The sequence below is a fragment of the Streptomyces rubellomurinus genome (assembly GCF_000961885.1).
Lineage (GTDB): Bacteria > Actinomycetota > Actinomycetes > Streptomycetales > Streptomycetaceae > Kitasatospora > Kitasatospora rubellomurina.
On the sequence record NZ_JZKH01000009.1, the window covers coordinates 1 to 113666 of the forward strand.

Genomic DNA, 113666 nt, shown 5'->3' on the forward strand with positions numbered 1-113666 from the left:
TTCCATCGACTTGGCCTTGCCGATCGCCCGGGTCAGCCGCTGCGAGCCGCCGATGCCCGGGATCACGCCGAGCTTGATCTCCGGCTGCCCGAACTTCGCCGTGTCGGCCGCGAGCAGCACGTCGCACATCATCGCCAGCTCGCAGCCACCGCCGAGGGCGAAGCCGGCCACGGCCGCGACCACCGGCTTGCGCAGCGCGCCGAAGCGGTCCCACGGGCCCAGCCAGTCGTCCAGGTAGACGTCCGGGAACCGGTTGCCCTGCATCTCCTTGATGTCGGCGCCGGCCGCGAAGGCCTTCTCCGAGCCGGTGACCACCAGACAGCCGATCTCCGGGTCCCGGTCGAAGGCGGTGGCGGCGGTGACCACCTCGTTCATCAGCTGGGTGTTCAGCGCGTTCAGCGCCTTGGGCCGGTTGAGGGTGATCAGCCCCACCCGGCCCCTGCGCTCGACCAGGATCGTCTCGTACGTGTCGGTCTCGGTCATCGCCGTTGACTCCCATTTCCGCTGCTCGGCGCCCCGGGGGCGCGCTCTGACCCCCCAACGATCCACGACGCGAGCCGCCTGGCGCCAGTCTTGGCATGCGAGACGCCGGTCACGAGTCGCCCGGGGCCGGCCGCGGGGAGCAGGCAGCCGGGCGGACCAGGGCGGACGCGGGCGGACCCGGGCGGGCCGGCGGGATCAGGCCAGGCCCAACTCGTCGTCCGTGCGCGGGGCGAGGAAGCGCGCGACGTCCGCCGCCGTCACCTCCGCCGCCGAGGCGGGCGACCAGCGCGGGTCGCGGTCCTTGTCGATCACCTGCGCGCGGATGCCCTCGACCAGGTCGTGGCTCTCCAGCGCCGCGCAGGAGATCCGGTACTCCTGGTCGAGCACCGCCTCCAGCGACGGGAGCGTACGGGCCCGGCGCAGCGCGGCGAGGGCGACCTTGACGGCGGTGGGGGAGTTCCCGAGGACCAGTTCGGCGGCCTCCTTCGCCTCCGCCACACCGGAGTTCAGCAGCCGCTCGACGATCTCCTCGACGGTGTCGGCCGCGTAGCAGGCGTCGATCCAGTCGCGCCGGGCGTCGAGGGCGGCGGGCGGTGCGGGTTCGGCGTGCGCGGCGACGAGGCCGCCGACCGTCGAGGCCGGTTCGGTGCCGCGTGCGAGCGCGGCGGGCAGTTCGGCCAGCAGGTCGGGGACGCGCGCGGACGGGACGAAGTGGTCGGCGAACCCGCACAGCAGCGCGTCGCCGGGGCCCATCGAGGAGGAGGTCAGCGCCAGGTGGGTGCCCAACTCGCCCGGGGCGCGGGCGAGGAGGAAGCTGCCGCCGACGTCCGGGGTGAGCCCGATCCGGGTCTCGGGCATCGCGACGACGGAGCGTTCGGTCACGATCCGCACCGCGCCGTGGGCGGACAGGCCGACGCCGCCGCCCATGGTGATGCCGTCCATCACCGCGAGGTACGGCTTCGGGTAGCGGGCGATCAGCGCGTTCAGCCGGTACTCGTCGCGGAAGAAGGCGCGGGTGCCGGCCCCGCCGGCCTTGGCGTCGTCGTGCATCGCGCGGATGTCGGCGCCCGCGCACAGGCCGCGCTCGCCCGCGCCGGTGAGGGCGACGGCGCGCACCCGGTCGTCCGCGGCCCAGGCGTCCAGCGTCGCGCGCAGGGCCGTGATCATGTCGTGGGTCAGGGAGTTGAGGGCACGCGGACGGTTCAGCACGATCCGTCCGAGCCCGCCGTCGAGGAAGGTCCGGACCTCCGCCGCGGCCTCCTCGGCGCCGCCCGCCGCGACCTGCGCCGCGACCCCTGCCGTCACCTCTGCGCTCATCGGGCCCGCTCCCGTCCCCTCGGCGATGTCGACTTCCGCCGTCCACCGTACCGGGGCCGGTGAGGCGCGGGAGGGGTGGGAGGTGCGGGAGGTGTCGGCCCCGGGCGGCTACCCGGGCCAGGCGCGCAGGGCGAGTTCGGCGGTGCGGGCCAGTTCGGCGGCGGTGGCTCCGTCCCGGGCCTGCTGCGACATGCCCTGGATCACCGCGGCGAAGTAGCGGGCGAGCGCGGGCGGGTCGGCCTCCGGCGGCAGTTCGCCGTCCCGCTGCGCGGCGTGCAGCCGGGCCTCGAAGACCTGCAGGTTGGCGTTGCGCAGGTCGCGCAGGTGGGTCTGGACCTCGGCGTCCTGGGCGGAGACGTTGGTGGCGGCGCTGATCACCAGGCAGCCGGCCGGGTGGCCGGGGTCGGCGTAGACGGCGGCGGCGTCGCGCAGCATGCGGGCGAAGGTCGCGCGGGCCGTGGGCTCCTCGGCGAGTGCCGCGCCGAGGAACGCGCCGGCGGGGGAGCGTCCGTACTCCCGGACGACCTCCTCGAAGAGCGCGCGCTTGTCGCCGAACGCGGCGTACAGGCTGCCGGGCCGGATGCCCATGGCGGCGGTGAGGTCGGCGACGGACGTCGCCTCGTAGCCCCGCTCCCAGAACAGGCGGGTGGCGGCGGTCAGCGCCTCGGCGCGGTCGAAGGCCGGCGGACGGCCGCGCCGGGCCGGCCGGGTGCCCGGTGCGGGCGGGGTCATCGTCGTCGTGGGTGTCGGCGACGGCGGCGGCAGCGGGGGTGTCTTCTCGGCCATGCCGAAATTTTAGAGCAGTCGCTCAAGAAGTGTGTGCTAGGTTATTTCTTGAGCGATCACTCAATAAATGGGTGGCGACGCGAACAGGGAGGGTCAGCCATGGCAGGGCGTGCACTGGAGGGCAGGACGGCGCTGGTCACCGGCGGCAGCCGGGGGATCGGGCGGGCCATCGCCGAGCGGCTCGGCCGGGACGGCGCCGTCGTCGCCGTGGGCTACGCGCGGGAGAAGGACGCGGCCGCCGAGGTGGTCGACGGCATCCGCGCGGCCGGCGGCCGGGCGTTCGCGCTGCCGGCCGCACTCGGGTGGCACGGCGACGCCGTCGCACTGTGGGAGGCCTTCGACGAGCGGATCGTCGAGCACGCGCCCACCGGCGGCGTCGACATCATCGTGAACAACGCCGGGATCGGGCGCAGCGCCGACCTCGCGAACCTGACCGAGGAGGGCTTCGACGAGGTCTTCGCGGTCAACGTCCGCGCGCCGTTCTTCATCGTCAAGCACGGGCTGGAGCGGCTGCGCGACGGCGGCCGGATCATCAACATCTCCAGCGGCCTCGCCCGGGTGGCGATGCCGGAGATCATGGCCTACGGCTCGACGAAGGGCGCGCTCGACACCTTCACCCTCAACCTGGCCAAGGAACTCGGGCCGCGCGGCATCACCGTCAACTCGGTGGCGCCCGGCATCATCGACACCGACGTCAACGCGAGCTGGCTGCGCGGCAACCCCGCCGCCGCCGCCCACGCGGCCTCGCTCTCCGCGCTCGGCCGCGTCGGGCAGCCGGAGGACATCTCGGGCGTCGTCGCCTTCCTCGCCTCCGACGACGCGCGCTGGGTCACCGGGCGGGTGGTCGACGCCACCGGAGGGTCGGCGCTGTAGCGCGGAGGGCGGGCTCCGGCGAACAGCTGTCCGGTCACAGGCGAACAGCCGACCGGTCACAGCTGACAGGAAACGGATCACAGAAAACAGATGACAGCTGACAGATTTCATCATCTGAAATCTGTCAGCTGTCATCTGTCAGCCGTCGTTCGTCACTCGTTCCGCGGCCTCCGCCGTCCGCCGCCGGCCGGGCCCCCGGGGTGTCAGCCCACGCGCCCCGCGACCTCGCCGAAGCCGACGACCGTCCCGTCCGGCCCCGGTGCGGTGGCGGTGATGACGACCTCGTCGCCGTCCTCCAGGAAGGTGCGGGTGGTGCCGTCCGGGAGCTTCACCGGCTCCTCGCCGTTCCAGGTCAGCTCGATCAGCGCGCCGCGGGTGTCCGGCTCCGGCCCGCTGACGGTGCCCGAGGCGAACAGGTCGCCGGTGCGCAGCGAGGCGCCGTTGACGGTCATGTGGGCGAGCTGCTGCTGCGCCGTCCAGTACATGGTGGCGAACGGCGGGCGGGACACCAGGTGCCCGTTCAGCCGGACCTCCATCGCCAGGTCCAGGCCCCACGGCTCGCCGCCGCGGTCGTCCAGGTAGGCGAGCGGCTCGACGTCGCGCCGCGGCGGCGCGACCCGGGCGTGCCGCAGCGCGTCCAGCGGCACGATCCACGGCGAGACCGAGGTCGCGAAGGACTTGCCGAGGAACGGCCCGAGCGGCACGTACTCCCAGGCCTGGATGTCGCGCGCGGACCAGTCGTTGAGCAGGCAGACGCCGAACACGTGCTGCTCGAAGTCGTCCAGCGCCACCGGCCGTCCCAGCTGCGAGGGCGTGCCGACGACGAAGCCGACCTCCGCCTCGATGTCCAGCCGCCGGCTCGGCCCGAAGGTCGGCGCGGCGTCGGCGGGCGCCTTGCGCTGCCCCTGCGGCCGCACGACGGGCGTGCCGGAGACGACGACCGTGCCGGCCCGGCCGTGGTAACCGATCGGCAGGTGCTTCCAGTTGGGGGTGAGCGGCTCGGAGCCGGGGCGGAAGATCGTGCCGAGGTTGGTGGCGTGGTGCTCGGAGGCGTAGAAGTCGACGTAGTCGGCGACCTCGAACGGCAGGTGCAGCTCGACCTCGCCCACCGGCAGCAGGGCCGGTGCCAGTGCCTCGCGGAACGACTCGTCCGTCAGCCAGGTGGTGAGGTCCGCGCGCACCTGCGTCCAGACCGAACGCCCCGCCGCCATCAGCGGGTTGAGCGAGTCGGCGTCGAGCAGGACGGACGGCGCGCCGGCCGCGCGGGCGGCGGCTCCGGCGTCCAGCACGAAGTCCCCGACGCGCACGCCGACCCGGCGCCGCCCGGGCTGGTCGGCGGCCGTGAAGACGCCGTACGGCAGGTTGTGCACGCCGAACGGCGAGTCCTGGGCGCTGGGGAGCCAGCTGCGCGGGCTGCTGGGGGTGGTGCTCAACGGTCCTCCTGGGGCAGTGGGCCGGCCGACAGCAGGCCGAGCGAGGCCAGGTCGGCCAGCGGCTCGGCGATGCTGCAGGTGCCGAACGCGGTGAACGAGTTGCGGATCACCGTAACCTGACGATCCGTCAGTGAACGCACCGCCTTGGCGAGCGCCTCGCCGTCGCGCTCGGCCAGCACGGCGGCGGCCGCCGCCGGGTCGGTTTCCTGCGCGGCGAGCAGCACGTTCAGGAAGCCGTGGTGCTCGAAGCCGGTCCTCGGGTCGGTGTGCCGCACGGCGTTGTGCAGCCCGGCGGTGCACTTGTACGGCAGGCCGCGCCGTGCGCAGCCGGTGAGGAAGGCCGCCAGCTCCTCCTCGTCGGGGAAGGCCTCGGCGGCCAGGCCGCCGGTGCGGAACTTCGCCCGGTACGGGCTGTCGACCAGGGCGTCCAGCACCGCGTCCAGGCCGTCCCCGCGCAGGAGTTCGCGCGGCAGCTCGACGGCGGCGGGGACGTGCGGGGGCAGCAGCCGGTCCAGTTCGGCGACGGCCTCGGCGGCGTCCCGGGTGGCGAGCTCGACGCCCGCCACCTCGAACGGCGCGGCCGCGGCCAGCGCCGGGGCCAACTCCGCACTGCCCCCCGGCAGTACGAGCCCGACCCGCAGCGGCCGACCGCCGGCCGCGCCCGCATCCGCGGCCACCGCCTCCGCCAACTCGCCCAACCTGCCCGCCCCGCACAGGAACGGGCCCACCGCCTCGGCGTACCAGGCGTCGCGGTGCGCCCGGTGCGCGGGCACGGCCTCGGCGACCGGCAGGTTCCCCGGCGGGAACACCGCCGCGTCGTCGAACAGCCCGCGGAACAGCTCCGGGATCACGGGAACGGAACTCATCGCCCCGGCCCCCGACCCGCCCACGTCCAGGCGTAGTTGGCGTCCTCGCTGGCCCGCCCGCCCTCGCCGAGCTCCAGCGGGCGGAAGGTGTCCACCATGACGGCGAGCTCGTCGAAGAACTCCGCGCCGATGCTGCGCTCGTACGCGCCCGGCTGCGGCCCGTGGGTGTGCCCGCCCGGGTGCAGCGAGATCGAGCCCTGGGCGATGCCCGAGCCCTTGCGCGCCGCGTAGTCGCCGCCGCAGTAGAACATGACCTCGTCGCTGTCCACGTTGGCGTGGTAGTACGGCACCGGGATCGACAGCGGGTGGTAATCCACCTTGCGCGGAACGAAGTTGCAGATCACGAAGTTGTTGCCCTCGAACACCTGGTGGGCCGGCGGCGGCTGGTGGATCCGGCCGGTGATCGGTTCGAAGTCGCTGATGTTGAAGGCGTACGGGTACAGGCAGCCGTCCCAGCCGACCACGTCGAACGGGTGGTGCGGCACGGTGTAGCGGGTGCCCGCCACCCCGTGCGGGCCGCGGTGCTTGACCAGCACGTCGACGTCCCCGGGGGCGTCGACCACGAGCGGGCCGACCGGGCCGCGGAAGTCCCGCTCGCAGTACGGCGCGTGCTCCAGCAGCTGCCCGTACTTGGACAGGTAGCGCTTGACCGGGGTGATGTGGCTGTTCGCCTCGATGCAGTACGCGCGCAGCGGCTCGTCCCCGGACGGCACCCAGCGGTGGGTGGTGGCGCGCGGGATGATCACGTAGTCGCCCTGGCCGACCTCGATCGAGCCGAACACCGTCTCGACCGTGCCGGAGCCGGACTCCACGTACACGCACTCGTCGCCGAGCCCGTTGCGGTAGAGCTCGCTCGGCGCCCCGGCGGCGACGTACGAGATTCGCACGTCGGCGTTGCCGAGGACGAGGCGGCGGCTGCCCACGACGTCGGCGGACTTCCACTCCTGGCCCGCGAACAGCTCGTGCAGCTTGAGGTGGCGGGGGAGCAGCGGGTGGTTGGGCACCGTGGACTGGTCCGGCAGCTCCCACGGCACCGCGTTCACCACGGCGGACGGGATGCCCCGGTGGTAGAGCAGCGACGAGTCGGAGGAGAACCCCTCCTCGCCCATCAACTCCTCGTAGTACAGCCCGCCTTCGGGTGTGCGGTGCTGGGTGTGCCGCTTGGGCGGGATGCTGCCCAGCTGCCGGTAGTACGCCATCTCCCTGCTCCCTGCTCCTTCTCGACCGTGCCCACGGGATCGCCGCGGCGGTGACAGCTTGCCCCGGCGGCGGCCGCCGCGGCCAGAGGCCCCGCCGCGGCGACCGGCCGCGTGCCTGAAGCCGTGTGCCCACAGCCGCGTGCCCACAGCCGTGTGACTGCAGCCGTGCGGCTGCGGGGTGCGGCTACAGGTTGCCGCGGCGCTCCTGCTCGCGCTCGATGGACTCGAAGAGCGCCTTGAAGTTGCCCTTGCCGAAGCCCAGCGAACCGTGCCGCTCGATGAACTCGTAGAACACGGTCGGACGGTCGCCGATCGGCTTGGTGAAGATCTGCAGCAGGTAGCCGTCCTCGTCGCGGTCGACCAGGATGCCGCGCTTCTTCAGCTCCTCGATCGGCACCCGCACCTTGCCGATGCGCTCGCGCAGCTCCGGGTCGTCGTAGTAAGCGTCGGGGGTGTTGAGGAACTCCACGCCGCGCGCGCGCAGGACGTCCACGGTGGTGAGGATGTCGTTGGTGGCGAGCGCCATGTGCTGGCAGCCCGGGCCGGTGTAGAACTCCAGGTACTCGTCGATCTGCGACTTCTTCTTCGCGATCGCCGGCTCGTTGAGCGGGAACTTCACCCGGTGGTTGCCGCTCGCGACGACCTTCGACATGAGCGCGGAGTACTCGGTGGCGATGTCGTCGCCGACGAACTCGGCCATGTTCACGAAGCCCATGACCTTGTTGTAGAACGCGACCCACTCGTCCATCCGGCCGAGCTCGACGTTGCCCACGGCGTGGTCGAGGGCCTGGAACAGGCGCTTGGGCGAGCCCTCCGGGTGCTGCACCTTGCTCTGCGCGGCCACGTAGCCCGGCAGGTACGGGCCGTGGTAGCGGGAGCGGTCGATCAGGGTGTGACGGGTCTCGCCGTAGGTGGCGATGGCCGCGCGGCGCACGGTGCCGTTCTCGTCCGACTCGTCGTTCGGCTCCTCCAGCACGGTGGCGCCCATGGCGCGGGCGTGCTCGATGCACTTGTCGACGTCCGGGACCTCCAGGGCGAGGTCGACGACGCCGTCGCCGTGGCGGCGGTGGTGCTCCAGCAGCGGGCTGTCCGGGCGGACGCCGCCCTCGATCACGAAGCGGCAGGAGCCGGAGCGGAGCACGAACGACTTGCGGTCGCGGCGGCCGGTCTCCGGGCCGGAGTAGGCGACCAGCTCCATGCCGAACACGACCTGGTAGAACTGGGCCGTCTGGGTGGCGTTGCCGACCACGAAGACCACCGCGTCCTGCGCGGTGACGGGGAACGGGTCGCTGGCCGGGTCGTGCTCGACGAGGCCGACGAGGCGGCGCAGCTGGTCGGTGTCGAGACCGGCCTCGCGCTCCTCGGGGGTCAGCTCAAGGGCGTGGGACTGCGTGGTCATCGGTCGTTCCTCCATTTCGGGCCTCGGCTCTGAGGCGTCCGCTTGGATCGAGGCCGCGCCGCGGCGGGTGGGCGGGGCGGTTGGCGCAGAGCTTGCTCCTGTCCGGAAGGTTGGGCAACAGGTCGGAAATTCACTGCTCAATGTGTACAAGCTGATCAGGAATTCCGGGGCCCGACTGTGCAAAGTGCGCGGTCGAAACGGGTTGATTCACGAGCTGTGCGCAACCGGGGTTTGCCCGGCTCTGCCGGCGGGCAGATGGCGCAGGAACCAGTCCCCGGCCAGCTCAGCGGCCCGGTCCAGGGTCCCCGGCTCCTCGAACAGGTGGCTCGCACCCGGCACCACCGCCAGCTCGCTGTCGCACCGCAGCCCCGCCCGGGCCCGCCGGTTGAGGTCCAGCACGGTGCCGTCCAGCGAGCCGACCACGAGCAGCGTCGGGGCCGCCACCCGGGCCAGCACGTCCGGCCCGGCGAGGTCGGGCCGCCCGCCCCGGGAGACCACCGCGCGCACCGCCGGGCCGAGCGCGGCGGCGGTGTGCAGCGCGGCGGCCGCGCCGGTACTGGCGCCGAACAGGCCCAGCGGCAGACCCCTGGTCTCCGGCGGGCCGTCGTCGCCGGCTCCCCGGCGGTCCACGCCGTCGTGGGCGGTGAGGGAGTGGTCCGCGCCGCCGCTGCCGTCGAGGAGGGTGAGGCCGTGGTCCGCGCCGCCGGTGCCGTCAGGGGTCGCGCCGCCCAGTCGGCGGGCGACGTCCGTCAGCCGTCCACCCAGTAGGCCGACGTCGAACACGTTGCGGCGGTCCGCCTCCTCGGCCTCGGTCAGCAGGTCGAACAGCAGCGTGGCCAGGCCCGCCCGGTTCAGGTACCGGGCGACGTACCGGTTGCGCGGGCTGTGCCGGCTGCTCCCGCTGCCGTGCGCGAACACCACCACGCCGCGCGCGCCGTCCGGGACGGTCAGCAGCCCCGCGAGCCGGACGCCCGCGACGGGGAGCAGCAGCTCGCGCTCCACGGGGCCGCTGTCGGGCGGGTCCGCGACGGCGGGCGGCGGGTGCTCGTGCCGGGCCGCGGCCAGCAGCCGCAGCACCTCCTCGTCCTCGGTCTGCGTGAAGTCGTCGTAGAACTCGCCGATCGCGAAGAACGGCGAGGGCGTGCCCACGCACACCAACTCGTCCGCCACGCCCGTCAACCGGTCCGTCCAGTCCCCGGGCGCCACCGGCACCGCCAGCACCACCCGGGCCGCGCCCCGCGCCCGTACGATCAGGCAGGCGGCCCGGGCGGTCGACCCGGTGGCGATGCCGTCGTCCACCACGACCACCGTGCGGCCGCGCAGTTCGACGGGCGGCCGATCCCCCCGGTAGCGGCGGGCCCGGCGCGCCAGCTCGGCCCGCTCGCGCCGCTCCACCTCGGCCAGCTGCCCGTCCGTGACCCCGGCGACCCGCATCACCGACTCGTTCAGCACCCGGACGCCGCCCTCGCCGATCGCCCCCATGCCCAACTCGGGCTGGTACGGCACGCCGAGCTTGCGGATCACGCAGAGGTCGAGCGGCGCGCCGAGCGCCGCCGCGACCTCCGCCGCCACCGGCACCCCGCCGCGGGGCAGCGCCACCACCACCGTGCCGGGGCCGCCCAGGCCCGCGAGACCGGCGAGCCGGGCGGCCAACCGCCGGCCGGCGTCGGTGCGATCGGTGAAGCGCACTCCGGTGACGCGCATGACACGGCCTCCGGGTTCCACCGTACGTCGGTACGGCGCCCCGGCGCGCCCGGGGCCGGGGCGGGATCCGGGCGGGCCGGGGCGGGATCCCGTCCGGGCCGGGGCGGGAAGTGAACGGGACCGGGCCGGGATACGTACGGGATCCGGGCGGGATGGTGGCGGGACGGGATCGGGACGGCACCCCCGTGCGGCCGGGACGGCGGGCGACGGACGGTGGTACCCGAAGGCGGGCCGCCCAGCCCGCCCGACCCGGAAGGAGCCCCCGAGATGCCTGGCACCGTCATCACCGACCTGCGCCGACGCGGCGCCGTCGACCCCGGACGCCTGCTCGCGGGCCCGCTGCGCGGCGTCGGACTGCTGCGGCTCGACCCGGGCCGCAGCACCGAGGTGGCCGCGGACGGCGTCGAGCACGCCCTCTACGTCACCGCCGGCTCCGGACTCGCGGCCCCGCCCGAGGACGTGGCGGACGCCGAGGCGGTCGACGCTGGCATCCCCCTCGTCGAGGGGACCGCCGTCGTCCTGCCGCTCGGCAGCCGCACCGTCCTCACCGCCGGGACGGCCGGACTCGAGTACTTCCACGCCGTCCTCGCCGTCCCGCCCGCCGCCGCGGACCGGACCGGCCGTCCCGAAGGAGGCGAACCCCGGTGATCGTCACCACCGACAGCGGCGCCGCGATGATCGTGCTCGGCCCGAACGGCGAACGCGTACGCGTGCGTGCGCTCGCCCGGCGCACCATGCTCGCCAGCGCCTGCGAGACCTTCGACCACCTGCGGCTGAGCCCGGGCGCCCACCACGTCATCCCCGGCCGGCCCGACACCGAGACCGTCCTGCACGTGCTGCGCGGGGCCGCCGTCGTCGGCCAACTCTCCGACGCACCGGTCCACTTGGCCTCGGACGGCGACCTGCTGCTGGCCCGCCGGGGCAGCCCGCTGCACCTGGAGGCCGGGCCGCTCGGCGCGGAACTGCTCTGCCTCACCCTCGCGGTGCCCCGGCGCCGCGCCGGCAGCCGGGCCGCCCGGGCGCGGCGCCGCGCCGCTCGCCGCAGCCGCCCATGAACCGCGCCGGACCCGGGGGCCCGAGCACGGCTGGGACCGGAACGGGACGGCCGGCTCATGCGCCTGGGGCGGGCCGCTGAGCACAGTGATGAGCGAAGCGACCGACCGGAATCGGCCGCTGGTGAGAAATCAGGAGAACCACCTCATGAAAACGACCATCTCCTCCAAGCTGAGCTACCTGGCCGGTGTGGCCACAGGCGTGATCGCGGCAGCCGCCGCACTGCGCAACGCCTGCTCCGTCTCGTCCTCGTCCTCCTCCTCGTCCGGCGCCTCCTCGGAGTTCTCCGCCGGCGAGTCACCGGCGAGGGTCGCGGGGCCGGCCGGCGGCATCGGGTGCACGCCGGACAACTGCCCGCCGCATCCCGGGAACTCGGGCTGAACGACCCGGTCCGAACCCGGACGGACAACAGCGAACGGATAACAGCGAACAGATAACAGATTTCAACATCTGTTATCTGTTCGCTGTTATCCGTCATCCGTCACCTGTGCCCTGCCGCCTCTCCGTCGCCTCCCCGCCGCCACCGCCGCCTGCCGCGCGCGGCAGCATCGCCAGCACCTGCGTCCCGCCGCCCTCCGGCAGCGGCCCGACGGTGCACCGCCCGCCGATCTCCGCCGCCCGGTCCGCCATCGACCGCAGCCCCACCCCGCGCCCGTCCGCCGCGGCGCCGTCGCCCTCGACCCCGCCACCGCCGTTGCCGCTGCTGCCACCGTTGCCGGTGTCCTCCCGGTACCCGATGCCGTCGTCGAGCACGGTGAGCACCATCGTGTCCTCCGTCACCCGCAGCGTCACCTTCGCCGTCCGGGCCCGGGCATGGCGCAGCACGTTGTTCAGCGCCTCCGCCGTGATCCGGTACGCCGCCACCTCCACGGCCGCCGGCAGCTCCGGCAGCGGGTCCGGCGAGAGCTCCGCCGTCACGGTCAGCCCGGCCCCGCTGAAGGTGCCCGCCAACTGCTGGACGGCACGCGCCAGTCCGAACTCGCCGAGCGGCGCCGGCCCGAGCCGGTCGGTGATCCGGCGGACCTCCCGGATCGCCATCCCCAGGTCGTCCGAGATCCCGCTCAGCGTCCGCGCCAGCCCGCCGTCCGCGCAGCCCCCCACCGCACCTGGAGCCGCGCCCGGAGCTGTACCCGGAGCCGCGCCCGAGCCCGCGGCGGCGGACGACGCGGCCGAGGCCGCGTTGTCCATCCGCAGCCGCAACCCGGCCAGCGCGGGCCCGAGCCCGTCATGGATGTCCCGCCGCAGCCACCGCCGCTCCTCCTCCCGCGCCGCGACGATCTGCTCCCGGCTCGCCTGCAGGTCCTCCTGGAGCCGCAGCGAGGCGACGGCCGGCGACGCCTGGTCGGCCAGCGAACGCAGGATGTCCATGTCGCTGGCGTCCAGCCGGTCCTCGCCCGCCCGCAGCCCGACCGTCAACTCACCGATCGGCAGCCCGTTGTGGACCAGCTCGAAGCCCTGGCTGCGACCGTCCAGCCGTCCGGCGGTGGCCAGCGTCCGCCGCCCGGCCCGGGTGGAGACCGTCAACGTCACCCCGGGCAGGCGCAGTTCCTCGGCGACGGTCGCGCACAGCGCCTCCGGCAGCCGCTCCGGATCGACCACCTGACGCACCCGCCCCGCCAGCGCCCGCAGCACCTGGTACGGCTGCGCCCGCTCCCCGTAGTACAGCCGGTCCACCACCGCGACCGTCCGCCGCGCCACCCGCGGCAGCGCCGCCCCGAACAGGTACATCAGGGCGATCAACAGCAGCGCCGCGCCGCCGCGCCCGGGCAGCAGCCAGCCGGACGCCGTGGCGGAGGCGCCCACGAAGAGCACGGTCACCCCGGTGGCCAGGAGCAGCCCGATCAGCGCGCTGCGCGCCGCGCGGTGCAGCCGCCAGCCGCGGTCGCGCACGACCAGGTACCCGACCGCGACCGCCCACACCAGCCCGGCCGCGGAGAACAGCGCGTAGCTGAGCCAGAAGTGGGACGTCCAGGTCCGCTCGTACATGTCCTGCATCCCCGCCCAGAGCAGGTACGCGGCGAGCATCGCGCCCACCCGCAGCCGGTGCCGCCGGGTGTCGGCCGCATCCCGGTCCGGCCCGGCCGCGTCCCCGACCGGCCCGGCCGCCGCTCCGTCCGGGCCGCTCGCAGCCCCCGCAGGGCCGCTCGCAGCCCCCGCCGTGCCGCTCGCCCGCCCGGCGGGCCGCAGCAGCCGGACGAGCAGCACCAGGGCGACGAACCCGATCAGGAACTCGCTGATCACCATGTCGTGGCCGTACAGGGCGGTGGCGATGCGTCGGAAGAAGACCGCCGGCGGGTTCCCGGCCAGCGGGTTGGGCCGCCCGTAGAGCGTGTGGAGATCGAGCTGCCAGGCCATCTCCGGGATCACGAACAGCGCGACCGCCCCGACGTACACCCACCAGAGCCGACTCGTCAGCCGCCCGCCCGGCAGCCAGAGCGGCAGCACGTAGAACAGGGTCACGTTGACCACGCCGCACAGCGTGCCGAAGGCCGCGACCGCGCCGACGATGCCCGGATCGGACACCTCGACCCAGACCGGCGCGGCGGCCGCGAGCGGCAGGACGGCCGTCAGCGCGTACACCAGCATCACCCAGCCGAGCGGGCTGCCCGGGCGATGGGCGTGCAGCACCATCCCGGCGGCGGCGGTCGGCAGGGCGTAGACCAGGGTGGCCAGTTGGTTCCGCGGGTGGACGACGTTCGGGTCGCCGAGGTGGCCGAGCACGTAGCAGGCCCACAGCGTCCCCGCGACGAGGCACACCGCGGTGACGACCGCGGCGGCCGTCAACTGCCGCTGGGCCGGCGTACGGAACCGGGGAGGGATCCCCGTGGTCATGGCACCACCTCGCAGACGGCCGGCCGCTACTGTTTCGAGCGCATACGGCCAGTCTCGGCCGCCCGGTGTCCCGGGCGCCTGAGGCACCGGTCTCGAATCCGGTGCCGGACCGCCGTGCGGACGACTCCCCGACCCCCCGAGCATGTCACGGAAAGTCACGAGATCATCGCTGGTAGTGTCGGCCAGGTGGATGAACAGCAGCCGGTGACACCCCCGGACCAGGCGGCCGACGCCCCGCCCGTTCGGGTACTGATCGTCGACGATCACCCCCTGTTCCGGGCCGGGCTCAAGGCGGCGCTGGAGAGCGCCGAGGGCGTCGCCGTGGTGGCCGAGGCCGAGCGGGTCGCCGACGTGCCGGAGGCCGTCGCCCGGAGCCGCCCCAACGTGGTGATCATGGACCTCTCGCTGCCGGACGGCTCCGGGCTCGAGGCCGTCCGCCGGCTCTCCGCACGGGAGCAGGCCCCGCCGGTGCTGATGCTCACCATGTCGGACGACGACGGCAACCTGCTCGCCGCCCTCCAGGCCGGGGCGCGCGGCTACCTGGTCAAGGGCGCCGGGCGGGAGGAGGTGCTGCACGCCGTACGGACCGTCGCGGCCGGCGGCGCCGTGTTCGGAGGCGAGGTCGCGGGCCGGATCACCGCACTGCTGGCCGGGGCCAAGATGCGCGAGGCCGGGCAGCTCTTCCCCGAACTCACCGCCCGCGAGGCCGAGGTGCTCGACCTCGTCGCGCGCGGCTACGACAACCGGCGGATCGCCCGGGAACTCGTGGTCGCGGAGAAGACCGTCCGCAACCACGTCACCCACATCTTCGAGAAGCTCCACGTCGCCACGCGCGCCGAGGCGGTCGCTCGGGCGCGCGACATGGGCCTCGGCGACAGCTGAACCGCCGGGGGGTGCCGGGAACGGCAGAGCCCCCGGGAGCGAGAAGCCCCCAGGGGCGGGCGAACCCGAGGGAGAGCCGGGGGTGCCGGTCCGCCGACCGGCACCCCCGGGGTCCTGCTGGACGACTGCGCCGCTACGGCTGCATCTCGTACGCGCCCGACAGCGCCTCGACGCGCGCCCACACCTTCGCCGCGCGCTCCGCGTCCGCGACCGGCCGGCGCACGTTCGCCAGCGCCCACGCGGCCTGCTCCTCGGTCGTCGAGGCCTTGCCGTGCAGCTCGGTGGCGTGCGCCGAGAAGTCGCGGACCAGGGCGTCGAAGATCTGGTCCAGCAGATCGGCGTCCACGCCCGTCAACTCCGCCTGCTCCAGCACCAGCTGGCCGTAGACGATCAGCGCGAACAGCTGGCCGATCTCCAGCAGGAAGTCGAGGTCGGCCTGCTGCTCCTTGCTCGGGGCGTTCTTCAGCAGCAACTCGCAGAAGGCGTCCGCCTGTTCGCGGAAGCGGGCGACGTTCGGCAGCTGCGCGTGCCGGTCGTAGGCGGTGCGCCAGTCGTGGAAGCGGATCGCGCCGAGGCCGCGGGCCGGGCCCTGCTGGAACAGGAAGGCGTCGTCGGCGGCGTCCAGCCGGGTCGGCACCGGGGCGTAATCGGCGGGCGCGAACAGGTAGTTGCCCATGAACTTGAGGATCAGCGCCAGGTTGACGTGGACGGTGCCCTCCAGCTTCGGCAGGCCACGGATGTCCTTCGCCGCCTTGTCGAAGTAGGTGTCCGCCTCGAAGCCCTTGGCCGCGATGACGTCCCACATCAGGTCGATGACCTTCTCGCCTTCGGTGGTGACCTTCATCTTGGTCATCGGGTTGAAGAGCAGGTAGCGGCGGTCCTCGGCGGAGGCGGTGCGGAAGTAGTCCACGGCCCGCGCGCTGAACAGCTTCATCGCCACCAGGCGGGCGTAGGCGTCGGTCAACTCGCGCCGCACGTGCGGGAAATCGGTGACCGGACGGCCGTACAGCACCCGGTTGCGGGCGTGCGTGACGGCCTCGTACATCGCGTGCTCGCAGATGCCGACCGAGGCGGTGCAGAGGTTGAACTTGCCGACGTTGACGGTGTTCAGCGCCGCGTCGAAGGCGGCCTGCCCGGTGTGCAGCACGTCCTCGGCGCGCACCGGGTAGTCCTCCAGGCGGAACTCGCTGACGTACATCTGCGCGTTCACGACGTTCTTGACCAGGTGGTAGGCGTCGTGGCGGCTGTCGGCGGCGAAGAAGACGTAGCCCTCGGGGCCCTCGACGTCGGAGCGGCGGCCGAACACCGAGACCAGGCCGGCCACGTTGCCGTTGCCGATGTAGTACTTGGAACCGGACGCGGTGAAGCCGCCCTCGCCGTCCGGGGTGAGGATCATGTCGGTCGAGTAGATGTCCGCGCCGTGGGTGCGCTCGGACAGGCCGAAGGCCATCACGTGGCCCTCGGCGAGCAGGCGGGCGGCGCGGGCGCGGACGGCCTCGTTCTCGCTCTGCCAGACCGGGCCGAGGCCCAGGATGGTGACCTGCCAGGTGTACCAGTAGCCGAGGCCGTAGAAGCCGAGGATCTCGTTCAGCTCGGCGATCCGCGCGGTGTCCCAGCGCTTGGCCGGGTCGGCCGACGACGGGGTCAGGAACTCCGCGAACAGGCCCTCCCGGGCGGCGAATTCGAGGAAGTCGGCGTACCAGGCGCGGTCGATGTAGGTGTCGATCAGCGCCTTCTTGCCGCGGGTCTCGAACCAGTCGACGGTCGCGCGCAGCAGCCGGCGGGTCGGCTCGTCGAACTGCGCGGGGTCGTAGGTGCGCGGGTTGAAGAGCATCGGGGGCTCCCTGAGGGTCGGGTGGAGGGAAGTGGCCGGCGAACGGGCCGGCGAGCGGGCCCGTGAGCGGGTCTGCGAACAGGTCGGCGAACGGGACGGCGAACAGAGTTCAGCGAACAGATTTCAGATGACAGCTTTCAGCGAACAGATTTCAACTTTCAAACTCTGTCATCTGAACTCTGAATCCTGTTCGTCGCCCGCGCCCGCGAGCCGTCGCAGGGTGGCGAGCACGTCGTCGAGCCAGGCGAGCGTCATCCGCTCGTACTCGATGCCGCCGCGCAGGACGACGTACTGGAGCTGCTGTCGGGCGTCGAGTGCGGCGAGGTCGGGGAAGTCGCGCTCCTCGCCGTGCAGGTACCGGGCGAGGAGGGCGGCGTGGCTCTCGCGGTGCCGTTCGACCTCGGAGATCAACGCGGACGGGTCGTCGAAGGCGGCGGCCCGGATCTTGACGGCCAGTTCGTGCCGGACGGTCTCCGGCTCGACCGGCTCGCGCAGCCACTCGGCCAGCGCGGCCCGCCCGGGCCCGGCCGCCGAGTACACCTTCTTGTCCGGCCGTCCGTCCTGGGCGACCTCCTCGGCGGCGATCCAGCCGTCCGCCTCCATCCGCCGCAGCACCCGGTAGATCTGCTGGTGGGTGGCGGTCCAGAACCGTCCGATGGAGCGGTCGAAGCGCCGGGCCAGCTCGTAGCCCGAGCCGGGCTGCTCCAGCAGCGAGACGAGGATCGCGTGCTCCAGTGCCATGCCCGCATCCTGCTATGCAACGAGTTGCATAGGCAATGGCGGCTCGCGGGGTTGAGACGCAGGTCACCGGCGTGATCGGATGGTTATCGATCATTCCGGACGATCGGGTGCAAAACAATGGAGAAGGGACAGAATGGGTACTGGGCACGCGACTTCCACGGGAAGTGTGCGCCCCTCATCCGGACCACAGGAGGTGGTATCGGTGGCAACCCATATCCCGACGGGCATGGAGCACCATCCGGACATCGTCGAACTACGTGAACACTACGAGCGGGTCACCTCGACTCCCCGCGCCCAGGGCATCGAAGCCCTGGCCGTACTGGCCGGCCTCTTCCTGGCGGCATCGCCATGGATCGTCGGCTTCACCGCTTTCAGCACCCTGACCGTGACCTGCCTGATCGTGGGCCTGGCCTACACGGCGCTGATGGCCGGCTACGGATCGGCCTACGAACGCACGCACGCGAGGGCCTGGGCGGCCGCCGCGCTCGGCGTCTGGACGATCATCTCCCCCTGGGCCGTCTCCGGTTCCGTCGCGCACGGCAAGAACATCGTCACCTGCGTCATCGTCGGCGTCGTGATGTTCCTGCTCGGCCTCGCGGCACTCTCGATGGCCACCATGACGGCGAACGGAGCATCGATGCGGCGCGGCCGTGCCGGCCGAGCCAGGGGCTGATCGACCCCGCAGCCCGCGTCCGGGGCGTGGAGGGCCCGAACGGCCCACCGCGCCCCGGCGCACGCCCGCCCCCGGCCCGGCAGGGCCCGCGGACGCTCTCGCGGACAGGCCCCCGGGCCCGGCCGGGACCGCTACGGGTGCGTCATCCGCAGCACGTCCAGCGCCTCGTCCAGCTGTTCCTCGGTGAGCTCGCCCCGCTCCACGTAGCCGCGCTCCAGCACCACTTGGCGGATCGTCTTGCGCTCCGCCAGCGCCTGCTTGGCGACCTTCGCCGCCTCCTCGTACCCGATGTACCGGTTCAGCGGCGTGACGACCGAGGGCGAGGACTCCGCGTACTCCCGGGCCCGTTCGACGTTGGCGGTGATGCCGTCGACCGTCCGGTCCGCCAGCAGCCGGGCGCTGTTGGCGAGCAGCCGCACCGACTCCAGCACGTTGCGGGCGATCACCGGGAGCATCACGTTCAGCTCGAAGTTGCCGCTCGCGCCGGCCATCGCCACCGTCGCGTCGTTGCCGACCACCTGGGCGGCGACCATCAGCACCACCTCGGGCAGCACCGGGTTCACCTTGCCCGGCATGATCGACGAACCCGGCTGCAGGTCCGGCAGGTTGATCTCGCCCAGGCCCGTGCGCGGGCCGGAGCCCATCCACCGAAGGTCGTTCGCGATCTTCGTGAACCCGACCGCCACCGTGCGCAGTTGGCCGCTCAGCTCGACCAGCGCGTCCCGCGCGCCCTGCGCCTCGAAGTGGTCCCGGGCCTCGGTCAGCGGCAGGCCCGTGGCGCGCGCGACCTCCTCGATGACCGCCGCCGGGAACCCGGGAGGCGTGTTGATGCCGGTGCCCACCGCCGTTCCGCCGAGCGGGAGTTCGGCCACCCGGGGGAGCGTCGCCAGCAGCCGCTCCCGCCCGTGCCGCACCTGCGCCGCGTAGCCGCCGAACTCCTGCCCGAGGGTGACGGGCGTGGCGTCCATCAGGTGCGTGCGGCCGGACTTGACCACCGTCGCGAACTCGCCGGCCTTGCGCTCCAGCGCCTCCGCCAGGTGCTCCAGCGCCGGGATCAGGTCGTGCGTGACGGCGGCGGTCGCGGCGATGTGGATCGAGGACGGGAACACGTCGTTGGACGACTGGCTGGCGTTCACGTGGTCGTTCGGGTGCACCGGCCGGCCCAGCCGCTCGGCGGCCAGCGTGGCGATCACCTCGTTGGCGTTCATGTTGGACGAGGTGCCCGAGCCGGTCTGGAACACGTCCACCGGGAACTGGTCGTCCCAGCGCCCCTCCGCCACCTCCTCGGCGGCGGCCGCGATCGCCGCCGCCGTCTCCCCGTCCAGCACTCCCAGCCCGGCGTTCACCCGCGCCGCGGCCGCCTTGATCCGGGCCAGCGCGGCGATGTGCGCCCGCTCCAGCCGCTGGCCGGACACCGGGAAGTTCTCCACCGCCCGCTGCGTCTGCGCCTGCCACTTCGCCGCGGCCGGCACCCGCACCTCGCCCATCGAGTCGTGCTCGATCCGGTACTCCTGCGGCTTCCGCTCGTCAGCCATCGCGCGCTGCACCTCCTGTACGGGCCCAGGGCTCGCCTGGCGGCCCGGGACGGGTTTTCCGATCACGACAGCCGCGCGCGGGCCCCGGGTATTTCCATCGGAGGCCCGGTGATTCGGAGCCGCCTCGGGGCCGCCGCGGCGTTACGGGCGGGCCGGCTCGGTACGGACCGGCTCGGTACGGACCAGTTCGGCGCGGACCAGCTCGCCCGGCTGGATGCCGGCCTGGACTACCAGGTCGCCGCCCGGGGCCCAGACGCCGGAGCCGCCCGAGGAGTCCGGGAACACGCCGGTGGCCCCGGCCGACGTGGCGAGGACGGCCCAGACCCCGTGTGCGGCGGCCCGCGCCCGCAGGTGCCCGTCGCGCCGCTCGGCCGCTGCGGGCGTCGGCCCGTAGAGGGTGGACGCGACGTAGGCGTCGATGCCGAGCGCGGCCGTCTCCTCGGCGTGCGTCGGATCGGCCGCGTCCGCGCAGATCGCGAGGCCGAGCCGCAGGCCGTCCAGCTCCAGGACCACGGGCTTCTCGCCGGGGGTGAACCGTGCCGGCTCGCCCTCGCCGTGCAGGCGCATCTTCCGGTAGGCGACGACGGCGCCCTCGCCGGTGACCGCCAGCGTGGCGATGCTTTCGCGTCCGTCGCCCTCCGTGACCGGCGCGCCGACCAGGGCGGTGGCGCCGGTCGTGGCGCAGGCCTCGACCAGCGGGGCGAGGCGCTCGTCCGCCGGGTCGACGGCGGGCGCGGCCAGGTCGTAGCCGGTCAGGGAGGGCTCGGGGAACACCACCAGCCGCGTCCCGGCCGCCCGGACGGCCTCGGCGTGCCGCTCCGCGTTGACCCGGAGCGTGTCCGCACGCCCGGCTTCGGCGCAGGCCGGCTGGGCGACGGCGACGGTCAGCGGAACGGGCACGGGCATGGACGAGGGCACGGCGAAGCCTCCGGACGGGTGGGGTCGGTGGTCATGATCAACCTATGCGCCCGCCGAACGGCCGGGCAAGGCCGTTCGGACGCCCGCCGTCCGCGGTGGACGGCCGACCGGGCCGGCGCCACGATGGCGGCATGACCACCGACGCCGCCGCCCTCGCCCGCTACGACGAGATCGCCGAGGAACTCGCGCCGCGCGGTGCCCGCCGCTCGCAGATGTTCGGCATGCCCTGCCTGAAGGACGTGAACGGCAAGGCGTTCGCCGGGCTGCACGGCGACGAACTGGTCTGCCGGCTCGGCCGCACGTCGGCGGAGCACGCCGAGGCCCTCGCCCTGACCGGCGCGCACCTGTTCGACCCGGCGGGCGGCCGGCCGATGAAGGACTGGGTGTGCGTGCCCGATTCGGCCGCCGACCGGTGGCACCGCTACGCGCAGGCCGCACTCGCGGCGCCGCGCTGACACCGGCGGCCGCGCACCGGTCCGGCGTTTCGCGCCGTACTCACCCGAAGGGGTGAGAAAGCGGCCGGACCGCTTCAAACCGCCGCACGGCCCTTCGTACGCTCCACACCGGGACGGGCCGGGACACCGCCGCCCCGGCCCGTCGCATCCGTGCCCGGGCGACCAGCACGGCGGTCCGGCACGGCGATCGGCGCCGCGACCAGCGAGGGATCGAGGGCGGGCGGATGGCCACCGAGCACGGCGCACAGGACGCAGCAGGCGGCCGGGGGAGCGACGAGGGGAGCGACGAGGGGAGCGGCCGGGGGAGCAGCCGAGGGGGCGGCCGAGGCGGCGACCGGGAGAGCGGCCTCACCCGGCGGCGACTGCTCGGCGCCTCGGCAGCCCTCGGCGGCGCGGCCTGGCTGCTACGCGGAACCATCGGCCCGGACGACGCCGATGCCGCCGCACCGGGCAACCCCGTCGCACCTGCCCTACCTGCTGGACCTGTCGCACCTGCCGTACCCGGCGCCGTGCCCCCGCTGCCCGCACCGCCCGCACTGCCCGCCGGCACCGAGTTGTACCGGCGGGTCTTCCAGAACTGGTCCGGCGAGATCCGCACCGACCGGCTGTGGACCTGCGCACCCCGCACCCCCGAGGAACTGCCCGCCCTCGCCGACTGGGCCCACGCCAACGGCTGGCGACTGCGCGCCTGCGGCTACCGGCACACCTGGGCGCCGCTCACCGTCGCGGACGGCACCACGGAGAACAGCCGCGTCCTGATCGTGGACACCAGCCGCCACCTCACCGCCCTCACCGCCGACTCGCCCACCACCGTCCGGGCACAGACCGGCGCCACCATGGAAGCCCTGCTCGCCCACCTCGCCGACCGGGGCCTCGGCCTGACCGCCTGCCCGGCTCCCGGCGAGATCACCGTGGGCGGCGCGCTCGCCATCGGCGGCCACGGCACCGCCGTCCCCGCAGTCGGCGAGACCCGGCCGGACGGGCACGGCTACGGCTCGGTCAGCAACCAGGTGGTCCGGCTGACCGCTGTCGTCCTCGACCCGGCCACCGGCCGCTACACGCTGCGCACCTTCGAGCGTGGTGAGGCCGACAGCGCCGCCTTCCTCGTGCACCTGGGCCGCGCGTTCCTCACCGAGGTCGTCCTGCGGGCCGGCGCCGACCGGCCGCTGCGCTGCGTCAGCCGGCTCGACATCCCGGCGAGCGAACTCTTCGCCCGCCCAGAGCCCGACCGCGACCCCGACCCCGACTCCGAGAGTGGAGGGGGCGGCGGGGGCCTGCTGGGAGGCTCGCCGGGCGGCGCCCCGGGCGGCGAAGGACCGCGCACCTTCGCCGACTTCGTCGACCGCGACGGCCGCGCCGAAGCCATCTGGTTCGCCTACACGGACTTCCCCTGGCTCAAGACCTGGAGCGTCTCCCCGGCCAAACCGTTCGCCTCCCGGGCCGTCGACCAGCCCTACAACTATCCCTTCTCGGACCGCGTTCCGGAACCGGTCGCCCGACTCGTCGGCCAAGTCGTCGGCGGCGCCTGGGCGTCGGCCCCACTGTTCGGCCAACTCCAGTACCTCGTCGCCAAAGTGGCGCTCACCGGCGACCTCACGGACGTCCTGCTCTCCGGTACGGCCCTGCGCGACCTGCTCACCGGCGAGCTGATCACCCACCTGCTCGCCGGCGGCCTGCGCTCCGACCTCTGGGGGCCGTCGCGCGACCTGCTCCACTACGTCCGCCCCACCACCCTGCGGGTCACCGCCAACGGCTATGCCGTCCTCACCCGGCGCGCCGACCTGCAGTGGGCGGTCGCCGAATTCGCCGCCCACTACCGGACGCTGCTCGACGAGTACCGGGCCCGCGGCGAGTACCCCGTGAACGGCGCGGTGGAGATCCGCGTCACCGGCCTGGACGACCCCACGAGCTGCGAAGTCCCCGGCGCCCGGCCGCCGTTGCTGTCCGCACTGCGCCCGCGCGCCGACCGCCCCGAGTGGGACACCGCGCTCTGGCTCGACGTCCTCGCCTTCCCCGGCACCCCCGGGCTGGAACGCTTCGCCCGCGACCTCGAACAGTGGCTGCTGCGCACCTTCGACGGCACCCGGGCCGGCCTGCGGGTCGAATGGTCCAAGGGCTGGGCCTACACCGCCGACGCGGCCTGGTCCGACCCGGACCTGCTCGACCGGGTCATCCCCGGGAGCCTGCGCGCCGGCGGCGGCCCCGGCTGGGACGAGGCGGTCGCCGTGCTGGACCGCCACGACCCGCACCGGGTGTTCGGAAACCCCTTCCTGGACCGGCTGTTGAAGCACGGCTGACATCCGGCGTCCGTCATGTGACGAACCGTCAGATGTGCTCCATCACGATCACCGCGAGGGTGTCCGGAGCCAGCGCGCGGAACACGTGCGGGGCGTCGCCCGGGTAGCTGATGTAGTCGCCCGGGCCGAGCTCGACCGGCTCCGCGGACGGGCCGACCAGCGCCCGGCCGTTCCCGATCATCACGTGCTCGACGGTGCCGGGCATGTGCGGGTCGGAGGCCCGCGTCTCGCCCGGCTGCGCCTCGATCCGGTAGATGTCGCGCCGGGCGTTCGGCGGGCAGGACGACAGCACGGTGGCCGCGTAGTCGGCGCGTTCGGAGTGGGTCACCGGGCCCTCGCCGACCCGGATCACCTTGACCGTCGGGCGCGGTGGGTCGACCAGCCGGCTGAACGGCACGTTCAGTGCGACGCCGAGCGCCCAGAGCGTCTCCACGCTGGGGTTGCCGGCGCCGGACTCCAGTTGGGAGAGCGTGGACTTGGCGATGCCCGCGCGCCGGGCGAGCTCGGCCATCGACAGCCCGCTGCGTTCGCGCTCGCGCCGGATCGAGGCGGCGATCTGGCCGATCAGCTCGGTACCGGTGGGACCGCCGATGGGACCGCCGGTGTCCGCGGGGCCGGTGGGTGGGGTGGTCAGGGGGTCAGTCATGATCGCCGCTCACGCTTCCTTCGGGCTCCCGCTCCGACTGCTGGTGGCGTTCATGCTGCCACGGCCGTCGAGAGCGCCTCGCCGTTCGGTCTGCCGGTCTCCTCGTTCGGCTTGACGAACCGCCCCGAGGGGTTCACTCTAATGGACATGCGTTCGCTCCTTCGAACCCTGGAGCATGCCACTCTCCGTGACATCGCCCTGGTCTGCCTCGCCGACGCGCTCGTCGGCGCCTCCTTCGGCGCGATCAGCGTCTCCGGCGGCCTGCCCCTGTGGGTGCCGCTCGCCATGTCGGTGCTCGTCTTCGCCGGCGGCTCGCAGTTCGCCGCGGTCGGCGTGGTGCTCTCCGGCGGCGGCGCGCTCGCGGCCGTCGCCACCGGGCTGGTGCTCAACGCCCGGCTGCTGCCCTTCGGCTTCACCGTCGCCGACGTGCTCCAAGGCCCCTGGTGGCGGAGGCTGATCGGCGCGCAGCTGATCACCGACGAGTCCGCCGCGTTCGTGCTGCAACAGGACGACGGGCGGCGGCGCCGCGCCGTGTTCTGGACCTGCGGGATCGCCCTCTTCGTGGTGTGGAACGTCGCTGTGCTGCTCGGGGCGCTCGCGGGCGGAATGATCGGCGACACCGACGCGCTGGGCCTGGACGCGGCCTTCCCCGCCGTGCTGCTCGCCCTCGTGCTGCCCTCGCTGACCGACCGCCGCACCCGAACTGCCGCCCTGGTGGGCGCGGTTGCCGCCGTCGCGGCGACGCCCTACCTCCCGGCCGGACTGCCGGTGCTGCTGGCCCTGGTCGGGCTGCTGTTCGCGGGACGGCCGGCCGGCGGGGCGGCCGGACCGGAGGTGGCCGACCCGGCCGCGGAGGAGCCCGTGTCGAAGGAGGCCGTCCGATGATGCCGCTCTACGCCGTCCTGCTGCTGGCCGCCGGGACCTACGCGTTCCGCCTGGCCGGGCCGCTGCTCGGCCACCGCCTCGCCCTCTCGGAGCGGCTGCGGCACCTGCTGGCCGTCGCGGCCGCGGTGCTGCTGGTCGCCCTGGTGGCGACCGGCGCCCTCACGCAGGGGCACGGCTTCGCCGGCTGGGCCCGCCCGGCGGGCGTCCTGGTCGCGGGGGTGCTCGCGCTGCGCCGGGCGCCGTTCCCCCTGGTGGTCGTCGCCGGCGCGGCGACGGCGGCGCTGCTGCGGCTGTGCGGGGTGGGGTGACGGCGGCGTCGGCCGGCGGGGCGCGAACGGCGACCCGCGACTCGCGGCCGGCGGCCCGCGAACAACGAACAACTGACAACTTTCAGCGAACAGATAACAGATGTTGAAATCTGTTATCTGTTCGCTGTAATTCGTTCGCCGTCAGCTGTTCCCGTCCGCCTGCACCTCGGGCCGCTTGCTGTCCCACAGCAGCTCCCACACCCGGAACACGCAGTGGTAGTCGCGCATGCTCCCCCGGGAGATCAGCAGGAAGGTGTCCCCGTCCCGGAGCAGCATCTGGTGCCGGGGGCTCATCGGGTGCTGCGGGGTGAACGTCGGGGCGATCCGCCTCAGCTCCTCGACGGCCTTTTCGCGCGTGCCCACGACCTCGGCGAGCACCTGGTGGCCCCAAGTCCGGTCCCTGCCCACGCCCACCACCTCCTCGACGACCAGTGCCCAGCGCCGCGTCATGTCCCGCCTCCCCGCGTCCCGGTGTCCCCGTGTCGTTTTCCTCACGCGCTCGTGCCCGCCCGACCCCCGGCCGCGTGCGCGATACTCGCCGGTACTCGGACCCCAGTCGAACGCCGAGCATTCCGCCGAGACTACAAGGAGCTTCGATGACGAAGCCGACCCGGATCGACCCCGCCGACCTGCTCGCCGTGGGCGACCTCCTCTCCGACGAGGAGCGGCTGATCCGCGACACCGTCCGCAGGTTCACCGAGGAGCGGATCCGCCCCCACATCGGCGACTGGTTCGAGCACGGCACCGTCCCGGTGCGCGAGCTCGCCCCCGAGCTCGGTGCCCTCGGCGTGCTCGGCATGCACCTCGACGGCTACGGCTGCGCGGGCGCCGGGGCGGTCGCGTACGGCGTCGCCTGCATGGAGCTCGAGGCGGCCGACTCCGGCCTGCGCAGCTTCGTCTCCGTCCAGGGCTCGCTCGCGATGCGCTCGATCCACGCCTACGGCTCCGAGGAGCAGAAGCAGCGCTGGCTGCCCGGCATGGCCGCCGGCGAGCTGATCGGCTGCTTCGGCCTCACCGAGCCGGACTTCGGCTCCGACCCGGCCAACATGCGCACCCGCGCCGTCCGCAAGGGCGGCGAGCGCGGCGACTGGGTGCTGTCCGGCAGCAAGATGTGGATCACCAACGGCAGCATCGCCGACGTCGCCGTCGTCTGGGCGCAGACCGAGGAGGGCGTGCGCGGCTTCCTGGTCGAGCGCGGCACCCCCGGCCTGACCGCCACCGACGTGCACGGCAAGCTCTCCCTGCGCGCCTCCGTCACCAGCGAACTCGCCTTCGACGAGGTCGTCCTGCCCGCCGACGCCGTGCTCCCCGGCGTCACCGGCCTGCGCGGGCCGCTGTCCTCCCTCAACGAGGCCCGCTACGGCATCCTCTGGGGCACCGTCGGCGCCGCCCGCGACTGCTACACCGCCGCCCTCGACTACGCCAAGAGCCGGATCCAGTTCGACCGCCCGATCGCGGGCTTCCAGCTCACCCAGCAGAAGCTGGTCGAGATGATGCTGGAGGTCGAGAAGGCCTACCTGGTGGCCCTGCGGATCGGCCGCCTCAAGGAGGAGGGCGCCGCCCGCCCGCAGCACATCAGCTTCGGCAAGCTCAACAACGTCCGCACCGCGCTGGAGGTCGCCCGCAGCGCCCGGACCGTCCTCGGCGCCAACGGCATCACCACCGAGTACCCGGTGCTGCGGCACGCCAACAACCTGGAGTCGGTGCTCACCTACGAGGGCACCAGCGAGATCCACACCCTGATCCTCGGCGAGGCCATCACCGGCGAGTCCGCCTACCGCTGACGGCCTGTCCGCGTCCGCCGGTCCCGGTCCGGCCGGTCCGGCCGGTCCACCCCGTCCACTCCCGTCGACCCCCGTCGACCAGCGGAAATCCGGTAGCCGGGCCCGCCGCGGCCCGGCTACCGTCCCCTGTCATGAAGAGCGACCGGACCGCGCAGACGCCCCCGACCACCACCCTCTGGCGCCCCACCGGCCCGCAGGAGCTGGCGCTGGTCGAGGCCGCCGACTGGCGCGCCTGGCCGCCCCGCCTGCCCGAGCAGCCGATCTTCTACCCCGTCCTGAACGAGGACTACGCGATCAGGATCGCCCGGGACTGGAACGTGCCCGCCTCCGGCGTCGGCTACGTCACCCGCTTCGAGGCCGACACCGCCTTCCTCGCCCGCTACCCCGTACAGCAGGCCGGCGGCCGAACCATCCTCGAACTGTGGGTGCCTGCCGAGGAGTTGGGCGAGTTCAACCGGCACATCGTCGGCCGGATCGAGGTCGTCCACGAATTCCGGCCCCAGTCGTGACAGGCCCAGCCGTGACGGCCCCGGCCGCGCCGCAGCGCGTCCTGCTCACCTCCGCCCAGCCCACCAGCACCACCGCGCTGCTCACCGAAGCCGCCGCCCGCCGCGGCCTCGCCACCGCCGTCCTCGACGGCCCGGCCACCGTCGGGCACCTCGCCGGGCGGCCCGTCCACTGGTACGGCGGGCCGCTCGCCGCCGCCCGCATCGCCGCCCCGCTCGGCCTCGCCCTCCTCGAGCCCGACGACGACTGGCTCGCCCGACTGCCCCATGAGTTCACCCGCCGCCGGATCGAACTCACCACCCTCGCCGACGCCTGGACGCTGCGCCACCCGGCGTTCGTCAAACCGCCCGCCGACAAGTCGATCCCGCCCGCCGTCTACCCGGACGGCTCGCGGCTGCCGCGCACCGGCGACCGGATCGGCCCCGACACGCCCGTCCTGGTCAGCGAACCGGTGACCTTCGCCGCCGAGTACCGCCTGTTCGTCCTCGACGGCGAGGTACGCACCGGAAGCCGCTACGCCCGCTTCGGCCGGCTCGACCCGGCACCGCTGACCGCCGACGCCACCGCCTTCGCCCGCCGCCTGCTCGACGCGCTCGGCGACACCCTGCCCGGCGCCGTCGCCCTCGACGTCGGCCCGATCGCCGACCCGTACGACCCGGTCGAGCACTGGGCCGTCGTCGAGGCCAACCTGCCGTGGTTCGCGCACTGCTACGCCGCCGACCCCGAGCGCGTCCTGGACGTCGTGCTGCGCGCCGCCGGCCCGGCCGCCGACCTCGCCGAGGCCGACCGCTGTTTCGTCCGCCGCCCGCCCGCCGGGTGACGCCGGGGCCCGCCGGGCGACGCCAGTCCCGCCGGGCCCGGCCGGCCTCTACCCGGCCTCTACCCGGCCGACACGTCCGCCCGACACCCGCCGGACACCCCCCGTTCCACGGGCCGACGCCGGACGGTACGGCGGGCGGTGAAGCATGGCGCGGTCGGCGGCGCCTCGGCGGGCGCGGCCGGGTGTGTACGACCGAAAGGAACCCCCTCGCCATGACCGCTGCCCAGTGGCCCCGCCCCCGCGTGCTCGTCGTCGGCATCGACGGCGTCCGCCACGACTACCTGGCCGAGGTGCCGATGCCGCGCCTCCAGGAAGTCGCCGAGGCCGGGTTCCTGGTGCCGGTCACCGTCGCGGACTCCGTGCCCACCATGTCCGGCCCCTGCTGGGCCACCATCGTGACCGGCGTCGAGCCCGCCAAGCACGGCGTCTGGGGCAACCACCTGGCCGGCAACCGGCTCGACGTCTTCCCCGACTTCGCCACCCGCCTCAACCGCGGCGACCGCCGCCGCACCTTCGTCGCCGCCGGCTGGGACCCGCTGATGATCAACGAGTCCGGCGGCCCGCTCTTCCGCGCCCCCGGCCGGCTCTCCTACATAGCCCCCGCCGAGGACACCCCCGAAGCCTGGGAGACCGTCGACGAGGAGGTCACCCGCGAGGCCGTCCACGTCCTCGGCACCGCCGACCCCGAGGCCTCCTTCGTCTACCTCGGCGCCGTCGACGAGACCGCCCACTTCCTCGGCTGCGGCGAGGAGTACCGCGCCTCCATGCGCACCGCCGACGAACGCCTCGGCCGCCTCCTCGACGCCGTCCGCGGCCGCGCCACCTACGCGGACGAGCAGTGGACCGTCATCGTCGTCACCGACCACGGACACGTCGACGCCGGCGGCCACGGCGGCCGCACCGCCGAGGAGCGCACCGCCTGGGTCGCCTGCGCCGGGCACGACATCCCGGCCGGCCCGCCGACCGGCGAGATCCGCCACCCCGACGTCGCCGCCCAGGTGTACGCCTCGCTGCTGCGCCCGATCGACCCGCACTGGACACTCGACGGCCGGCCCTTCCCGCTCGCCCGACCCGTGCCGGCGACGGTGCCGCAGACGGCGCCGGAGACAGTGCCGGCCACGGTCTGACGGACCGGCGACAGCGGCCCGACGCCCCGACGCCCCGGCCTCCGCAGCGCCCTGACGGGGCCTCGCCCCCCCCGGCCGCCCGTCCACCGATGCGCCCAGGTGCAGCAGGCCGGGCTGCGGCCGGGCCGGGTCTGCGCGACGCTCGATCGGGACCGTACCCACCCCGCCGGACCCGGGGACGTACGCCTGAAGGTGGAGACCGCACCCCGTGGGTCGGAGGCGCAACCGCGACCTGGTGGTGACGCCCGGCGAGGACGCCGCACGAGACGATGGGTACACCCGGACGGCGTACCGCACCGGCCGGAACGGCGGTACGTTCGGGCGGACGCGGAAGCGGGCGCCACCGGCACCACGGACACACCACACACGGACACACCACACCGGTCCACCCACACGGGGCCGCACGGAGAGGGCAGACGGGCATGAAGGGCATCGTGAGCAAGGTCGCACTGGGAGTCGCGGGCACCGGCATGGCCGTCGCCGTGGCCGCCGTGGCAATCGGCCCGCGCGTGTCCGACTGGTACGACGGACGCCACCAGGAGCAGTCCTCGTACGACACCGGCGTGCAGGCCAAGTCCGACCGCCGCTCCATGCCGGGTTGGCTGCCCGACAACGCCTCCTCGGTCAAGTACCTGATGTCCACCACCGGCGACGACCGCCTGCTGCGCGCCACCCTCCCCGAGGGCCGGCTGCCCGCCGGCTGCACCAACGGCGTGCCCGGCAAGGGCCTGCACCCGGTGCCGGTCTCCCTCAAGGCCGGCTGGTTCCCGCAGGACGTCGGCGCCAAGGCCACCGGCACCTGCGGGCACTACAACGTCTCGCTCCACGGCAACCAGCTCTACGCCTGGCAGGACGGCGCCGCGGTGCAGGCGGCCCTGCGCGCCGAGCACCCCGCCAAGCGCTGAGCGGCCCGGCCGAGGGGTCCGTCCGGCCCGCCCGCACCTCCCGGTGCGGGCGGGCCGTCGCCGTGCGACCGGACCCCCTCCTGTCGCAACCCGGCCGGGCTGCGGTAGGACGGGGCGTGAACAAACCTCACCCCGCCCCGCTCCCCGTCCGATAGGAGAACCATGCCCGGCCCGACCGCCGGCGCCGCCGGACCCGCCGGCGACACCCCCACCGACCCCCACACCGCCCCCGCCGCCGAGGCCGCCGAGCCCGGCTCCGGTGACCCGGCCGCCACCGGCCTGGCCACCGTCGTCGTCCTCGGCGGCCTCGCCGCACTCGGCCCGCTCACCACGGACCTCTACCTGCCGGGCCTGCCCGCCATCGCGGACGACCTGGCCGCCCAACCGGCGGCCGTCCAGCTCACCCTCACCTTCTCGATGTTCGGGGTCGCGGCCGGACAGCTGCTCTTCGGGCCGCTCAGCGACCGCTTCGGTCGCCGCCCGCCCCTGCTCGCCGGAATGGTCCTGTTCACCCTCGCCAGCGTGCTCTGCGCGCTCGCGCCGAGCCTGCCGGTGCTGATCGCCGGCCGCTTCGTCCAGGGCGTGGCCGGGTCGGCCGGACTGGTCATCGGACGGGCCGTCGCCCGGGACCGGTTCAAGGGCGTCGCGATGCTGCGCTTCCTCGCCTCGATCACCCTCATCTCCGGACTGGCGCCGATCCTCGCGCCGATCGTCGGGGCGCAGCTGCTGCGCGTCACCTCGTGGCGCGGCACCTTCGGCGCGCTGACCGCGCTCGGGCTGCTGCTCACCCTCGGCGCGTTCGGAGCGCTGCGCGAGACGCTGCCCGCCGGGGCCCGGGACCGCGGCGGGATCGGGGCGACGCTGCAGACGATGGGGCGGCTGCTGCGCGACCTGCCGTTCCTGGGGCTGGCGCTGACCAGCAGTTTCGCCTACGGGGCGCTGTTCGGGTACATCAGCGGGTCGTCGACGGTGCTCCAGCACGTGTTCCGGGTGTCGCCGCAGACCTACAGCCTGCTGTTCGGGCTGAACTCGGTGGCGATCGTCGTGATGACGCAGCTGAACGGGCGGGTGCTGGCGCGCCGCTTCACGTCGCGGGCCCTGGTGCTGGGCGGGCTCGGCGCGGCGGTCGCGGCGGGGGCGGCCCTGGTGCTGGGGACGCGGCTGTGGGACCTCGGGCTGATCGGGTTCTGCCTGCCGCTGTTCGTGCTGATGGGCAGCCTGGGGGTGCTGCTGCCGAACACCGCCGCGGAGGCGCTCAGCCTGGTCGAGCCGCAGACGGCCGGTACGGCGGCGGCACTGCTCGGCACCGGCAACTTCCTCGCCGGCGCGGTGGTGGCGCCGCTGAGCAGCCTGGGCGGTCAGCCGTCCGCGGTGCTGCTGGCCGCCGTGGTGCTGGTCTGCGGGCTGCTGGCGACGGCGACCTACCTCGCGCTGTGCCGGCCGGCGCAGATGCGGACGGCGGAGGCCTGACGGAGCACGGTGGACGGCGAACAACGAACAACGAACAGCGAACAACTGACAACAAACAGATAACAGCCGACAGATGTTGAAATCTGTCGGCTGTTATCTGTTATCTGTTATCCGTCCGCTGTGATCCGTCCGCCGCTCGCAGTCGGCGATCGGCTGTCAGCGGTCGGCCGTCAGGCGATCGAGAAGTCGTCGCCGTACACGTTCCCCTGGCCGTACCAGCCGTGCAGGTACACGGTGACGGTGCCGGAGGCGCCGGTGGTGAACGGGACGGTCAGCTTGGTCCAGCCGGAGGCGTTGGCCCAGGTGCTGGCGGTCGCACCGCCGCTGACGCCGAGGTACGCGTAGTTGCCCTGCACCCAGCCGCTCAGCGTGTAGCCGGTGTTGGGCTTGAGGGTGACGGTCTGCGAGCACTCGCCGGTCTGGCCGGCGTCCGCCGCGGCCTGCAGGGCGTAGGAGCCGGAGTGCACCGGGGTGCTGACGACCGCGCCGCCGCTCTGGCAGGTCCACGGGGCGAGGTTGCCGGTCTCCAGGCCGCCGTTGACCAGGCCGGTCGGCGGCGGGGTGGCCCCGGTGACGGTCAGCGAGTAGGTCGCGGTGTGGGTGCCGGACGGCGCGGTCGCGGTCACGGTGAGCGGATAGGTGCCCGCCGTGGCGGCCGAGTTGGTGGTGATGTTGAGCGTGGCGCTGCCGCCCGCGGTGACGGTGCCGGGGGTGACGGTGGCGGTGACGCCCGCCGGTGCGCCGCTGACCGACAGGTTCAGGCTCTGCGCCGAACCGCCGGTGACCGCCGTCGAGATGGCCGCCGTGGCGGACGAACCGGCCGCCACCGTGCCGGAGTTGGGGTTCACCGCGACCGAGAAGTCGTTGCCGGGCTGGGTGCCCGTGACGGTCAGCGTGAAGACGCCGGTGTGGCTGCCGGAGGCCGCGCTTCCGGTGACCGTCAGCGGGTAACTGCCGGGCGCCACGGCCGAGGTGGTGGTGATGTTGAGCGTGGCGCTGCCGCCCGCGGTGACGGTGCCGGGGGTGACGGTGGCGGTGACGCCCGCCGGTGCGCCGCTGACCGACAGGCTGACGCTCTGCGCCGAACCCGCCGTCACCGCCGTCGAGATGGCCGCGGAGGTGGACGAACCAGCCTTGACAGTCGCAGAGTTGGGGTTGAACGCGACGGAGAAGTCGTTGGTGACCGTCGAGCCGCCGGTGAACGGCGCGAAGATGTGGGTGAAGTCCCAGGTGTTCTGCGCGATTCCGGAGCAGGAGTCGTCGCCGCCCTTGCCCGGGCAGCCGCCGTTGTCCCGCTGCAGGGCCCAGAAGGACAGCGTGTTGATGCCCTTGGACACCGCCCAGTTGTACACGGTGGTCGCGTTGGCCACGGTGAAGGTCTCGGCCGCGCCGAAGTCGTCGATGCCGGGCATCTCGATGATCCCGATCGAACCCCACAGCTGGGCGGGGGACTTGGCCGGGTAGAGGGTGGCGAGCTGGTTGTAGAGGCCCTGCGCGGAGGTCTGGGTGTCGGCCGCCATGTCGTGGGCGGCGTTGTCGTAGTAGTCGAAGGTCATCATGTTGACGACGTCGATCCGCGCCTTGTTGCTGACCGCGTTGCGCAGCACCGCGAGACCGTTGTCGGCGAGCCCGCCGGTGGTGGTCGGCAGGGTGTAGGAGAACTGGACGTTGCGCCCGTTGGCGGCGGCCCAGTCCTGCACCTGCTTGATCGCCTTGTTGCGGCGGTCGATGCCGGCGGTGTTGGTCAGCGAGTTGTCCTCGATGTCGAGGTCGATCCGGCTGATGTCGTAGGTGGTGATCAGGTTCTGGTAGGCGGCCGCGATCTGGTTGACGTCGGTGCAGCTGTCCGCGAGTTCGGTGCCGGTGTTGTCGGCGGTGTAGCCGCCGAACGAGGGGATCACGTCCCCGCCGTTGGCCCGGATCGTGGCGATGTCGGCACCGAAGGTGGAGGAGGCGACGGGCTTGGAGGTGTCGCCGTTCCAGTACGGGGTGCAGGAGCCCTTGGTGGCGGCCTGCAGGAAGGCCATCGTCAGGTACTTGGCGCCGGACTGGGCGGCGAGCGTGGCGGGGCTCTGCCCCGTCCAGGACTCGAAGTAGGGCGCGAAGACCCGGCTGGGGAGCGGGGTCGCGGCCTGGGCGGTACCGGTGCCGGCGGCGACCAGGCCGGCCGAGGCGGCCAGGGTGGCGCAGGCCGTCAGGGCCGCCTGGATGGTTCTGCGTAGACGCATCGGTTCTCCAACGAACGTGGTGGGGGATGGTGTTGGGGCGTCGGCGAGTTCGCGGTGCCGGGAGTTCGCGGGGTGGTGGGTGGGCTCGGCGCAGCGAGCGGTTCGGTACGGCAAAGGGGATGGAGCGGCAGGGGCGTCGGAGCGGCGGCGGCGCTGCGGACGCGCGCATGCCGGACGGGGCGGGGGTGGAGCGGAACAGGGCAGGGCAGGGCAGGGCAGTGCCTCAGCCGCCGGTGGTCACACCCCCACAGTGCATCCCGGTCGGATCGACATGCCTATGTTTGGACTAGACCACTTCTCTGTCAAGAGTCCTTACTGTTCGTCAGCGCACCGCCCCGGCCCAGCCGCTTGCGGGAGATCGCCGGGGCCCGGAAGGTTCGGGAAACGCCGCGACCGCGCACCCGGTGACGGGGCGCGGCCGCGGCCGCCCGGCGCTCAGGAAGCCGGGCGGATCAGGGTGGGGCGGGTGCGGGTCTGGCGGGACGGCCAGCGGGGCGGGCTAGCGGGACGGCGGGCAGAGCGTGGTGCGCAGCGCGTCGTTGATCTTCGCGGCGGTCTCCGGTCCGAAGCCCTGCGGGTGCTCGGGGGAGGTGAAGCGCTGGTTCGCCAGGTCGACCAACTTCGCGGTGTCCTTGGGGAACTGGTACATCGACTGGCACTGGTTGCGTGCCCGGTCCACGGCCTGGTCGGGCTTGCCGCCGACGATCCCCGGGTCGATCGCGTTCAGCGCGGCGACCAGCTTCGCGGTCCGGTCGGCGTCCGGCTTGCCGGGCAGGCCGGCGTCGGCCGGGGCCGCGGGCTTGGCGGGCGCGGAGGCCCCCGGGGTGGCGCCGTCCGCCGGGGCGGGGGCGGACGGGGCGGGGTCCGTCGAACCGGCCGTGGGGGCGGCGGCGCCGGAGGCCGGGCCGCCGGAAGCGGCGGTCGTGGCGGCGGGGGTGGGGGAGCCCGCCGCGGCCGTGGCGGAGCCGGAGCCCGAGCCGGAGCTGGAGCAGGCGGCGAGGCTCACCGCGGCGAATGCCGTGAGGGTGGCGGCGAGGAGTCGAGTGCGCATGGCGCCACCCTGTCATGTTCGCGGCGCCGAAGGGAAGGTCCCCGGGGCGGCAGCAGGAGGAGCAGCAGGGGTGGCACCAGTGCGGCAGCGACAGGCCGGCGGCAGGGCGACGCGGCAAGGTGCGGAAAGGGAGAGGCCGAAAGGGGCGGGGGCCGGGAGGGGCGGGGGCGGGCCGCCGCCCGTCCCCGCCCCCCTCCCGGCCCGGAGTGCGGTCGGGGTCAGCCGAGGCCGTTGGACTTCAGCCAGTCCTTGGCCACCGTCGACGGGTCCTCCTTGTCCACCGCCACCCGCTTCATCAACGCCGTCAGCCCCGCCGTGTCCAGCTTGGCCGACACCGCGTTGAGCGCGGCCGTCGCGGTGGCGTCCAGCCCCGCCTTGTTGACCAGCGGCGTGACGTTCTGCGCGCCGAAGACGTTCTTCGGGTCGGCCAGCGGAACCAGCTTGAACTGGACGATCTTCGGGTCGGTGGTGAACACGTTGCCGACCTGCACGCCGCCGTCCTTCAGCGCGTTCGCCGTCGTGTCGCCGGTCGGCTTCCACTCCTTGAACGTCAGCCCGTAGACGTCCTTGAACTGCTGCTCGCGGCGGGACTTGAACTCCGGCGGCCCGCCGATGGTGAACTCGCCCGCCTTGGCCGTCAGGTCGGCGATGCTCTTCAGCCCGTACTTGTCGGCGGTCTCCTGGGTGACGCTGAGCGAGTCCTTGTCCTCGGCGGGCGAGGAGTCCAGCACCGCCAGCGAGGCGGGCAGCGCCTTGGCCAGCGCCGCGTTCACGTCCTGCGTGGTGACGGCCGTCGCCTTGGCGTCCAGGTAAGCGAGCAGCGCGCCGTTGTACTCGGGCAGCACGGTCAGGTTGCCGCTCTGCAGCTGCCCGTACAGCACCTCGCGGCTGCCGATGTTGAACTTCTCCTCGACCTTGACGCCCTTGGCCTTGAGCGCCTGCGAGTAGATCGAGCCGAGCAGGACGTTCTCGGGGAAGTTCGCCGAGCCGACGACCACCGTCGAGCCCGAGCCGCCGGAGCCCCCAGAGCCCGCCGCTGTGCCGCTCGCGGACGCTCCGCCGGCGGCCGGGGCGCTCGAACTGCCGCCGAGCGGGTCGCCGCCGGAGGAGCCGCAGGCGGTGGCGCCGAGGGCGAGCGCGGCGAGCGTGCCCAGGACGGCGGCGCGACGGGTTCTGTTGATCGTCGACATGGTGACAGATGTCCTTCCGGAGAGGAGAGGAGAGCAGGAGAAGAGAGGAGAGGAGGGCAGGAGAAGCGAAAGGCAGGAGGAGCGAAGGCGTTCAGCGGCCCCGGCGGCCGGGTCGCGCCCCGGGCGGGAGCGCGTACCGGGAGAGCAGGGAGAACAGCAACTGGGCGCCCACCGCGAGCAGCACCACCAGCAGCGCGCCGCCCGCCGTCACCGCGTACCGGCGTGTCGCCAGCCCGTCGATGACGTAGCGGCCGAGCCCGCCCAGCCCGACGTAGGCGGCCACTGTGGCCGTCGCGATCACCTGGACGGTCGCGGTGCGGAACCCGGCCAGCAGCGTCGGGGCGGCGGACGGCAGGCACACCTGCCACAGCACCTGCGGGTGGGTCAGCCCGACACCGCGCGCCGCGTCCCGCACGTCCGGGTCGGTGCCGCGCACCCCCTCGACGGCGGCCACCAGCAGCGGCGGCGCGGCCAGTGCCACCAGCGGCACCAGCGCGGCGGTGTCGTTCACCCCGGCGAGCAGCACCGTCAGCGTCACCAGCCCGAGGGTCGGCAGCGCGCGGGCGGCGCCCGCGAACGCCGTCACTGCCGTGACGCCGCGCCCGGTGTAGCCGATCAGCAGCCCGAGCGGGACGGCCAGCACCGTCGCGTACAGCAGGGCCTCGCCCGAGAACAGCAGGTGCTCCCAGACCCGGTGCGCGATCGAGTTCGGGCCGCTGTGCTGCTCCGGGTCGGAGAAGAAGTCGGACAGCCAGGTCAGCCAGTTCACGAGCCCGCCCCCTTCTCCCGGACGGCCCACGGCGCGAGCAGCCGCCGGGCGCCCACCAGCACCAGGTCGACGACCAGGGCCAGGGCGGCGATCAGCACGATGCCCGCCACGATCGGGGTCGGGAAGGTGCGCTGGAAGCCGTCGATGAACAGGTAGCCCAGGCCGCCGCGCCCGATCAGCGCGCCGACGCTGGCCAGCGAGATGCTGGCCACCGCCGCCACCCGCAGGCCGGCGACCAGGTACGGCACGGCGGCCGGCAGCTCGACCGCGGCCAGCCGGCGCCACGGCCCGTACCCCATGGCGGTCGCGGCCTGCCGGACGGCCTCCGGGACGGCACGCAGGCCGTCCACGGTGGTCGGCAGCAGGACGGCGAGCGCGTAGAAGGTGAGCGGGACCATCACGCTGGCCTCGGTGGCGAGCCCGGTGTACGGGATCAGCACCACGAAGACGGCCAGCGACGGCACCGCGTAGACGACGTTCAGGACGGCGGACAGCGGCTGGTAGAGCCGGGGGAAGCGGCTGCAGGCCAGGCCGAGCGGGAGCGCGATCAGCAGGCCGATCAGCACGGGGGGCAGGGCGAGCAGGGCGTGGTCGGCGAGCAGGTGGCCGAGGTAGCCGAGGTGGTCGCCGATCCAGTACCAGCGGACGATCGGTTCATCGTCCACCGGCGGCACCGTCCGTTCGGCTGTCGGCTCGGCTGTCGGTTTGGCTGACGGTCGGTGTGCCCGGGGCGCCGTCCTTGCGCAGCGGTACGCCGTCCGCTCTGTCCGCTCCGTCCGCGCCGTCCACGGCCGGTGCCGGGAGCGCCGAGGGTGCTGGGAGCGCTGGGAGCGCCGCGAGGACGGCCTCCCGGCTCGCGGTGCCGGTGGCGCGTCCGTCCGCGTCCAGGGCGACGGCGACCCCGGCGGGGGAGAGGACCGCCGCGTCGAGCGCGGTGCGCAGCGTGTCGGCCTCCGGCCGGAATCCGGCGGCGGGGTGCAAATCGGCGCTGGCGGCAGCGCGGTCGATCCAGCCGATCGGTCGGCGCCCGTCGTCCAGGGCCAACTCCCAGTTCCCGTACCGGAGTCCGGCGTCGACCGGGCGCAGGACGACGGCGCTCGCGGGCCGCAGGCCGAGACCGCGCAGGCCCCGGTCGCGGCCGAGGAAGGCGGCCACGCCGTCGTCGGCGGGAGCGGTCAACAGGGTGTGCGGGTCGGCGAGTTGGGCTATCTTCCCGTGCTCGCGCAGTACCACCACCTGGTCGCCGAGCCGGACGGCCTCCTCGATGTCGTGGGTGACGAACAGCACCGTCTTGTGGAGCTCGGACTGCAGCCGCAGCAACTCGTCCTGGAGCCCGGCGCGCACCACCGGGTCCACCGCGCTGAACGGCTCGTCCATCAGCAGCACCGGCGGATCGGCCGCCAGGGCGCGTGCCACGCCGACCCGCTGCTGCTGGCCGCCGGACAGCTGGAACGGGTACCGCTTGGCGAGGTCGGGCGCGAGGCCGACCAGTTCGAGCAGTTCGGCGGCCCGGGCGCGGGCCCGCTTGCGGTCCCAGCCGAGCAGGCGGGGGACGGTGGCGATGTTGTCGATCACCCGGCGGTGCGGGAAGAGGCCGGCCTGCTGGATCACGTAGCCGATGCCGCGCCGCAGCTTGGCGGGCTCCAGCTCGGCGACGTCGGTGCCGTCCAGCAGGACCCGGCCGGAGGTGGGCTCGACCATCCGGTTGACCATGCGCAGCAGGGTGGTCTTGCCGCAGCCGGACGGCCCGACCAGGACGGTCGTGCGTCCGGTCGGGACCTCCAGGTCCAGGCCCTCGACGGCGATGGTGCCGTCGGGGTGGCGCTTGCCGGCGCCCTCGAATCTGATCACAGGGTGTTTCCTCGTCAGGGCGCCCCGGGGAGGCGGCGCCTGGTCGGTCGTTCGGTCGGCGGCGGCTTGTCGACGGGCGGTGGGCGACGGGCGGTGGTGGCCTTGGCGGGCCGCCGTCGTCGCGCTGGCGCTCGTCGGATCAGCTGCCTGGGCGTTCTTCCGCCCGCGTGGCTGCCCAGCTTCGGACCGGCGGAAACTCCGATCAGACTATGACCTGCGTCATCTTCTGTCGCTCGGTCACCATCCGGAAGGCGGCGGGCTGCCGCCGCCCGTCCGGTGTTCGAGCAGGTCACCGGCACCGGCCGGGTCGCCGGCTTGGCCGGGGTCGCGGGGCTGCCGGGCCTGCCGGGCGCTCCCGAGCCTGCCGGGTGGTGCCGAGCCTGTCGGTGCCACCGGGGCTGGCGGCGACCTCCGGTGCTGTCAGTGCTAGCCTACTTTGCCGGTGATAGCCGATCTGTTCACGCTACAGGCTGGGCCGGATGCAGCCCAGCCTGTCGGAGATTCCACTCCTGTCGGCGCTAGGACTCCTGCCGAGGCTCGTCCGCCGAGCCCCGGCCGCCCTGACGCGTCGGCAGGCCGGCGGCCGCCCAGCCGACGAACCCGCCGTCCAGGTCCGTCGCCCGGTGCAGGCCCAGCTCGCGCAGCGAGGCGGCGGCAAGACTGGAGGCGTAGCCCTCCGAGCACACCACGATCACCTCCACGTCGTAGCCCCGCGCCTCCGGGATGCGGTGGGAACCGGTCGGATCCAGCCGCCACTCCAGGACGTTGCGCTCGATGATCAGCGCTCCCGGGATCTCCCCCTCCGCCGCACGCTGCGCCGCCGGACGGATGTCCACCAGCAGCGCGCCGTCCAGCCGGGCCTGGTAGGCCTCCCGGGCGCGCGGACGGTGGACGCCCTCGCGGGCGCGCTCCACCAGGTCGTCGATCGTCGTCACCACTGTTCCGGTCCTTCCTCGGAGGTGCGAACGAGCCCACCGGCCCGCAGGTCGTAGTGCGCCATGGAGCTGAGCGGCGGCGAGTAGGCGTGCAGGGTGACGGCCGGGCCGACAGCGGTGTTGCGCACGTCGTGCACGTACTCGGGCCCGAAGGCGCGGGCGGTGCCGGCCGGGATCCGGCGGATCAGCAGCCCCTGGTCGGGCCCGCCCAGGGACAGCTCCTCCAGCTCGCCGAGCGCGACGGCGAAAGCGCCGCGCGAGCCGCCGTGGTCGTGGAAGCCGGTCGACTGGCCGGGCAGCCAGCTGATCAGCCACACCTCGTGGTCGTCGTCGGCCGCCAGACGCCGGTACCAGCGCTCCTCGGTGGAGAGCCGGACGTGGTGGATCCACTGCTCGGGGCGCTCGGCCAGCTCGCGGACGACCGTCCGCAGGGCGCTCGGGCTGAGCGGCGTACGGGCGCCGGCCGTGGCGTCGGCGGGATCGGCGAGGTGGGAGAGGTCGGCGAGGTGGGAGGGGTCGGCGGGTCCAGCGGATTCGGCGGGTACGGCGGCCGGTGCGGCCGGTGCTGTGCTGCTCGGGCTCATCGGGGCGTCCTCGGGTGCGGCGGGAACGTCGGCAGGGTGCGCCCGGACCGGCCTGCGGCGGTACGCCCGGGCACCCGGAGGTACGACGGGGTACGGCGGGGCGCGCAGGACGCGGAAGGGCGACGGGTCAAAACTGCGGGAGCGGGTGCGCGGCGCGGGCCCTGGCAGGCGTCACAGGGCGGGACCGGCGGGAAGGGCTAGGTCAACAGGCACAGATGGAACTCGCCTGGCGTCGCAGATCGACGTGCAGGCGGCAGACCAGAGTGGTGCTGGTGTCCATGCGTCGGATCCTTTCCGAGCGGAGCGGACGAAGTCAAGCCGGACCGGCCGCAGTCGGCCCGCGCGTGTCCTCCCGGGTCCTTCCGGGTCCTCCCGGGTCCTCCTGCGCCCGGCCGGGCCCCGCCGTCCCGTATGAGTAAGGAGCCCACTCCCGGGGTAGATGACCGTTTCATCCCACCCACGCCTACCCGCGTGTCCGCGCCACAAGATCGCCCCGGACACGTTGCCGTCAACGTATTGTCAGGCCACCGAGGCCCGGCCTACCGTCTACAGATCGCTTTCTACGCACGTAGACACCTGCGGTTCCCCCCGGGGACCCGCAGGCGAGACCCGCCCCGTCAACCCTCAGACCGCTGGCCCGACCGCACCGCCGGGCCACGGAGTTGCGGAGGTACCCATGTCGCAGATCGTCCGTGCCGCGCTCGTCCAGACCCGCTGGACCGGTGACCAGGAGAGCATGATCGCCCTCCACGAGCGGTACGCCCGTGAGGCCGCCGCCCAGGGCGCGCAGATCATCGGCTTCCAGGAGGTCTTCAATGCCCCGTACTTCTGTCAGGTCCAGGAGCCCGAGCACTACCGCTGGGCCGAGGCCGTCCCGGACGGCCCGACCGTGCGCCGGATGCGCGAACTCGCCCGCGAGCTGGGACTGGTGATGGTCCTCCCGGTCTACGAGGAGGAGCAGACCGGCGTCTACTACAACACCGCGGCCGTGATCGACGCGGACGGCAGCTACCTCGGCAAGTACCGCAAGCACCACATCCCGCAGGTCAAGGGCTTCTGGGAGAAGTACTACTTCAAGCCCGGCAACCTCGGCTGGCCCGTCTTCGACACCGCGGTCGGCAAGGTCGGCGTCTACATCTGCTACGACCGCCACTTCCCCGAGGGCTGGCGCGCCCTCGGCCTGGCCGGCGCGCAGATCGTCTACAACCCCTCCGCCACCAGCCGCGGCCTGTCCGCCTACCTCTGGCAGCTCGAACAGCCCGCCGCCGCCGTCGCCAACGAGTACTACGTCGCCGCGATCAACCGCGTCGGCACCGAGGAGTACGGCGACAACGACTTCTACGGCACCTCCTACTTCGTCGACCCGCGCGGCCAGTTCGTCGGCGACGTCGCCTCCGACAAGGAGGAGGAACTCGTCGTCCGCGACCTCGACCTCGACCTGATCGAACAGGTCCGCCAGCAGTGGGCGTTCTACCGGGACCGCCGGCCCGACGCCTACGGACCGCTCGGCGAGGCCTGAGGAGCAGCGCGATGACCACCCGCGACCCGCACCTTCGCGACCCGCACGTCCGCGACCCGCACCTTCGCGACCCGCACGTCCGCGACCCGCACCTTCGCGACCCACTCCTTCGCGACCCGCAGCGGCGCACCGTCGTCCGCGGCGGCCTCGTCATCACCGCCACCGACGAACTCCACGCCGACGTCCTGATCGAGGGCGAACGCATCGTCGCCCTCGCCGCCACCGGCAGCGCCGCCGCCGAGGCCTGGACCGCCGACACCGTCATCGACGCCACTGGCCACTACGTCATCCCGGGCGGCGTCGACGCCCACACCCACATGGAACTGCCGTTCGGCGGCACCGCCGCCTCCGACACCTTCGAGACCGGCACCCGCGCCGCCGCCTGGGGCGGCACCACCACCATCGTCGACTTCGCCGTCCAGCCGGTCGGCGGCACCCTGCGCGAGGGCCTCGACGCCTGGCACGCCAAGGCGGACGGCAACTGCGCCATCGACTACGCCTTCCACACCATCGTCTCCGACGTCAACGACAGCGTCCTGAAGGAGATGGACACCCTCGTCGACTCCGGCGAGTCCACCTCCTTCAAGCTCTTCATGGCCTACCCCGGCGTCTTCTACAGCGACGACGGCCGCATCCTGCGCGCCATGCAACGCGGCGCCGCCAACGGCGCCCTGACCATGATGCACGCCGAGAACGGCATCGCCATCGACGTCCTGGTCGAGCAGGCCCTCGCCGCCGGACGCACCGCCCCCCGCTACCACGGCGAGGTGCGGCGGGAGTTGCTGGAGGCCGAGGCTACCCACCGGGCGATCCGGCTCGCCCAGGTCGCCGGCAGCCCGCTCTACGTCGTGCACGTCTCCGCCGCGTCCGCCCTCGCCGAAATCGCCGAGGCCCGCGACGCCGGCCTCAACGTCTTCGGCGAGACCTGCCCGCAGTACCTCTTCCTCTCCACCGACAACCTCGCCGAAGAGGGCGCGGACGGCTTCGAAGGCGCCAAGTACGTGTGCAGCACGCCACTTCGGCCCCGCGAACACCAGGACGCGCTCTGGCGCGGGCTGCGCACCAACGACCTCCAGGTGGTCTCCACCGACCACTGCCCTTTCTGCTTCACCGGGCAGAAGGAACTGGGCCGCGGTGACTTCTCGAAGATCCCCAACGGCCTTCCGGGCGTGGAGAACCGGATGGACCTGCTGCACCAGGCCGTGGTGGACGGACGGATCACCCGGCGCCGCTGGGTCGAGATCGCCTGCACCACCCCGGCCCGGATGTTCGGCCTGCACCCGCGCAAGGGCACCATCGCGCCGGGCGCGGACGCCGACCTCGTCGTCTACGACCCGACCGCCGTCCAGACCGTCTCCGCCGCCACCCACCACATGAACGTCGACTACTCGGCCTACGAGGGGCGCCAACTCACCGGGCGCGTACGGACGGTGCTCTCCCGCGGCACCGTCGTGCTGGACGGCGGCGACTGGCGCGGCCGGGCCGGGCACGGCACCTTCCTGCGCCGGGACACCTGCCAGTACCTGGTCTGACCACCCTGTCGTTCCGAAGCTCCGCCGTTCCGGCTGTTCGGCCTGTTCCGGCCGCTCGGCTGTACCAGCTGTACCGGCCGTTCGGCCGTACCGCTGTTCCGCAATTCCGTTCCGCCGCCCGGGGCGTGGCATCCCGGGCGGCCCCCTCCTCGTTCCTGGAGCCGTACCCATGGACATCGGCCTCGTCCTGCAGACCGACCCGCCCGCGCGCCTGCTCATCGACCGGATGATCCGCGCCGAACGGGCCGGGTTCAGCCACGGCTGGACCTTCGACTCCTGCGTGCTGTGGCAGGAGCCCTTCGTCATCTACAGTCGCATCCTCGCCGAGACCGAGCGACTGGTCGTCGGCCCGATGGTCACCAACCCCTCCACCCGCACCTGGGAGGTCACCGCCTCCCTGTTCGCCACGCTCAACGACATGTACGGCAACCGCACCGTCTGTGGCATCGGTCGCGGCGACTCCGCGATGCGCGTCGCCGGCCGCCGCCCGGCCACCCTCGCCCGGCTCTCCCAAGCCATGCACGCCGTCAAGGAGTTGGCCGAGGGCCGGACCGTCGAGGTGGACGGCACCGAGATGCACCTGCCGTGGGTGGGCCCGGGCGCCGAGCTGCCGATCTGGATGGGCGCGTACGGGCCCAGGGCACTCGCACTGACCGGCCGTCAAGCGGACGGATTCATCCTGCAGTTGGCCGACCCCTACCTCACCGAGTTCATGGTGAAGGCGGTCCGCGCGGCCGCCGCCGAGGCCGGACGCGACCCCGACTCCGTCACCATCTGCGTCGCCGCACCCGCCTACGTGACCGCCGACGACTCGCCCGCCGCGCTCGCCCACGCCCGCGAGCAGTGCCGCTGGTTCGGCGGCATGGTCGGCAACCACGTCGCCGACCTCGTCAGCCACTACGGCGAGCACTCCGACCTCGTCCCCGACGCCCTCACCGACTACATCAAGGAACGCCAGGGCTACGACTACAGCCACCACGGGCGCGCCGACAACCCGGACACCGCCTTCGTCCCGGACGAGATCGTCGACCGCTTCTGCCTGATCGGACCGCCGCAGGCCCAACTCGCCCGCCTGGAAGAGCTCCGCTCGCTCGGCGTCGACCAGTTCGCCGTCTACGCGATGCACGACGCGATCGAGGCCACCATCGACGCGTACGGGACGGACGTCATTCCCCGGCTGTAGCCCACAGCCGGCCCCGCTCCCCTTCTCCCTGCTCCTTCCTCCCTTCTCCTTCTCGTTCGGTTTCCCGGACCGCTACCCATCGCATGACCTCAGTCGCAGCAGAAGGGAGTTGCCATGGCGGAGACCGCGGCGAGCGGCGGCGGACAACGCCGGCACCCCGATGGACGGGTCGAACTCGACCCGTCCATCGAGGAGTTGCCACCCAACGGCTTCACCAACGACGACCTGCGCCCGGTGCCGGTGGCGCGGCGCACCTGGACGACGTACAACTTCCTCGCCCTCTGGGTCGGCATGGCCCACAACATCCCTTCGTGGACGCTCGCTTCGGGCCTGGTCGCGCTCGGCATGGACTGGAAGCAGGCGGTGCTGACCATCGCCCTGGCCAACCTGATCGTCCTGGTGCCGATGCTGCTCAGCGGGCACGCGGGGACCAAGTACGGCATCCCGTTCCCCGTCTTCGCCCGGGCCGCGTTCGGGCTTCGCGGCGCCAACCTGCCGGCCCTCGTCCGCGCAGGGGTCGCCTGCGCCTGGTTCGGCATCCAGACCTGGATCGGCGGCGAGGGCATCTACCTGCTGGCGGGCAAGCTGCTCGGCCGGTCCTGGCGCGAGGCGGCCGAGGTGGCCGGCTACCCGTGGACGCAGTGGCTGTCCTTCCTGGTGTTCTGGCTGATCGAGATGGTCATCATCGCCCGGGGCATGGAGGCGCTGCGGCGCTTCGAGAACTGGGCGGCGCCGTTCGTGATCGCGGGCGCGCTCGCACTGCTGGTGTGGATCACCGTCAAGGCGGGCGGGTTCGGGCCGCTGCTGTCCCAACCGTCCGCGCTGGGCTGGGGATCCGGCTTCTGGAAGGTCTTCTTCCCGGCGCTGATGGGCATGATCGGGTTCTGGTCGACGCTGTCGCTCAACATCCCCGACTTCACCCGCTTCGGTGGCAGCCAGCGGGCCCAGATCCGTGGCCAGGCGCTCGGCCTGCCGACCACGATGACGCTGTTCGCGCTGCTGTCGGTGCTCGTCACCTCGGGCTCGCAGGCGGTCTACGGCGCTCCGGTGTGGGACCCGATCCAGCTCGCCGCGAAGATGGAGAACCCGGTCGGCATCCTGTTCGCGCTGCTGACCGTCCTGGTCGCGACGCTGTCGGTGAACATCGCCGCCAACGTCGTCTCGCCGGCCTACGACCTGGCCAACCTGCTGCCCCGCCTGGTCAACTTCCGTACGGGGGCGCTGATCACGGGCGTGGTCGGGATCGTGATCTTCCCGTGGCGGCTGATCGCCGACCCGCACGTCTACATCTTCACCTGGCTCGGCGTGGTCGGCGGCCTGCTCGGGACGGTCGCCGGGGTCCTGATCGCCGACTACTGGCTGCTGCGCGGCACCCGGCTGCTGCTCGCCGAGCTGTACCGCCCGGGTGGCGCCTATTGGTACGCCGGCGGCTGGAACTGGCGGGCCGTCGCGGCACTCCTCATCGGCGGTGTGCTGGCGGTCGGCGGCTCGCACTCCGCCGTCGACGCGCAAGGCGTCAAGCAGGGCCCGTTCCCGGTGGACGGGATCATCCCGTTCCTCAAGCCGCTGGCCGACTACGGCTGGGCGGTCGGCTTCGCGGGCGCCGCCGTGGTGTACACGGTGCTGGCGTGGCGGACGAGGGGGGCGAGGGGCGGGGAGGTGGCAGCGAACGGATAACAGCGAACAGATGACAGATTTCAACATCTGTTATCTGTTCGCTGTTATCCGTCGGTTGTTCGTTGTTCGCTGTCAGTTGTTCGCCGCTGCCACGACGGCGGCGCAAGCCGCAGCCCCACGGCCGTCAGTGGGAGTGCGCGGCCCCGTCCACCCAGTCCGGCAGGGCCTCGCGGGCGGCGAGCCAGGCGGCCGGGACGTCGGCCGTCCCGGTGCGGGCGGCGACCACCCCGCCCGCGATGGCACAGGTGGTGTCCTTGTCGCCCCAGCCCTCCAGGGTGTGCCAGAGCGCTTCGGGCAGCGAGTCCAGGTGCCCGGCGGCGGACCAGAGGGCGAACGGCACGGTGTCCGGGGCGGAGATCATCAGCCCCGAGCCGAGTACGTTCGCGGCGTGCCGCACGCTGGTGTGCGCGGGCATCCGGGCGGCGATCCGCAGGCCGGAGCGGACGTCGCCCGCCGGCAGCCGTCCCGCGATCTCGGCCAGCAACTCGGAGCGGCTGGGCGGGACTTCGCCACGGCAGCGGACGGCCAGGGCGGCCGCGAGCGCCACCGCCACCGCGCCGGCCACCGCCTCCGGGTGGAAGTGCGTGGTGAGCGCCTGGAGTTCGGCCTGCCGGGCCGCCTGCGCCAGGTCGTCGGCGAACCAGGCGCCGAGCGGGGCCACTCGCATGGCCGCGCCGTTGCCGTACGAGCCCTGGCCCTCGAACTGGCCGGAGGTGACCGCCCGCCAGTCCTCGCCGGCGGCGATCGCGCGCAGGACCCGGTGCATCGAGGGGCCGTACTTGCGCTGGTACTCGCGGGTGTACTCGGCGGCGAACTCCCGGGCCAGCACGTCCTGTCGGACCTCGCCGTGCTCGGTCAGGTGCCGGACGAGGACGAGCGCCATCGCTGTGTCGTCGGTCCAGTGCCAGGGTGCGGGACGGGCGAGGCGCGCCGCGAGGGCGGCCGGCGCCTCGTCGGGCGGGACCGAGAACCAGCGGTCGCCGAAGGCGTCGCCCAGGGCGAGTCCCTGCAGGCTGTCCAGGACCGGGTCGGCCGCACGCATGTCATCCTCCAAGTGAGATCAACTGTGTGCGGAAGCATGCCGGACGGGCGCGGCCGGGTCGACCGGGTTTCTCCCCGGCCGTCCCGCCCGCGCCCGTGCGGCGGCCCGTTCGCGCCCGTGCGGTCAGCGGCCGGTCACCTGGCTGCCTGCAGCCCGCCGATGACGAGCTTCCAGACGGCGTCGAAGCGGTCGTCCGCCTTCGGGTCGGACCAGGTGGCCGCGTAGGCCGGGTCGTGGAAGGGGGCGGTGGCGTCGAAGACCGCGCGGGCGGTGTTCTGGATGTGGGTGAGCTTGAACTCCTTCGCGTCCACACCGACGTGGATGATCTCGGCGATCTGGCCGATCAGGGTCTCGATGTGCTCCTCGACCAGGCCGCTGTTCTCGTCCGTCAGCACCTGGTAGGTGGCGAACAGCTCGGGGTCGTCGAGCGCCTTCTTCCGCTTGGTGGCGAAGAGCGTCGTCAGCCAGCTGTGCAGCCGTTCGGAGGCGGTGCCGAGGCCTTCGTCGGTGGAGATGACCTTCAGCTGCCGGTTCGCCTGGTCGAGCCAGCGCTGGTTGACCGCCTCGCGCAGCGCGGTCTTGCTCGGGAAGTGGCGGTAGACGCTGCTGTGGCTGACCCCGAGGCTGCGGGCGACGTCCACGACGGTGGCCTTGGCGGGGCCGAACCGCCGGAAGACGTCCTCCGCGGCGATCAGGATCTGCTCGGCGGTGAGTGGGGTGTCCGAGGTCACGATGGCCGTCCTTCGGTGGTGCTGGTGAGGGGATGGTGCTGGGGGGTACTGAGTGGTGCCGGGTGGTGCTCGGGGCCCGGCCGGGGCCGGGGGTCCTTCGGTGGCCCGGAGGTCAGCGCTCGCTGTCCAGGTGGGCCATCTGGGCGGCGGCGTAGCGCTCGCCGGCTGCGGAGCCGGCCGGGACGGCGGCCTCGATCGCGGCGAGGTCCGCCTCGGTCAGGTCGACGTCCAGGGCGCCGAGGGCCTCGGCCAGCCGGTCGCGGCGGCGGGCGCCGACCAGGGGGACGATGTCCTGCCCGCGCGAGCCGACCCAGGCGATGGCGACCTGGGCGACGCTCGCCCCCTTGGCGGTGGCGACCGCGCGCAGCGCCTCGACGAGCGCGAGGTTGTGGGCCAGGTTCTCGCCCTGGAAGCGCGGGCTGTGGCCGCGGAAGTCGGTGGCGGCGAGCGTACGGCCCTGCTCCCAGTGGCCGCTGAGCAGGCCGCGGGACAGCACCCCGTACGCGGTGATCCCGATGCCGAGCTCGCGGGCGGCGGGCAGCACGGCGGACTCGATCGAGCGGGAGAGCAGCGAGTACTCGATCTGCAGGTCGCAGATCGGGTGCACGGCGGCGGCACGGCGCAGGGTGTCGGCGCCGACCTCGGACAGGCCGATGTGGCGGACGTAGCCGGCCTTCACCAGGTCGGCGACGGCGCCGACGGTCTCCTCGATCGGGACCTTCGGGTCCAGCCGCGCCGGGCGGTAGACGTCGACGTAGTCCGTGCCCAGGCGGCGCAGGGTGTAGGCGAGCGCGGACTTGGTGGCGGCCGGGCTCGTGTCGAGGCCGAGCACCGCGTTGTCCGGGCCGCGCAGGGCGCCGTACTTCACGCTTATCTGCACGCGGTCGCGGTCGCGGCCGCGCAGCGCCCGGTGGATCAGGAGCTCGTTGTGGCCCATGCCGTAGAAGTCGCCGGTGTCGAGCAGGGTGACCCCGGCGTCCAGGGCGGCGTGGATGGTGGCGATGCTCTCGGCCTCGTCGGCCGGGCCGTACAGGTCGGACATGCCCATGCAGCCGAGGCCGAGGGCGGAGGTGGGGAGTCCGGAGGTGCCGAGGGTGCGCTGTGCGGTGCTGACGTTCGAGGACATGCGAGCTCCAGGGCTGGGAACGACGCCGGTCGGCGAGGGACGGGTGACCCGGGTCTCACTATGGCATGACAGCGAACAGATTTCAAAATCTGTTCGCTGTCATCTGTTTTTTGTTACTTGTTACTTGACGCTTGTCAGCCGAGCGGCGCGCCCCGGGCCCCGGCGCACGGCCGCGCGACCTCCGGCCACCAGTCCTCCCGCCCGCCCGGCGCCCGCAGCAGGTGGGCGCGGGCGGGCGGCAGGTTGTGCCACGCCGTGCGCGCGCCCAGCCCGTACGCCGCCTCGAAGCCCCGCAGCAGCCGCACCACGGCCCGGTGGCGGGCGCCCCGGCGGGGCCCCGAGACGAGGGTGCGCGCCGCCGTCGTCCCGAGGTAGCCGAAGTACGTCAGCTCCCCGCCGGGCACCAGCAGCCGCAGGTAGAGGTCGAGGACGGCCCGGACCTGCACCGGCTCGAAGTTGGTGAACGGCAGGCCCGAGACGATCACGTCGTACCGTTCGCCGAGCCCGCCCGACGTGTCCGGCCCGCCCCGGCCGCCCTGCCCGCCCTGCCCGGCCCGGTCGCCCCGGCCGTTCGCACCCGCCCCGCCGTCCTCCGGCGCCGGGCGACGGCACCCCGGCAGCTCCTCCACCCGGCAGGCCGACAGCCGCACCTCCACCCCCGGGCGGCGCGCTGCCAACACCGGGTCCTCCCGGAGCCGTTCGGCGAACCGCGGGTTCGCCTCCACGACGTGCAGACGATCCCCCGGGCGCAGCACCTCGACCAGTCGGCGGGTCACCGCACCCGTGCCCGCGCCCACCTCCAGCACCGAGAGCGGCCGGTTCGGCCGACTGGTGACCGGCACCACCAGCGCGTTCACCAGCTCCGGCCCGCTCGGGGCCAGTGCCCCGGTGTCGTGGAAGGCGCGCAGCGCCTCGGCGAGGAACAGCAGGTGGTCCCTGCCCGCCGGCGACCGGGACGGCGGTGCGGACCGCGAGGCGGACCACGAGGCGGACCGCGGCGCGGGCTGCGGTGCCGGCGGTGAACTGCTCGGCAGCGTGGGGGAGTCGGAGCCGGGGCGGAGCTGGTCGTTCGTCATACCGTCGACGCTAGGGAGCCCGCGGCCGCCCCGAATCGGCCGGGGAGCGACGCCCACCCCCGACCAAAGTCGAGGGTGCGGCTGCCCGGAAGACGGCCGCGCCCTGCCGCCGCCCGCCCTAGCATCGAGCCGGACGGAGAGCCGGACCGCGGCGCCGGACGGAGAGCCGGACCGCGGAACCGGAAACCGGAACCGGAACCGGAACCGGAAGGAGTGAGCCCCGTGCGCGCAGGCCCGCTCGGCTGGTACGGCCCGGACCGCAGCCTCCGGACCGACACCCTCCTGCTGCTCGGCATCCTCGCCCTGAGCGTCGAGGAGGCCGTCGCCCAGTGGCTGCGCATCGACGGCCCGCTGCGCCTGCCCGCCACGGTCGCCGCCTCGCTGGCCGCGCTCTCGCTGGTCCTCGCCCGCCGCCACCCGCTGGCCTCGGCCGTCCTGCCGGTCCTCACCGGCGGCCTGCTGAACCGCGCCGTCCCCGGCCTGCTGAGCGTCTACCACCTCGCCTACCTGGGCCGCCCCGGCCCGGCGGTCGCGGGTGGCGTGGTCATCGCGCTGCTCCGCGCCGCCGGGGCCGACTCGCTGGTCGGCTGGGCGGGCACCACCGCCTCCGAACTCCTCGTCCAGGCCGCCACGTTGTCGGTCGGACTGTGGCTGCACGGCAGACGGGTGCTGATCCGCACCCTGCACGAGCAGGTCGACGCGCTGCGCCGCGAGCGCGAACTGCGCGCCGAGCAGGCGCGTGCCGCCGAACGCGCCCGGATCGCACGGGAGATGCACGACGTGCTGGCCCACCGGCTGAGCCTGCTGGTGCTGCACGCCGGGGTACTGCGCGACCAGGCCCGGGCCGGCACCGTCGCCGCCGACCCGGACCGGCTCACCCACCGTCTCGAACTGCTCCGCACCACCGCCGCCCGCTCGTTGGACGACCTTCGCGACGTCCTGGGCGCCCTGCGGGCGGACCCGGCGGACCCGGCGGACCCGGCGGAGGCCGAGGACGCCGAGGGCGCCCGGCACGCGGTGGTCCCGGTCGGCCTGCCCGGTTCGTCCGGCCGCCCGTCCGGCGCGTCCGTGGAGTCCTGGCAGCCGGCCGGCCAGCACGGGGAGGGCGCGCACACCCCGCGCGTCCCGGCACCCGCCCTGCGCGACCTCACCGAACTCGTCGACGAGGCCGTCCAGGCCGGCCAGCGGGTCGAACTGGCCCTGTCCGGCGACCCGGAGGCCGTCCCGACCACCCACCGGCTGGCCGTGCACCGCCTGGTCCAGGAGGCGCTGACCAACGCCCGCAAGCACGCGCCCGCCGCGCCCGTCGACGTCCGGGTCGCGTACGGCGCCCCCGCCACCACCGTCGAGGTCCGCAACGGGAGCGGCCGGGCCCAGCCGGACGGGCCGGATCGGTCGGACCGGCCGGATGGATCGAACGGGCCGGACCGGCAGGGCAGCGGCGGCGGTTACGGCCTGGTCGGGCTCACCGAACGGGTCGGCGCCCTCGGCGGCCACCTCGACGCGGGCCCGGACGGCAGCGGCGGCTTCCGGCTCTCCGCCCGGCTGCCCGCGCCCGACCGACCGTCGCAGCCCGAAGCCGTACCCGAGCCCGCGCCCGCACCCGCCGCGGGCACCGTGGCCGCCACCGGAGACGCCGCACCGGCCGGTCCGCAACCGAAGGGCACCGCATGATCCGCACGATGGTGGTCGACGACGACGCGCTGGTCCGGCTCGGCCTCGTCGACCTGCTCGCCCAGGACCCGGCGCTCACCGTGGTCGCCGAGGCCGCGGACGGGCTGCAGGCCGTCGAACTGGCCCGCGGCCTGCGGGTCGACGTCGCGCTGATGGACATCCGGATGCCCCGGCTCGACGGCATCGCCGCCACCCGGCGCCTGCGCGAACTCCCGGACGCCCCACGGGTGATCGCGCTCACCACCTTCGACCTCGACGAGTACGTGTACCAGGCGCTCGCCGCCGGCGCCGACGGCTTCCTGCTCAAGGACACCCCGCCGGCCGAGATCGCCCGGGCCGTCCACGTGGTCGCGGCCGGGCAGGGCATGCTGCACCCGGCGGCCGCGCGGCGACTGATCGACCGCTACCACCGTGCGGGCGCGCCCCGGTCGGTCGCCGCACGGGGCCGGGTGGCCGGGCTCACCCCGCGCGAGGCCGACGTGCTGCGCGAACTCGCGGACGGGCTCTCCAACGCCGAGATCGCGGGCGTCCTCGGGATGCGGGAGAGCACCGTCAAGGCGCACGTCAGCCGCATCCTGACCGCGCTCGGCGTCGGCAACCGCGTCCAGGCCGCGCTCCTGGCGCGCGACGCCGGGCTGGCCGGGGACGGGGCCTGAGCCGGGCCCGAACGGGGCCCGCTCGGGGCCGGCCCGGACTCGGTTTCCCGACGCCGTCGCGCGCCTCCGGAACGCATCGCGGACTGATCCGCTGTCACCCATCCGGCGTGGAAATCCCGCGCCTTGGCGGTTTGCGCTGCCGAACGCGGGCGGCGGGTCCATGGTGGAGTTGGGCGCGATCCGGCGACCGCGCCCGCGCGTCGGGTCGGGTTCGCCGCGCCGTGCGTCCGCCACCGTCTCCGCTGACGGGCGCCCTCGGCTGGGGCCCGAACCGGTGCGCTGGGAACAGGGCCACCTCGCAGGAAACCGAACGGTTCTTCTAGGCTCACATCTCGGCTCCCTGCGGCGGTCCTGCCACTGCCCGCCGCCGGGAAGCCGTCGTCCACGGGGCTCCGGGCGGACCGGGGCCACCGGATCGAGCGAGGAGGACGCAATGCCAAGCACGCCGCCCAGCCGTTCCACCGCACTTGGGCCAGACGGGCCGTTCCGGGGGGCCGCACCCCATCCCGGCCGCCCGGCGGGGCCCCGCCGGGCCTGGAGCCCGGGCGGGAGCGGCCGACCGGTACGGCCGCTGAATACCGGCGGCGGCCGCGGAGGCGAGCGTTGAGTCCCCAGATCGTCGGGCCCCCGGCCGTCGCACCGGACACCGCCGACGAACCCGACCGCACGGAGCCGGCCGCCGCCCAGACCGCCGCCGCCCACATCGCCGCCACCACCACGGCGCCCGCGACCGCGCCTTCGGCCGCTGCCACCGCCACTGGCGCTGGCACTGGCACCGGCACCGGCACCGTCACCAAGGCCCTGCCGGGACTTCCGCAGGCGCTGAGCACCCGCGCCCGCACCCTCTCCGGCGCCGTCCGGCGCCGCTGCGCCGACCTGGCCCGGATCGAGTCCCCCAGCGGCGACGCGCCCAGACTCGACGCGCTGGCCGAGGAGTTGGCCTCCGGATTCCGGGCCACCGGTGCCACGGCCCGCCGCGAACCCGGGCCGGCCGGCGACCACCTCCTCCTGGAGTGGGCGGGCCAGGACGAATCCCTGCCGCACCTGCTGATCGTCGGCCACCACGACACCGTCTGGCCGGTCGGCACCCTCGCCGAGTGGCCGGTCGCCGAGCGGGACGGTGTGCTCACCGGCCCCGGCGTCGTCGACATGAAGGGCGGACTCGCCGTCCTGGAAGGCGCGTTCGCGCTGCTCGCCGACCTCGGGCAGCGGCCGCACCGCACCGTACGGCTGGTCGTCGTCTCCGACGAGGAGGTCGGCAGCCCGGACGGGCGTCTCCTCGTGGAACGCCAACTACGCGGCGCGGCAGCAGTGTTGGGGCTCGAACCGCCGCACCCGGACGGCCGGCTGAAGACCGCCCGGCGGGGCAGCACCCGGGTGCGGCTGACCGTGACCGGGCGCGAGGCCCACGCGGGCAACGACGCCCACGAAGGAGTCTCGGCGGTGGACGAGCTGGTCGACCAGCTGGTCGCCGTCCGAGGCCTCGCCCGGCAGCCCGGTACCGAGCTCAACGCCGGGCGGATCAGCGGCGGTTCGCGGGCCAACGTGGTCGCGGGGCGCGCCGAGGCCGAACTCGGCCTGCGGTTCGCCACCGCCGAGGCGCAGCGCCGTACGCTCGACCACCTCGCCCGGCTCACCGCGCTGCGCCCGGGCGCCCGAGTCCGCACCGAGGTGCTCTCCAGCCGTCCGGCGTGGCCCGAGCGGACCGGCAACCCGCTGCTGCGGCACGTCCGTTCGCTCGCCGCCGTGCTCGGGCAGCAGTTGGACGGCGGGCCGGCGGGCGGGGCGGGGGACACCAACCTGCCCGGCTCGCGCGGACTGCCGACTCTGGACGGCTTCGGCGCGGTGGGCGCCGGTGCCCACGCCCGGCAGGAGCACATCCGCCTCGACCAGCTCGCGCCCCGGATCGCGCTGCTCGCGGCCCTGCTGGCGGTGCCGCTGCCGCGCCTGCGGGACCGCTCCGAAGGGTGACGCCGGCCGCGGCCGGCGAACGGCCGAAGGCGGCGGCGAACAGATGACGGCGAACAGCTGACAACAGACGGATAACAGCGAACAGATTTCAGATGACAGATAACAGCTGACAGATTTCAACATCTGTCAGCTGTTATCTGTTGGTCCCCCCGCATCCTCCTTGCCATCCCCCCGCCCCGCCGCGCACAATGGTACCGACCGAACGGTCAGTCGGTTGGCGCCCCGGGCGGCGCGACAGGGCAGGAGAGGGGACCGTGGTGACAGCAGAGGTGGCCGAGGCGGTCCCCGACCGGACGGCGGAGGAGCGGTTCGAGGCGGTGGTCGCCGCCGAACAGCGGATCGAGCCCCGGGACTGGATGCCCGACGCCTACCGGGCGACCCTGATCCGCCAGATCGCCCAGCACGCCCACTCCGAGATCATCGGCATGCAGCCCGAGGGCAACTGGCTCACCCGCGCGCCCTCGCTGCGCCGCAAGGCCATCCTGCTCGCCAAGGCCCAGGACGAGGCCGGCCACGGCCTCTACCTCTACGCCGCCGCCGAGACCCTCGGCGTCGACCGCGCCGAGCTGACCGAGAAGCTGATCAGCGGCCGCCAGAAGTACTCCTCGATCTTCAACTACCCGACCCTGACCTTCGCCGACGTCGGCGTGATCGGCTGGCTCGTGGACGGCGCCGCGATCTGCAACCAGGTCCCGCTCTGCCGCTGCAGCTACGGCCCGTACGCCCGCGCGATGGTGCGGATCTGCAAGGAGGAGTCCTTCCACCAGCGCCAGGGCTACGAGCTGCTGATGACCCTGATGCGCGGCACCGAGGCGCAGCGCCGGATGGTCCAGGACGCGGTGGACCGCTGGTGGTGGCCGTCGCTGATGATGTTCGGCCCCTCGGACGCCGAGTCGCCGAACACCGCCCGCTCGATGGCCTGGCGGATCAAGCGCCACACCAACGACGAGCTGCGGCAGCGCTTCGTCGACATGACCGTCCCGCAGGCCCAGCACCTGGGCGTCACCCTCCCCGACCCCGAGCTGCGCTGGAACGAGGAGCGCGGCGGCTGGGACTTCGGCGAGCCGGACTGGTCCGAGCTCACCAGGGTCATCCACGGCCAGGGCCCGTGCAACACCCAGCGGGTCGAGCGCCGCCGCGCCGCCCACGAGGACGGCGCCTGGGTCCGCGAGGCCGCCGTCGCCTACGCGGCCAAGCGGGCGGCCGAGCAGCCGCACACCGAAGAGGAGAACGGAAAGTGACCGAGTCCAAGGCCGATTCCAAGGCCGGGTCCAAGGCCGGGTCAAAGACTGGCTGGCCCCTGTACGAGGTGTTCGTGCGCCCCCGGCGCGGCCTGAACCACGTCCACGTCGGCTCGCTGCACGCCGCCGACGACCGGATGGCCCTGCTCGCCGCCCGCGACCTCTACACCCGCCGCAACGAGGGCGTCAGCCTCTGGGTGGTCCGCTCGGACGCGATCACCGCCTCCACCCCGGACGAGCGCGACCCGTTCTTCGAGCCCAGCGGCGACAAGGTCTACCGCCACCCGACCTTCTACGACATCCCCGAGGATGTCCCGCACATCTGACGGGGGAACCGCCATGCAGCACCGCACCGCCTCCACCACCGAGGACGACCACGTCTACCTCAGCCTCGCCGAGTCCGACTCCGGCCCCGAGGGCGAGGGCCGCTGGGCGTACGGGACGGGCTTCGCCGACCCGCTGCTCGGCGTGGACACCGCCCTGCCCCCCGGCCTGGACGGCGACGACCTGGCCGCCTACTGCCTGATGCTCGGCGACGACGCCCTGGTCCTCGCCCAGCGGCTGATCGAGTGGTGCACCCGGGCGCCCGAGCTGGAGGAGGAGGTCGCGCTCGCGAACCTCGGCCTGGACCTGCTCGGCCAGGCCCGCCTGCTCCTCACGCGGGCCGGCCAGGCGGACGGCACCGGCCGCACCGAGGACGACCTGGCGTACTGGCGGGAGGACCACGAGTTCCGCAACGTCCGGCTGGTGGAGACCCCGAACGGCGACTTCGCGTACTCGATCGCCCGGCTGCTGCTGTTCGCCACCGCCCGCGGGGCCCTGTACGAGGCGCTGGCCGCGCACCCCGACCCGGTGCTCGCCGCGGTCGCCGCCCGGGGCGTCAAGGAGCTGGCCTACCACCGCGAGTACGCCACCGCCTGGACGCTGCGGCTCGGCGACGGCACCCCGTACTCGGCGCAGCGGATGCAGGCCGGCCTGGACGCGGTCTGGCCGCTGCTGGAGGAGCTGTTCACCGCGCACCCGGTGGAGCTGCGGGCGGGCGTCGATCCGGCGCGGCTGCGCGAGCCGGTGCTGCGCTCGCTCGGCGCCGTCCTCGCCGAGGCCGGACTGACCGTGCCGGACGTCCCGCCGCTGGCCCCCGTGCTGGGCCGGGCCGGCCGGCACGGCGTGCACACCGAGGCGCTCGGCCCGCTGCTCGCCGAGCTGCAGGTGGTGGCCCGCGCCCACCCGGGGGCGACGTGGTGACCGCGGTGACGACCCGGGAGGCCCGGGCCTGGGAGGTCGCCTCGGCCGTCCCCGATCCGGAGCTGCCCATGCTCACCCTGGCCGACCTCGGCGTCCTGGCCGGCATCGAGGTCGACGCCGGTGAAGGCGGTGAAGGCGACGGCGGTCACGGCGCCGGCGGCGCGGTCACCGCGTGGCTGACCCCGACCTACTCCGGCTGCCCGGCCGTCGCCGAGATGGCCGCCGACGTGGACCGCCGGCTGCGCGCCGCCGGATACCGGGACGTCCGGGTGCGGCTGCGCCTGGACCCGCCGTGGTCCACCGACCTGATCACCGCCGAGGGCCGCCGCAAGCTCGCCGAGGCGGGCATCGCCCCGCCGCGCCCGGGCGCCGCCGCCGCGGCGTTCGCGGCGGCCGGGCCGGTCCCGCTGGCCCTCGGCCCCACCCGCACGGCGGCCGGCGCCGCGTCCGCCGCGTCCGCCGCGTCCGCCGTGACCTGCCCGCAGTGCGGCGCCGCCGACACCGAGGAGCTGTCCCGGTTCGGCTCCACCGCCTGCAAGGCGCTCTGGCGCTGCCGCGCCTGCCGGGAGCCCTTCGAACGCGTCAAGGAGATCTGAATGCCCGCCGCCTCCGCCACCGAGAGCGCCCGGAGCCCCGAGAGCGCCTCCGTGCCCGCCGCCTCCGTGCCCGCCGCCTCCGCGCCCGCCGCCCGCCGGCCCGTCTTCCACCGGCTGCGGATCGAGCGGGTGGAACGGCTGTGCGAGGACGCCGTGGCGGTGACCTTCGCGGTGCCGGACGACCTGGCGCGGGCCTACGCCTTCCGGCCCGGGCAGACCCTGACGCTGCGCAAGGTGGTGGACGGCGTTGACGAGCGCCGCTCGTACTCGATCTGCGCCCCCGTGGACGGCCCGCTGCGGATCGCCGTCCGCGAGGTGCCCGGCGGGCTGTTCTCGCGCTGGCTGGTGCGCGAGGCCCGGCCCGGCGAGGAGGTCGAGGTGCTGACGCCGACCGGCCTGTTCACCCCCGACCTCGGCGTCCCCGCCGACCACGTGCTGCTCGCCGCCGGCTCCGGCATCACCCCGATGCTGTCGATCGCCGGCTCGGTGCTGGCCGCCGACCGCCGCTCCACCGTCACCCTGCTCTACGGCAACCGGCGCAGCGACACCGTGATGTTCGCCGACGAGCTGGCCGACCTGAAGGACCGCTACCTCGGCCGGTTCCAGCTGGTGCACGTCCTCTCCCGGGAGACCCGGGACGCCGAACTGCTCAGCGGCCGCCTCGACCCGGAGCGGGTCCGCGCGCTGCTGACGGCGCTGGTCGACGTCGAGGGCGTCGGGCACTGGTGGCTGTGCGGGCCGCTCGGCATGGTCGCCGGGGCGAAGGAGCTGCTCGCCGACCTCGCGGTGCCGGGCGAGCGCGTCCACCAGGAGCTGTTCCACGCCGAGGACGAGCCGCTCGCCGAACGCGACGAGGACTGGGACGGCGCGGACGCCGCCGCGGCCGGCGCGCCCGGCGAGCGCAGCGAGGTCACCGTCGTGCTCGACGGCCGCGGCAGCACCCTCACCCTCCCGCGCGACCGCTCGATCCTGGACGGCGCCCAGCGCTCCCGCCCCGACCTGCCGTTCGCCTGCAAGGGCGGGGTCTGCGGCACCTGCCGCGCCCTGGTCACCGAGGGCGAGGTCGAGATGCGCCGCAACTTCGCGCTGGAGGAGAAGGAACTGGCGGCCGGCTACGTCCTCACCTGCCAGGCCCGCCCGCTGACCGACCGGGTGACCGTCGACTACGACCGCTGAGCCGCGCACGCCCCGGCCCACCGCCCGATCACCGCGGCCGATCACCGTGGCCGTCGCCGCGGTGATCGGGCGGTGGGCGGTACCCGCCGCGATCCTCAGACCGCGACCGCGACCGCGACGGCGACCTCGGCGGGCGGCGCCGCCGGGTCGCCGAGCAGCGCGACGAGGTCGTTGACGGCCGCGCGCCCGGCGCGGTTGGCGCCGATGGTGCTGGCGGACGGGCCGTAGCCGACCAGGTGGACGCGCGGGTCGAGGGTGGCCCGGGTGCCGGTCAGGGCGATGCCCCCGTGCGGGGAGCGCAGGCCGAGCGGGGCCAGGTGGCCGACCTCGGGCCGGAAGCCGGTCGCCCAGATGATCGCGTCCACCGCCGACTCCTCGTCGCCCCAGGCGACTCCGTGCTCGGTGAGCCGGTCGAACATCGGCCGCCGGCGCAGCGCGCCCAGCGCCTCGGCCCGCCGGTAGGCGACGGACGGGCCGAGCCCGGTCACGCTCACCACGCTGCGCGCCGGCAGGCCCAGCCGGACCCGCTCCTCGACCTTCGCGACCGCCGCGCGCCCGTACTCCGGGGTGAACGGCCCTTCGTGGTACGCCGGTTCGGAACGGGTGACCCAGATCGTCTCGCCGACCGCCGCCACCTCCGACAGCACCTGGATCGCGGACGCGCCCCCGCCGACCACCAGGACGCGTCGGCCGGCGAACTCCTCCGGGCCGCGGTACTCGGCGTAGTGCAGCTGCCGGCCCGCGAACCGGCCCGGGTAGTACGGCCGGAAGGGGCGGGTCCAGGTGCCGGTGGCGTTGATCAGCGCGCGGGTCGACCAGGTGCCGCGGTCGGTCTCGACCAGCAGCCGGGAGTCCGGCCGTTCGGACTCGGCACGTACGGCGCGGACCGTCACGGGGCGCACGACCGGGAGCGCGTGCCGGGCCTCGTACGCCGCGAAGTACCCCGGCACCACCTCGCGTGCGGGCGCCTCGGGGTCGGGCACGGGCAGGACGGCGTCCGGGAGGTCGTGGAAGCCGTGCACGGTGGCCATCCGCAGCGACGGCGAGCGGTGCGCCCAGGCCCCGCCGGGCGCGGAGTCGGCGTCGAGGACGACGAAGCCGCAGGGGGAGCGGGCGGCGCCGGCCCGGTACGGGGCGAAGCCGCGGCGGCGCAGGTGGTAGGCGGCCGACAGGCCCGCCTGGCCGGCGCCCACCACGACGACGTCCACGGCCGCGACGAGGTCCACGGCCGCGACGAGGTCCGGCGCGGCGGTGGCGACCGCCGTCGCGGTCGCCGTCGCCGCCGTTCCGGTCGCCGGGGTTCCCGTCGTGGTGCGGGCGGCCGCAGCGCCGTAATTAGTTGAGCCGTAAACAGTCACGTCGGGGAAACGGCGCCGGCCCGGCGGGTGTTCCCGCCGGGCCGGTGGACGTGCTCAGGCGCTGCGGGAGATCACCGCGGCCGTGCCGTAGGCGCAGACCTCGGTGCCGACGTCCGCCGCCTCCGTGACGTCGAAGCGCATCATCAGGACAGCGTTGCCGCCGCGCGCCTTCGTCTGCTCGATCAGCCGCTGCATCGCCTCGTTGCGGCTCTCGACCAGCGTCTTCGTCAGGCCGCGCAGCTCACCGCCGATCAGCGACTTCAGGCCCGCGCCGATCTGGCTGCCGATGTGGCGGCTGCGCACGGTCAGGCCGAACACCTCGCCGATCACGTGGTCGACCCGGAAGCCGGGGATGTCGTTGGTGGTCACGACCAGGACGTCTGCGTTCGGGACCTGCCCGCCGCCGTACTCGTTGATGTCTGCCATGCGCCCCATCCTGCCGGTGTCGTGCGTCCGAGTGACAGAGGCGTGGCCGGGCCGTGACCGAGAAGGCATCCGGAAGCTGGTCCGGACCGGTGATCGGACGGGCGAAAAGCCGTACCGTAGCCCCATGGGCGAGCGAAGCGATCATCCGCAGGGGCCGGGCGCGGCGGAACACTCGGGCGGCTCCGGCGGCCCGGGCGACTCCGGTGCGCAGGAGATCGAGGCGACGGTGGTGCTGGGCCTGCGCATCACCGACTGGCCGGCGCTGCGCGCGGCCGCGGTCCGGGCCGTCGAGGAACTGCACTTCGAGGGCATCGACCCGGCGGGGCAGCGCCGCGAACTGCTGCGCGAGGTGACCGAGGACGCCAACGCGGCGCTCGGCGCGCTGCTGCACCCGGACCGGCTGGTGGCGGCCATCCCCGGCGTCGAGGCGCTCGGCGGCACGCTGGAGATCAGCGTCACCGAGGACTTCACGCCGGATTTCGCCGAACTCTTCCCGCTGGAGAGCGAGGAGGAGGACGGCGGCGCCGGGACCGACTGGACCCTCACCCCGCGCACCGCCTGCCTCCTGCACGCCCAGCTGCTCGGCCTCGCCGACGCCGCCTACGACGACCTGGAGGAGCACGGCGACGAGCCGGTCGCCGAGGGCGAGGACGTCGACTGGACGGTCTTCGCCCGGCTGCCCCAGCGCACCTGGCGGCTGCACCGGGGCTGGCGCCGCGCGATGGCCCGGGCCTTCGACGACCTGGCCGACGACCTCGCGCTCGGCGAGTGGCCGCTGCCGCGCTGCCTGGCCGAGGACGTCGCGCTGCGGATGGCCCTGGTGGACGCCCGGGCGCTGCTCGGCGCGCAGCCCGAATCGGTCGCCGACATGATGGGCGACCTGCCGGCCGACCTGTACGACTACGACTGGGACGGCTGCCACGACGAGCTCTTCGGCGTCTACGGTCCCGACGAGGGCGACCCCGAGCTCGGCGCGGAGCAGCGCACCGAACTGCTGCTGGCGGCCACGCACCCCGAGGGCTGGTTCCTGATGTACGAGGACGCGGAGGAGCGGGACCCGCAGCGCGGCTACCGGCGCTGAGCGGGCGCCGGGGGTGGCGGCTAGGCTGCGGGCATGTCCGAAGTGCCCGAAGCATCCGAAGTGCCCGAACTGTTCGATCCCGAGGGGCGAGGCGGTGCCGGGCCCGGCGGCGCCGGGGCGGGCGGCGACGGCCCGGCGCTGGAGCGGATCGGCCTGGGGCTGGACGGAGTCCGGGCGGCGCAGCGCGGCCGCTCGGCCGAGGCGCGGGCCCTCTTCGAGGCGCTCTGGGAGGCGCTCGGCGAGCGCGACGTCTTCCACCGGTGCGTGCTCGCGCACTATCTGGCGGACCTGCAGGACGACCCGGCGGCGGAACTGGAGTGGGACCGGCGGGCGCTGGCCGCCGCCGACTCGCTGACCGCCGAGCGCGCGCAGACCTACGAATCCGCCCTACAGGTGCGCGCCTTCTACCCGTCGCTGTACCTCAACCTGGCCTCCGACCACCTCAAGCTCGGTGAACCCGACCTGGCGCGCGAGCAGTTGGAGCGCGCGGTGCGCAGCCTGGACGCGCTGCCGGAGGACGTCTACAGCGCCGGCATCCGGACGGCGGTCGACGAGCTGCGGCAGCGGCTGCGCTGACCGGCCGGCCGGCCGGGCGGGGGAGGCCGGGCCGGGCCGGGTTCCGGCGGGCTGGCATGCTGGACGGGTGACTTCTCCGTTCGACGCCCCCGCCGCAGCTCCCGCCCCCGCCGCCCCCGAGGACCGTGACGCGCGGCCGCAGTACGTGCTGCCGCTGGTCGTCCGGCTGGAGAAGGCCACGCCGCCGGGGCGGACGGACGCGCTGGAGACCTCGGCCCGCGCGGTGCTGACCCTGCTGGCCGACCCGAGGACGGCCGGGCCCGACGGCGAGTGGGCGGAGCGGGTCGCCGCCTGGGAGGACGCCCGGATCCGCAAGGTCGTCCGCCGGGCCCGGGGCGGGGAGTGGCGCCGGGCCGGGGAGCTGCCGGGCATCACGGTGCACGGGCGGGAGGCGGAGGTGCGGGTCTTCCCGCCGGTCCCGCTGGACGGCTGGCCGAAGGAGCTCGCCAAGCTGCAGGTCTCCGGGACGGACCTGGAGGAGACGGCCGAGGTCGGCGCCCCAGAGCCGGGTCTGCCGGTGCTGTGGCTCAACCCGGAGCTGGACATGAGCGCCGGCAAGACCATGGCGCAGACCGGGCACGCCGCGCAGATCGCCTGGTGGCGGCTGGACGAGGCGCAGCGCAAGGAGTGGGCCGAGGCCGGCTTCGCGCTCGCCGTCCGGACCGCCGCGCCGGAGCGCTGGGCGGACCTGCTGCGCAGCGGACTGCCGGTGGTGCGGGACGCGGGCTTCACCGAGATCGCCCCGGGCAGCTGCACGGTGATCGCGGAGCACCCCGCGCTGCTGCGGTGAGCGCGTACGGGGCCTAGTCGTTGCGCCACAGCGTCCGGCCGTCGTCCTCGATCGTGTACCGGCCGGATTCCATGTCGTCCGCGACCCGTTCGAGCATCGCCAGCCAGCTCGGCGCCTGCACGCCCGGCCAGCTGTCATGGCTGATCCGGATCACCTGCCCGTACCGTCCGGCGGGCGCCGGGTCGAGGTCCAGGACGTCCCAGTCGCTGTCGGCCACGTGCAGCGGGACCCAGCCGGGGCGCCAGCCGTAGTCCCCGCGGATCTCCGGGACCTGCTGGCTCCCCTCCTCCCAGTCCATCCCGTCCGTGCGCCGCTCGGCGAGTTCGCCGATGTCGTGGTGCGGGCACAGTCCGAGGACGAGGCCGTCGTACTCGACGGCGCGGTGCAGGGCCAGGGAAGCCGCGAAGTCCACGGGCAGGGCGAAGCCCAGCTCCGACTCCAGCGCGGCGATCTCGGCGGCGCTCGCGCCGGGTCCGAAGCGGATGACGAAATCGGGGTAGCGGGTCCGCAGTTGCTCCCGGATCCGGTGCCACGCCCGCGCGACGCGTTCGCGGATCGCGTCGGCCTCCGCCTCGCCGAGCTCCGGCGGAAGGGGGCCGGCGGTGGGGTCGGCGACTCCGGCGGCCAGCAGTGCGGCCGCGGTCCGCTCGAAGGCGTCGGCGTCCACCTCGGCCAGCCGGTGGACCGCGTGCCACCGGGCGCAGTCGGACAGGGCGGTGTTCTGCGCGGTCGCGGTGAGCGCCAGCACGGTCGGCTGCCGGTAGTGCTCGCCGCAGGCCAGGATCCGGGTGACGACGTCGTCCTCGCGGTGGTGCCGGCGGCGGATCGCGAAAGCCGGGCCCAGCGGCAGTGACCGCAGCGCCAGGGCGGCGGCATCGTCCTCGAACCCGGACGCCCGTGCGGCCGGGGAGCCGACGAGGTCGTGCAGCGGCGTACCGGCGTCGACGATCCCGTTCAGGACCGGACGCAGCAGGGGATGGAAGGCCGGCCCCAGGGCGAGCAGTTGCCGCCAGGCCATGCTCGCGCCGGGCATCGCACCGGTGCGGGCGATCGCGGCGAGCCGCTCCGCGGCGGTCCGTGCCCGGTCGGATCCGAGCAGGACGTAGTCCTCGGCGAGGGCCAGGAAATCGGCGTCCTCCGTGGCCCCGACCAGGACGTCGAGCCGCGACCGGTCCTGGCGCGGATCACCGAGCAGGCCGAGCACGATGTGATGCCGCGCGGCATCGCCCGCGGCCGAGGACGTCCGGCACGGGTCCCTGCGGGGATCCGCGAGGAAGCGGCGGACCGCGGCGACGGCCGACGGTACTTCACCGGGCGCCAACTCGGCGAGCGCCCGGGCGACCGGGCCGCGCCCGTGGGCGGCGGCGTGCGACACGAGGACGTGGTGCAGGATCCTGCCGATCTCCGCCCGCCGCGACGGGTCGGACGCCAGCTCCGTCCGCGCCGCGGACAGGAGGGCGCCGGAGTTCCACCAGTCCGATGGCGGAACCAGAGCGGTGGCCGGGCAGGACCTACCGGGACAGGGACTCGTCGCTTCCACGACCGACGACACTAGCGACGCCCACTGACAGTCCGGCGGCCGAGACCGGTCCCCGCGCGCGGCCCGGCTTCCTGGCCCAGGGCCTCCCGGCCCCGGTCTTCCCGGCCCAGGGCTTCCCGGCCCAGGGCTTCCCGGCCCCGGTCTTCCCGGCCTCGGGCCTCCTGGTCGGCAGCGAGAGCCGGAAGACCTTGTGCCACGCGGAGAACACCTGCTTGGGCAGCGGCCCGGTGACGTACTCCAGCTCGTACTTCTCGAACAACGCGCGCACCTTCACCGCGACTTCGGCGTACCGGTTGCTCGGCAGGTCCGGGAACAGGTGGTGCTCGATCTGGTGGGACAGGTTGCCGGTCATGAAGTGCATGGCCTTGCTGCCGCTGATGTTCGCCGAGCCCATCATCTGGCGCAGGTACCACTGGCCGCGCGTCTCGCCCTCGACCGACCGGCGCTCGAAGACCTGGACGCCCTCGGGGAAGTGCCCGCACATGATCACCGAGTGGGACCAGATGTTGCGGACCACGTTCGCGGTGAACGTGGCGGCGAGCGTGGTCGCGAACGACGGGCCCGACAGCAGCGGGTGGATCACGTAGTCCTTGAGCACCTGCTTGCGGATCTTGCGACCCACGGCCCTGGCCCGCGCGCGGAACTCCGGGTCCTTGCGGCGGCGCCCCTGCAGGTTCTTGCCGAGCTCCAGGTCGTACGCCGCGATGCCGTACTCGAAGAAGCAGGCGTTGACGAAGTTCCACAGCGGCTGGCCGAGGTGCAACGGGTGCCACTTCTGGTCCTCGTCGACGCGCATGATGCCGTAGCCGAGGTCGTTGTCCTTGCCGATCACGTTGGTGTACGCGTGGTGCAGCTCGTTGTGCGAGTGCTTCCACTGCTCGGACGGCGAGACGTGGTCCCACTCCCAGGTGGTGGAGTGGATCTTCGGATCCCGCATCCAGTCCCACTGGCCGTGCAGGACGTTGTGGCCGATCTCCATGTTGTCCATGATCTTCGCCACGGACAGGCCGGCGGTGCCGATCAGCCACGCGGGCGGGAAGAGCGAGAACAACAGCACGCCCCTGCTGGCCAGTTCGAGCTTGCGCTGCGCCGAGATGACCTTGCGGATGTAGGCGGCGTCCTTCTCGCCGCGGTCGGCGATCACCTCGTCGCGGATCGCGTCCAGCTCGCGGCCGAGCTCCTCGATCTGCTCCGCGGTCAGGTGGGCGGTGGGGTCGATGGCGGTCAAGGCGCTTCTACCGTTCGATGTCGCAGGGGCCCGCCGCGGCGGACACGCAGGTCTGGATGAGGACGCCCGGCTCCGCCTCGGTGATCTCGCCGGTGCGCAGGTCGCGGACGGCGCCCGCCCTGAGCGGTGTGACGCAGCCGAAGCAGATGCCCATGCGGCACCCGGAGGGCATGAGCACGCCGGCCTCCTCGCCGACGTCCAGCAGCGGTGTGGTGCCGTCCGCGTCGACGGCCTTGCCGGTGAGGCTGAACGTGACCTCGCCGCCGGCGGTGTCGGCGCCGCTCCCGTCGCCGCTGCCGGCGACGGTGATGCGGGGGCGGAACCGTTCGGTGTGCAGGCGCTCCTGGACGCCGTGCTCGGCCCAGTGCTCCTCCGCGGCGTCGAGCAGGCCCGCGGGCCCGCAGGCCCAGGCCTCGCGCTCGGCCCAGTCGGGCACGAGTTCGCCGAGACGGGCGACGTCGAGCCTGCCGTCCGTGTCGGTGTGCACCTCGGTGAGGCGCAGCCTCCCGTCCGCCACCAGGTCGTGCAGTTCGTTGCGGAAGATCACGGCTCGCGGCCGTGGTGCGCAGTGGACCATCACGACGTCGTCGACCTCGGTGTCGCGCAGCATGCCCATCACGGGCGTGATGCCGCTGCCGGCCGTCAGGTAGAGCACCTTGGCGGGCGTGACGCGGGGCAGCACGAAGTCGCCGGCCGGCTGGTCGAGCTGGACCAGCGTGCCCGGTGCCGCCCGGTGGACGAGGTGGTTGCTGACCTTGCCGCCCGGGACCGCCTTCACGGTGATCGTGATGCGGCCGTCCCGGCGGTTCGTCGGCGAGGTGATGGAGTAGCTGCGCCACAGGCGCCTGCCGTCGACATCGACCCCGATCCGCACGTACTGACCGGCCGTGTGGCCGCGCCAGCTCCGTCCCGGCCTGATCACGACGGTCGCGGCGTCGGCCGTCTCGGGGTGCACGGCCTCGATGCGCCCACGGAGGTCGGCGCCCGCGCGCAGCGGGCTGACCAGGTCGAGGTAGTCCGACGGCAGCAGCGGCGTCGTGACCATCTCCAGCAGTTTCCACGCCCTGCTGCGCAGGGCTGCACTCGTCATGACTCCAGCTTGCTGCGCCTCAGGGCGTAAAGTCCTGACCGTAGGGCGTAAACCTGATCGGCTGAATTGTTCGCAGGGAACAAGTCTGTGGGGAACCGGTTCGCGGGGAACGAGTCCGCAGGGAACGAGTTCGCAGGGAAGAAGAACGTGAGCCAAGCAATCCGGAGGGCCGGCGAGCTGGTCCTGGACGAGACGACCGTCACCGCGCTTCGGGGCGCGCTGACGGCCACCGCCGACGAGGTCGTCGAGGCCATCATCGACGAGGTCCCCTCCTACGCCAACGCCCTTTCGGGCCGCATGGGCGGCACGATCCGCCGAGCCGTCCGCACCGCCCTGGGGCACTACCTGGACCTCGCGAGCGGGAACGCCACGAGCGGCGACGCCGGTGACGCGGCCTACGAGCTGGGCCGCGGCGAGGTGCGCGACGGCCGTTCGATGGACGCCCTGCTCAGCGCCTACCGCGTCGGCGCCCGCGTGGCCTGGCGCTGCCTGGCAGCCGGTGCCGTACCCGCGGGCCTGCCCGCCGCCCAGGTCGCCAAGTTCGCCGAGCTGACCTTCGCCTACATCGACGAGCTCTCCGCCGCGAGCGCCGCGGGCCACGCCGACGAACTGGCCGCCCGGGGCAGGGCCCACGAGCGCCACCTGGAACAGCTGGCCCGCGACCTCCTCGCCGGTGCGAGCCCGGACGTGCTGCGGGCCTCTGTTCAACGCGCCGGGTGGCAGCCCCCGAACTCGCTGACCGCGGTCCTGCTGCCCACCGCCCAGGCCCGGCCCGCCTACCGCGTGCTCGACCCGAGCACCCTGGTCCTCGACGATCTGCCGGACGCCACCGGTGTGTTGCTCGTTCCCGATGCCGACCGGTCCCACCTCTTGCGGCAGCTGGCCGACCGCACCGCCGTGGTCGGCCCGGCGCGGCCGTGGACACGCGCGTGCGCCTCGTACGCGCGAGCCGTACGTGCGCGCTCCCTCTCCGCTGACATCCGCGACACCGAGGAGCACCTGCCCGAGCTGGTGCTGAGCGCCGACGCGGACGCGTTCGCGGACCTGCGTGCCCGGGCCCTCGCGCCGTTGCGGACCCTGCCGGCCGCGACCGCGCGGCGGCTGGAGGAGACCTTGCGGGCGTGGCTGCTGCACCAGGGCAGGCGGGACGAGGTGGCGGCGGCGTTGTTCGTCCATCCCCAGACGGTCCGGTACCGGATGTCGCAGCTGCGGGAGCTGTTTCCGGATCTCGCATCGCCGCACCGGGTCCTCGAACTGACCCTCGCGGTGGGGCTTCAGCAGCAAGTAGCGAGTAACGGATGACAGATGTCAGCGAACAGATAACAGATAACAGATGTTGAAAGTTGTTATCTGTTATCTGTTCGCTGACATCTGTTCGTCCCCGTCCCCGTCCCCGTCCCCGTCGCCGGAGCCCTTCCGGGCCGGTCTACGCCGGGTAGGCGTGGGTCTGGGCGGCCTTGACGGAGGCCCAGACCTCTGCCCCGGGTGCGAGGCCCAGCTCCGCGACGGCGGCCGGGGTGAGGTCGGCGGCCATCGGCAGCTCGCCCGCGAGTTCGGCGCGGACCTGGTCGCCGTGCAGGTCCAGGCCGGTCACCTCCGCCCGCCACAGGTTGCGGGCGCTGCTGTGCGGCCGTTCCCCGTACAGGGTCACCGCGGACGGCGGGAAGGCGACGAAGGCCGGGCCGGACAGCGCCTCGGCGGTGGCGAGCACCGTGCCGTCCGGGAGCGTGACGTGCGTGCCCTCGGCCACGCCCTGGTACAGGTTGAGCCCGACCAGGCGGGCGATGTAGTCGGTGCGCGGCCGCCGGGCGATCTCCGCCGGGGGGCCGGACTGCACCTCGCGCCCGTCCTCGATCACCACCAGCCGGTCGGCCAGCACCATGGCGTCCAGCGGATCGTGCGTCACCAGCACCGCCACCGCCTCGAACTCGGCGAGGTGGCGCCGCAGTTGGGCCCGTACGTCGAGCCGGGTGCGGGCGTCCAGGGCGGCCAGCGGCTCGTCCAGCAGGAGCAGCCGGGGCCGGACGACGAGCGCCCGGGCGAGTGCCACCCGCTGCGCCTGGCCGCCGGAGAGCCGGCCGGGACGGGCGGAGGCGTGCTCGGCCAGGCCCATCCGCTCCAGCCAGTCGGCCGCCTCGGCGCGGGCGGCGCGCTTGGGGCGCCCCTGGCAGCGCGGGCCGAAGGCGACGTTGTCGAGCGCGCTGAGGTGCGGGAACAGCAGGTAGTCCTGGAACACCACGCCGACCGGGCGTTCCTCGGCGGGGGTGTGCAGGCGCTGGGCCGGGTCCTCCAGCAGCCGGTCGTCCAGCCGCAGGTGGCCGCCGGTGAGCGGGAGCAGGCCGGCGAGGGCGCGCAGGGCGGTGGACTTGCCCGCGCCGTTCGGGCCGAGCAGGGCGACCACTTCGCCGGGGGCGGCGGCGAGCGCGAGGTCGAGGGTGAAGGCGGGGCGGTCCACCCGCAGGTGGGCGTCCAGGGCGGTCGGGGTGCTCATCCGGGCGGCGTCCACGGGGTTCGGCGGAGTGGTGCGGTCCTGGGTCACGGGCGCGGCCTCACGGGGTGGACAGCCAGCGGTCGCGCAGGCCGGCCAGGACGGCGACGGAGACCGCCAGCAGGACCAGCGACAGGGCGATCGCGGCCTGCGGATCGGACTCCATCGCCAGGTAGACCGCCAGCGGCATGGTCTGGGTGCGGCCCGGGAAGTTGCCCGCGAAGGTGATCGTCGCGCCGAACTCGCCGAGCGCCCGGGCCCACGCCAGCACGGCCCCGGCGCCGATCCCCGGGGCGATCATCGGCAGGGTGACCCGGCGGAAGGCGGTCAGCCGGGAGGCGCCCAGGGTGGCGGCCGCCTCCTCGAAGCGGGGGTCGGCGGCCCGCAGCGCCCCCTCGACGCTGATCACCAGGAACGGCATCGCCACGAACGCCTCGGCGATCACCACGCCGGCGGTGGTGAACGGCAGCGTGATGCCGAAGGCCGAGTCGAGCCAGGAGCCGACGATGCCGCGCCGCCCGAGCACCAGCAGCAGCGCCACGCCGCCGACCACCGGCGGCAGGACCAGCGGCAGGGTCACCAGCGCCCGGACCACCCGCCGGCCCGGCAGATCGGTGCGGGCGAGCAGCCAGGCCAGCGGGACGCCGAGGACCAGCGACACCGCCGTGGCCGCCGTCGCGCTGATCAGCGACAGGCGCAGCGCGTCCCAGACGGCGGTGCTGGTCAGCTGCTCGGACAGGCCGCTCCACGGCGCCCGGACGAGCAGGCCGACCAGCGGCAGGATCAGGAACGCGAGCCCGAGCAGAGCCGGGAGAGCCAACGCCACCGGGGTACGACCCGAGCCGGGGCGCCGGCCCCGGCGCGGCAGGGCCGGGGCGGGGCCGGCCGGGCCGACGCCTCCCCGGCGGGCGCCGCGTTCGCCACCGCGACCGGTGCCGCGAGCGGTGCCACTATTGGCGCCACTGTCGGCGCCGTGATCGGTGTCGTGACCGGCCGGGTGGCGGTCGGCGTCGGCGCTGCGGTCGTTCACGGGGCCTGGAAACCGGCCGCGGTCAGGACCTGCTGGGCCTCGGGCGACTGGACGTACGCGACGAACGCGGCGGCGCCGTCCTTGTTCGGAGCCTTGGCGAGCGCGGCGATCGGGTAGTCGTTGACGGCCTTGGCGGCCTCGGGGAAGTCCACGCCGTCGATCTTCGCAGCATCGGCCCGCACATCGGTCTTGTACACCAGCGAGGCGTCGACCTCGCCCAGCTCGACCTTGGTGAGCGCGCCCTTGACGTCCTGCTCCAGGGTGACCGGGGTGAGTTCGACGCCGGCGGCCTTGAGCGCCGTCAGCGCGGCCGCGCCGCACGGCACCTCCTTCGCGCAGAGCGCGACCTTCACCCCGGAGCCGGCCAGGTCCTTGAGGCCGGCGAGGTGCTTGGGGTTGCCCTTGGGCACGGCGATAGCGAGCGTGTTCCGGACGAAGACCGCCGGTTGGCCGCTCGCCCCGCCCGCGTCACTGACGGTCTTCATGGTGGCCGGGCTGGCGGCGGCGAACACGTCCGCCGGGGCACCGGAGTTGATGCTGGTGGCGAGGCTGGAGCTGCCGCCGAAGTTGAAGGTGACCTTGGCGCCGGGGTTCGCCGCCTCGAACTTCTTGCCCAGGTCGGTGAACGTCTCCTTGAGCGAGGCGGCGGCGAAGACGGTGATCGTGCCGTGGGCCTTCGGGACGCCGGCGCTCGCACCGGTGCCGGTGGCCCCGGCGGACGCGGAGGCTCCCGAGCCGGCGGACGTGCCGCCGTCGCTGCCGCAGGCGGTGGCCCCGAGGCCGAGCACGAGGGCCGCGACGGCGGCGACGGCGAGCCTGCGGGCGGGGGCGGGCGTGCGGATGCTCATCGGGGCTTCCCCTCCAGGGTGCGCGCCGGGCGGGGCGCGAGGGCGACGGAGCCGCAGGTGCGGCCATTTCGGTGATCATAGTGCCGCAGATGCGAGTGCAGAATCCCCTGTCGCTTCGGACAGGCCCGGGGCGCCGGGGCCGTCCGTCCGGCTGTGGGAAGGCGCAAGGCGGGCCGTGGGCGCGGGCCGGACCGTACGGGCGGCGCCTCGGTTCGTGACGACGGCTGACGACGGCCGGCGACGGCCCACGGCAGGTGGTGGCAGGTGGCGGCGGCGGAAAACGGCAGGTGGCGGCGGGCGGCCGCGGGAAATTGCGTCGCGCCCGCGCGCCCGACCGGTCAGAGTGGGCGCAGTTCGTACGCATGGCCGGGTGCCGTTGCCCGGCCGGGCCCATAGGGGAGGAGTCCGTCCATGTCCACGCTGCGCGTCACCGCGGAGAAACTGATCGTCCTGGAGCACCCGAATGCCGACGCCCTGGAACTCGCGCAGGTCGGGCTCTACCGGGCGGTGGTCGCCAAGGGCACGTACCGGACGGGCGACTTCGCCCTCTACATCCCCGAGCAGTCCGTCCTCCCGGACGAGCTGGTCGCGGAGCTCGGCCTGACCGGGAAGCTGGCGGGCTCGAACGCGAACCGGGTCAAGGCGGTACGGCTGCGCGGCGAGCTGTCGCAGGGCATCGTCTGCCGGCCCGCCGCGCTCGCCGGCACCGACCTGGCGGCCGCCGCCGAGCGGGGCGAGGACTTCGCCGAACTGCTCGGCGTCGTCAAGTGGCAGCCGCCGGTGCCGACGTCGATGAACGGCGAGGTGGTCAGCGCCCCGGACCTGCTGCCCTGGGTGGACATCGAGAACCTCAAGCGCTACCCGGACGTCTTCGAGCCGGGCGAGCCGGTCGTGCTCACCGAGAAGCTGCACGGCAGCTGCTGCCTGGTCACCTACACGGCCGCCACCGGCGAGGTCCAGGTGTCCTCCAAGGGGATCGGCGCGCAGGGCCTCGCGCTGATCGAGGACGAGCGCAACCTCTACTGGCGGGCGGTGCGCGCGCACCGCATACCGGAGGTGGCGGCGCGGCTGGCCGAGCGGCTGGGCGCCGAGCGGGTCGGCATCTTCGGCGAGGTCTTCGGCGAGGGCGTGCAGGACCTGACGTACGGTGCCTCCGCGCGCACCGAACTGCCCGGCTACGCGGCCTTCGACGTGTCGGCCGTGGTCGACGGGCAGCTGGTCTGGCTGCCCGCCGCCGAACTGCTGGACGGCGAGCTGCCGTTGGTGCCCGAGCTGTGGCGCGGGCCGTTCGACCGGGAGACCGTGCTGGCCCTCGCGGAGGGCCGGGAGACCTTCTCCGGGCGCGAACTCCACCTGCGCGAGGGCGTCGTGGTCCGCCCGGTGACCGAGCGCTGGAGCCCGCTGCTCGGCGGGCGGGCGATCGCCAAGGTGGTCGCCGACGCCTACCTGACCCGCAAGGGCGGCACCGAGTACGAGTAGGAGGGGGCTGCGGCCGGTGCCCGGAGGGAACTCTTCCGGGCCTTCCGGGGTTGACTACTCGTCAGTGAAGTCGACTGGTAGTCCGCGTCGAAGGAGTGCCGATGCCCACCGCAACCGAAGCCCCGGCCCCCACCCCGGCCGCATCCGGATCCGCCGTCGCCCCGGTGCCCGGTCCGCCCGGGAGTCCGCTGACCGGGTCGTTGTTCGACCTCACCCGCCGCCCGCTGCGCACCTACCTCGCCGCCCGGCGCGACTACGGGGACGTGGTGCGCTTCACCGTGGGCCCGCCCGGGCTGCGCGCCGAGTTCTACGGCGTGTTCTCGCCCGAGGGCGTCCACCAGGTGCTGGGCAGCGAGGCGGCCAACTTCCGCAAGGAGAGCGACCTCTACGACGAGCTGCGAATAAGCGTCGGCAACGGCTTGCTGACCAGCCAGGACGAGCTCTACCAGCGCCAACGCCGGCTCATCCAGCCGCTGTTCACCCGCCGCCGGGTCGACGGCTACGCGGACGCACTCGCCCAGGAGGCGCGGGCGCTCACCGAGCGGTGGCGCACCGCGCCGGGCGGGGTCGTCGACGCGGCCGAGGAGATGTCGCGGTTCGCGCTGCGCGCCGTCGCCCGGATCCTCTTCGGCGCCGACGTGGAGGAGGCGGTCGAGGTGGTCAACCGCAGCTTCCCGGCGCTCGGCGCGTTCGTCGTGGACCGCGGCTACGCCCCGGTGCGCCTGCCCCGCACCTGGCCGACCCCGGGCAACCGGCGCGGCCTGGCGGCGCAGCGGGCGCTGTACGGGGTCTGCGACCGGATCATCGCCGAGCGGGCCGCGCGCGGCGGCGGCGACGAGGACGCGAACGACCTGCTGACGCTACTCGGACGGGCCCGCGGCGAGGACGGCGGGCGGCTCGATCCGGCCGAACTCCGGGACCAGGTCCTGGTGTTCCTGCTCGCCGGGCACGAGACCACCGCCACCTCGCTGGCCTTCGCGCTGCACCTGCTGGCCAAGCACCCGGAGCAGCGCAGGCTCGCGCAGGAGGAGGCCGAGGCCGTCCTGGCCGGGCGGGCGCCGACCGCCGCGGACCTGGACGCGCTGCCGTACCTGACCCGGGTGATGAAGGAGACGATGCGGCTCTACCCGGCGGCGGCGCTGGTCGGCCGGCGGGTGGTCGCGGAGACGGTCATCGACGGGTACCTGCTTCCGGCGGGGGCGCAGCTCGTGGTCGCGCCGCTGGTCACCCACCGGCACCCGGACCACTGGCCGGACCCGGAGCGCTTCGACCCCGACCGCTTCCTGCCCGAGCAGGAGAAGGCCCGGCACCGCTACGCCTGGTACCCCTTCGGGGGCGGGCCGCGGGCGTGCATCGGGCAGCACTTCTCGATGCTGGAGTCGGTGCTGACCCTCGGTGTGCTGCTGCGGGACTTCGATCTGGAGGCGGTGGACCAGCGGGTGGCGCTCGGCCAGGGCATCACGCTGCAGGTGAGGAGCCCGATGCGGATCCAGGTGACGGAGCGAGGGCGGTCGCGGGCGGAGGACTGACCGCGGTCGGTGTCCGGCGGGCAGCTGGGAGGTAACGGCTGACAGATGACAACCGACGGATAACAGATTTCAGCGAACAGATAACAGATGATGAAAGTTGTCAGCTGTTCGCTGAAATCTGTTCGGTGTTCGCGGGCAAACCACCCTCCGGGCAGAGGACCGGCCCATTCGAACACATCGCCCGCGTCTCGCGGGTAGCTTTTCAGATCTTCCGGTGGCTGATTCCGGCCCCTCGATAGCGTCCCACGCACCCCAGGCCGAAAGCGCACATGCGTACGGCATATGACGGGCCGTCAGGATGCCCTGCGGCCGTCCGTCGCCGGCGGCCGCGTGCAGTCCGCCCGGCCCGGGGAGCCCGGGCGCGCCGCGTACCGCCCCGGGCCCGACCGGCCGACCGGAGGTCCGATGGGCACCCTCAAGCACGTCAGCTTCGGCTGGCTGACACCCGCCCTCTCGTACGTGATGGCCTGCGCCGGTGCCGCCCTCGGCCTGCGCTGCACCCTGCGAGGACTCGCGGCGAGCGGCGCCGCCCGCCGGAACTGGCTGGTCACGGCCGCCGCCGCGATCGGCTCCGGCATCTGGACGATGCACTTCGTCGCGATGTTCGGCTTCACCGTCGACGGCACCGAGCTGCGCTACAGCGTGCCGCTGACCGTGCTGAGCCTCGTCGTCGCCGTCCTGGTCACCGGCCTCGGCCTGGCCGTCGTCTGCTACGGCCGGCACCGCGGCCCGGCCCTGCTCGCCGGCGGCGTCACCACCGGGCTGGGCATCGCCGCGATGCACTACCTCGGCATGGCCGCCGTCCGGATGCACGGCGGCATGCGCTACGACGCCGGCACCGTCGCCCTGTCGGTGCTCGTCGCGGTCGGCGCCGCCACCGCCGCACTCTGGGCGGCCGTCAGCATCCGCAACGTGTACGCGGCCGTCGCCGCCTCGCTGGCCATGGGCCTCGCCGTCAGCTGCATGCACTACACCGGCATGGCCGCCGTCCACGTCCGGCTGGACCCCGACCGGGCCGGCCTCGGCGGCGTCGGCCCGATGGAGTTCGTCTTCCCGCTCGCGGTCGGCCTCGGCTCCTTCCTCTTCCTCGCCTCCGCCTTCGTCGCGCTGTCCCCGACCGCCCAGGAGCGGGCCGGCTACCGCGAGGCGGGCGAGCTGGCCCTCGAGGAGTTCCCCACCCGGCCCACGTACCAACCGGGCGGTGAGGGTGGGGAGTTGCCGCGCCGGGTGCGGCAGGCGAGCCTGGCGCCGCAGCTGCGGGAGGCGCCCGCCCGTCCGGACCCGGGTGCCCGCCGGGGTGGACCGGCGCCGCTCGGCGGCCGCAGCCCGGAGGCGGTGCGGGCCGCGATGTCCGCCTTCCAGAGCGGGTGGGCGCGCGGCTCCCGACCGTCCGGCCACGCGGCCGAACGCCCCCACCGAAGAACGGAGTTCGACGCGGCCTCCGGTCCGGGGAGGGGATCCGGGCACCGCCCGGACGGCGGATCGGACGACCGCTTCCAGCACCCGCATCGAACCGAAGGAGAGACATCGTGATCGGCACCAACCACCGCGCGGGCGAGCTGGACCGGCTTCTCGACGAGCTGGTCCAGCGTGCCCTGGAGGTCCGCGTCGCCGTGCTCCTCTCCGTGGACGGCCTGGCCATCGGCGCCTCGGCCGGACTCGAACGGGAGGACGGCGAGCACCTGGCGGCCGTCGCCTCCGGCTTCCACAGCCTGGCCGAGGGCGCCGGCCGGCACTTCGGCGCGGGCGAAGTCCGGCAGACCATGGTCGAGTTGGAGGGCGGCTACCTGCTGATCGCGGCCGCCGGGGAAGGCACCTGCCTGGCCGTCTTCGCCACCGCGCGCGCCGACCTCGGCCTGATCGCCTACGAGATGGCCAGGATGGTCCGCCGGGTCGGGGAGCACCTGGGCACCGCACCCCGCGCGGTGCGCGGCGGGTCCGGCGGGTCCGCCGGGTCCGGCGAATGAGCCCGGACCAGCCCCGCCCGCAGCGGCAGTGGCAGCGCCGGCCGGAGCGCCCGCGATGACGAACGGTGCCGCGCACCGGGCCCGCTGGCACGACGAGGACGCCGGCCCGGTCGTCCGCCCGTACGCCGTCACCCCGAGCCGCCGGTCGGCCCGGAACAGGTCCGCATCCTCACCCTGTGCCGCGGCACGCCGCAGTCGGTGGCCGAACTCGCCGCCGACCTCGACCTCTCGGTGGGCGTGGTGCGGGTGCTGCTCGGCGACCTGCCGGCGGCCGGGCTCATCCGGGTCAACCGCCCCGCCCCGCCCGCTCGCCCTGCTCCCCGACGAGCGCATCCTCCAGGAGGTCGTCCACGGACTCCGCGCACTGCGGGCGGCCGCATCACCATCCGCGAGGGCCTGTCCCGCTACCTGTTCGGCACCCCGGGGAAGGACCGGTTCTGGTTCCTCCGGGGCGAGTTGGCGCAGGGCGCACTCGGCGCCGTCGTGCCCGCCGACACCCGCCGGCCGGCCGGCTGCTTCCCGGCCGGCTGCTTCCCGGCCGGCTGCTTCCCGGCCGTCGACTTCTTCGAGCACCGGGGCATCCCGTTCGTGGTCGCGGTGAACCGTTTCGCCGGAACGCGCGAGTACGGCCCGGCGGAGGTCGACCGCGCGCTGGACCTGGACCCCGGCACCCCGGTGGTCCTGTGCGACGCGCGCCGCCGGGCCTCCGACAAGGAGGTGCTGATCAACCTGGTCGAGCATGCGGGCCGGGTGCCCGCCGCCCGCCTGCTCGCGGACGGCTCGCCGTCCGGCTGAGACCGAACGCCGAGCCCGACCGGTTCCTGCCGAGCGGTCGTCCACGAAGGTGCCGGCCAGGCCGCACCGCGCGGACGGCCGGCGGCGCGCCGTCCTCGAACGCGAGGACGAACGCGAGGCACGAGCGCGAGCACGGCGGCGGCCCGCTTCGACGCACCGAGCCGACGGCAAGTCGGCTGATGCGCCGCCCCGGCCCGTACGCTGAAAATCGTGATCACGTACGAGGACCACCGCCTGCGCGCCCTGGCCGACGACGGCCGCTGGCCCGAGCTGCTGGCCGCCTACCGGCAGTGCCGGGCGGCCGCCGTGGAGCGGGCCGGCGAGGCGACCGCGGCGGCGTTGACCGCGCCGCTCGGGCACCTGATCGCCTACTCGGCGCCGCCGGAGCTGGCCGTCCGGCTGTTCGACGCGGACGGCGGCCCGGGGGCGGCCGCCGGGGTCGCGGACCACGACGCCGGGCCGCTGTGGGAGGTGCTGGCGACCAGGCACTCCTGGCTCCGGCTGGCCCCGCTGCTCGGCCCGGCCGCGGTGCGGCGGCTGGTCGCGCACACCCGGGTGCTGCTGGGCGAGGACCTCTCGTACGGGGCCGAGCCGGACGGCGAGGGCGTGCCGCTGTGCCTGGAGCCGTGGGAGGCGGCCGGCTGGGAGGAGGGCGCGCGGGTGCGCGAGTACCTGCCGTGCGGGGGCGCGCGCAGTGCGTTGCTGACCCTGCCGGCCGACCGGGAGGGCCTGGGCGTGGTCGAACTGCCGGACCCGGCCGACCGGTTGGGCGGCCAGCGGGCGGCCCGGGCCTCGGCCGCGACGGCGGCGCTGGCCGAGCTGGCGCCGTGGGCGGAGGCGGTCTGCGTGCGCGGTCCGGCCCCGCTGGCGGCGGCCCGGGTGGCGGTGGCGGCCCGGGGGGAGTACGGCCGTCGGGTCGTCGGCGGGTACCTGCCGTTCGCGCTGGTCTGCCCGGCGCTGGTGCAGGCGGCCGCCGCCGGGCGGGCGCGGGGCAGCGCGCACGGGCGGCTGGCGCTGTGGCGGGCGCTCGGCGCGATGGCGGGCGCGGGCGGCCCGGACCGGGCGGAGGTGAACGCTCTGGTGGCCCGGATGCGCTGCTTCACTTGGCTGGAGCCGGCGGCCGGGCTGCGGCACCTGCACGTGGCGCTGGAGGACCCGGCGAGCGGGGTGGCCTGGGCGCTCAGCGGGTCGGAGGAGCTGTAGGCGGGGCGGGAGGAGCTGTAGGCGGGGCGGGAGGAGCTGTGGCCAGGACGCGGGAGGGCCGGTCGCCGGCCTGGCAGAAGCTGTAGCCGGATCGGCCCGCCCTGCGACGGGGTGGGCCGATCCGGCTGTGGGGGAGCCCCGGTCCGGCGCCGTTCTTCCGGGGTGGGGGACGGCGCCGGACCGGGGAGCGTGCGGGCCGCTCAGGCGGCCACCGGGGCAGGGGCCGCGTCGGGGTTGGCCGGGGCCTGGGGCGCCGGGTGGCCGCCGGCGCTGTCGATCAGCGTCTGCTCGTCGAACGGCACCTCGCCCGCCAGCACCCGCTGGGCGCGCTCGGCGTCCAGCTCGCCGGTCCAGCGGCCGATCAGCACGGTGGCGACGGCGTTGCCCGCGAAGTTGGTGAGCGCCCGGGCCTCGGACATGAACCGGTCGATGCCGACGATCAGCCCGACGCCGTCCACCAGGGCCGGCTTGTGGGACTGCAGCCCGCCCGCGAGGGTGGCCAGCCCGGCGCCGGTCACGCCGGCCGCGCCCTTGCTCGCGATCACCATGAAGACGAGCAGCGACAGCTGCTCGCCGATCCCCATCGGCTTGTCCATCGCCTCGGAGATGAAGATCGACGACATGGTGAGGTAGATCGCGGTGCCGTCGAGGTTGAAGCTGTAGCCGGTAGGCACGGTGATGCCGACGACGGGGCGGCTGACGCCCAGGTGCTCCATCTTGGCGATCAGGCGGGGCAGCGCGCTCTCCGAGGAGGAGGTCGAGAGGATCAGCAGGAACTCGCGGCCGAGGTACTTGAGTAGCGCGAACACGTTGATCCCGGCGACCAGGCGCAGCAGCGCGCCCAGCACCACGACGACGAACAGCGCGCAGGTCAGGTAGAAGCCGACCATGATCACGGCGAGGCTCTTCAGCGCGGCGGTGCCGGTGGCCCCGACCACGGCGGCCATCGCGCCGAACGCACCGATCGGCGCCACCCACATGATCATCGACATGATCCGGAAGACCAGCTTCTGCACGTGCTCGATCCCGCGCAGCACCGGGGCGCCGGCCGGGCCCATCGCCTGGAGGGCGAAGCCGGCGAGCAGCGCGACCAGCAGGGTCTGCAGCACCTTGCCCTCGGTGACGGCCGAGAACAGGGTGGTGGGGATCATCCCGAGCAGGAAGTCGGTGGTCGACTGGGCGCCGCCGGCCGCCGCCTGGGCGTGGCCGGACTTGGCGAGCGCGGCGGTCAGGTGCAGGCCGCCGCCGGGCTCCAGCAGGTTGCCGACGACCAGGCCGATGGCGAGCGCGACCGTCGACATGACCAGGAAGTAGCCGAGCGCGAGGCCGCCGACCTTGCCGACCTTCGCCGCCTTGGTGACCGAGCCGATGCCGAGCACGATGGTGCAGAAGATGACCGGGCTGATCATCATCTTGATCAGGTTGACGAACCCGGTGCCGACCGGCTTCAGCTCCGTCGCGAAGCCGGGTGCGGCCAAGCCCACCACCACGCCCGCGACCACGGCCGCGATCACGGCGAGGTAGAGGTAGTGGGTGCGGTCCTTGCGTCTGGGTCCCCCCGCCGGTGCGGCTCCAGCGATCGACATCTGCGGCTCCTTCGCCCTGCAGTCCTGGCGGCCCCGGGTGGTGGGCCGATCCGACTATCGGGCCTGCGCGTGATCCGGGTCACGTTTGCGGTCATAAAGTTCTCCGGCGCCTCGGCCGCACCGCGTGCCGCGTGCCGCGCCCCGGGGGCGTCGGGCCCGTCGCACGCCGGGGTCGCCGCGCGGCCCCGTGGTGCACACTGGCAGGCATGCCCGTGCCGCCCCCCGCCCCCGCTCCCGCGCGCCGCCGTCGCCCCCGCGCGCCGCGCGGGCTGGTCCGCAGCCTGGCCGGGCAGCTGTTCGTCGTCCAGGTGGTCATCGTCGCCGCCGTGGTCGCGGGCGGCGCGGTGCTCGCCTACCTGTTCACCGCCCGGAGCACCGAGGACGCCGCCCGCCGCCAGGTGACCGTCGTCGCGCACGCCGTCGCCGACGCGCCGACCGTCCGCACCGCCGTCACCGGGCCCGACCCGACCGCCGTCCTCCAGCCGTACGCCGAGCAGGTCCGCGTCGACACCGGGGTCTCCTTCATCACCGTCATGGACACCACGGGCGTGCGCTGGACCCACCCGCGGCCCGAGCAGATCGGCCGGCCGTACCTCGGGCACATCGACTGGGCGCTCGCCGGGCAGACCCGCAGCGAGACGTACACCGGCACGCTCGGCCCGTCCGTCCGGGTGGTCACCCCCGTGCTGGACGACCGGAACCGGGTGATCGCGCTGGTCAGCGTCGGCCTCACGCTGGACTCCATCTCCGAGCGGCTCAGCGGACCGCTGCTCGCCCTGGTCGGCGTCGCGGCCGGCGCGCTCGCGCTCGGCGGGCTCGGCACCTACCTCGCCAACTCCCGGCTGCGGCGGCACACCCACGGCATGGGCCCGGCCGAGCTGAGCCACCTCTACGAGTACCACCAGGCCACCCTGCGCTCGGTGCGCGAGGGGCTGATCCTGCTCGACCGCGCGCACCGGGTCGTGCTGTGCAACGACGCAGCCCGCGAACTGCTCGGCCTGGAGGGCGAGTTGGACGGGCGGCCGGTCGACGGCCTGGGCCTGCCGGAGGCCCTGGTGACGGCCGTCCTCGGCGCCGAGCCGGTCCGCGACGAGGTGCACCTGACCGCCGAGCGGGTCGTCGTGCTCAACACCTCCACCATCGGCACCGGCCTCGGCCGGGTCGTCACCCTCCGCGACCACACCGAACTGCAGGCGCTCAGCGGCGAACTGGACTCGGTGCGCGGCTTCACCGACGCGCTCGGCGCCCAGGCCCACGAGGCCGCCAACCGGCTGCACGCCGTCGTCTCGCTGATCGAACTCGGCCGCCACGAACAGGCGGTGGAGTTCGCCACCGCCGAACTCGCCCTCGCCCAGCAGCTCACCGACCGGGTCGTCGCCGCGGTCGGCGAACCCGTGCTGGCCGCGCTGCTGCTCGGCAAGGCCGCCCAGGCGGCCGAACGCGGCGTCGAGTTGACCCTCACCGAGGACAGCCGGATCGACGACGGCGTGCTGCCGCCCGGGCTCTCCGCCCGGGACCTGATCACCGTGCTCGGCAACCTGATCGACAACGCCGTCGACGCCGCCATCGCCGGCGCCGCGCACAGCCCGGTGCCGCCGGAGGTCACCGTCACCGCCCGGATCGAGGGCGGCGACGCCCCCGACGCCCGCCTGCTGCTGCGGGTCGCCGACACCGGCGCCGGCATCGACCCGGCCGCCGTCGAGGACGTCTTCCGGCGCGGTTGGAGCACCAAGCAGGACGGGCACGGGCACGGCCTCGGGCTCGCCCTGGTCGCCCAGGCCGCCCGGCGCAACGGCGGCACCGTCGAGGTCGGGCGCGAGCGCGGCGCGGTGCTCACGGTGCGGCTGCCGCTGGCCGGGCGGGGGCGCGGGGGCGAGGGGGCCGGTGGGGGTTCTGGCGAGGGGGCTGGTGAGGGGCTCGGCGAAGGGCTTGGCGAGGGAGCTTCCGCCGGGGAGCGGGCAGGGGTGTCGACGTGACGGGCGGCGCCGGGGCGCGGCCGGGGATCTCCGTCCTGGTCGTCGAGGACGACCCGGTGGCCGCCGCCGCGCACACCCTCTACGTCGCGCGCGAGCCCGGCTTCCACGCCGCCGGGACCGTCCACAGCTGCGCCGACGCGCTGCGCTTCCTGGAGCGCGCCCGCGCCGCCGGCACACCCGTCGACCTCACCCTGCTCGACCTCTACCTGCCGGACGGCCACGGCCTCCAGCTCTGCCGCACGCTGCGCGCCGCCGGCCACGCCACCGACGTCATCGCGGTGACCTCGGCGCGCGACCTCGCCATGGTCCGGCAGGCCGTCTCGGCGGGCGTCGTGCAGTACCTGCTGAAACCGTTCAGCGCCGCCGCCCTGCACGACCGGCTCGAACGCTACGCCCGCTACCGCGCGAGTCTCGGGCGCAGCGGCGAGGCGACCGGCCAGGAGGAGGTCGACCAGGCGCTCGCCCTGCTGCGCACCTCCGAGCGCAGCACCCTGCCGAAGGGGCTGAGCGCGCCCACCCTGGAGACCGTCGCGGCCGTGCTGCGCGAGGCGGCGACCGGGCTGTCGGCGGCCGCGGCGGGCACCGCCGCCGGGGTGTCCCGGATCACCGCGCGGCGCTACCTCGAACACCTGGTGGACACCGGGCGCGCCGTGCGGGAGCCGCAGTACGGGAGCGTCGGGCGGCCGGAGCTGTGCTACCGGTGGACGGGGAAGGCGTGACGTCCGGTCGGTGAGCCTGTCGGTGATCCGGTCGGTGGGCCTGTCGGTGATCCGGTCGGTGGGCCCGCCGGTGATCCGGTCGGTGGGCCGGGCGGTGATTCGGCCCGGCGGAGGCCGTGACCTCTTGGCGCCGTGCTCGTTGGCAGAACCGGGGGAGGTTCACTCGCGCGGGTGGTTCTGGGTGCCCCGCGGGCATCGTGCCAGGTCAAGGGCTATAAAGTTAGGCTTACCTAACTTCCTTTGGGGGTCCGTCTTGTCGCTCGCCGCCGTACCCGCCCAGGCCGCCTCCGGGGCCCCCGCCAACGGAGCCGCGGCCGCCCCCGGCGAGGCCATCCTGCGGCGCCAGCGCGTCCGCGAGTCCGCCGCCCGCACGTACGCCCGGTCCTTCCCCATCGTCCCCGTCCGCGCCCACGGCATGACCGTCGAAGGCGCGGACGGGCGGCGCTACCTCGACTGCCTCTCCGGCGCCGGCACGCTCGCGCTCGGCCACAACCACCCCGTGGTGCTGGAGGCGATCCGCCGCACCCTCGACAGCGGCGCCCCGCTGCACCTGCTCGACCTCGCCACCGCCGAGAAGGACGACTTCACCAGCGCCCTCTTCGAGAGCCTGCCCGCCGAGTTCGCCGCCCGCGCCCGGATCCACTTCTGCGGACCGGCCGGCACCGACGCCGTCGAGGCCGCGCTCAAGCTGATGCAGACCGCCACCGGCCGCTCCGGCGCGCTCGCCTTCACCGGCGCCTACCACGGCATGACCGCCGGCGCCCTCGCCCTCACCGGCAACGTCGCCGTCAAGGAACCGCTGCCCGGCGGCGGCGAGGTCGTCCGGCTGCCCTACCCGTACGGCTACCGCTGCCCGTTCGGGATCGGCGGCGAGGCCGGCGCCGACCTCGCCGCCACCTACGTGGAACGACTGCTCGACGACCCCTCCGGCGGTGTCGTCCCGCCCGCCGCGATGGTCCTGGAGGCCGTCCAGGGCGAGGGCGGCGTCGTCCCCGCGCCGGACGGCTGGCTGCGCGCGATGCGCCGGATCACCGCCGAACGCGGCATCCCGCTGATCGTCGACGAGGTGCAGACCGGCGTCGGCCGCACCGGCGCGATGTGGGCCGTCGAACACAGCGGCATCGTCCCGGACGCCATGGTGCTCTCCAAGGCCATCGGCGGCAGCCTGCCGCTCGCCGTCGTGGTCTACCGCGAGGACTACGACGGCTGGCGGCCCGGCGCCCACACCGGCACCTTCCGCGGCAACACCCTCGCCATGGCCGCCGGGGCCGCCACCCTGCGCCACGTCGCCGCCCACGGCCTCGCCGACCGGGCCGCCGTGCTCGGCGAACGGATGACCGCACGGCTGCGCGCCCTCGCCGCCGAACTGCCCGTCATCGGCGACGTGCGCGGGCGCGGGCTGATGCTCGGCGTCGAACTCGTCGACCCCGCCGCCGAACCCGACACCTGCGGCGCCCGCCCGGCCGACCCCGCGCTCGCCGTCCGCGTCCGCGAGGCCTGCCTGGCGCGCGGGCTGATCGTCGAACTCGGCGGCCGCCACGACGCGGTGCTGCGGCTGCTCCCGCCGCTCACCATCACCGACGAGCAGGTCGAGGCGGTGCTCGACCGGCTCGGCGACGCCATCGCGGCCGCTGCGGCGGCCGTCCCGGCGGGTGCGGTTGGCGCGGTGGGTGCGGTAGGTGCCGCGGGTGCGGCGGGCACGCGGAGGGAACGGTGAGCGGCGGGACCGGCTCCGGCTCCGGTTCGGGTCCCGGTTCGGGCTCCGGCTCGGGCTCCGGCTCGGGGCGCGGTCCGGAGGGCGGTGTGCCCGAACTGCCCGACAGTGCCGTCCCGTTGGACGCCCTCGCCGGCGGTGCGGGCGGGCCCGGCGCGCTCGCGCCGCTGCTCGCCACCGTCCTCGACGCGCTCGAAGCCGGCATCGTGCTGCGCGCCGGACCGCTGCCCGCCGGCAGCCCCGCCGAGATCACCGCCCTGGTCGCCGACGCCCTCGCCGGCGCGGGCGGCCGCGACGCGCTCGCCCGGCTCACCGAACTCCTCGCCTACGGCGCAGCCGACCCCGCCGACCCGGCCTGCGCCGCCCACCTGCACTGCCCGCCGCTCGCCGTCGCCGCCGCCGCCGACCTCGCCGTCAGCGCCCTCAACCCCTCCCAGGACTCCTGGGACCAGGCCCCCGCCGCCACCGCCCTCGAAACCGCGGTGCTCGCCGAACTCGCCGCCCTCGTCGGCTACGAACCCCAGCGCGCGGCCGGCGTCCTCACCTCCGGCGGCACCGAGTCCAACCTGATGGGACTGATGCTCGCGCGCGACCAGAAACTCGACGGCATCGTCGAGTTGGACGGCATCCCGGCCGGCGTCCGCCCCTGCATCCTCGCCTCCGAGGCCGCGCACTTCTCCGTCCAACGCGCCGCCGCACTCCTCGGACTCGGCGAACGGGCCGTCGTCCCCGTCGCCGTCGACCGGCAACTGCGCATGCGCGAGGACGAGTTGGAACGCGCCATGGCCGAGGCCAGCTGGGCCGGCCGCACCCCCGTCGCCGTCGTCGCCACCGCCGGCACCACCGACACCGGCGCCGTCGACCCGCTGCACGCCGCCGCCGACCTCGCCGGCCGCTACGGCGCCTGGCTGCACGTCGATGCCGCGTACGGCGGCGGCGCCCTGCTCTCCGACCGGCTCGCCCCGCTCCTCGACGGCATCGCCCGCGCCGACTCCGTCTCCCTCGACTGGCACAAACTCGGCTGGCAGCCCGCCGCCGCCGGAATCTTCCTCGTCCGGCGCGCCGAGACCTACGTCTCCCTCGCCCGCCGCGCCGAGTACCTCAACCCCGTCGACGACGAACGGGCCGGCTACCCCAGCCTGCTCGGCCGCTCCCTGCGCACCACCCGCCGGGCCGACGCCTTCAAACTCGCCGTCACCCTGCGCACCCTGGGCCGCGACGGACTCGGCCGCCTGGTCGACGCCTGCCACGACCTCGCGCGCGCCGCCGCCGACGCCGTCCGCGCCGAACCGCTGCTCGAACTCCACGCCGAACCGGTGCTCACCGCCCTGCTGTTCCGCTACCGGCCGCCGGGCCTCGCCGACCAGGCCGTCGACGACCTGAACGGGCAGCTGCGCCGACTGCTGCTGCGCTCGGGCCGGGCCGTCGTCGGGCGCACCGAACTGCCCGGCGAAGGGCCGGGCCGGGTGCGGCTCAAGCTGACGCTGCTCAATCCGCACACCACGGTCGGCGAGGTCGGCGCGCTGCTGCGCGACGTGGTGGGGGCGGGGCGCAAGGTCGCGGGGGAGCGGGCCGGCTGAGGCCGGGCGGGTCGCTCGGTGACGGCCGGGGCGGGTCGGGCCCGGCGGGCTGGCCGGTCGGGGTCGCGGTCGGGGTCGGGGCCGGGGTCAGTCGGCCATGAGGACGGCGCGGGTGAGCTCCCAGGTCGCCGGGTCGGCGGCCACCAGGAGGCCGTCCTCGCATCCGGGGGCCTCGGGGCGGTAGGCGGAGCCGTCCATCCGGGCCGAGACGCCGCCGGCCTCGGTGACCAGCAGCGAGCCGGGGGCGTGGTCCCAGGGCAGGGTGCGCCAGTAGAAGATGAAGTCGAACCGGCCGTCCGCGACACCCGGGTACTCGATCCCGGCGGCACTGCGGCCGGGATCGACCTCGCCGAACGCCGCGCAGTTGGCCTCCAGGCGGTGGCGGTGCTCCGGGTCCACGAAGCGGCTCTTCAGGATGCCCGACAGCTTCCCGGCGTCGGCGGGTGCGGGCGGACGGGACAGGCGCTCGCCGTCCCGCCAGGCGCCGGAGCCGAGCTCCGCCCGGTAGCAGGCCGCGAACTCGGGCTGCCAGATCCACGAGGCGACCGTCCGCCCGCTGCGCACCAGCGAGCACATCACGGCGTAGTCGGGGCGGCCGGCCACGAAGTTGGACGTGCCGTCCACCGGGTCGACCAGCCAGACCGCCGGCTCGGAGCGCAGGGCCAGCGCGAGCGACGGGTCGGCGGCGACGGCCTCCTCCCCGACCACCGGGACGGGCAGCAGCTCGCGCAGCCGCCGCGTGATGATCGCCTCGGCGTCGCGGTCGGCGACGGTGACCAGCTCGCCGGGGGCCTTCTCCATCACCTCGCCGGAGGCCAGTGCCCGGAAGCGCGGTTCCACCGCCTCGGCCGACGCCTCGGCGAGTATCTCCGCCACCCTGTCCATCAGCACCTTCGCGCTCCCTTCGCCGGTACCACTTTCGCACGTACGAGCGGAGGGGGGTGGTGGCGGGCCGAGGGCGGTGGGGTGGGGGGTGGGTGACAGCGAACAGGTTTCAGCGTTCAGATTTCAGATAACAGATGTTGAAAGCTGTTATCTGAAATCTGTTCGCTGTTCGTTGTTCGCCGTCTGTCGTCCGCTGTTCGTGGGGGCCGCTGGCCGCCGGCCGTCTCGTCGTTGGCCCAGGGGTCACTCGCCCAGGTAGTGGAATCCCGGGTGCGGGTGCATCAGGAACTCGTGGTGCGAGATGTTCCAGGCGTACGCCCCCGCCATGGCGAACAGCACGCGGTCCGCCGTCCGCAGTCCGTCCGCTTCCTTCGCCGCCCGGGCCAGGACGTCCTTCGGGGTGCAGAGCTGCCCGGCCAGGGTGGCGCGGCCGGTGGTGACCGCGGGGCGCGGCCACGGGTGCGGCCAGGCGTCGACCGGCAGCACCTCGAACGGCTGCGAGTGCCCCCGGGTGGCGGGGGTGCGCAGGTGGTGGGTGCCGCCGCGGACCACCGCGAAGTCCTCGCCGTGGCTGCGCTTCACGTCCAGGACCTCCGTGGCGTACCAGCCGCAGTGCGCGGTCAGCGCCCGGCCCGGTTCGGTCCGCAGGCGCAGCCCCGGGTGGGCGTCGAGCAGCTTGGCCAGGCCCTCGCCGAAGGCCGTCCAGTCGAAGCGCGCCGCCGGGTCGTCGTAGTCGACGGCCATGCCGCCGCCGATGTTGACCTCCTCCAGAGGGAAGCCGTGCCGGTCGGCCAGTGCCGCCGACCACTCGACGATACGCTCGGCGACGGCCAGTTGCTCCGCCGCGGCGAGTCCGCTGGCCAGGTGGGCGTGCACCCCGCGCAGCAGCAGCTGCCGGCCGAGCGGGCCGCCGCCGGTGAGCAGCCGGACGCACTCCTCGGCCTGATCCGGGTCGAGGCCGAACGGCGTCGGCCGCCCGCCCATCGCCAGCGCCACCGCGTCCAACGCGCCTTCGCCGACCGGCAGGTTGACCCGTAGCAGCACGTCCACCGTCCGAGCCTGCGGCCGGTCGGCGAGTGCGGCGGCGAGCCGGTGCAGCTCCTGCTCGCTCTCGACGTGCCAGCGGTGCACACCGGCGTCCAGGGCGGCGGCGATCTCAGCCGGGGTCTTGCCGGGCCCGCCGAAGGCCAGCGGTGCGCCCGGCACGGCAGCCCGAACGTGCGCCAACTCCCCGCCGCTGGAGACCTCGTAGCCGTCCACCGCGTCGCGCAGCGCGCGCAGCAGTGGCGCCCCCGGGTTGGCCTTGGCGGCGTAGTACAGCTCGACCCGCTCGGGCAGGGCGGTCCGGACGGCGGCGGCGTGTTCGCGCAGCGCCGTCAAGTCGTAGATGTAGGCCGGGAGTTCCTCGGCGGTGAGGCCGGTGGCGTGGTGGCGGACGGAGTCGGTCATCGGGTGGCGCTCCCGGCGGAGGGGTGGGCGGGCATGCGGGCGGCCTCGGCGAGAACGGAGCCGGCCAGCGGCGAGGGCAGTCGGACGTAGCCGGCCTCGCGGTCGGCGCGGCGCTCCCAGCGGGTCAGCAGGTTGGCCTTCGCGGGCAGCGGGACACCGGCCAGCAGCGCCCGCAGCCGAGGCGGGCGGCCGTGCGCGGCGGCGAACTCCTCGAGGGTGTCCCGGACGGCCTGCCAGAGCCTGCCCTCCAGCTCGGGGCGCAAGTCGGCCAGTGCGGCCAGGAGTTCGGCGGCGTGGTTGACCAGCAGGCAGTAGACCACCCGGTCCCAGCCGCGCTCGGCGTCGTAGGTCATCGGGCCGGCGACCTCGGGCGGCAGGGCGGCGAGCAGGCCGGCGTTGTGCTCGGGGACGAGCTTGGTGCCCTCCAGGTCGCGGAACAGCACCTGGGCGGGGCGTCCGGTGTCGTCGACGCCGATGAGCACGTTCTGCAGGTGCGGCTCCAGCACCACGCCGTGGTCGAAGTAGGCCGCCAGCACCGGCGGGACGAGCAGCCGCAGGTAGTCGCGCCACCATTCGAGCACCGAAGACGCGTCCGAACTCCCGTCCAGCAGGCGGGAGATGTGCGCGGAGCTGGTCGGGTACTCGTCGGCGACGGCGGCCGCGAGCAGCGGGGTGACGCCGGGGCGCAGCACGTCGCCGAGGCCGTCGCGCACGATCAGGCCGAAGCCCTCGAACAGTGCCAGGTCGGAGCGGCCGTCCGGGCCGGGCAGGGCGAGGGTGCGGAAGGCGGGCTCGCGCAGCATCGCGGCGTCCGGGAAGCGCCGGGCGAGGTCGGTGAGCACCGGGGCGAGCAGCCGGGTGAGGGTGACGGCGCCGGTCAGCTCGTACGCGGCGTTCTTGCGCAGGCAGTTGGTGATGCGCACGTCGAGGCTGAACTTGAGGAAGGCGTCCGCGCCGTGCAGGGTGCGCACCGAGGCGGTGGCGGTGAAGCGCTCGCCGCGCGGGCCGAGGTCCAGGACGTCGCCGCTGCGCAGGGCGCGGCGCAGCAGCGGGTGGTCGCCGATCAGCTGGTACTGCCACGGGTGGGCGGGCAACAGGCGGTAGCCGGCCGGGACTTCGCCGAGACCGTCGAGCAGGGCGGTGGCCCGGTCGTCGGCGGACTCCTCGGCGAGCAGGTCGGCGCGCACCGCGAGGTGGCGCAGCGGGAAGGCGGCGCGGGACTCCGGGGCGTAGTCGCGCCAGTCGCCCCGGGCGGCGGAACGGGACTTGGGTGCGGGGTGGAAGCGGTGGCCGAACAGCAGGGCCTGCTCGGACTCCAGGTACCGGTCGGTGCGGGCGGCCCCCGTCCCGGCGTCATCGGGGCGGTCGGCCTCGGGACGGTCGGTCAGGCCCGCGCGGACGCCGTCGTGGCTGGACGCCACCTGGGCGATGAACTCCTCGTTCGCGGTGCCGGTGCGCAGCTCCAGTTCGTGCTGGACGTGCTCGGCGAGCGTGCGCCAGTCCAACTCGCGCCAGCCGTCCGGGGTTTCCTCGGAGACCGGCCCGGTGAAGCGGTGTGCGCCGAGCAGCGAGGTGCGGCGCAGGGCGACTCGCAGCAGGGTGCCGCGGCGAGGCAGGCGCAGCAGCAGGCGGCCGTCGTCCACGGCGGTCTGGTGCTCGGGCGCGGACACCTCGCGCAGCAGGCAGTTGAGCAGGGTGTGGGCCACCGCCTCGTCGGCGGAGGGGAGTTCGGGAGTGGCGGGGAGTCCGGCGGTGGCGGACTGCGGGAGTGCCGTACGGGTGGTCATCGGGTGCTCCTACGGGTCAGGAGGGCGAGGAGGGCGGCGGCCAGGGCGGCGACGGTGCCGGTGACGACGGGGGCGGCCGGTCCGCCGCTGCTGTTGACCAGCGCGGCGGCGAGCCCGGCGGCGACGGCGCCGCACTTGGAGACGGTCTCGCGGGTGCCGAACATCCGGCCCGGCGCGCGGCCGCGGGCGGCCTCGGCGGCGAGGACGGCGAGGCAGACCAGGCCGAGGGTCATGCCGAGCCCGAGTGCCGCCCGGGTGAGGACGAAGGCGGGCAGGGAGTGGGCGGGGGCATGTCCGGCCAGACCGAGGGCGACCAGGGCGAAGCCGAGGGCGAGGCCGGTGCGGGGTCTCGCCTGGACGGCGGCGTGCACCCGCCCGGCGGCGACCAGATAGACCAGGTGCGGCAGCGCGAAGAGGATCCCCGCGACCGCGGCTCCTGCGCCCGGCAGCCGCTCGTGCACCAGGGTGATCAAGTAGGGGAAGGAGATCACGGTGGCGAAGACGAACGCGAACTCGAAGGTGTAGAGCAGCTTGAGCGAGCCCGGCGGGTCGCCCGCGCGTTCGGCGCGGACCCCGGCCCTGCTGGCGGTGGCGGTGGCGGTGGCGGTGGCGGTGGCGGCCTGGCGGGTCGGCTCGGGCAGGAAGCCGAGCAGCACCGCGGCGGTCAGCGGCAGGACCGCCATCACGAGGTACTGCCGGTGCGGGTCGATCCACGGCGACAGCGCGCCCACCAGGATCGGCGCGGCGACCAGGGCGGCCCGGGCGCTGCCCTGCATCAGGGTGAGCGCCTTGGACAGGTGGGCGCCGTCCAGGGCGGCGGCGAGGTAGCCGTTGGTGGCGGAGAAGGTGCCGCCGAGGAAGCCCTGGAGCACCAGCGCGCAGGTGAACGCGGGCAGGCTGTCGGCGGCTCCGGCGAGCAGGAACGAGACGGTGAGGCCGAGTTGGGCGCGCAGGAGCAGCCGCTTCTGGCCGAACCGGTCGGCCAGCCGGCCCCACAGCGGCGCGCCGAGGGCGGTGAAGACGGTCGGTGCGATGTAGAGCAGGCCCGCCCAGTGCCCGTCGCGGTCGCCGAGGCCGGGGAGGATCTCGCTGAGGTATGGCGGCAGGCCGAGGGCGGCGAAGGAGGCGACGAAGTAGCAGGCGGCGATGGCGTGCACCTGGCCGCGGTCCAGTGCGACGCCCGGTGCCCGCCGGGGCAGGGTGTCCAGGCTCATCGCGTACGGCTCTTCGGTAGCAGGTAGTTGGGGCCGTCGGTGTAGTGCTTGTTGATGTCGGCGGCTCCGCTGCGTTCCTTGCTGAGCAGCGTGCCGGCGCTCACCATGGCCTTGACCGGCAGCCGTTCGGCGTCCAGCAGGGCGGTCCGCAGCGGGCGGCCGGCCGGGCCCAGCCGGTCGATCGCCGTGGCGAGGGTGTCGCGCAGCAGCCCCAGGGTCCGCTCCAGCGGGGCGCGGCCGTGTTCGGCGAGGCCGAAGGCGAGGGAGGCTGTGCACAGGTGCCCGGTGATCGTGGTGAACAGGTCGGTGAGCGCGCGGTCCTGGTCGACGAGGATGCGGGGGTTGCGGAACTCGGCGGCCAGCGGGGCGAGTTCGTCGATGCCGCCGGTGCCGGTGCCGGTGGTGGTGCTGCCGGTCGTCAGCCGGGCGGTGTTGATCCGGGGGCCGTCGTTGTCCTTGTAGAGCAGCCGCAGGCCGGTCCCGTCGAGGACCAGGGAGGTGTTCTGCTGGTGCGACTCGAGGGCGATGCCGTGGCCGAACAGGGTGGTCTGCCAGTCGACCAGCAGCCGCAGCAGGTCCTCGTACAGGGCGAGGACGGAACCGCCGTAGAAGCGGTCGGCGAGGTGGTCGATCACCAGCCGCCCGCCGGGCGCCTCGGCGAGCAGGGCGGCCAGCGGCACGGTGACGGCGTCGTCCAGGCCGTCCGGGTACCGGCGGCAGAGGACGGCCAGCAACTCGTCGTCGGCGTGCGCGAAGTGCTGCTCGTCGGCGTGCAGCACCCGTCCGGTGAACTGCGGCTCGCGGGCGGCCACGGCCTCCACCAGGCGCTGCCCGACCGCCCCGTTGACCAGGGTGACGGGCTTGATGGTGCGCCGGTTGCGCAGGCCCAGGGTGGCGGTGGCGAGCGGGAGTTTGAGGTGCCAGGACGGGTCCTGGGCGACGGCGACGGTGCGCATCGACAGGGTCGGCAGCACCGTGAGGTATGGCTCCGGGGCGAGCACCGAGCCGGGGGCGATCCGCTCGAAGTCCTCGTCGGCGGTGAGCGGGTGGACCGGGACGGTGCGGAACTCGCCCGGTGCGCCCGGGACGCCCAGCTGTTCGGCGCTCGGCCACCAGGCGGGCAGCGGCCCGTCCCCGTGCACGGTCAGGTGCGCGGCCGGTACGGCAAGCCAGCGAAGTTCGAAGGAGGGGTGGAACTCCGGCGCGTACGCGCGAAGTTGCGGTTCACCCAGGCCGGCGCGGCCGCGCGCGGTCGGGTAGACCGGGTGGTCGAGGAAGGCGGCGAGGGCTTCGAAGCCGAGGGCGGCGTGCGGGCCGGTCCAGTCGGCGACGTCCGCGCCGTAGCGGGCGGCGAGGGCGGCGTGCACCTCGGGCCGTACCCGGTCGTGGAGTTCGGTGGTGGCGAGGGTCTGCCGGCACTCCTCGGCGAAGGCCCGGTGGCCGGGCCGGTCGAGCGGGTCGGCGCGGTCGGCGAGGAGGGCCAGGACGGCGGGCAGCTCGGTGAGCAGGACGCCGTCCGTCTCCAACTCCGGCCGCCGGGCGGCGTGGTCGCCCTGGAAGCCGTCCGGGGCGACGGGCAGGGCGAGCGTGCCGTCGCTCAACCAGGGGCCGTCCGCGCGGTGCTGGAGCACTCCACGGGTGCGCAGGCCGAGGACGTCCTCGCGCAGCAGCGCGGACAGGACGCGCAGGGTCAGCTGCTCCGCCGGAGTCCGGGCCGCGGGAGTGGTGGCCACGGCCGTGCGGGCCGCCGGGGCCGCCGGGGGCGTGTGGGCCGGGGCGGCGGGCTTCATGAGGCGATCTCCCAACGGTTGGCGGCGATGAAGTCCGCCACGGCGGCGTCCACCGCGCCCTGGTCCGGGCCGACCGCCCAGACGATGCCCAGGTAGTCGCGGTTGGTGCGGTAGAGGTCGTGCCGGGCGCCGATCTCGCGCACCGGCCGGTAGGAGAGGGTGACGCCGTCCGTCCGTCGCTCGAAGTGCGGCTCGGGTGCGGCGGTGAGGGTGCCGGCCCGGTCCGCGCAGACGCGCTCGTGCCGGGCCCGAAGGCCGGTGCGGGCGCCGAGGTCGGCGGGCAGGGCCTCGCCGAGGTGGGCGCGCAGGACCAGCTCGAAGTAGGGGAGTCGGAGGATCTCGGCGAGCATCAGGTCGCACTGGTCGCCGATGGCACGGTAGTTGACCTCGATGATGCGGGCACGGCCGTCCGGCTGGAGGACGAACTCGGTGTGGCAGGCGCCGAGTCCGACGCCGAGCGCGTCGAGCTGGGCGAGCACCTGGTCGACCACCGGGCGGGGGTGTGCCGGGGTGAAGGTCAGGACTTCCTCGATGAAGTCCGGCGGCGGGGAGAGCCGGGTGCGGAAGCCGCCCAGGACGTGCCGGGCGTGGCCGTCGCCGAGGGTCTCCAGGGTGCACAGTTCGCCGGCCAGGAACTCCTCGACGACCAGCGTGGCGGCGGGCCGCCGCTGCCGGATCTGCTCGACGCGCAGGGCGAGTTCGGCGGCGTCGGCGACCAGGGTGACGTCCTCGCTGGCGACGCCCTCGCGCGGCTTGACGATGCAGGGGAACGGCGGGGTGAGCCCGGCCGGATCCTGCCCGGGGGCCAGCTCGGCGGACCAGACGCGGTCCAGGCCGGTGTCGGCGAGGTGGCGGCGCAGCTCGCCCTTGTTCTTGGCCCGCAGCGAGGCCTTCCAGTCCTTGCCGGCGAGGCCGAAGTACTCGGCGACCAGCGCGGTCTGGGTCTGCAGGTGGTCGCTGTTGCTGAACACCGCGTCGGGCGTGTGGTGTTGGGAGATCGTTCCGATGACCTCGCGGAAGTCCTGGACGTCGCACTCCAGCACCTCGCACGCGAAGTCCGCGTCGGCGTAGGCGCGTCGGTGGTCCTCGACGTGGTCGGTGAGGACGGTGACGTCGAGGCCGAGCCGGGCGGCGGCGGGCAGGAAGCCGCGGGTGACCGAGTCGGTGGGGTTGAGGGCGAGCAGGTAGAGCCGCATGGGGTTTCCTCGGAGGCGTGGCAGGTGGAGCGGGCGGCGAGCAGCGGACGGTGGGGGGCAGCTGATGGCGGACGGCGAACAACGAACAGCTGACAGCTGACAGATAACAGATGTTGAAAGTTGAAAGCTGTCAGCTGTTAGTCGTCATTCGTCGGCGCCCCTACTTGGGCGCGTCGACCCCGGCGGCCTTGGCGATGTCGACGAGCATCGCGTCGGCGGCCTGGACGCCGATGCCGGACATCCAGGTCTCGTCCGGCACGTTGAAGACCTTGTTGTTCTTGACGGCGTTCAGGCCCTGCCAGACCGGGGTCTGCTGGACCTCGCTCTCCTTGGTCTTGGTCGGGTCGTCGGCGGTGGTGACGAACACCAGGTCGGCGTCGGCCTGGCCGATCTGCTCGGCACTGACCTCGATGATGTTCTTGTCGACGTCCTGCGCGGCCGGGCGGGTCAGGCCGACGTCCTTCAGGACCACGCCGCTGTAGGAGGACTTGGCGTACAGGCGGGTCGGCCCGGCGACGAAGCGGACCACCGAGGCGGTCGGCATCGTCCCGTTGTTCTTCGCCTTGATCGCCTCGCCCAGCTTCTTCGCGCGCGCCTCGTAGTCGGCGAGGGCCTTCTTCGCCTCGTCCTCCTTGCCGAGCGCCTGGGCGTACAGCGCGAGGTTGTCCTTCCACGGGAACCCGGTGGTCTCGGCGAGCACGGTCGGCGCGATCGCGTTCAGCTGGTCGTACACCTTGGCGTGGCGGACCTTGGAGGACAGGATCAGGTCGGGCTTGAGGGAGGCGATCAGCTCCAGGTTCGGCTCGTTCATCGGGCCGACGTCCTTGGTGTCCTTGATCTTGTCCTTGAGGTAGTTCGGGAACCCGCCCTCGGTCTTCATGTGCGGGGACACCGCGCCGACCGGCGTGATGCCGAGCAGCGTGACGTCGTCGAGCTCGCCGCTGTCCAGCACCACGACGCGCTTGGGCTGGGCCTTGATCTCGGCCGTGCCGGCGGCGTGCTTGACGCTGCGCGGGAACGCGGCGGCGGTGCCGGGCGCGGCGGAGGAGGATGCGGCGGCGGTGTCGCCTCCGGCCGACTTGTCGTCGCCCCCGCCGCTGCCGCAGGCGGCGAGCAGGGTGGTGGAGAGGGCGGCGGCGAGGACGGCGACGGGCAGTCGGCGGTTCATCGGGGATTCCTTGCGTCGGGAGAGCGGATCGAACGGGATCGAGCAGGGGGAACAGGACTACGGACGGGGGGAGTTCAGGAAGCAGCAGCAGCGGCGTTGCCGGCGCGGCGCCGGCCCCGGGGCACGACCAGCGGCGTGCCGGTCTCCGGGTCGGGCACCACCCGGCAGGGCACCTGGAAGACGGCCTCCACCAGCTCGGCGGTCAGCACCTCGGCGGGCGGCCCGGCGGCGGCGAGCCGCCCGTCCTTGAGCACCACCAGGTGGTCGGCGTACCGGGCGGCCTGCCCGAGGTCGTGCAGCACCATGACGACGGTGCGCCCGGCCTCGGCGTGCAGGTCGGAGACCAGGTCGAGCACGTCGAGCTGGTGCCGCAGGTCGAGGAAGGTGGTCGGTTCGTCGAGGAGCAGCAGGTCGGTCTCCTGGGCGAGCGCGAGCGCGATCCACACCCGCTGGCGCTGCCCGCCGGAGAGCCGGTCGACCTGCCGGTCGCGCAGTTCGGCGGTGCCGGTGCGCCGCAGCGCCTCCTCGACGGCGGCCTGGTCGGCCTTGCCCCACGGGCTGAGCATCCGCTGGTGCGGGTAGCGGCCGAGCCGGACCAGCGCCTCGACGGTGACGGCCTCGGGGGTGACGGGCTGCTGCGGCAGCAGGCCCATCCGCTTGGCGAGGTCGCGGGCGGGCATCCGGTGGATGTCGGCGCCGTCGAGGGTGACGGTGCCGGCGGCCGGGTCGAGCAGGCGGACGAGTCCGCGCAGCAGGGTGGACTTGCCGCAGGCGTTGGGCCCGACGATGGCGGTGACGGCGCCGCCGGGCAGCTCGAGGTCGAGCCCGTCGACGATGGTCCGCTCGCCGTAGCGCAGTCCGAGCCCGCGGGTGGCGAGCCGGTTGGCGGAGCCGGCGGTGGCGCTGGTCATCAGCTGCTCCTCTGGGGAAGCCGGCCCTGGCGGATCATCAGCACCAGGAGCCAGGGCGCGCCGAGGGTGGCGGTGACGGCACCGACCGGCAGCCCGTGGACGGGGATCACGTGGAGGACGAGGAGGTCGGCGGAGAGCAGCAGCACGGCGCCGGTGAGCGCGGTGAGGCCGAGGGTGCCGAGGGTGGGCGGTCCGGCGAGCAGCCGGACCAGGTGCGGGACGGCGAGGGCGACGAAGGCGACCGGCCCGGTGAGGGCGGCGGCGAGCGAGGCGAGCGTGATGGTGAGCAGCATCAGCCGGAGCCGGTCGCGGCCGGGGTCGAGGCCGAGGGCGCCGGCGGAGTCGTCGCCGAGGTCGAGGACGGCGACGCGGCGCCGGCTCAGGACCAGGCCGGCGGTGGTGAGCGCGATGGCGGTGCCGGCGGTCCACACCTCGGTCCAGTTGCGGCCGTACAGCGAGCCGGTGGTCCACTGCAGCGCGGAGGAGGCGAGCTCGGCCGGGAACCGTACGATCATCAGGTTCACGGCGGCGGCGAGGCCCTGCTGGACCGCCAGGCCGACCAGCACCAGCCGGGTGACGGCCATCTTCGAGCGCCAGGCGAAGCCGCCGAGCAGCAGCGCGGCGAGCAGTCCGCCGCCGACCGCGGCCAGCGGGATCAGCTGCTGGGAGGCGCCGGTGGCGAGCATCAGCACCGCGCCGAAGGACGCGCCGCCGGTGATGCCGATGGTGTCGGGGGCGGCCAGCGGGTTGCGGAACAGCCGCTGCAGCAGCGAGCCGGCCATCGCCAGCGCGGCGCCCGCGATCAGCGCGGACACCACCCGGGGTGCCCGGAACTGCTGCACCACCAGGACGTTGCCGGCGTCGCCCTGCCCGGCCAGGGCGCGCAGCGCGTCCCAGGCGGAGATGTTCACCCGGCCGGTGCCGAGGGCGATCCCGGTGAGCAGGACCAGCAGGGCGGCGGCGAGCACGGACCACGCGGCGGTGCGGGCCCGGCGGCGGGCGATCGCGCTCATCGGGGCGGTGGACGCGGTCACTTGGCCACCTTCCGGGCGAGCACGGCGAGCAGCGGCGCGCCGAGGAAGGCGGTCACGATGCCGACCTCGATCTCGGAGGGGCGCACCACGAGTCGGCCGAGCACGTCGGCGGTGAGCAGCAGCAGCGGACCGGTGATCAGGCAGCCGGGCAGCAGCCAGCGGTGGTCGTTGCCGAGCAGGGGGCGGACCAGGTGCGGCGCCGCCAGTCCGATGAACGCCACCGGTCCGGCGACGGCGACCGCGCTGCCCGCGAGCAGCACGACGGCCAGTCCGCCGACCAGCCGGATGCGGGCGACCGGCACGCCCAGCGACTGCGCGCTCTCGTCGCCGAGGGCGAGCGCGTTGAGCGCGGGCGCGACGGCGAACGCGGCCAGCAGGCCGAGGGCGAGGACCGGCAGGACGGGGGTGAGGGCGTCCAGGCGCCGCCCGGCGATCGAGCCGACCAGCCAGAACCGGGCCTCGTCGAGGGTGCGGTGGCTGGCCAGCATCAGTGCGGACGTCCAGGAGGTGAGCACCACGGTGAGCACGGTGCCGCCGAGCGCGAGCCGGACCGGGTCGAGGTCCCCGCCGCGCCGGGACATCGCGTACGCGGCGACGGCGGCGACGGCCGCGCCGGCGACGGCGAACCAGACGTACTCGACCGGTCGGGAGAGGTCCAGGGCGTAGATCGCGGCGACCACGGCGAGGCTCGCGCCGGCGTTGATGCCAAGGGTGATCGGCGAGGCCAGCGGGTTGCGGGTGACGCCCTGGGCGACGGCCCCGGCGATGCCGAGCGCGGCGCCGACCGCCAGCCCGATGAGGGTGCGCGGGACCCGAAGGCCCGTCACCACGTCGGCGTCGGTGCCGTGGGCGGAGCCGGTGAGGGCGTCGACGACGGTGGTCAGCGGGACGGAGCGGGAGCCGAGCGCGAGGCTCAGCGCGGCGCACAGCACCAGGGCGCACAGCCCGGCGACCAGCAGCAGGGGCCGCCGGACCGCCGAGGATCGGGGGGTCGCCGGGGCGGTGTCGCCCGGCGGGTCGGTTCTCAGCACGAGGAGACATATTAGGTTAGGTTTACCTAACTTCGTCAACCTCGGGTCGGACGCCTCCGGGGCTCTGACCTGGGAGCGCCCCTGGGTGGGGCGGGTGCGGTGGGCGTGGCGGGTGCGTCCCGGGTGGCCGGTGGTGCTCTTGAGGCATTGTAAGGTGAGGCTCACCTTAATCGATCATCCGGAGTCGATCTCGGGAGCGCCGATGACCCCCGGAACACCCCTGCCCTCGTCCCTGCCCTCGCCCGTGGCCGTCGGGTCCGCTGCGGCTGCCGTGTCGTCTGCGCCTGCCGCGCCTGCTGTGCCTGCTGCGCCTGTCGGGCCCGATGCGCTCGGTACGCCCCCGTCGCCCCCGTCGCCCGCGTCGCCGCCCGCTTCGACGGCCGACTACCGGCGCCTGCGCGAGCTCTGCCCCGCGCTCGACCTGCGCCTGCTCGGCCCCGCCGACCCCGACCCCGCCGCCGCGGACGGCTGGCACACCGGAGCCGAACTCGCCACCGACGAAAGGGCCCTGGCCGCCGCGCTGGCCGGGGAGGAGGACCGCATCGCGGCCGCCCACGGCCGCGCGCCGCGCCCCCACGTCACCGCCTCCCGGCTGCTCCACCACTACGCCTGGTCCGCCTGCCTGCTCATCGCCGGCCCCTGGCACCTGGCCCGCCAGGTCCCCGACCTCACCCCCGCCGACCTCTGGCTGCACACCCCCAGCGGCGACCTCGCGCTGCGCCCGCGCCCGCACCTCGCCCTCCCGCCGCTGCCGCCGCCCGGCGAGGACGAGCTGCGCGCCGAACTGCGCGCCGCCGTGGTCGCCCACCTCGAACCGCTGGTCGCCGCCTTCGCCGGGCCCACCCGCCGCCGCGACCGCGCCCTCTGGGGCATGGTCACCGACGACCTCGCCTCCGCCCTCTGGTACCTCGGCCGGATGCTCGGCGAGGAGGACGCCGCGGTGGCCGCCGCCGCGGCCGTCCTGCCCGGCGGCACCCTCCCGCTCCCCGGCGCCGCCGACTTCCGCCGCCTGCACACCCCGGACGGGCGCGCCCACCACACCCGCACCCGGCTCGGCTGCTGCCTCTACTACGCCGTCTCCCCGGCCGCCGAAGCCTGCCTGACCTGCCCGCGCACCTGCGACGAGGAGCGGCTGCGCAGGCTCTGACGGCGGGTCGGCCGCTCTCCGCTCTCCGCTCTCCGGTCGCCGCTGCCGCCTTCCTGGCCGTACCGGTCGCACCGGCCGTACCGGGCGGCCGGTTGTCAGTGTCGTGCGCTAGCGTCCCGTCCATGATCGATGCGACGACGCGGGTCCGGATCGCCCGCCCCTCCCGCGACCTGGCGGCCGCCGAGCGCTTCTACGTCGGCGGCCTCGGCCTCGACGTGCTGTGGCGCACCACCGAGCGGGTGCCCGGCGAGCACGACCTGCTGATGGTCGGTCCGCCCGGCGGCGCCTGGCACTTCGAGCTCACCCACGACCCGGAGCACCCGCTGGAACCGACCCCGACCGTGGACGACCTCTTCGTCGTCTACCTCGGCGCGCCCGCCGACGACGCCCTGGTCGCCCGGCTGGAGGCGGCCGGTGGCAGCCGCGTCCGGGCCCACAACCCGTACTGGGACGAGCACGGCGTCACGGTGTCCGACCCGGACGGCTACCGGCTGGTGCTCTGCTCCCGCGCCTGGGGCGCCTGACCGGGCCGGCCGCCGAACCGGCCGTCGCCGAACCGCCACCGGGCCGTCCCCGGCCGTCCGCCGCGGATTGTTGGCCTCGCGGCCACCCGCAGAACGGTCGGTGTTCGACCTTTCGTACGGCACGGCCGCCAGCGTCGGATGATCGACCGGCCACGGGGGTGGCCGAACGTGCGGGGGCGCTGCGTCCTCGCGGACGGATCCATGGGGGGATCGACGATGCGGAACACACACAGCTCACCGGGCGCGCCCGGCCTGCGCGCCGTCCAGGACGCCGTCGTGCGGGCCCTGGCCGAGCGCACCCCCGGCGGGGTACGGCCGGGAGAACTCGACCGCGACGGACGGGCGTTGCGCTGGGTGGAGGCCGGTGGGGACACCGGCGAGGAGAACGGCCCCGCCCCGGTGGTGCTGATCGCGGGCTGCGGCGGCGGCGCGCTCGACTGGGCACCGGTCCTGCCCGAACTCGCCCGGCACCGCCGGGTGGTGGCGTACGACCGGGCCGGCCTCGGCGCCAGCGAGCCGCGCCGCGCGGCCGGCCCCGACCTGGACGCCCAGGTCGCCGACCTGGCCGCCCTGGTGGCCGGGCTCGACGCCGGACCGGCCGTCCTGGTCGGGCACAGCTGGGGCGGCCAGCTGGCCCAACTCCTCGCCTGGCAACGGCCGGAGCTCGTCGCGGGCCTGGTCCTGGTCGACCCCGCGCACGAGGAGTTCCAGCCGCCGCTGATCCGGGCCGCCGAGACGGTGCTCAACCGGGTGTGGCTGCTCCGGGCCGCGCTCGCGGAACCCGGGCCCGCCACCGGCACCGCCGACGCCGCCACCTATGCATCCGGAGCCGCCACCGCCGCCGAAGTCGCCGAGGCCGCCGTCCTCGCCCACCGCCACCAGCGCCGGACCGTCCTCGACGAGACCCGGCTCACCGCCCTCGCCGTCCCCGAACTGCGCCGCCGCCGCGCCGCCGCGCGACTGCCCGAGGTGCCGGTGACCGTCCTCAGCGCGACCAAGGGCCTGCCCGCCGCGATGCGCGGCCGGTGGACCGCGATGCAGTCGCGCATCGTGGCCGGCCACCCGAGGGGCCAGCACGTCGTGGTGCCCGGGGCCGGCCACGCCGTCCACGCCGACCGGCCCGGGGCCGTCGTCGCCGCCGTGCTGGAGGTCGCCGAGCACGCCCGGCGCGTCCGGCTCCGGTGACGGCCGCTCACGCCCAATGTCCCTCCTCAGGGAGGATTCTGAGGCCATGACACCCTCTGGCACACTGTGGGCCGACGACCCGCCGGGCGGGTCACGACACACCTGGGGGGTGGGGGCATGATCGGTTCTGGCACCGTGCTGAACGTCCGGTACCGGCTGATCGAGCGGCTCGGCCGCGGCGGCATGGGCGAGGTCTGGCGGGCCCACGACTCGGTGCTGGCCCGGAAGGTCGCGGTCAAGATCCTCAACGCGGAGCTGTTCGACAACGCCGCCGCGATCGAGAGCTTCCGCCGCGAGGCCCAGCTCGTCGCCGCGATCGACCACCCGGGCGTCGTGAAGGTCCACGACTACGGCGAGACCGGCGTCGGCGTCGGCGTCGGCGTCGGCGAGAACGACGGTGACGGTGACAGCCGCGGTGATGGTGACGGTCACGGCGACAGTGAGGGTGGCGGCGGGGGCACCGGCGACCGCTGCGCCTACATCGTGATGGACCTGATCGACGGCCGGCCGCTGAACCAGGTGCTCGAAGCGGAGGGGCGGATGCCGCCCGAGCGGGCCCTCGGCATGGTGGCCGCCGCGCTGGACGCGCTGCACGCCGCGCACCAGCGCTCCATCGTCCACCGGGACATCAAGCCCTCCAATCTGATGGTGCGCCGCAGCGACGACGCCGTGGTGGTGACCGACTTCGGCATCGCCCTGGCGATCGCGGGCACCAAGGCCACCAAGCGCTCCGGCGTCATCGGCACCGCCGCCTACATGTCCCCCGAGCAGGCCGTGAACGGCAGGATCGGGCCGGCCTCCGACCTGTACTCGATCGGGGTCGTCTGCTACGAACTGCTGGTCGGCAGGCTGCCGTTCGTCGGCGACGGGCCGGTGCAGGTCGCGATCAAGCACGTCCACGAACCGGTGCCGGACCTGCCGAAGACCGTCCCGGCGGCCGTCCGCGAACTGGTCGTCCGGGCGCTGGCCAAGGCGCCGGAGGACCGGTTCGCGAGCGCGGCCGATATGGCGGCGGCGGCCCGGGCGGCGGTCGGCCTTCCTCCCGGGTCGGCGGCCGACACCGGCACGGTCGACCTGCGGGGGAAGGCCGCCGCGGCGGTGCCGGCTCCGGTCCCGGCCGCGGAAGCGGACCCGGCCGCGAAGGCGCGGCCGGCGGTGAAGGCGGAGCCGGTGCTGAAGGTGGATCCGGACCGGCCGACCGAACCGGTCAGGCGCCGCTCGCGGCGCACCCTGCTGGTGCCGATCATCATTCCGGCCGTCATATCGGTGGGCACGGCGACCGCGCTGCTGATCGACCGCAGCCCCGGCAGCGCGAACGCGAGCGCGCCGCCCGACGCCCGGCAGACGGTCGCCGCGACGGCCCCGGCCACCCCGGGCGGTGCCGCTCCGGACACCGCCACGGCCGCCACCACCGCGCCGACCGGGACCCCGGGCGCCACCCAGCCCGGCCAGCAGCCCGCTACCCCCGACCAGGGGCAGCCGCAGCCGCAGCAGCCCGGTACGGCGGCCGGCGCGGCCGGCGGGGCCGCCGCCCAGCCGGGCCGGGGTGGCAACGCGGGCGGCAGCGGCGGCGGGTCCGGCAACGGGGGCCAGGGCGGGGGTGCGGCCGGCGGCGGCACGGCGCACCAGCCGGCGCCCGCACCCGCACCCGCCAACCCCGCCAACCCTGCCAATCCCGCGAATCCCGCGAACCCCAACCCGCAGCCGCCGCCGCAGAACTCCTCCGGCGGCCCGTCGTCCGGCGGTTCGTCCGGCGCCGGCGGCAACCCGCCGCCGGCGCAGACCTCCGACCGGCCGTCCAGCTGCGGAGGGAGCAGCTGGACCAAGATCGTCAGCGCCTCGTCCGGCGCGGCGATCGGTCTGGCCAACGACAACCTCGACGCCGGCAACCCGATCGTCCTGGGCGGCCACGCGCAGTACGGCTGGGTGGTGACGACCGGCAGCTGGAACGAGTACCGCGCGTGCAACTCCGGTGGTCCGAACCTCGTGTTCGGCTTCCTCAACGACGACTCGGTCGGTGTGGGCGACGTCTTCAGCATCGCCTACCGGTGGACGGTCCAGTCCGCCGGTTCGGGCACCTACACCCTGGGCGACGGCACCCGGTGCATGACGTCCAACGGCGCTGGGCAGCGCGTCACCATGCAGACCTGCACGAAAGGTCTCGCGGCCCAGCAATGGAGGTTCCAGTGACGGCCCGTCCCCGGACGGCGCCCGCGGGGTGAAGGAGCGGGGCCCGTATCAGAGGCTGGGCGCGGAGGGCAAGGGTCGCCCGGTGGCGGGACCTCGCCACCGACCGTCAGAGGCCCGTGTGGAAACTTCTACACGAATGTAAAAGTCGGTCGGGCGCCATCGCCGGCCGCCGATCGAACTCGCGCTCGATCGGCGGCCGGGTGTCGACGCAGGCGGCCGGGCTGGATCGGGCCCGGAGCGTTCGGTGATGCCGGGTGAATCGTCCCGTTTCGTCCGCCACTTGACCCTCTTTACCAACTGGCGGGACCTGGCCAATTCCTGAGGCAGACCTGTCAAAACAGCGGCCGGACTGCCACGCTTCTGGACAACCCCGGCGGTAGCCCCCACCCCCCACCCCACGGTGGCGAGCCGCTCGAACGCGCGGGGTCACTGCACGTCAGCGCCCGTTCCGCCCCACAGGTGCCGACCCCGGCCCCCGGGACGCGGCGTGACCGCGCCCACACGCGGTTTCCCGGAAGGACTCGTACGTGAAGCGAAAGCTCGCGGCTGTCGCCGTCGTCTCGGCCACCGCCCTTCTGACCGGCGTCGTCCAGGTGAGCGTCTCCCAGGCCGCCCCTGCCGCTCCCTCGATCCAGGCCCAGGCCGCCCACCAGCACGCCGCGGTGGTCGCCGTGGCCAACGGCCAGTCCGCCCCGCTCGCCAAGGCGCTGAACCTCGGCGACCAGGAGAAGCTGGTGGCGAAGGACGCCGTGATCGACCAGGACGGCACCCGCCACCTGCGCTTCGAGCGGACCTACGCCGGCCTGCCGGTCCTCGGCGGCGACCTGGTCGTCCACCAGAAGGCGGACGGCGGCGTGAAGTCGGTCGACAAGGCGGCCACCGCCAAGATCGCGCTGCCGAGCCTCACGCCGCGGATCCCGGCCGACCAGGCCGCCGCCGGTGCCGCCGGCGCCGTCAAGGCCACGGTCGGCCAGACCATCGACTCCGACGAGTCCCCGCTGGTCGGCGTGCACCAGACCGGCAAGGCCGAGCTGGTCGTCTGGGCGAACGACAACAACCCGCGCCTGGCCTACCGCACCACCGTCGAGGGCGTCCGCCAGGACGGCACCCCGAGCAGCCAGATCCTGATCACCGACGCGGCCAGCGGCGCGGTCCTCTCCACCCACGAGAAGATCGAGACCGCCGTCGGCACCGGCAACGGCGTCTTCGTCGGCCAGGTCCAGCTGACCACCAACCAGAACGGCTCGCAGTACGAGCTGAAGGACGCCTCCCGCGGCGGCCAGTCCACCAGCGACATGAGCAACGGGACCTCCGGCAGCGGCTCCCTGTTCGCGAACCCGAACAACAGCTTCGGCGACGGCACCGCCGCCAACCGCGAATCCGCCGCCGTGGACGCCCAGTTCGGCGCCGCCACCACCTGGGACTTCTACAAGAACACCTTCGGCCGCAACGGCATCCGCAACGACGGCGTCGGCGCCCTCAGCCGCGTCCACTACGGCTCCAACTACGTGAACGCGTTCTGGAGCGACGACTGCTTCTGCATGTCGTACGGCGACGGCGCCAACAACTCCGCCCCGCTCACCGAGATCGACGTGGCCGGCCACGAGATGAGCCACGGCGTCACCGCCGCGACCGCCGCGCTCAACTACTCGGGCGAGTCCGGCGGCCTCAACGAGGCCACCTCCGACATCATGGGCACGATGGTCGAGTGGTACGCCAACCTCCCCGCCAACCCGCCGAACTACCAGATCGGCGAGCTGATCAACCTGCGCGGCGACGGCAGCCCGCTGCGCTACATGGACCAGCCGAGCAAGGACGGCTCGTCCGCGGACTACTGGGACCCGAACGTCGGCAACCTGGACGTCCACTTCTCGTCCGGCGTCGCCAACCACTTCTTCTACCTGCTGTCCGAGGGCAGCGGCGCGAAGACCATCAACGGGTTCAGCTACAACAGCCCGACGTACGACGGCTCCACGCTCGCCGGCATCGGTCGCGACAAGGCCGCGCAGATCTGGTACAAGGCGCTGACCGCGTACTTCACCTCCACCACCGACTACGCGGGCGCCCGCGCGGCCACCCTCAGCGCGGCGAGTGACCTGTACGGCGCCAACAGCGACGAGTACAACGCGGTCGCCGCCGCCTGGACGGCGGTCAACGTCAACTAGGCTGGGACTGACGCCGGTTCGGGCCCGAGTTGGGCGGGCGCGGACCGGCGGGCTCCCCGACGAGGGGTCCCGCCGAGCCCAGGGTGCGGCTCGGCGGGGCCCCTCCGTTCCCGTTTCGCCCCCGCCCGGTCGGGGCGCGTCGCCGGCGCCGTGGCCAGGCCGACCGGCGAGCCCCGTCGACCCGCTGCCCGTGCTGATCGGCCTGCCAGTCCGGCCCGTCCTGCTGGTGCCGCTCCTGGGCGGCCAGTACGGCGTCCGCGTGGTCGGCGGCCCACGCGCCGAGCGCGCGGATCGGGCCGAGCAGGGCGGTGCCCGCCTCGGTGAGCGCGTAGTCCACCCGGGGCGGGGCCTCGGCGTAACGCCGGTGCTCGACCAAGCCGTTGAACTCCAGCCGGCGCAGCGTCTCGTTGAGCACCTTCGGACTGATCCCGCCGATCCGGGCCAGCAGCGCCCGGGGGCGCATCGGCCCGCGCTCGCCGAGGACGTACACCACCACGCTGTCCCACCGGTTGGCGATCACCTCGAAGGCCAGCCGGGCCCGGCAGTCGGCGGCGAACACGCCGCCGCCCAGATCGTCGCTCTCCATCCCCCCATCCTGCCCGATCCGTTGCGTACCCGGCGGTGTGCAACGGCCGGACTAGCGTCCGGGGCACGGCGGTTCGCCCAGCGGTGCGGGTCCGGCGCATACGGCTGACGACGGTGGGGAGTGGGACATGCGGACGATACGGATCGGCATCCTCGGGACGGGTGCCATGGCGGCGGCGCTCGGCGGAGCCTGGGTACGGGCCGGGCACGAGGTCACGGTGGGCGGGCGCGACCCCGAGGCGGCCCGGCGGCTCGCCGCCCGGATCGGGGCGACGGGCGGCGGCGACCCGGCTGCGGCGGTTCGGTCCGCCGAGGCGGTGCTGGTCGCGGTGCCGGCCGGGGTGGCGGCGGCGGTGGTCGAGCCGCTGGCGGCCGACCTGGCCGGGCGGGTGCTGCTGGACTGCACCGTGCCGATGGCCCCCGGCCCGGACGGACCGGCCCTGACCACGGCCGGCGGCGGGGACTCCGTCGCCCGCAGGCTCGCTGCGGCGGCCCCGGCCGCCCGGGTGGTGAAGGCGTTCGGCATCTGCCACGAGAGCATCTGGACGATGCCGCGACCGGGTTTCGAGGGCGCGCCGCTCGGCGTCCCCTACTGCGGGGACGATCCGGACGCCGCCGCCCTGGTCGCCGGGCTGGTGGACTCGATGGGGTGCGTGCCCGTGCACTGCGGCGGCCTCGACCGGGCCGCGCTGCTGGAGGCGACGGCGGTCTTCGCGATCGGCGCCTGGTGGGCCGGGGGCGAAGCCCGGCACGTCTTCCCCTCGCCCGCCCTCGCGCCGGGGGCGGTGGACGACGACGAGGAGGAGTAGCGGCCGGGGCCGGGGCGAGGGCGGCGAGCGGATTCCGGCTGACAGCTGACGGCGAACAGATGACAACTGACAGATAACAGCGAACAGATAACAGATTTCAACATCTGAAAGTTGTTCGCTGTTATCTGTCAGTTGTTTCCTGTCATTTGTTCGCCGCCCGGTCCGTGCTCGCCCTCCGGCTCGGACTCGCCCTCCGGCCCGTGCTCCCGTCGTTGGCGCAGCAGTTCGTCGTACTCGGCGTGCACCCGGCGGTCCATGGCGAGGGTGAACTGCGCGTCGGCGACGGTGCGGGCCAACGGCCGGACCCGCAGGATGCGTTCGGTGAGCCGGGCGGCCTCGCCGGGGGCGAGCGGGGTGTCGGTGGAGAGCGCGCTGAGCAGGTGCTCGCTGACGACCTCGATGAAGATCTCGGCGATCGCGTCCACGTGCTCGCGGGTGCGCCGGCTGGCGTCGAGCACGGCGGCGAGCGGCACGCCCTCCGCGACGAGTTCGGTGGTGGCGTCCATCAGTCGCCGGCTGACGTGGGTGATCCCGTCGTCGGTGATGGTGATGTAGCCCTGGGCGATGGATTCGGCCGTGTTCTCCTCGGTGAGCTGGTCCCCGAAGGCGGCTTTGAGCTCGTCCCAGTCGAGCCGCACCGGCGTCTCGTCCGACCAGGGGGCGACGATCGCGGCCTCCAGCCCGATGAGTTCGGCGACGTCGCGGCCGCTCTCGCCGGCGCCGATGAGTTCGGTGATCCCGCCGAGGGTGTGGCCGCGGTCGAGCAGTTCGGCGATCATCCGCAGCCGGGCCAGGTGCTCCTCGCCGTACCAGGCGATCCGGCCCTGCTTGCGGGGCGGCTGGAGCAGTTTGCGTTCGCGGTAGAAGCGCAGGGTGCGGGTGGTGATGCCGGCCGCCTCGGCCAGTTCCTCCACCCGGTATTCGCGCCGGTGTTCGCGTCCGCCGTTCTTCTCGTCGCCCGCGGCTGCGCTGACCTTGTCCACGGCGTTCAGCATAGGTGCGCGCGGTCGCGGCTTCGGCGGCTTGGAGAATGGGCTGTCGAACGCGCGCCGGATCCGCACTGCCGTGCTTCTTCCATCCGGTGTCAACAAGGGCTACCCTGCCAACCGTGCCAGTGTTTACTGGCGCGATTGGCGGGGTCCGGTTCCGGGGCAGGCCCGGGAGCGCGCGATCACCGCCCCCACCCTCAGGAGGAGGCCGCATGGCATTCAGCAGCAAGCGCCCCGGCTCCGGTGCGCCCGGCGCGCCCGCTCCCCGCGCGGCCGCTCCCGACGCCTCCGCTCCCGGCGCCCCTGCTGCGGGCGCGCCGGAGCAGGCCGTCCCGCACGTCCGGGTGGCGGTGATCGGATCCGGCTTCGGCGGCCTCGCCGCCGCCGTCCGCCTGCGGCGCGCCGGGATCACCGACTTCGTCGTCCTGGAGCGGGCCGACTCGGTCGGCGGCACCTGGCGCGACAACAGCTACCCCGGCTGCGCCTGCGACGTGCCCTCGCACCTCTACTCCTACTCCTTCGCGCCGAACCCCGAGTGGCCGCGCAGCTTCTCCGGCCAGCCGGACATCCGTGCCTACTTGGAGAAGGTCGCCACCGTCTTCCGCCTGCGCCCGCACCTGCGCTTCAACACCGAGGTGCTGGAGGCCCGTTGGGACAACGAGCGGACCCACTGGCGGATCGCCACCTCGGCCGGCCGGTGGACGGCCGACGCCGTGGTGTCCGCCGCCGGCCCGCTCGCCGACCCGCAGATCCCCGACCTCCCCGGGCTCGACGCCTTCCCCGGCAAGGTGTTCCACTCCTCCCGCTGGGACCACGACTACGACCTGACCGGCAAGCGCGTCGCGATGGTCGGCACCGGCGCGTCCGCCGCCCAGATCATTCCGTCGATCCAGCCGCAGGTCGGCGAACTGACGGTCTTCCAGCGCACCCCCGCCTGGGTCCTGCCACGCCGGGACCGCGAGATCACCAAGCTGGAGAAGTGGCTGCACACCCGGGTGCCCGCCACCACCTCCGTCCGCCGCGGCGCCCTCTTCGCGCTCCGCGAGCTCCAGGTCGACGCCTTCGTGCGCCGCCCCGGCCTGCTGCGCGTCGTCCAGCAGCTCGCCCAGCGCCACCTCGCCCAGGCGGTCGCCGACCCGGCGCTGCGCGCCAAACTCACCCCGGACTACCGGATCGGCTGCAAGCGCATCCTGCTGAGCAACACCTACTACCCGGCGCTCGCCGCACCCAACACCGAGGTCGTCGCGTCCGGCCTGGGCGAGGTGCGCGGCTCGACCCTGGTCGCCTCGGACGGGACCGAGCGCGAGGTGGACGCCATCGTCTTCGGCACCGGCTTCCATGTCACCGACATGCCCATCAGCTCCAAGGTGTTCGGCGTCGACGGGACGAGCCTCGCCGAGGAGTGGAAGGACGGCATGGAGGCGCTGCGCGGCTCGACGGTGCGCGGCTTCCCGAACCTGTTCTTCGTCATCGGCCCCAACACCGGCCTCGGCAACAGCTCGATGATCCTCATGATCGAGTCCCAAGTGAACTACCTGATAGACGCGTTGACCACGCTCGACGCGGTCGGCGCGGCCGCCATGCAGCCCACGGCGCGCGCCCAGCGGCGGTGGAACCTCGAACTGCAGCACCGGATGGACCGCACGGTGTGGACCACCGGCGGCTGCCGTAGCTGGTACCTGGACCCGAACGGCAAGAACACCGTGCTGTGGCCCGGCTCCACCACCTCCTTCCGCCGCGCCACCCGCAAGGTCGACCTCGGCGAGTACGAACTGACGATGCGGCCCGTGCCGGCTCCCGCGTCCGCAGCGGCCTCGTCCGCGGCCTCGGTCGCCGAGTCCGCCGCCGCGGCCGCCCCCTCGTCCGCCGCGTCCGTCGAGGAGGTGTCCGCGTGAGCGCCGCCCGGCTGCCCGCCGACTACGAACCACCCGTTCCCATCGAGGAGTTGAGTGTCCGCTCGGCGGACGGGATCCGGCTGCACGTCGAGGTCCACGGCCGGCCCGGCGCGCCCACCGTGGTGCTGGCGCACGGCTGGACCTGCTCGACCGCCTTCTGGGCGCCGGTGATCCGCCGACTCGCCGACAGCTACCGGGTGGTGGCCTACGACCAGCGCGGCCACGGGCGCAGCGAGGTCCCGCCGAGCCGGGCCCGGTACTCCACCCGGGCGCTCGTCGACGACCTGGCCGCCGTGCTCGCCGCGACCGTTCCGGCGGGAAAGCGGGCCCTCCTCGCGGGCCACAGCATGGGCGGGATGACCATCATGGCCGCCGGCGGCCGCGCCGAGGTCGCCGAGCGCACCGCCGCCGCCGTCCTGGTCTCCACCGGGGCAGGGGAGTTGGTGGCCGAACTCACCGTCCTGCCCCAGGCCGTACGCCCCGCGGGCCTGCGCCGTTTCCTGCACCGGCGGATGCTGCACGCCCGGCTGCCGCTCGGGCCGGTCACGCCGGTGAGCCGGGCCGTGCTCAAGTACACGACCATGGGGCCGGGTTCGCCGGCCGGCCAGGTCGAGGCGACGGCCCGGATCGTGCATGCCTGCCCGGCGGCCGTCCGGGCCAACTGGGCGAGGGTGCTGGACCGCCTGGACGTCCACGCTCCGCTCGCCCGGCTCGCCGCGCCGACCGCGGTCGTCGTCGGCACCGCGGACCGGCTCACCCCGCAGCCGCACGCCCACCGCATCGTCGCCGAACTGGCCGACCCGCAGGGGCTGTTGCTGCTGCCCGGGGTCGGTCACATGGCGCCGCTGGAACGGCCGGCGGAGGTCGCCGCCGAGATCCACCGGATGGCGCTCGCGCACCTGCCGGCGGCCGGCCCCACCGCCGCCGACCCCGCCGACCCCGCCGACCCCGCGGGCCCCGCGGGCCCCGCCACCGCCGTTCCCGTCTCCGTCCCCGAGGTCGAGAGGACCGCCGCCGCATGAACGCCATCCCGCCGCTGTCCGAGCAGGTCGTCGTCGTCACCGGGGCCGCTCGGGGCGTGGGTGCCTCGCTCGCCCGGAAGCTGGCCCGGCGCGGGGCCAGGGTCGCGCTGCTCGGCCTGGAGCCGGAGGAGCTGAAGGACGTCGCGACGCAGTGCGGCCCGTCCGCCACCAGCTGGGAGGCGGACGTCACCGACCTCGACGCGCTGAGCGACGTCGCCCGGCGGATCAAGGAGCACTACGGGCGGATCGACGCCGTCGTCGCCAACGCCGGGATCGCCATCGGCGGGCCGCTGGCCGACAGCGACCACCGGGCGTTCAGCCGGGTGATCGAGGTCAACCTGCTGGGCAGTGTCGCCACCGCGCGGGCCTTCCTGCCGGCGCTCGCCGAGAGCCGCGGCTACCTGCTGCAGATCGCCTCGCTCGCGGCGCTCACGCCGGCCCCGCTCATGAGCGCGTACTGCGCGAGCAAGTCCGGGGTGGAGGCCTTCGCCCACTCGATCCGCGCCGAGGTCGCCCACCAGGGCGTCAAGGTCGGTGTCGGATACCTGAGTTGGACCGACACGGACATGGTGCGCGGCGCCGACCAGGACGCGGTGCTGAAGCAGATGCGCAGCCGGCTGCCGTGGCCGGCGAACAAGACGTACCCGCTGGAGCCCGCGGTGGACCGGATCGTCGCCGGGATCGCCCGCCGCTCCGCGCACGTCTACGCCCAGGCCTGGCTGCGCGGCATGCAGCCGGTCCGGTGGATGCTGCCGAGCCTGATCGCGCTGGTGGGCTCCCGCGACGTCGCCAGGCTCGCGCCGCAGCTCGCCGCGACCGCCGCCTCACGGCTGCGCGCGGTCGGCGCGGGCGGCGCCGCGGACACGGCCGCGGACACCGCCGCGCGCGGCGGCCGGAGCGGCCCGGCGCGCTGACGTACGGCGGTGCGGCGCTCGTAGCCGCGCGCGGCCGCGTCTGCCGGGTGTCAGACGGCTTCGTCGGCCGGGGTCAGGGCTGGCGGCCAGTCCGCGGGGATCTCGTCGGTGATCGGGGCGTAGAGGCGCCGGGTGACGGTGAACGTGCCGCTGGTGGGGATGGGGAGCCAGTTGGCGGTCTGCAGGTCGGCGTCGGCGGGCGGTTCGGCCTGGACGTAGAGGGTGGTGGCGCCGTCCGGGCCGGCCAGCGGCTCGGCGAAGTGGCCGACGGCCGTAGATGTCGTCGGCGTTGGCGACGAGGAAGCTGTCGGAGTCGTCCGCGGTCAGCGATCAGAAGGCTGCCACGGGCGGCAGTTGGCCCTCGGGGAAGGTGAGGGTGTAGGCGATCGGCGCGCCGGTGTCGTCGCTGGCCGAGGCGCTCGCCGTGGGGTAGAGGGCGTCCTTGGGGAGTTGGCGCCGAGCCCGATCGTGGCGACGTAGGCGCGCTGCAGGTAGTCGGTGCCGTAGGTGCCGATGCCGGTGGTGAAGAACGTCCAGCCGTTGACGGGCGTGGGGCCCCGGTGGTGCTTGATGAGCTCCAGGCCTTCGGCCTTGGCGAGGCCCAGGACCTCGGGGTCGGGCAGCCGGTCCTGGTCGTGGGGGTGGACGCCCAGCTCGGCGAGGAGGGCGGACGTCCGGTCGTCCGGCGGGTTGAGCGGCGTGCGGTTCAGCAGGGCGGCGAGCTCGTCGAAGAACTCGGGCCCACTGAACCGGGTGATCACCTCGGAGGGCGGGTTGGTGCTCAGGTCCGGGTCGTAGGTGCCGTTCGGGGGCACGGAGCTGCCGCTGTCCTTGCCGGTGCCGGGAGTTGGAGCAGCGACGCTAATGTCCGGCGCCGGGCGGCCGCAGCGACAGAACCAGCCGATGTGAAGGCGTTTCACAATCGGAACCTTTGATTCCTCTCGCCCGGCCCGTCACGGCGGTCACATCCCCGCGCCGGACCGGGACCACCCGTCGTGGCGCGGCCCGATCCCTCATGAAGGACGCTCATGTCCCGTTCCACCCTGGCCGCGACGCCGGCCCGCCGTACTGCGGCGCTGCTCACCACGGCGACCACCGCGTTAGGCCTGCTGGCCCTGGCGAGCCCCGCCCGCGCCGACTCCATCGTGCGGATCGCCGGCCCGGCCGGGCCCGTGCCGGCGAACACCGCCTACACCGTCACCCTCGACGTCCCCAACACCGGCTCCCAGGAGCGCGCCAACGCCACCATGGTCAACGTCGCGCTGTCCGGCGCCGCCGACGCCCGCAACGGCCGCAACGAGCCGGTGGGGAGCGCCGGCCTCGCCACACAGGTCTAGGCCCCCGCACCGGTGGTGACCGGGCTGACGCCCGACCACGGCCCGCTGGCCGGCGGCGCCACCGTGACCCTCACCGGCACCCACCTGACGGGGGCGACCGCGGTGGCCTTCGGCTCCGTGCCGGCCACCGGGTTCACGGTCGACAGCGACACCCGGATCACCGCCACCGCCCCCGCCGCGAACGCCGCCGGGAAGGTCGACGTCACCGTCACCACCCCGGCCGGGGCCGCCACCGCCGGTCCGTACACCTACCAGGACCCGGCGGCGACCGGCTCCTACGTCTTCTCCACGACGGCCGACCCCAAGCCGGGCTCGTCGGTGGCGACGGGCACCAAGGTGGCCTACAGCGTGACCGTCGCCCAGAAGGGCGCGGACGAGGCCAAGGGCGCCACCGTGACCGACGACCTGTTGAAGGTGCTGGACGACGCCGCCTACAAACGGCGACGTCCAGGCCGCCTCCGGCACCGCCGCGGTCTAGGACGGGAAGCTGACCTGGACCGGCGACCTGCCGGTCGGCGGCAGCGCGACGGTCACGTTCTCCGTGACCGTCGACGGCAACGGCGACCGCCAACTGCACAGTGCTGTCGCCACGTTGGACGGCAAGCGCGTCACCTGCGACAGCGGCAGGGGCTGCATGACCGACCACACGGT

100 protein-coding genes and 5 pseudogenes (1 of these 105 running past the window's edge) are annotated in these 113666 nt (G+C 74.2%); 54 read left to right on the forward strand and 51 right to left on the reverse strand.

Going from position 1 to position 113666, the window contains the following annotated elements:
* From VM95_RS06685 to VM95_RS06695, 3 genes are all read right to left on the reverse strand, one after another.
* Window positions 1-483, reverse strand: a 483-nt coding sequence (locus VM95_RS06685; protein WP_045693109.1) for an enoyl-CoA hydratase-related protein, incomplete at its 3' end; no start/stop codon positions are given.
* Window positions 484-678: 195 nt separating this feature from the next.
* Window positions 679-1800 carry an enoyl-CoA hydratase/isomerase family protein gene (locus VM95_RS06690; RefSeq protein ID WP_078859644.1) on the reverse strand — a complete coding sequence of 374 codons (1122 nt, stop codon included), beginning with the start codon at window positions 1798-1800 and terminating at the stop codon, window positions 679-681.
* Window positions 1801-1908: 108 nt separating this feature from the next.
* Window positions 1909-2532 (reverse strand): TetR/AcrR family transcriptional regulator, encoded by a 624-nt coding sequence (locus VM95_RS06695; protein WP_045693110.1) that lies wholly within the window; start codon window positions 2530-2532, stop codon window positions 1909-1911.
* Between the two features lie 153 nt (window positions 2533-2685).
* On the opposite strand from VM95_RS06695, the gene VM95_RS06700 reads away from it, so the two are divergent.
* Complete coding sequence (locus tag VM95_RS06700; protein ID WP_045693111.1) at window positions 2686-3459, forward strand: SDR family oxidoreductase; 774 nt, start codon at window positions 2686-2688, stop codon at window positions 3457-3459.
* Between the two features lie 203 nt (window positions 3460-3662).
* Here VM95_RS06700 and fahA read toward each other — a convergent pair whose 3' ends face one another.
* The 5 genes from fahA to VM95_RS06725 form a co-directional block, all read right to left on the reverse strand.
* The gene (gene fahA / locus VM95_RS06705; protein WP_045693112.1) at window positions 3663-4892 is read right to left on the reverse strand and encodes a fumarylacetoacetase; all 1230 of its coding nucleotides are present in this window, start codon (window positions 4890-4892) and stop codon (window positions 3663-3665) included.
* The gene (locus VM95_RS06710; protein ID WP_045693190.1) at window positions 4889-5758 is read right to left on the reverse strand and encodes a hypothetical protein; all 870 of its coding nucleotides are present in this window, start codon (window positions 5756-5758) and stop codon (window positions 4889-4891) included. Before VM95_RS06710 ends, fahA begins: the two co-directional genes overlap by 4 nt.
* Complete coding sequence (locus tag VM95_RS06715) at window positions 5755-6957, reverse strand: homogentisate 1,2-dioxygenase (protein WP_045693113.1); 1203 nt, start codon at window positions 6955-6957, stop codon at window positions 5755-5757. Before VM95_RS06715 ends, VM95_RS06710 begins: the two co-directional genes overlap by 4 nt.
* Before the next feature lie 184 nt (window positions 6958-7141).
* Window positions 7142-8356: a 4-hydroxyphenylpyruvate dioxygenase gene (gene hppD / locus VM95_RS06720; protein WP_045693114.1), complete on the reverse strand. Its 1215-nt coding sequence runs from the start codon at window positions 8354-8356 to the stop codon at window positions 7142-7144.
* 207 nt (window positions 8357-8563) lie between these two features.
* Complete coding sequence (locus VM95_RS06725) at window positions 8564-10045, reverse strand: phosphoribosyltransferase family protein (RefSeq protein ID WP_045693191.1); 1482 nt, start codon at window positions 10043-10045, stop codon at window positions 8564-8566.
* Window positions 10046-10327: 282 nt separating this feature from the next.
* On the opposite strand from VM95_RS06725, the gene VM95_RS06730 reads away from it, so the two are divergent.
* The 3 genes from VM95_RS06730 to VM95_RS42295 all read left to right on the forward strand — a co-directional run bounded on the left by VM95_RS06730 (window position 10328) and on the right by VM95_RS42295 (window position 11494).
* Entirely contained in the window at window positions 10328-10708 is a 381-nt protein-coding gene (locus VM95_RS06730; protein ID WP_045693115.1) for a hypothetical protein, read from the forward strand.
* Window positions 10705-11115 (forward strand): pirin family protein, encoded by a 411-nt coding sequence (locus VM95_RS41270; RefSeq protein WP_045693116.1) that lies wholly within the window; start codon window positions 10705-10707, stop codon window positions 11113-11115. The genes VM95_RS06730 and VM95_RS41270 overlap by 4 nt, the downstream gene beginning before the upstream one ends.
* A 145-nt stretch (window positions 11116-11260) precedes the next feature.
* A complete protein-coding gene (locus VM95_RS42295; protein ID WP_157882004.1) occupies window positions 11261-11494 on the forward strand; it encodes a hypothetical protein in 234 nt (77 codons plus the stop codon).
* 93 nt (window positions 11495-11587) lie between these two features.
* Here VM95_RS42295 and VM95_RS38590 read toward each other — a convergent pair whose 3' ends face one another.
* Complete coding sequence (locus VM95_RS38590; protein WP_244178651.1) at window positions 11588-13945, reverse strand: ATP-binding protein; 2358 nt, start codon at window positions 13943-13945, stop codon at window positions 11588-11590.
* A 186-nt stretch (window positions 13946-14131) separates the two neighbouring features.
* Here VM95_RS38590 and VM95_RS44135 point away from each other — a divergent pair, with 186 nt between their 5' ends.
* The gene (locus VM95_RS44135) at window positions 14132-14827 is read left to right on the forward strand and encodes a response regulator (RefSeq protein WP_244178652.1); all 696 of its coding nucleotides are present in this window, start codon (window positions 14132-14134) and stop codon (window positions 14825-14827) included.
* Between the two features lie 133 nt (window positions 14828-14960).
* Here the strand turns inward: VM95_RS44135 and VM95_RS06750 are convergent, their stop codons facing one another.
* On the reverse strand, window positions 14961-16661 hold the full coding sequence (locus tag VM95_RS06750) for an acyl-CoA dehydrogenase family protein (RefSeq protein WP_045693117.1): 1701 nt from the start codon (window positions 16659-16661) through the stop codon (window positions 14961-14963).
* 168 nt (window positions 16662-16829) lie between these two features.
* A complete protein-coding gene (locus VM95_RS06755; protein WP_045693118.1) occupies window positions 16830-17402 on the reverse strand; it encodes a PadR family transcriptional regulator in 573 nt (190 codons plus the stop codon).
* A 226-nt stretch (window positions 17403-17628) separates the two neighbouring features.
* Between VM95_RS06755 and VM95_RS06760 the strand changes: the two genes are divergently transcribed.
* Entirely contained in the window at window positions 17629-18075 is a 447-nt protein-coding gene (locus VM95_RS06760) for an SPW repeat protein (RefSeq protein WP_045693119.1), read from the forward strand.
* Window positions 18076-18206: 131 nt separating this feature from the next.
* Here the strand turns inward: VM95_RS06760 and VM95_RS06765 are convergent, their stop codons facing one another.
* Both VM95_RS06765 and VM95_RS06770 read right to left on the reverse strand, forming a co-directional pair.
* Window positions 18207-19610: a class II fumarate hydratase gene (locus VM95_RS06765; RefSeq protein ID WP_045693120.1), complete on the reverse strand. Its 1404-nt coding sequence runs from the start codon at window positions 19608-19610 to the stop codon at window positions 18207-18209.
* A 141-nt stretch (window positions 19611-19751) separates the two neighbouring features.
* Window positions 19752-20516: a carbon-nitrogen hydrolase family protein gene (locus VM95_RS06770; RefSeq protein ID WP_045693121.1), complete on the reverse strand. Its 765-nt coding sequence runs from the start codon at window positions 20514-20516 to the stop codon at window positions 19752-19754.
* A gap of 143 nt (window positions 20517-20659) precedes the next feature.
* On the opposite strand from VM95_RS06770, the gene VM95_RS06775 reads away from it, so the two are divergent.
* Together VM95_RS06775 and VM95_RS06780 are read left to right on the forward strand one after the other, a co-directional pair.
* Entirely contained in the window at window positions 20660-20983 is a 324-nt protein-coding gene (locus VM95_RS06775; protein ID WP_045693122.1) for a hypothetical protein, read from the forward strand.
* Window positions 20984-21207: 224 nt separating this feature from the next.
* Complete coding sequence (locus VM95_RS06780) at window positions 21208-23280, forward strand: cholesterol oxidase substrate-binding domain-containing protein (protein ID WP_078859647.1); 2073 nt, start codon at window positions 21208-21210, stop codon at window positions 23278-23280.
* 28 nt (window positions 23281-23308) lie between these two features.
* Here the strand turns inward: VM95_RS06780 and VM95_RS06785 are convergent, their stop codons facing one another.
* Window positions 23309-23926: a helix-turn-helix domain-containing protein gene (locus VM95_RS06785; protein WP_078859648.1), complete on the reverse strand. Its 618-nt coding sequence runs from the start codon at window positions 23924-23926 to the stop codon at window positions 23309-23311.
* Between the two features lie 147 nt (window positions 23927-24073).
* Here VM95_RS06785 and VM95_RS06790 point away from each other — a divergent pair, with 147 nt between their 5' ends.
* Both VM95_RS06790 and VM95_RS06795 read left to right on the forward strand, forming a co-directional pair.
* Window positions 24074-24811 (forward strand): AzlC family ABC transporter permease, encoded by a 738-nt coding sequence (locus tag VM95_RS06790; RefSeq protein ID WP_045693195.1) that lies wholly within the window; start codon window positions 24074-24076, stop codon window positions 24809-24811.
* Window positions 24811-25119, forward strand: a complete 309-nt coding sequence (locus tag VM95_RS06795) for an AzlD domain-containing protein (RefSeq protein WP_107072872.1) — start codon at window positions 24811-24813, stop codon at window positions 25117-25119. Before VM95_RS06790 ends, VM95_RS06795 begins: the two co-directional genes overlap by 1 nt.
* 141 nt (window positions 25120-25260) lie before the next feature.
* On the opposite strand, the gene VM95_RS06800 is transcribed toward VM95_RS06795, so the two are convergent.
* Window positions 25261-25569 carry a hypothetical protein gene (locus VM95_RS06800; protein WP_052707180.1) on the reverse strand — a complete coding sequence of 103 codons (309 nt, stop codon included), beginning with the start codon at window positions 25567-25569 and terminating at the stop codon, window positions 25261-25263.
* A gap of 146 nt (window positions 25570-25715) precedes the next feature.
* Between VM95_RS06800 and VM95_RS06805 the strand changes: the two genes are divergently transcribed.
* From VM95_RS06805 to VM95_RS06830, 6 genes are all read left to right on the forward strand, one after another.
* Window positions 25716-26903: an acyl-CoA dehydrogenase family protein gene (locus tag VM95_RS06805; protein WP_045693125.1), complete on the forward strand. Its 1188-nt coding sequence runs from the start codon at window positions 25716-25718 to the stop codon at window positions 26901-26903.
* A gap of 131 nt (window positions 26904-27034) precedes the next feature.
* Window positions 27035-27412, forward strand: coding sequence for a hypothetical protein (locus tag VM95_RS06810; protein ID WP_045693126.1), 378 nt, complete (start codon window positions 27035-27037; stop codon window positions 27410-27412).
* Window positions 27413-27453: 41 nt separating this feature from the next.
* Complete coding sequence (locus VM95_RS06815) at window positions 27454-28230, forward strand: ATP-grasp domain-containing protein (RefSeq protein WP_208615418.1); 777 nt, start codon at window positions 27454-27456, stop codon at window positions 28228-28230.
* A gap of 212 nt (window positions 28231-28442) precedes the next feature.
* On the forward strand, window positions 28443-29357 hold the full coding sequence (locus VM95_RS06820; protein WP_045693128.1) for an alkaline phosphatase family protein: 915 nt from the start codon (window positions 28443-28445) through the stop codon (window positions 29355-29357).
* Between the two features lie 434 nt (window positions 29358-29791).
* Window positions 29792-30262, forward strand: coding sequence for a hypothetical protein (locus VM95_RS06825; RefSeq protein WP_244178654.1), 471 nt, complete (start codon window positions 29792-29794; stop codon window positions 30260-30262).
* A gap of 162 nt (window positions 30263-30424) precedes the next feature.
* Window positions 30425-31732 carry a multidrug effflux MFS transporter gene (locus tag VM95_RS06830; protein ID WP_045693130.1) on the forward strand — a complete coding sequence of 436 codons (1308 nt, stop codon included), beginning with the start codon at window positions 30425-30427 and terminating at the stop codon, window positions 31730-31732.
* 170 nt (window positions 31733-31902) lie between these two features.
* Here VM95_RS06830 and VM95_RS06835 read toward each other — a convergent pair whose 3' ends face one another.
* The 9 genes from VM95_RS06835 to VM95_RS45570 all read right to left on the reverse strand — a co-directional run bounded on the left by VM95_RS06835 (window position 31903) and on the right by VM95_RS45570 (window position 40620).
* Complete coding sequence (locus VM95_RS06835) at window positions 31903-33960, reverse strand: glycosyl hydrolase family 18 protein (protein ID WP_045693131.1); 2058 nt, start codon at window positions 33958-33960, stop codon at window positions 31903-31905.
* A gap of 499 nt (window positions 33961-34459) precedes the next feature.
* Window positions 34460-35011, reverse strand: a complete 552-nt coding sequence (locus VM95_RS43590; protein WP_052706622.1) for a hypothetical protein — start codon at window positions 35009-35011, stop codon at window positions 34460-34462.
* A gap of 218 nt (window positions 35012-35229) precedes the next feature.
* On the reverse strand, window positions 35230-36201 hold the full coding sequence (locus VM95_RS06850; protein WP_045693132.1) for an ABC transporter substrate-binding protein: 972 nt from the start codon (window positions 36199-36201) through the stop codon (window positions 35230-35232).
* Window positions 36202-36292: 91 nt separating this feature from the next.
* Complete coding sequence (locus tag VM95_RS06855; RefSeq protein ID WP_045693133.1) at window positions 36293-36970, reverse strand: ABC transporter permease; 678 nt, start codon at window positions 36968-36970, stop codon at window positions 36293-36295.
* Window positions 36967-37635 (reverse strand): ABC transporter permease, encoded by a 669-nt coding sequence (locus tag VM95_RS06860; protein WP_045693199.1) that lies wholly within the window; start codon window positions 37633-37635, stop codon window positions 36967-36969. Before VM95_RS06860 ends, VM95_RS06855 begins: the two co-directional genes overlap by 4 nt.
* Window positions 37625-38821 carry an ABC transporter ATP-binding protein gene (locus VM95_RS06865; protein ID WP_078859649.1) on the reverse strand — a complete coding sequence of 399 codons (1197 nt, stop codon included), beginning with the start codon at window positions 38819-38821 and terminating at the stop codon, window positions 37625-37627. The genes VM95_RS06860 and VM95_RS06865 overlap by 11 nt, the downstream gene beginning before the upstream one ends.
* 518 nt (window positions 38822-39339) lie before the next feature.
* Window positions 39340-39759: a rhodanese-like domain-containing protein gene (locus tag VM95_RS06870; protein ID WP_045693134.1), complete on the reverse strand. Its 420-nt coding sequence runs from the start codon at window positions 39757-39759 to the stop codon at window positions 39340-39342.
* Window positions 39753-40340, reverse strand: a complete 588-nt coding sequence (locus VM95_RS06875; RefSeq protein ID WP_078859650.1) for a cysteine dioxygenase — start codon at window positions 40338-40340, stop codon at window positions 39753-39755. Before VM95_RS06875 ends, VM95_RS06870 begins: the two co-directional genes overlap by 7 nt.
* A 202-nt stretch (window positions 40341-40542) precedes the next feature.
* Window positions 40543-40620 (reverse strand): putative leader peptide, encoded by a 78-nt coding sequence (locus tag VM95_RS45570; RefSeq protein WP_425265287.1) that lies wholly within the window; start codon window positions 40618-40620, stop codon window positions 40543-40545.
* Window positions 40621-41016: 396 nt separating this feature from the next.
* Between VM95_RS45570 and VM95_RS06880 the strand changes: the two genes are divergently transcribed.
* From VM95_RS06880 to VM95_RS06895, 4 genes are all read left to right on the forward strand, one after another.
* Window positions 41017-41859: a nitrilase-related carbon-nitrogen hydrolase gene (locus tag VM95_RS06880; RefSeq protein WP_045693135.1), complete on the forward strand. Its 843-nt coding sequence runs from the start codon at window positions 41017-41019 to the stop codon at window positions 41857-41859.
* 11 nt (window positions 41860-41870) lie between these two features.
* Window positions 41871-43391 carry a dihydropyrimidinase gene (hydA, locus tag VM95_RS06885; protein ID WP_078859651.1) on the forward strand — a complete coding sequence of 507 codons (1521 nt, stop codon included), beginning with the start codon at window positions 41871-41873 and terminating at the stop codon, window positions 43389-43391.
* A gap of 169 nt (window positions 43392-43560) precedes the next feature.
* Window positions 43561-44574, forward strand: coding sequence for a TIGR03842 family LLM class F420-dependent oxidoreductase (locus VM95_RS06890; protein ID WP_045693136.1), 1014 nt, complete (start codon window positions 43561-43563; stop codon window positions 44572-44574).
* A 114-nt stretch (window positions 44575-44688) separates the two neighbouring features.
* Complete coding sequence (locus VM95_RS06895) at window positions 44689-46251, forward strand: NCS1 family nucleobase:cation symporter-1 (protein WP_045693137.1); 1563 nt, start codon at window positions 44689-44691, stop codon at window positions 46249-46251.
* 124 nt (window positions 46252-46375) lie between these two features.
* Here VM95_RS06895 and VM95_RS06900 read toward each other — a convergent pair whose 3' ends face one another.
* The 4 genes from VM95_RS06900 to VM95_RS06915 form a co-directional block, all read right to left on the reverse strand.
* Window positions 46376-47293: an ADP-ribosylglycohydrolase family protein gene (locus tag VM95_RS06900; protein ID WP_045693138.1), complete on the reverse strand. Its 918-nt coding sequence runs from the start codon at window positions 47291-47293 to the stop codon at window positions 46376-46378.
* Window positions 47294-47427: 134 nt separating this feature from the next.
* Window positions 47428-48024: a TetR/AcrR family transcriptional regulator gene (locus tag VM95_RS06905; protein ID WP_045693139.1), complete on the reverse strand. Its 597-nt coding sequence runs from the start codon at window positions 48022-48024 to the stop codon at window positions 47428-47430.
* Window positions 48025-48136: 112 nt separating this feature from the next.
* Entirely contained in the window at window positions 48137-49150 is a 1014-nt protein-coding gene (locus tag VM95_RS06910; protein ID WP_045693140.1) for an aldo/keto reductase, read from the reverse strand.
* Between the two features lie 134 nt (window positions 49151-49284).
* On the reverse strand, window positions 49285-50226 hold the full coding sequence (locus VM95_RS06915) for a class I SAM-dependent methyltransferase (RefSeq protein ID WP_052707181.1): 942 nt from the start codon (window positions 50224-50226) through the stop codon (window positions 49285-49287).
* Window positions 50227-50448: 222 nt separating this feature from the next.
* On the opposite strand from VM95_RS06915, the gene VM95_RS43595 reads away from it, so the two are divergent.
* The 8 genes from VM95_RS43595 (at window position 50449) to paaE (ending at window position 58785) form a co-directional block, all read left to right on the forward strand.
* Entirely contained in the window at window positions 50449-51900 is a 1452-nt protein-coding gene (locus VM95_RS43595; RefSeq protein WP_052707182.1) for a sensor histidine kinase, read from the forward strand.
* Entirely contained in the window at window positions 51897-52556 is a 660-nt protein-coding gene (locus VM95_RS06925) for a response regulator (protein WP_045693141.1), read from the forward strand. The genes VM95_RS43595 and VM95_RS06925 overlap by 4 nt, the downstream gene beginning before the upstream one ends.
* Before the next feature lie 603 nt (window positions 52557-53159).
* Entirely contained in the window at window positions 53160-54527 is a 1368-nt protein-coding gene (locus tag VM95_RS06930; RefSeq protein WP_208615415.1) for a M20/M25/M40 family metallo-hydrolase, read from the forward strand.
* A 188-nt stretch (window positions 54528-54715) separates the two neighbouring features.
* Entirely contained in the window at window positions 54716-55768 is a 1053-nt protein-coding gene (gene paaA, locus VM95_RS06935; protein WP_078859652.1) for a 1,2-phenylacetyl-CoA epoxidase subunit PaaA, read from the forward strand.
* Window positions 55765-56094 carry a 1,2-phenylacetyl-CoA epoxidase subunit PaaB gene (gene paaB, locus VM95_RS06940; RefSeq protein WP_045693143.1) on the forward strand — a complete coding sequence of 110 codons (330 nt, stop codon included), beginning with the start codon at window positions 55765-55767 and terminating at the stop codon, window positions 56092-56094. The genes paaA and paaB overlap by 4 nt, the downstream gene beginning before the upstream one ends.
* A 13-nt stretch (window positions 56095-56107) precedes the next feature.
* Window positions 56108-57013, forward strand: coding sequence for a 1,2-phenylacetyl-CoA epoxidase subunit PaaC (paaC, locus tag VM95_RS06945; RefSeq protein ID WP_045693144.1), 906 nt, complete (start codon window positions 56108-56110; stop codon window positions 57011-57013).
* Complete coding sequence (gene paaD, locus VM95_RS06950) at window positions 57010-57609, forward strand: 1,2-phenylacetyl-CoA epoxidase subunit PaaD (RefSeq protein ID WP_425265286.1); 600 nt, start codon at window positions 57010-57012, stop codon at window positions 57607-57609. The genes paaC and paaD overlap by 4 nt, the downstream gene beginning before the upstream one ends.
* Window positions 57610-58785 carry a 1,2-phenylacetyl-CoA epoxidase subunit PaaE gene (gene paaE / locus VM95_RS06955; RefSeq protein WP_045693145.1) on the forward strand — a complete coding sequence of 392 codons (1176 nt, stop codon included), beginning with the start codon at window positions 57610-57612 and terminating at the stop codon, window positions 58783-58785. It begins immediately after the preceding gene.
* 95 nt (window positions 58786-58880) lie between these two features.
* Here paaE and VM95_RS06960 read toward each other — a convergent pair whose 3' ends face one another.
* Together VM95_RS06960 and VM95_RS06965 are read right to left on the reverse strand one after the other, a co-directional pair.
* Entirely contained in the window at window positions 58881-60011 is a 1131-nt protein-coding gene (locus tag VM95_RS06960; protein ID WP_045693146.1) for an NAD(P)-binding domain-containing protein, read from the reverse strand.
* A 186-nt stretch (window positions 60012-60197) separates the two neighbouring features.
* Window positions 60198-60569, reverse strand: a complete 372-nt coding sequence (locus VM95_RS06965; protein WP_045693147.1) for a YbjQ family protein — start codon at window positions 60567-60569, stop codon at window positions 60198-60200.
* Between the two features lie 124 nt (window positions 60570-60693).
* On the opposite strand from VM95_RS06965, the gene VM95_RS38600 reads away from it, so the two are divergent.
* The 3 genes from VM95_RS38600 to VM95_RS06980 all read left to right on the forward strand — a co-directional run bounded on the left by VM95_RS38600 (window position 60694) and on the right by VM95_RS06980 (window position 63016).
* The gene (locus VM95_RS38600; protein WP_052706619.1) at window positions 60694-61650 is read left to right on the forward strand and encodes a hypothetical protein; all 957 of its coding nucleotides are present in this window, start codon (window positions 60694-60696) and stop codon (window positions 61648-61650) included.
* 33 nt (window positions 61651-61683) lie between these two features.
* Window positions 61684-62226 (forward strand): hypothetical protein, encoded by a 543-nt coding sequence (locus VM95_RS06975; RefSeq protein ID WP_208615416.1) that lies wholly within the window; start codon window positions 61684-61686, stop codon window positions 62224-62226.
* Between the two features lie 67 nt (window positions 62227-62293).
* A complete protein-coding gene (locus tag VM95_RS06980; RefSeq protein ID WP_045693148.1) occupies window positions 62294-63016 on the forward strand; it encodes a peptidyl-tRNA hydrolase in 723 nt (240 codons plus the stop codon).
* Window positions 63017-63029: 13 nt separating this feature from the next.
* Here VM95_RS06980 and VM95_RS06985 read toward each other — a convergent pair whose 3' ends face one another.
* From VM95_RS06985 to VM95_RS06995, 3 genes and pseudogenes are all read right to left on the reverse strand, one after another.
* Entirely contained in the window at window positions 63030-64391 is a 1362-nt protein-coding gene (locus VM95_RS06985; protein WP_045693149.1) for an SMI1/KNR4 family protein, read from the reverse strand.
* A 316-nt stretch (window positions 64392-64707) separates the two neighbouring features.
* Window positions 64708-65784 (reverse strand): annotated as a pseudogene (locus VM95_RS06990) (fatty acid desaturase family protein); the annotation flags it as partial.
* A gap of 7 nt (window positions 65785-65791) precedes the next feature.
* Complete coding sequence (locus VM95_RS06995) at window positions 65792-66874, reverse strand: ferredoxin reductase (RefSeq protein ID WP_045693150.1); 1083 nt, start codon at window positions 66872-66874, stop codon at window positions 65792-65794.
* A 147-nt stretch (window positions 66875-67021) separates the two neighbouring features.
* On the opposite strand from VM95_RS06995, the gene VM95_RS07000 reads away from it, so the two are divergent.
* Entirely contained in the window at window positions 67022-68176 is a 1155-nt protein-coding gene (locus VM95_RS07000) for a PucR family transcriptional regulator (protein WP_045693209.1), read from the forward strand.
* A 124-nt stretch (window positions 68177-68300) separates the two neighbouring features.
* Here the strand turns inward: VM95_RS07000 and VM95_RS07005 are convergent, their stop codons facing one another.
* From VM95_RS07005 to modA, 3 genes are all read right to left on the reverse strand, one after another.
* The gene (locus VM95_RS07005; RefSeq protein ID WP_045693210.1) at window positions 68301-69365 is read right to left on the reverse strand and encodes an ABC transporter ATP-binding protein; all 1065 of its coding nucleotides are present in this window, start codon (window positions 69363-69365) and stop codon (window positions 68301-68303) included.
* A 58-nt stretch (window positions 69366-69423) separates the two neighbouring features.
* Complete coding sequence (locus VM95_RS07010) at window positions 69424-70230, reverse strand: ABC transporter permease (protein ID WP_045693211.1); 807 nt, start codon at window positions 70228-70230, stop codon at window positions 69424-69426.
* Window positions 70231-70388: 158 nt separating this feature from the next.
* Window positions 70389-71240 (reverse strand): molybdate ABC transporter substrate-binding protein, encoded by an 852-nt coding sequence (gene modA, locus VM95_RS07015; protein ID WP_045693151.1) that lies wholly within the window; start codon window positions 71238-71240, stop codon window positions 70389-70391.
* 411 nt (window positions 71241-71651) lie between these two features.
* On the opposite strand from modA, the gene VM95_RS07020 reads away from it, so the two are divergent.
* The 6 genes and pseudogenes from VM95_RS07020 (at window position 71652) to VM95_RS45095 (ending at window position 78213) form a co-directional block, all read left to right on the forward strand.
* Window positions 71652-72719: an RNA ligase (ATP) gene (locus tag VM95_RS07020; RefSeq protein WP_045693152.1), complete on the forward strand. Its 1068-nt coding sequence runs from the start codon at window positions 71652-71654 to the stop codon at window positions 72717-72719.
* A gap of 101 nt (window positions 72720-72820) precedes the next feature.
* Window positions 72821-74248 (forward strand): cytochrome P450, encoded by a 1428-nt coding sequence (locus VM95_RS07025; RefSeq protein WP_078859654.1) that lies wholly within the window; start codon window positions 72821-72823, stop codon window positions 74246-74248.
* Between the two features lie 405 nt (window positions 74249-74653).
* A pseudogene (locus VM95_RS07030) lies at window positions 74654-75406 on the forward strand (MHYT domain-containing protein); the annotation flags it as partial.
* A 371-nt stretch (window positions 75407-75777) separates the two neighbouring features.
* Entirely contained in the window at window positions 75778-76215 is a 438-nt protein-coding gene (locus VM95_RS07035) for a roadblock/LC7 domain-containing protein (protein ID WP_045693153.1), read from the forward strand.
* Window positions 76216-76389: 174 nt separating this feature from the next.
* Window positions 76390-77010 (forward strand): DUF742 domain-containing protein, encoded by a 621-nt coding sequence (locus VM95_RS40020; protein ID WP_244178660.1) that lies wholly within the window; start codon window positions 76390-76392, stop codon window positions 77008-77010.
* A 210-nt stretch (window positions 77011-77220) separates the two neighbouring features.
* Window positions 77221-78213, forward strand: a complete 993-nt coding sequence (locus tag VM95_RS45095) for a hypothetical protein (protein ID WP_045693154.1) — start codon at window positions 77221-77223, stop codon at window positions 78211-78213.
* A gap of 200 nt (window positions 78214-78413) precedes the next feature.
* Here the strand turns inward: VM95_RS45095 and VM95_RS07050 are convergent, their stop codons facing one another.
* Window positions 78414-79799 carry a cation:dicarboxylate symporter family transporter gene (locus VM95_RS07050; protein ID WP_045693155.1) on the reverse strand — a complete coding sequence of 462 codons (1386 nt, stop codon included), beginning with the start codon at window positions 79797-79799 and terminating at the stop codon, window positions 78414-78416.
* 206 nt (window positions 79800-80005) lie between these two features.
* Here VM95_RS07050 and VM95_RS07055 point away from each other — a divergent pair, with 206 nt between their 5' ends.
* From VM95_RS07055 to VM95_RS07070, 4 genes are all read left to right on the forward strand, one after another.
* Window positions 80006-81775: a sensor histidine kinase gene (locus tag VM95_RS07055; RefSeq protein ID WP_063773461.1), complete on the forward strand. Its 1770-nt coding sequence runs from the start codon at window positions 80006-80008 to the stop codon at window positions 81773-81775.
* Window positions 81772-82494 carry a response regulator gene (locus tag VM95_RS07060; RefSeq protein WP_045693156.1) on the forward strand — a complete coding sequence of 241 codons (723 nt, stop codon included), beginning with the start codon at window positions 81772-81774 and terminating at the stop codon, window positions 82492-82494. The genes VM95_RS07055 and VM95_RS07060 overlap by 4 nt, the downstream gene beginning before the upstream one ends.
* A gap of 253 nt (window positions 82495-82747) precedes the next feature.
* Complete coding sequence (locus tag VM95_RS07065) at window positions 82748-84211, forward strand: diaminobutyrate--2-oxoglutarate transaminase (protein ID WP_078859657.1); 1464 nt, start codon at window positions 82748-82750, stop codon at window positions 84209-84211.
* Between the two features lie 86 nt (window positions 84212-84297).
* Complete coding sequence (locus tag VM95_RS07070) at window positions 84298-85788, forward strand: pyridoxal phosphate-dependent decarboxylase family protein (protein WP_244178655.1); 1491 nt, start codon at window positions 84298-84300, stop codon at window positions 85786-85788.
* Between the two features lie 87 nt (window positions 85789-85875).
* Here VM95_RS07070 and VM95_RS07075 read toward each other — a convergent pair whose 3' ends face one another.
* The 10 genes from VM95_RS07075 to VM95_RS07120 form a co-directional block, all read right to left on the reverse strand.
* Window positions 85876-86673 (reverse strand): inositol monophosphatase family protein, encoded by a 798-nt coding sequence (locus VM95_RS07075; RefSeq protein WP_045693218.1) that lies wholly within the window; start codon window positions 86671-86673, stop codon window positions 85876-85878.
* 243 nt (window positions 86674-86916) lie between these two features.
* Complete coding sequence (locus VM95_RS07080; protein WP_045693157.1) at window positions 86917-88122, reverse strand: type III PLP-dependent enzyme; 1206 nt, start codon at window positions 88120-88122, stop codon at window positions 86917-86919.
* Window positions 88119-89909, reverse strand: coding sequence for an IucA/IucC family protein (locus tag VM95_RS07085; RefSeq protein ID WP_045693158.1), 1791 nt, complete (start codon window positions 89907-89909; stop codon window positions 88119-88121). Before VM95_RS07085 ends, VM95_RS07080 begins: the two co-directional genes overlap by 4 nt.
* Window positions 89906-91123 carry an MFS transporter gene (locus tag VM95_RS07090; RefSeq protein ID WP_045693159.1) on the reverse strand — a complete coding sequence of 406 codons (1218 nt, stop codon included), beginning with the start codon at window positions 91121-91123 and terminating at the stop codon, window positions 89906-89908. Before VM95_RS07090 ends, VM95_RS07085 begins: the two co-directional genes overlap by 4 nt.
* Window positions 91120-92913 carry an IucA/IucC family protein gene (locus VM95_RS07095; protein WP_045693160.1) on the reverse strand — a complete coding sequence of 598 codons (1794 nt, stop codon included), beginning with the start codon at window positions 92911-92913 and terminating at the stop codon, window positions 91120-91122. Before VM95_RS07095 ends, VM95_RS07090 begins: the two co-directional genes overlap by 4 nt.
* On the reverse strand, window positions 92910-94109 hold the full coding sequence (locus VM95_RS07100; RefSeq protein WP_045693161.1) for an ATP-grasp domain-containing protein: 1200 nt from the start codon (window positions 94107-94109) through the stop codon (window positions 92910-92912). Before VM95_RS07100 ends, VM95_RS07095 begins: the two co-directional genes overlap by 4 nt.
* A gap of 160 nt (window positions 94110-94269) precedes the next feature.
* Window positions 94270-95277: an ABC transporter substrate-binding protein gene (locus VM95_RS07105; protein ID WP_045693162.1), complete on the reverse strand. Its 1008-nt coding sequence runs from the start codon at window positions 95275-95277 to the stop codon at window positions 94270-94272.
* 74 nt (window positions 95278-95351) lie between these two features.
* Entirely contained in the window at window positions 95352-96188 is an 837-nt protein-coding gene (locus tag VM95_RS07110) for an ABC transporter ATP-binding protein (RefSeq protein WP_045693163.1), read from the reverse strand.
* Window positions 96188-97201, reverse strand: a complete 1014-nt coding sequence (locus VM95_RS07115) for a FecCD family ABC transporter permease (protein WP_045693219.1) — start codon at window positions 97199-97201, stop codon at window positions 96188-96190. The genes VM95_RS07110 and VM95_RS07115 overlap by 1 nt, the downstream gene beginning before the upstream one ends.
* Window positions 97202-97218: 17 nt before the next feature.
* A complete protein-coding gene (locus tag VM95_RS07120; RefSeq protein WP_425265288.1) occupies window positions 97219-98184 on the reverse strand; it encodes a FecCD family ABC transporter permease in 966 nt (321 codons plus the stop codon).
* 367 nt (window positions 98185-98551) lie between these two features.
* Here VM95_RS07120 and VM95_RS07125 point away from each other — a divergent pair, with 367 nt between their 5' ends.
* From VM95_RS07125 to VM95_RS07145, 5 genes are all read left to right on the forward strand, one after another.
* A complete protein-coding gene (locus tag VM95_RS07125) occupies window positions 98552-99400 on the forward strand; it encodes a (2Fe-2S)-binding protein (protein WP_045693164.1) in 849 nt (282 codons plus the stop codon).
* A gap of 122 nt (window positions 99401-99522) precedes the next feature.
* Complete coding sequence (locus VM95_RS07130) at window positions 99523-99924, forward strand: VOC family protein (RefSeq protein WP_045693165.1); 402 nt, start codon at window positions 99523-99525, stop codon at window positions 99922-99924.
* Between the two features lie 216 nt (window positions 99925-100140).
* Window positions 100141-101109, forward strand: coding sequence for an alpha/beta fold hydrolase (locus VM95_RS07135; protein ID WP_045693166.1), 969 nt, complete (start codon window positions 100141-100143; stop codon window positions 101107-101109).
* A gap of 117 nt (window positions 101110-101226) precedes the next feature.
* Window positions 101227-103299 carry a serine/threonine protein kinase gene (locus VM95_RS38605; protein WP_052707183.1) on the forward strand — a complete coding sequence of 691 codons (2073 nt, stop codon included), beginning with the start codon at window positions 101227-101229 and terminating at the stop codon, window positions 103297-103299.
* A gap of 527 nt (window positions 103300-103826) precedes the next feature.
* The gene (locus tag VM95_RS07145) at window positions 103827-105464 is read left to right on the forward strand and encodes a M4 family metallopeptidase (RefSeq protein WP_045693167.1); all 1638 of its coding nucleotides are present in this window, start codon (window positions 103827-103829) and stop codon (window positions 105462-105464) included.
* Between the two features lie 220 nt (window positions 105465-105684).
* On the opposite strand, the pseudogene VM95_RS44150 reads toward VM95_RS07145, so the two are convergent.
* Window positions 105685-106050: pseudogene (locus VM95_RS44150) on the reverse strand (winged helix-turn-helix transcriptional regulator); the annotation flags it as partial.
* A gap of 127 nt (window positions 106051-106177) precedes the next feature.
* Here VM95_RS44150 and VM95_RS07155 point away from each other — a divergent pair.
* Window positions 106178-106858: an NADPH-dependent F420 reductase gene (locus VM95_RS07155; protein ID WP_244178657.1), complete on the forward strand. Its 681-nt coding sequence runs from the start codon at window positions 106178-106180 to the stop codon at window positions 106856-106858.
* A 128-nt stretch (window positions 106859-106986) separates the two neighbouring features.
* Here VM95_RS07155 and VM95_RS07160 read toward each other — a convergent pair whose 3' ends face one another.
* Window positions 106987-107841, reverse strand: coding sequence for a MerR family transcriptional regulator (locus VM95_RS07160; RefSeq protein WP_045693224.1), 855 nt, complete (start codon window positions 107839-107841; stop codon window positions 106987-106989).
* 218 nt (window positions 107842-108059) lie between these two features.
* Between VM95_RS07160 and VM95_RS07165 the strand changes: the two genes are divergently transcribed.
* From VM95_RS07165 to VM95_RS07175, 3 genes are read left to right on the forward strand one after another with little or no spacing between them, the layout of a single operon-like run.
* Window positions 108060-109742 carry a flavin-containing monooxygenase gene (locus VM95_RS07165; RefSeq protein ID WP_078859660.1) on the forward strand — a complete coding sequence of 561 codons (1683 nt, stop codon included), beginning with the start codon at window positions 108060-108062 and terminating at the stop codon, window positions 109740-109742.
* The gene (locus tag VM95_RS07170; RefSeq protein ID WP_045693168.1) at window positions 109739-110764 is read left to right on the forward strand and encodes an alpha/beta fold hydrolase; all 1026 of its coding nucleotides are present in this window, start codon (window positions 109739-109741) and stop codon (window positions 110762-110764) included. Before VM95_RS07165 ends, VM95_RS07170 begins: the two co-directional genes overlap by 4 nt.
* Entirely contained in the window at window positions 110761-111678 is a 918-nt protein-coding gene (locus tag VM95_RS07175) for an SDR family oxidoreductase (RefSeq protein ID WP_045693169.1), read from the forward strand. Before VM95_RS07170 ends, VM95_RS07175 begins: the two co-directional genes overlap by 4 nt.
* Before the next feature lie 50 nt (window positions 111679-111728).
* On the opposite strand, the pseudogene VM95_RS45575 reads toward VM95_RS07175, so the two are convergent.
* Window positions 111729-111959: pseudogene (locus VM95_RS45575) on the reverse strand (DUF1214 domain-containing protein); the annotation flags it as partial.
* Between the two features lie 42 nt (window positions 111960-112001).
* Window positions 112002-112493, reverse strand: coding sequence for a DUF1254 domain-containing protein (locus tag VM95_RS07180; RefSeq protein WP_045693170.1), 492 nt, complete (start codon window positions 112491-112493; stop codon window positions 112002-112004).
* A gap of 213 nt (window positions 112494-112706) precedes the next feature.
* Here VM95_RS07180 and VM95_RS07185 point away from each other — a divergent pair, with 213 nt between their 5' ends.
* The 3 genes and pseudogenes from VM95_RS07185 to VM95_RS43155 form a co-directional block, all read left to right on the forward strand.
* Window positions 112707-113015 carry a hypothetical protein gene (locus VM95_RS07185; protein WP_045693171.1) on the forward strand — a complete coding sequence of 103 codons (309 nt, stop codon included), beginning with the start codon at window positions 112707-112709 and terminating at the stop codon, window positions 113013-113015.
* Window positions 113016-113078: 63 nt separating this feature from the next.
* Window positions 113079-113207, forward strand: a pseudogene (locus VM95_RS44155) (IPT/TIG domain-containing protein); the annotation flags it as partial.
* A gap of 349 nt (window positions 113208-113556) precedes the next feature.
* On the forward strand, window positions 113557-113666 hold the 5' portion of the coding sequence (locus VM95_RS43155) for a hypothetical protein (protein WP_167352898.1). 220 nt of this gene lie beyond the right edge of the window; only the first 110 of its 330 coding nucleotides appear in the window; its start codon is at window positions 113557-113559; its stop codon lies beyond the right edge, outside the window.

Bases quoted from the DNA above. Each gene is read 5' to 3' on its own strand.
- VM95_RS06690 (WP_078859644.1), bottom strand. From the start codon at position 1,800: ATGAGCGCAGAGGTGACGGCAGGGGTCGCGGCGCAGGTCGCGGCGGGC.
- VM95_RS06695 (WP_045693110.1), bottom strand. From the start codon at position 2,532: ATGACCCCGCCCGCACCGGGCACCCGGCCGGCCCGGCGCGGCCGTCCG.
- VM95_RS06700 (WP_045693111.1), top strand. From the start codon at position 2,686: ATGGCAGGGCGTGCACTGGAGGGCAGGACGGCGCTGGTCACCGGCGGC.
- VM95_RS06710 (WP_045693190.1), bottom strand. From the start codon at position 5,758: ATGAGTTCCGTTCCCGTGATCCCGGAGCTGTTCCGCGGGCTGTTCGAC.
- VM95_RS06715 (WP_045693113.1), bottom strand. From the start codon at position 6,957: ATGGCGTACTACCGGCAGCTGGGCAGCATCCCGCCCAAGCGGCACACC.
- hppD (WP_045693114.1), bottom strand. From the start codon at position 8,356: ATGACCACGCAGTCCCACGCCCTTGAGCTGACCCCCGAGGAGCGCGAG.
- VM95_RS06730 (WP_045693115.1), top strand. From the start codon at position 10,328: ATGCCTGGCACCGTCATCACCGACCTGCGCCGACGCGGCGCCGTCGAC.
- VM95_RS42295 (WP_157882004.1), top strand. From the start codon at position 11,261: ATGAAAACGACCATCTCCTCCAAGCTGAGCTACCTGGCCGGTGTGGCC.
- VM95_RS38590 (WP_244178651.1), bottom strand. From the start codon at position 13,945: ATGACCACGGGGATCCCTCCCCGGTTCCGTACGCCGGCCCAGCGGCAG.
- VM95_RS06750 (WP_045693117.1), bottom strand. From the start codon at position 16,661: ATGCTCTTCAACCCGCGCACCTACGACCCCGCGCAGTTCGACGAGCCG.
- VM95_RS06755 (WP_045693118.1), bottom strand. From the start codon at position 17,402: ATGGCACTGGAGCACGCGATCCTCGTCTCGCTGCTGGAGCAGCCCGGC.
- VM95_RS06760 (WP_045693119.1), top strand. From the start codon at position 17,629: ATGGAGCACCATCCGGACATCGTCGAACTACGTGAACACTACGAGCGG.
- VM95_RS06765 (WP_045693120.1), bottom strand. From the start codon at position 19,610: ATGGCTGACGAGCGGAAGCCGCAGGAGTACCGGATCGAGCACGACTCG.
- VM95_RS06770 (WP_045693121.1), bottom strand. From the start codon at position 20,516: ATGCCCGTGCCCGTTCCGCTGACCGTCGCCGTCGCCCAGCCGGCCTGC.
- VM95_RS06775 (WP_045693122.1), top strand. From the start codon at position 20,660: ATGACCACCGACGCCGCCGCCCTCGCCCGCTACGACGAGATCGCCGAG.
- VM95_RS06780 (WP_078859647.1), top strand. From the start codon at position 21,208: ATGGCCACCGAGCACGGCGCACAGGACGCAGCAGGCGGCCGGGGGAGC.
- VM95_RS06785 (WP_078859648.1), bottom strand. From the start codon at position 23,926: ATGACTGACCCCCTGACCACCCCACCCACCGGCCCCGCGGACACCGGC.
- VM95_RS06790 (WP_045693195.1), top strand. From the start codon at position 24,074: ATGCGTTCGCTCCTTCGAACCCTGGAGCATGCCACTCTCCGTGACATC.
- VM95_RS06795 (WP_107072872.1), top strand. From the start codon at position 24,811: ATGCCGCTCTACGCCGTCCTGCTGCTGGCCGCCGGGACCTACGCGTTC.
- VM95_RS06800 (WP_052707180.1), bottom strand. From the start codon at position 25,569: ATGACGCGGCGCTGGGCACTGGTCGTCGAGGAGGTGGTGGGCGTGGGC.
- VM95_RS06805 (WP_045693125.1), top strand. From the start codon at position 25,716: ATGACGAAGCCGACCCGGATCGACCCCGCCGACCTGCTCGCCGTGGGC.
- VM95_RS06810 (WP_045693126.1), top strand. From the start codon at position 27,035: ATGAAGAGCGACCGGACCGCGCAGACGCCCCCGACCACCACCCTCTGG.
- VM95_RS06820 (WP_045693128.1), top strand. From the start codon at position 28,443: ATGACCGCTGCCCAGTGGCCCCGCCCCCGCGTGCTCGTCGTCGGCATC.
- VM95_RS06830 (WP_045693130.1), top strand. From the start codon at position 30,425: ATGCCCGGCCCGACCGCCGGCGCCGCCGGACCCGCCGGCGACACCCCC.
- VM95_RS06835 (WP_045693131.1), bottom strand. From the start codon at position 33,960: ATGCGTCTACGCAGAACCATCCAGGCGGCCCTGACGGCCTGCGCCACC.
- VM95_RS43590 (WP_052706622.1), bottom strand. From the start codon at position 35,011: ATGCGCACTCGACTCCTCGCCGCCACCCTCACGGCATTCGCCGCGGTG.
- VM95_RS06850 (WP_045693132.1), bottom strand. From the start codon at position 36,201: ATGTCGACGATCAACAGAACCCGTCGCGCCGCCGTCCTGGGCACGCTC.
- VM95_RS06875 (WP_078859650.1), bottom strand. From the start codon at position 40,340: ATGAGCCCGAGCAGCACAGCACCGGCCGCACCGGCCGCCGTACCCGCC.
- VM95_RS45570 (WP_425265287.1), bottom strand. From the start codon at position 40,620: ATGGACACCAGCACCACTCTGGTCTGCCGCCTGCACGTCGATCTGCGA.
- VM95_RS06880 (WP_045693135.1), top strand. From the start codon at position 41,017: ATGTCGCAGATCGTCCGTGCCGCGCTCGTCCAGACCCGCTGGACCGGT.
- hydA (WP_078859651.1), top strand. From the start codon at position 41,871: ATGACCACCCGCGACCCGCACCTTCGCGACCCGCACGTCCGCGACCCG.
- VM95_RS06890 (WP_045693136.1), top strand. From the start codon at position 43,561: ATGGACATCGGCCTCGTCCTGCAGACCGACCCGCCCGCGCGCCTGCTC.
- VM95_RS06895 (WP_045693137.1), top strand. From the start codon at position 44,689: ATGGCGGAGACCGCGGCGAGCGGCGGCGGACAACGCCGGCACCCCGAT.
- VM95_RS06900 (WP_045693138.1), bottom strand. From the start codon at position 47,293: ATGCGTGCGGCCGACCCGGTCCTGGACAGCCTGCAGGGACTCGCCCTG.
- VM95_RS06910 (WP_045693140.1), bottom strand. From the start codon at position 49,150: ATGTCCTCGAACGTCAGCACCGCACAGCGCACCCTCGGCACCTCCGGA.
- VM95_RS06915 (WP_052707181.1), bottom strand. From the start codon at position 50,226: ATGACGAACGACCAGCTCCGCCCCGGCTCCGACTCCCCCACGCTGCCG.
- VM95_RS06925 (WP_045693141.1), top strand. From the start codon at position 51,897: ATGATCCGCACGATGGTGGTCGACGACGACGCGCTGGTCCGGCTCGGC.
- paaA (WP_078859652.1), top strand. From the start codon at position 54,716: ATGGTACCGACCGAACGGTCAGTCGGTTGGCGCCCCGGGCGGCGCGAC.
- paaC (WP_045693144.1), top strand. From the start codon at position 56,108: ATGCAGCACCGCACCGCCTCCACCACCGAGGACGACCACGTCTACCTC.
- paaE (WP_045693145.1), top strand. From the start codon at position 57,610: ATGCCCGCCGCCTCCGCCACCGAGAGCGCCCGGAGCCCCGAGAGCGCC.
- VM95_RS06965 (WP_045693147.1), bottom strand. From the start codon at position 60,569: ATGGCAGACATCAACGAGTACGGCGGCGGGCAGGTCCCGAACGCAGAC.
- VM95_RS38600 (WP_052706619.1), top strand. From the start codon at position 60,694: ATGGGCGAGCGAAGCGATCATCCGCAGGGGCCGGGCGCGGCGGAACAC.
- VM95_RS06975 (WP_208615416.1), top strand. From the start codon at position 61,684: ATGTCCGAAGTGCCCGAAGCATCCGAAGTGCCCGAACTGTTCGATCCC.
- VM95_RS06995 (WP_045693150.1), bottom strand. From the start codon at position 66,874: ATGACGAGTGCAGCCCTGCGCAGCAGGGCGTGGAAACTGCTGGAGATG.
- VM95_RS07005 (WP_045693210.1), bottom strand. From the start codon at position 69,365: ATGAGCACCCCGACCGCCCTGGACGCCCACCTGCGGGTGGACCGCCCC.
- modA (WP_045693151.1), bottom strand. From the start codon at position 71,240: ATGAGCATCCGCACGCCCGCCCCCGCCCGCAGGCTCGCCGTCGCCGCC.
- VM95_RS07020 (WP_045693152.1), top strand. From the start codon at position 71,652: ATGTCCACGCTGCGCGTCACCGCGGAGAAACTGATCGTCCTGGAGCAC.
- VM95_RS07025 (WP_078859654.1), top strand. From the start codon at position 72,821: ATGCCCACCGCAACCGAAGCCCCGGCCCCCACCCCGGCCGCATCCGGA.
- VM95_RS07050 (WP_045693155.1), bottom strand. From the start codon at position 79,799: ATGTCGATCGCTGGAGCCGCACCGGCGGGGGGACCCAGACGCAAGGAC.
- VM95_RS07055 (WP_063773461.1), top strand. From the start codon at position 80,006: ATGCCCGTGCCGCCCCCCGCCCCCGCTCCCGCGCGCCGCCGTCGCCCC.
- VM95_RS07075 (WP_045693218.1), bottom strand. From the start codon at position 86,673: ATGGACAGGGTGGCGGAGATACTCGCCGAGGCGTCGGCCGAGGCGGTG.
- VM95_RS07080 (WP_045693157.1), bottom strand. From the start codon at position 88,122: ATGACCGACTCCGTCCGCCACCACGCCACCGGCCTCACCGCCGAGGAA.
- VM95_RS07085 (WP_045693158.1), bottom strand. From the start codon at position 89,909: ATGACCACCCGTACGGCACTCCCGCAGTCCGCCACCGCCGGACTCCCC.
- VM95_RS07090 (WP_045693159.1), bottom strand. From the start codon at position 91,123: ATGAGCCTGGACACCCTGCCCCGGCGGGCACCGGGCGTCGCACTGGAC.
- VM95_RS07095 (WP_045693160.1), bottom strand. From the start codon at position 92,913: ATGAAGCCCGCCGCCCCGGCCCACACGCCCCCGGCGGCCCCGGCGGCC.
- VM95_RS07100 (WP_045693161.1), bottom strand. From the start codon at position 94,109: ATGCGGCTCTACCTGCTCGCCCTCAACCCCACCGACTCGGTCACCCGC.
- VM95_RS07105 (WP_045693162.1), bottom strand. From the start codon at position 95,277: ATGAACCGCCGACTGCCCGTCGCCGTCCTCGCCGCCGCCCTCTCCACC.
- VM95_RS07110 (WP_045693163.1), bottom strand. From the start codon at position 96,188: ATGACCAGCGCCACCGCCGGCTCCGCCAACCGGCTCGCCACCCGCGGG.
- VM95_RS07115 (WP_045693219.1), bottom strand. From the start codon at position 97,201: ATGAGCGCGATCGCCCGCCGCCGGGCCCGCACCGCCGCGTGGTCCGTG.
- VM95_RS07130 (WP_045693165.1), top strand. From the start codon at position 99,523: ATGATCGATGCGACGACGCGGGTCCGGATCGCCCGCCCCTCCCGCGAC.
- VM95_RS07135 (WP_045693166.1), top strand. From the start codon at position 100,141: ATGCGGAACACACACAGCTCACCGGGCGCGCCCGGCCTGCGCGCCGTC.
- VM95_RS38605 (WP_052707183.1), top strand. From the start codon at position 101,227: ATGATCGGTTCTGGCACCGTGCTGAACGTCCGGTACCGGCTGATCGAG.
- VM95_RS07155 (WP_244178657.1), top strand. From the start codon at position 106,178: ATGCGGACGATACGGATCGGCATCCTCGGGACGGGTGCCATGGCGGCG.
- VM95_RS07165 (WP_078859660.1), top strand. From the start codon at position 108,060: ATGGCATTCAGCAGCAAGCGCCCCGGCTCCGGTGCGCCCGGCGCGCCC.
- VM95_RS07175 (WP_045693169.1), top strand. From the start codon at position 110,761: ATGAACGCCATCCCGCCGCTGTCCGAGCAGGTCGTCGTCGTCACCGGG.
- VM95_RS07185 (WP_045693171.1), top strand. From the start codon at position 112,707: ATGTCCCGTTCCACCCTGGCCGCGACGCCGGCCCGCCGTACTGCGGCG.